Genomic DNA, 115343 nt, shown 5'->3' with positions numbered 1-115343 from the left:
TATCCATGTTGAGTGGATAGCCACCCCGGGCAGTGGGGAGAGAGGAAAAATGACCACTGTGGAAGACTTCAAGATCAAATCCCACGAGCTTCTTGTGGAGCTCGATGCGGCGACTTCGGAAATGATGACCCTTATCTGTGCCCACCAGATGACCGGTGCGGCCTGGGAAGAGGCGGTTCGGCGTCAGCATGAAGCCTATGAGCAGTGGATCGGCTATCTGAATGAGCGTCCCTCTTAGCCGCAGTACGAAAAAGCCTTGATACTCGTTTATGCGGCATTGAGAACAGGCTCGTGCGCGAGTCCGGTCGAGATACTTGTTGACAGCCGGTAGACTCCGCTTCCTCGCCCCGTTTCCCTTGCCTGGCCTTCGCGCAAACCTATGCAGGCAACGCCAGGACATCTGGCAGATTTTTTGAACGCTCCCGGGGCGCCCAGGCCTAATCCTTAGACCTTGAATGGAGGATTGGGCCATGTCTGAATTAGCCAGTTATTTCTGGATTGCTGTCGCAGTGCTTTTGCTGCTGGTAGATCTCTGGGCAATCGTCAGCGTCTTTCGCAGCGACAAATCAGCCGGTACCAAGGCCGGCTGGGCCCTGTTGCTGATTATCCTGCCGGTAGTGGGCTTGATCATCTGGGGCGTGGCTGGTCCACGCGGGGTCAAGGAGCCGCCGTCGTCGCCGGAGCACAGCAAAGGCTAGTCGTCGGGTATTGCTCGCAGGGCAGAACATCAGCGATTCTGCCAGCGGCCGCCGGTGGTTTCGCAGTCCTTTTTTGCCTGTTGCAGTTGCTCGACACCGTAGTAGTACCAGATGACTTGCGCGTCGTCCGGGATGTTGGCCGAGCCCCCCGTCCTGTCCTTGCTGGTGGAATGCGGATTGGCCAGGGCTTCCTGGGTCAGCCTGGCCTCGCATGTGGCGACGTGGCCGGCAGCGCAGCGTTCGACAGGTGTCTTGCGAGTGCTCAGGGTTCCCTTGCTTTCATTGCTGCAAGACCAGCCGATGGCTTCGGCGGGCACGCCTTTGTACTCATAGCAACTGTGGGTTTCGATTTCCGACACTGACTGGCTCTGGGACTGGGTCCTGACATCGCAGCCTTGTGCCATGGCGGCGGTGGGGCTGGCGCAAGCCGCCATCAGCAGCAGGACTTTGGCGTTCATGATGGATCTCCTTTTCGCGGTTTTTGCACCTGTTTCAATATCGAGGAGCAAAAAGCCGCCGCGTTCCATCGATTTTCAGGGTCGACGTACGTGAGCAGACGCGGGTCTGACGCGCTTGAAGCTAGCGGAATTTGGGCAAGGGCCGTTCGACTGGCTTGAGTGACGACAGGGCGTGCTGGATCGATGGGGCATCCTTCTCGATGTCGTTGAGGCGGTCCCGGATGCGCACGGCCGTTGGGTGGCCGCCGTTGTGGTCGACCCAGTCGGCGATTTCCTTGCAGGCAGCCGTCAACCGGGCCTGGCGCGATTCCAGCAGGGTGAGCAGGGTGGTGATGGACTCTTTTTCAGACATGTCACACCTCCAATTCAGAGTTGATCGAGCAGCACGAGGCCCGCTGGAGGCGGGTCGTGCTGTCGATTAAGCGTAGTAGAGTTATCGGGGTTGCGCCGCAGCCTCCGGCACCCGGCTGGACAGCCGGCACGCCGGAAAAAGGGTTTGTATGATCAGCCGGATTCCTTGATCCAGCTCGGTGCGACGCTTGCGCGCCAGCGCACATCCGTGATGCCGTATTTCTCCGCAAGGGGCTTGGTGACCCGCTTGACCTTTTCTCTCCCGAATTTGGGTATGCGCCCGACACCTGCGTCGCAACTGGCCCAATGCCAAGCCTCGGAGTTATTCATCACCTCTGCTCGAATAATGAATGACTTGGGTTCGCCATGGAGCATGTAGTCGATGATGTAAAGCGATGGCCCGCCCATAAATCCTCCCTAATTTAGTCCTATACGGATGGATGCGGAGGCGTCCGGAAAATTCCATCGGATTTCCAGACGGTCAGGACAAGGCCTGAAAAGGGCGGCATTGAGCGCCGGCAAGCGAAACCCACCGGAAGCGTTCGCGGCCAGGAACCAAACCCGGTTAACCTTCTCCAAGCTGGGCTTGAGCACCATGGCCAGGGAACGAAGGCGAAGCAGTCAGCATCATGAAAGGTAGAACATGAGGAACCTCGCCAGGGTAGTGGTCAGTGTAGTCCTTGCCTGTGGTTTGGCGGGATGTATCGGACCGCCCATCGAACTCACCGCGCAAACCGAGCAACGCCTGCGTACGCAACCGCCGATCCGTTTCCTCCTGACATTCGATGACGGGCCCAGCGCATCGTCTTTCTGGAACCCTAGCCTGAGCGTGCTGGATGCCCTTGCGGATAATCCGGTGCAACCCGGTATCAAGGCGGTATTTTTCGTACAGACTCGTGCCCCGCGTGCCGGTGGCAGCGAAATCGGCCGCTCGGTGATGCAGCGTGAGCAACGCGAAGGGCACGTACTGGGCTTTCACACTGCCACAGGGTGGCATACCAATCATCGCTCCCTCGGTCCCGACGAGCTGGAGCAGTCACTGGTCAACGGCGCAGCCGATATCGCGGCGATCACCGGTGTCGCTCCGACCCTGGTGAGGCCGCCGTTCTGGAGCTATGACAGGCGCACCTTCGCGGCTTATCAACGGCAGGGCATGCACGTATTGCTCACCGACCTGAGCGCCAACGACGGCAAGGTCTGGGGCATCACGGCCAGTCCGCGTCGGCGGATCAACCTGATACGCCAGCTTTCAGAGGTACGCGAGCGCATCGCGGCCGGGGAGCTTGCGGCGGTGGAGGGGGTGATCCCGGTGGTGGTGACCTTTCATGATCTCAACCGCTACACCGCCCGGCACGCCCGGGAATATCTGCAGATCCTGCTGGACGCCGCCAGGACCACCGGGGTCAAGACCGATGCCAAGCCGTTCTATGACGACCGCCAGGCACTGGAGCGAGCCGCCATGGCACGTACGGTCAAGGAAAGCGGTCAGCCGGTGCGCCTGCCGGGCCTGTGGGACTGGATATGGGATTCGGACGCGCGATGAGCTGCATGATCGGTGGTGTGCGTCACGACGTTCGGTGCGCATCCCGGCACGAAGTGCGTGTAAGGTAGGCGAGCTAACCTGGTTATCTCGGAGGAGTTGACGATGAGTACCGCGATGCTGACGAAAATGCACATCAACGGTTATGACGTTCTCAGCGTAAACAGCGGCCCTTGGAGGGTCTGTACCCAGGCTGACCGACTGGGATCCTTTGCTTCCCGTGAAGAAGCGCTGGCATACGCCGCCGCGTTGCCGGTCAGGAAGAACCGTGATGAGCGTACTGCCAGCGACAAATAGCGCCGGTGGTTGACGGTTTGGCTCGCGAAGGCGCAGAACAATTGCCACGAGGCGGATTGTCTCGTCGTCTTCGCGGGCTCGGGCTTCAGGCCGTGAGCCAGCGCTGCTGGCAATCGGTTGAAGCGTGTCCAATGCTCTGCGGGCGCCGTCAGGCGAGCCACCTTCAGGCAGGTGCCAGTTCCAACGGAATCTCCAGCGTGAACAGGGCGCCTTGCCCGGGGCCGTCGCTATGGACATGGAGGTGACCATTCATCTCGACGGCCGCCAGGGCGCAGCTGTGCAAGCCGAACCCATGACCCTCCTTGCGCGTCGTGAAGCCGTGGTTGAAGATGCGGGCCAGGTTCTCGGGCGCAATACCTTCACCTCGATCCTGGACGCTGAGGCATAACCTGGTCTGGTCGAGGATTCGTATGCCCAAGGTCATTTCCCGTGGATGCTCGCAGACATGGGACATGGCAAACTTGGCGTTGCTGATGAGGTTGATCAGGATCAGCAGCAGCCTGTGCTTGTCGCCCATGATCGTGGGCGTGTCCTGATAGTCCTTGATGACGGTGACGTGGTGTCGGCTCAGGGCGCCGGCATTCATGCGCAGCGCGTCTTCGAACAGATCGCTGATCCTGAGCGGTTCCACCAGCCTTGCGGCACCGGCATAGGCTTGCTGGGTGGTGACGATTTCCTTGATGTGGTCGACGCTTTTGGTCAGTTGCGCCAGCTCCTCGATCAGCTGTGCCTGCTCGGCGCTGATGGACTCCACCAGCTCGTTGAAGTAGCGGGGCAGCAACTTGCCTTTTTCGTCGAGGGTGATGAACCGGCCCAGATCGTCGGCATGTTCGTTCATCATCCTGACCGCTTTCCCAAGCCCCGCCGTCCTGCTGTTCTTCAACTTGCGGGTCACCAGGTCCGCTGAAATATTCACGCTGTTCAGAACGTTCCCGACGTTGTGCAGCACGTTGGTGGCAATTTCCGCCATGCCCGCCATGCGGGCGGCGTCCACCAGCTCGCGTTCGGCTTCCCTCAGTTCGCGAGTGCGTTCCTCCACTCGTTCTTCCAGGCGTTCGTTGGATTGTTGCAGCTCATGGTTGATCTGGTTGATGACCGAATAGCTGCGAACCAGCCGTACCGCCAGGTAGATCATCAACAGTGCCATCAGGCTGGCGCATACGGCCAGGTAAATATGGTATTGGCGGTCGGTGGCGGCGGTCCTGCGTTGTGTCTCGTTCAGTAGCTCATTGATGTTGTCCAGCTCCTGGGCCACCGGAATGACGCTGATGCGGTCGAGCAGGTCATTGACGATGGGCTGCTCCTGGATGATGGTCCTCACATGTTGCGTCAGCCTGGCGAAGGGCGGCCGATATTCGTTGGGCAACCGGTCGATGTAGCTGTCCAGCTTGCTCAGTTGGCCTTGGATTTCCCGAGCCTTGTCCGACGTGACATAAAGCGCGAATTCCAGCGTCGTCAATGTCAGGTCCAGGACATCGGAAGCCATCGCCAGATGCTCCGCCGGGGCCGGTCCATTCATCCCGCTCAACAGGTCCTGGATAGCGTCTTCCGCCGACGGTAGCGCGTCCAAGGACGAGCGCAGGCTCGCATTATGGTGGTCGAACTGCTCGACCAGCGCGGTCTTGTTCCTGACCGCATCGACATAGCCCTGGCGCCGCGATTCCCAAAGCGTGGCCAAGGGACCGCTGTCGTTGAGCCGTTCCAGTTGTTCCCAGCGGCTGCTCGCATCGGGTGGTGGGCTCAGTGACAGGTTGTTATTGAGCCCTGTCTTCTTCTTCAGGATCTTGACGTTCCAATTGGCGTCGGATTGCTTGAGCTGCCGGATGAAGTCGCGGGACTCGAAGTATGTCGTCGTGTCATAGGTATAGGACTTGATGAGAAAGAACATCAGGGCCGAAAACGTCACCAGCGCCACAGCCAGCAAGGCGGGCCATTTATATTTCCTGATGAGCATGGTCACGCAGCTCTCCTGTCGGGGGCGGGGGAAGACGCGGTGGATGAGTTCCGGAAGGCGCGGGCACTGGGGGGCTTGAATCGATGAGGCGAGGGAGCGATTGATTGTCGCGTCGTGGTGTTTCGGCCTGGGTACACGTTGAGCTCCCTGCTAACGCTGGATATCGAATCGTCACTCAAGCCAGTGTAGCGTCAACGGAGCGCCAGGACGGCAAGGCGGGCGCGACCAGGACAGGTCGCGCCGCGAGGGATCAGCGGTTGTCGGCCCGAGTGTCGATGAAAGGCAGGGCACCGTTCGGCAGCACGGTGGTCGGCAGCACGCCATTCCAGCGCTCGGCCTTGGTCAGCTCCACCAGGTTCTGGTTGCTGGCCAGGGCCTGTGCCCGCGCCTTGATGGCCTCGGCTTCAGCCTTGCCGCGAAGTTCGGTGGCCAACGCGTCCGCCTTGGCCTGGGCGACCTGCGAGTCGGCTTCGGCCTGGGCCTGGGTGACGCGGATCTGGGCCTGGACCTGCTCGGTGGCCAGTTGCTGCTCACGGGTCTTGACCTGGACTTCCGCCGCCATGCGCGCTTCGATGGCCTTCTCATAGGCGTCGCTGAAATCGATGTTTTCCACCTGGACACTGTCGATGATCACAGGCCCGGTGATGGTCGACTTGATGGCGGCCGAGATGTCATTGACCAGTTGGACGCGATTCTGCACGGCGGCCACGGCGTTGAACTTGCCGAAGACGTTCTCCACCTGAGTGGGCACCTGCCGGCTGATCATCCGGTCCCGGATGCCTTCGAGATCCTTGAACTGGGTGTAGACCTTGGCCACATCGGACGGCGCGATGTGCCAGGACACCGATACCTTGAGCTGTGCGGACTGTTGGTCCTTGCTGTATGCCTGGAGATCGTCGTACGAAGTGACCTGGCTTTGAACGCTGATCAGACGCACGGATTCGATGAAGGGGGTCTTGAAGGACAGCCCGGGTTCCACCACGCCCACCAGCGCACCGTTACGCAGCAGCACGCCGCGTTCGGTTTCGTCGACTGTGTACCAACTGCCGAAGAAGACGCTCAGCAGGACGACGCCGATGACGGCGGCAGCGAGGGAGCCCATGGTTTTTCTGGTCATTTTTTCTTTCCTTGTAACAGCCACCGAGGCTGCGATTTTTTCCGAGTGCCAGACACGAAAAAGCCCTGGATAACCAGAGCATCAACGTATGGATATGGCGCAGGCGATGGGATTCTAACTCACGGGGCTGTCATTTTCCGTGATGAACGTTCCAATCCTTTCTTCCAGGTCCTGGGCAGCAACAGCCAGGTCTGTTGGCCTGAGGTGCAGTGCCCTTGACCTGGGTAGCGCTTTACGCGGGATCGGGCACGCTCAATGATTGGTCCAGCCACTGCGTGACGACCTTGAAAGCCTCATCGGAATTACGTTCATAGATCAATCCGTGGCCGTTGCCGTGAATGCCCAGTGCCGGTAGATCCAGGTGATGAATGTTGGCACCGGCATTTCGCAGGAAAGCGACGATGCTGGATGCGTAGGCAACAAACGCCGATGTCTCACCTGTCAACAGCGCTATCGGGACGCCCTGCAGGCCAGGGACCCTCAGGGTTGAAGGTTCTGCTGTACGCACTTGTTCAGGCGTTTTGCGAGGCGGATCGAAGGTCAGAGGTGCGGCAGTCAGCCCCCAATCGAGGCTGCCTATGCCCGGTGTGTGGCCAAATACCGGACCCATGGGTTCCACCGCCACAATTCCTGCGACCAGGCCGGGTCGACGATCGGCGGCGAGCCAGCCACTGGGCCCGGACGCGGAATGCGTAACGATGATCGCTTTGCCGATCTTGTCGAGCAGCGCGGCCAGTCGATCCGCATCCAGGGTCTGGGATGCCGCAAGGTCAGCCGGCATGGGGCCGTAAGCTGCGACGAAGGCGTCAAACGCGGGTCCATCGTCCGGCTCGAATGGCCACTGCGTTTCTCCTGCGCCTTCTGGAAAGTAGACTTCACGCGCGCGCTCATAGGAGAACGCTGGCCCCATCGGCCCCATGATGTCTGGGTGATACGGCGATCGGCCATGGCCTGGTCTGTCGACGCGAAAAACGACGAAACCGGCTTCGATGAACCGCTGCGCCCACCCTGGTCGGCCATCGGGTGTGTCCAGCCATTCAGTGCCCTGCAGCGTGCCTCCGTGCACCAGCACCACGGGATAGGGCTGGGTGATGTGCTCAGGGGATTCCCAGGCCACGTACATCGGACCTTTCTGGAAGCTCTTACCGTTATGGGTAACGCGGGCTCCGGTCACCCAGAAGTTGCCACGGCGCGAGCGTTTCACCGGAGCGGTTCGCCAGGGTTGCGAGGCATGATCGAACGATCGGGACACTGTCTGCGTAGCGAATGCCGACCAGTCCTTGTGCCCGTATCCCCGGGCCAGCGCCGACGTCATCTTCGATCGCACAGCATCGGCCGCCGGCAGTTCCAGGCCCTTGCGACGGGCCGCCTCGATGGCCAGGTTTATATCCTTGAGGCCAAGAGACAGTTTGAAACCCGGTTCAAAACGGTTGTTGACGATGTTCTGCCCGTACCGCTGATAACTGGGGCAGGCGAACAGGGTCTGGGTCATGAGGTCGACGAAAACCTGCGGACTCAGTCCGTGGTGTTGAACGAGTTCGGTTGCTTCGCCCAGCGACTGGATGGCTTGAGTGATCATCATGTTGCCCGCGATTTTCGCGATACAGGCCTGTTCAGGTCGAGCGCCCAGGTACCAGGTCTTTTTGCCGAGCAGGTCAAAGATCGGTTGGACCGTCGAGATGGCTTCCCGCGATCCGGCCGCCAGGATATTCAACTCGCCGTTTGCCGCCACGGCAGGCACGCCGAAAACCGGCGCCGCGACCAGTCCGATGCCGATTTCATCGTGCACGCTTTGCAACTCCACCATGAGCGAAGGCGACAAGGTCGACATCACGACATGAACGCAAGCCTTGCCTGCATTTTCCAGAGCTGCGCTGGCCAGCAGCACTTCCCTGACGGCGGCATCATCGGCAAGCATGCTGATGACGACCTCTTGCTGAAATGCCGAGGCGGGAGATTCGAGAATGCTTGCTCCTTCGAGATCCTTGATCGCCGCGTGACTACGGTTCCATGCCGATACGCGGTGGCCTGCCTGGATGAGCAGAGCAATGATCGCTCTGCCCATGCTTCCCACACCGATAAAGCCAATATTCATTTTCCAGTCCCCGGATGGTGTTTCGACGAACGTGTTTGCGGACAAGTATGTCGGGCGCGGGATTGCTACGGCAGTGCCATTGCTGCACTCTCTGCGTTCATTTTTGTACGGGGTAGCGCATGGACTGGAGTGATGTGCGGGTCTTTCTCGCGATTGCCCGCAGCGGGTCGTTGGGCGCTGCCGCCAAGCTGTTGGGAGTAAGCCATCCGACCGTGGGGCGACGCTTGCAGGTGCTTGAGCAGTCCAGCGGCCAGCCCATTTTTCTTCGCACCGCCCAAGGTCTGGTACTGACCGACAGCGGAGAAAAGCTACTCAGCCTGGCGCAGGAGATGGAGCGAAGTGCGTTGGCAATCGAAAGGCGCCTTGCGGGGGACAGCGCACAGCCCGAAGGTGTGTTGCGCATTTCTTCCGCCGACTGGTTCGCCTGTTATGTGTTGGCCCCGGTACTGAATGAACTGGGGCGACGTTACCCGCTGATCGTGCCTGAGGTCATCGCGGGGCATCGGTTGTTTGACCTTGCTCGTCGCGACGCCGATATCGCGTTCCGAATCGTTCCTTTCACCGAGCCGGATATCGTTCACCGCAAGCTGACTACCCTGAACTATGGGTTGTATGCGGCCGTCGGATCTCCCGACCCTGAGCCGCAGGGCGATGGGCTTGGTTTGATCACCATGAGCATCGCCCAGTCTCATTATCCAGATGTGCAGTGGCTGCAGCAGCGTTACCCTCTGGCTCGTACCGTATTCACCAGCAGCAGCCGTACAGTCCAGGCACAGATGTGCGCGCAAGGGCAGGGTGTCGCCGTATTGCCCCGCGTCCTGGGCGACCAGTTAACGGCGCTGCGGCTGATTGATCCGCATGAGCCGCCACCGGGTCGCGATATATGGATGGGGTACCACCAGGACATGCGGCAGCTGGACAGCCTCCGTGCCCTTGCAGACCTTGCCTCCCTGATGATCGGCTCGCAGGGAGGCGGTTGATTCACTCTGCTGGGCGCATGGCTGCCGTTTGCAGGCCCGCAGCCGGTTGGCGGGCCAGGCCAAGGCTGAGTGCCGCACCTGCCGCCAGGCATACCGCGATGCACAGTATGGAGACGGTGAAGGCGTGGGTGATGGCCGCCGCGTCCGTATCCGTGCCCAGAAGGGTGTAGAAAATCCCGCCGATGATCGCCACGCTCAATGACGTGCTGATTTGCAGGGTGGAGCTGGTAATGCCCGCAATCATGCCGGAATACGCGGGTGCCACGCGTCCTGTGATCATCCGCATCAATGTTGGAAGGGCCAGTCCTTGTCCGAAACCGATCACAAAAAGAATGACGGCAAGGGGCAGCGCAGTGGGACTGACGGTCATCGGCGTCCGCACCACGAGCCAGGCCAGGAGCACGAACCCCAACACTTCAAGCCCCATTCCGACGGGATTCACGTAAGCACCCAGAAAACGCCTGAAACGATTGGTGGAGAGTGGTCCCAGCAAAAATCCCGCGCCGAAAGGAAGAAAGACGAGACCAGCATCGAGTGGGCTCATATGCAGTGCTCCCTGTAGATAAATGGAAAACAGCAGGAAAAACACGCCGATCGCATAGAAGGTCAGGGCCACGAGCAACGCACGGCCCAGGCCAGGCGTGCGCAGTGCGGCAGGATTGAGCAACGGTGCGCCTTGCGCTTGATGCAGACGGGTTTCGTAGCGCCAGAACAGCCAGGCCAGCAGCGGCACCGCCGCAAGCGAGAGCCAGGTCCACAAAGGCCAGCCCGCTTCGCGCCCTTCGATCAATGGAACGATCAGAGCCCCAAGCGTCACCATGGACAGTGCCGTTCCGCCCAGGTCCAGCTTGCTTGTATGTGGCGCGCGGGTTTCCTTGACCACTGCAATGGCGACCAGAATGATCAGCACCGCGATCGGCAAATTGACCAGAAATATCGCCCGCCACCCCAAGCCCATCAGGTTGAGCGATATCAGGATCCCGCCAAATGCCTGGCCGACTACCGAAGCCAGGCCAAAGACCGCGCCATAGAGACTCAGCGCCAAGGGTTTTTCCGATTCGGGGAATATAGCCTGCACTGAAGCGAGTGCCTGGGGTGCCATTACGGCCGCTGTTACGCCTTGCAGCGAACGTCCGGCGATCAACACCCAGGGTGAGTCGGCGACGCCGCAGACCAGTGAGGCGACTGCAAAGCCAACCAGGCCAACGAAAAACATCCGCATGCGGCCGTAGATGTCACCAAGCCGTCCACCAGTGATCAGTGTCACGGCATAAAGCGCCGCGTAAGAGGAAATGACCAACTGTTCGGCGGAGGAGGCCGTGCCCAGCGATTCCTGAATCGAGGGCAGTGCCACGTTCACGATAAAAAAATCCAGGGGCGGTAAAAACGCACCGACCAGCAAGATGGCGAACATCAACCAGCGCCGCGGTTCTGCGAGCGCTACTTTTTCCCGAGGCATAGGATCTCCTGTCTGGAACCGTTCGGTTCCAGAGTATTGAATGTCTGAATGTTCGAGCTTCAGTCGAAAAGACGGCCCATGCGCTGAACCAATGAGTGGCAATCTAAACGATTCAACCTTTGCCGACGCCTCACATAATTGAACGACCAATGTTCATTTATGGCAGTGCCAACCAGCACCTGACTCCCCACAAAATGCCCGCACTGTGGTTTCAGTCGATCCACACAACCAGGACCGAGGAGTCAGCTATGTCAGGTAAATTCGCTAATCGGATTGCAGTCGTCACCGGCGCATCCACCGGGATCGGCTTTGCGATTGCGCAGGGTTTGATTGCCGAGGGGGCCAAGCGTGTTTACATCACGGGGCGTTCTGCTGCCACGCTGGAGGCGGCGGTCGCCAAGCTCGGTGATAAAGCGGTTGCGGTAATTTGCGATGTCGCGAGCCAGGCTGATCTCGATAAGCTCAAGGCGACGATTGATGCTCACGACGATCAGTTGGACTCGGTGTTCGCCAACGCGGGTATCTGTGAAAGGAACCCGGTGGGGGAGACCACCGAGGCTGCTTATTTCAACATGTTCGACATTAATGTGAAGGGCGTCTTTTTTACTGTCCAGACGCTGATGCCCTTGTTGAAAAATGGCGCTTCGATCGTGCTGACGGCTTCTATCTGCTCCAGCAATGGGATGGAAGGATTGAGCCTCTATAACGCATCCAAGGCAGCGGTGCGATCTTTTGCAAGGACCTGGGCCAACGAACTCAAAGGTCGCAAGATTCGAACGAATGTCCTGAGCCCAGGCTTCACCCGCACCCCGCTGATGGATAACGGCTTGAAGATGAGTGAAAGCGACATAGCGGCGCTGCGCCAACATGTCGAGCAGATCACGCCGCTGGGGTATATGGCTCAGCCCGAAGAGATCGCCTCATCGGCGCTGTTCCTTGCATCCGCCGATGCGAAATATGTCAACGGTGTGGAACTGATGGTCGACGGCGGCCTGTCGCAGATCTGAACACCCGCTTGACCGTAGCGCAGCCCTCGCCGTGGGTTGCTTTTTTCGCTGTTGCGAAGCCTCAGACAGGAAGTGTCATCATGAACATTGAAGAGCTGACCACTCGACTGGAAGCCTTGGAAAGTCGCGCCGCTATCGAGTCGCTGATCAGCGCCTATGCCAACGCATTCGATCGCATCGACGTGTCGCTCCTGGGCCGAATCTGGCACGAAGAATCGACACTGGACTTACCGGGTTTCGGCAAGGCCGGAAATAGGAACGAAATCCTGGCGATGGCTCAAGACAGTTGGCGCCAGATGCCACATATGCACCACTGGATGGCCAACCCGGTGATCGAAATCGAGGGTGACAGTGCCTTGGGTACGGTGGCAGCGGATTGCCTGTTTCTGGACATTGAAAAAGGTCCAGTTCAAGTCAGCGGGCTGTACCACGATAAGTTTGAACGTCGGCAGGGGAAATGGGCATTTCTGTCACGCCGTTTTGAACTCCATTTCCTGACGCCGTTGAAAGACTGGATACCCTTGGCGGGCGATGAAAAGTACGCCGTGGACGAACATCGGAGCCTGGACTTGCTCCCGAAAGGTTGACGTGCTTGCGGGATCTGCGTGAGAGCGCGAACGACAAGTGCTGCCTGTCCTAGTCGTTCAAGTTCCAGGAAACGATAGTAAAAAACGGATAATCCCGGGCTCTGGCCGTTCGACAGGCATGTGGCCTCCATCGGACGCACCTCGAAAAGACCCGGAAAACGACCCTGAAGGGAGCCACGAGGTTCCTGGATCCCAGAAACGACAAAGCCCTGAATAATCAGGGCTTTGTCGCAAGAAGATGGCGGAGGCGATGGGATTCGAACTCATGGACCTGTTACAGTCGACGGTTTTCAAGACCGTTGCCTTAAACCACTCGGCCACACCTCCGTATTGCATTGCGGGCGCCATAATACCCGAATGAAACACACTGTCAAACTCTCCACGTAGCTTGTTACAGAGCGTCTGTTATGATCCTTGCCACTGAATGTTTCAAAACCGGAGGAGTGTCGCCATGCGCGAACAGGATTACGCAGTGAACAACAGCGTGCAGGCCGAGCAGCTAGAGGTTAGCCGTGTCCTGCGCAACACTTATGGCCTGCTGGCACTGACGCTGGCTTTCAGCGGTGTGATGGCCTTTGTCGCCCAACAGATGCGTGTCGGCTACCCGAACATCTTCGTGGTGCTGATCGGCTTCTACGGCCTTTTCTTCCTTACCAACAAGCTTCGCGATTCGGCCTGGGGCCTGGTGTCGGCGTTCGCGCTGACCGGTTTCATGGGCTTCCTGCTCGGCCCGATCCTCAACCGTTACCTGGGAATGCAGGGAGGCGCCGAGGTGGTCAGTTCGGCATTCGCCATGACCGCACTGGTGTTCGGTGGCCTTTCGGCCTACGTGCTGATCTCCCGCAAGGACATGAGTTTCCTGAGCGGTTTCATCACCGCTGGTTTCTTCGTGTTGCTGGGCGCGGTAGTGGCCAGCTTCTTCTTCCAGATCAGCGGCCTGCAGCTGGCGATCAGCGCCGGTTTCGTGCTGTTCTCGTCGGTCTGCATCCTGTACCAGACCAGCGCCATCATTCACGGCGGCGAGCGCAACTACATCATGGCTACCATCAGCCTGTATGTCTCGATCTACAACCTGTTTGTCAGCCTGCTGCAGCTGTTCGGCCTGATGGGCCGCGACGACTGATCACTTCGTGACAACGAAAGCCCGCCTCCTGGCGGGCTTTTTTTCGTTCACGAAATTCCGATCATCCTCAGCTCATCGGTGGCAAGCGTCGCTTGACCGGCGTCTTCTTGACGATGGCTGTACTGGTTTCGGCCAATACGTTGAGCTTGTCCAGCACGGTATCCAACTGCTCCATGGAGCGTACGTGGAGCCGGGCGATGAAACAGTCATCGCCGGTGACCTTGTCGCATTCGGTAAATTCGGCGATGGCCTGGATCTGCCGTTCCACCTCCTGCAGTTGTCCCGGTAACGGGCGGATACGCACGATGGCCTGGAGTTGATAGCCGAAGCACCGTGGATCCACCTCGACGGTGTAACCCTTGAGTACGCCGCGCTCTTCGAGCCTGCGCAGGCGCTCGGCCACGCTGGGTGAAGAAAGTCCACTCAGGTTTGCCAGCGCCTTGAGGGAAAGGCGGGAGTCTTCCATCAAGGCGCTGATGAGGATCTGGTCGATGTCGTCGGTCATTTGGGCTCCGTTAGGCGAATAGTCGATCTTGCCTTGATAAAAAAGGTCGAAACCCAGTTTAGCCTTTTTCCAGCTATGGAGAACGCGGCGGCCGGCTCGGCATACTGTGCCTCACTTGCTGAAGGAGCCTGAAGATGGACAAGACCTTACGTCGCGGTTCGCTGGAAATGACCGCTGCCATGCTGATTTCCGGAACCATAGGTTGGTTCGTGCTGGTATCGGGCCAGCCGGTATTGGACGTGGTGTTCTGGCGCTGTGTATTCGGCGCTGCCACCTTGCTGCTGATCTGCGCCGGCCTTGGTTTCCTGCGCCGGCATATCCTGACCCGGACGACCTTCCTGCTGGCGGTGCTCAGTGGCGTGGCAATCGTCGGCAACTGGGTGTTGCTGTTCGCTTCCTACTCCCGTGCATCGATCGCTATCGGCACGGCGGTGTACAACGTCCAACCGTTCATGCTGGTAGGGCTGGCGGCGCTGTTCCTGGGGGAAAAGATCACCGCGCAGAAGCTGTTCTGGTTGTTGGTGTCGTTTCTCGGGATGCTGGCCATCGTCAGTGCCCACGGTGAACAGGAGCAGGGGGGCGCAAACTACCTGGCGGGCATCGCGCTGGCCCTCGGGGCGGCGTTGCTGTATGCCATTGCCGCGCTGATCATCAAGCGCCTGACCGGTACGCCACCGCACCTGATCGCGCTGATCCAGGTCAGTACCGGTGTCCTGCTGCTGGCGCCCTGGGCGAACTTCTCGGCGTTGCCGCAACAAGCCCAGGCGTGGGCCAGCCTGCTGACCCTCGGCATGGTCCACACCGGCCTGATGTACGTATTGCTGTATAGCGCCATCCAACGGTTGCCCACCGCGATCACCGGGGCACTATCGTTCATCTATCCGATCGCGGCGATCTTCGTCGACTGGTTCGCCTTCGGCCATCGCCTCGAACCGCTGCAATGGCTGGGGGTGGCGGCGATCCTGCTGGCGGCCGCCGGCATGCAGCAGGGCTGGGGCATCAAGGCCCGTCGCCCAGCCCTGTCATGAGACGCCGTGGCGCGAGTCAGAAGATGTAGTCGGTGGTGAGGAAGTTCGAATCCCGCTCCCGGATGATGTCGCTGATCAGCGCTTTGTTGCTGTCCTGGAATTTGGTCGCCACCAGGGTTCTGATCGAAAAGGTACGCAGGGCATCGTGGACGGACAAGGTGCCCTCGGCCGAGTTTTTCCGGCCATTGAAAGGGAAGGTGTCCGGGCCGCGCTGGCATTGCGCGTTGATGTTGATGCGCCCGACCTGGTTGGCGAAGGTATCCACCAGCTTGCCGACTTCGGCTGGGTTGGTGCCGAAAATGCTCAATTGCTGGCCGAAATCGGATTCCAGGACGTAGTCGACCACGGTGTTCAAGTCCCGATAGGGCACGATGGGGACAACCGGACCGAACTGTTCCTCATGGTAGATCCGCATCGCGGTGTTCACCGGATAGAGCACTGCCGGGTAGAAGAATGAACTGCGGGATTCTCCGCCATGGGCATTCACCACCGCGGCGCCTTTGGCAACGGCATCGGCCACGAGCGAATGCAGGTAATCGACCTTGCCCGCCTCGGGCAGCGGAGTCAGTGCCACGCCGTCTTCCCAGGGCATGCCCGGTTTCAGGGCGGCGAGCCTGGCGTTGAATTTTTCGATGAAGGCCGGCGCGACGTCTTCGTGGACGAACAGGATCTTCAATGCCGTGCAGCGCTGGCCGTTGAACGACAGCGAGCCGGTCAACGCTTCGCTGACGGCGTTGTCCAGGTCGACGTCCGGCAGCACCAGCCCGGGATTTTTCGCATCCAGGCCCAGGGCGGCACGCAGGCGGTGCGGGCGCGGATGGAGTTTCTTCAAGTCGCTGGCCGCCTTGTTGGTTCCGATGAAGGCGAAGATGTCGATCTTGCCGCTGGCCATCAACGCACTGACGGTTTCCCGGCCGCTGCCGTAGATCACATTGATCACGCCTGCCGGGAAGCTGTCGCGGAAGGCTTCCAGCAGCGGTCGCACCAGCAGTACACCGAGCTTGGCCGGTTTGAATACCACGGTATTGCCCATGATCAGGGCGGGAATCAAGGTCGTGAAGGTTTCGTTCAATGGGTAGTTGTACGGCCCCATGCACAAGGCCACGCCCAGGGGGACGCGACGGATCTGGCCGAGGGTGTCCTGTTCCAGTTCGAAACGGCTGGAGCGGCGGTCCAGTTCCTTGAGGGCGTTGATGGTGTCGACGATATAGTCGCAGGTGCGATCGAATTCCTTCTGGGAGTCCTTGAGGTTCTTGCCGATTTCCCACATCAGCAGTTTCACCACCGCTTCGCGTTGCTCGCGCATGCGTACAAGGAAGCTTTCCACATGGCGGATCCGTTCGGCAACGCGCATTGTCGGCCATTGGCCCTGGCCGCGATCATAGGCACGGACGGCCGCGTCCAGGGCAGTGAGGGCGGTTTCGGCATCCAGCAACGGAGTGCTGCCCAGTACCACCTGCTCGTCCCCTTGTTCGCCCGCCAGGTACACCGGGCTGCGTACCACGGCCAGTGGTCCCTGCCAGGTTTTCAGGACACCATCGACCAGATATTCGCGCTGTTCGATCCGCCCATCGAGACGGTAGGCCTGGGGAATGTCCGCGGCACTGGGAAACAGGTCGGCGAGAAGGTTGGCTGTGGTCATGTCGTTACTCCCTCAATGAAATGAGCCATGAGCTGATGGCAAGTCGTCAATACAGGGTTATACGCCTTAATGGAGGGAGTTTTTAAGGGGGGCAGGGGTTCAATTGCAGTGCAGGCGGGGGCTGGCGGTGTGGTTCGGCCACCGGCCCCGGCACGTCGCGCTACCAGCGCATGCGCACACCCAGGCTGGCGATGATGCCATCGAGGTCGTTGTCATCGACGTCACTGCTGTAGTCGGCGCTGACATACAGGCTCACCACGGGCGTGACCCGTGCCACCAGGCCGAGGCCCACTTCGACGGTGGACGATTTGCGGCTGCTGCTGATCTTGTCCACCTTGTCCAGGCTCAGGGTGTCCGCGTTCTGGACGGTGTGCCACAGGTTGGTTCGCACGTAGGGCTCCATGCCCAGGCCGTTGACTTGATAATGACCCTTGAGGCGCGCACCGACGCGACCGCTCCAGGTGCTCAACTCATTGCCGGTACCGTCGCCGGAATTGGGCGCGTCGAGGGTGATGCGTCGATTGATCAACTGCGCCTGGGGTTCGACCACCCAGTTTTCACTGATGCCGATGGGAAAGCCACCTTCGACCGACAACGTGACGGCGTTGCCTTCGGCGGCCTGGCGTTGGCCTTGCTCGTTGCGGCTGTAACCGCTGACCCGGCCGCCGCTGGCACTCAGGTCCACGTGCCAGCCGGCAGGGCCGGTCAGGCTCCAGTAGGCACCCAGGTTCGTCCCTTGCAGGTTCAAGGTGTCCTTGCCCTGTCCGGCCAGGGCGGGTGTCACCAGGGTACCCGTGACGTTGCCTATGACCTGGTGCTGTTCGCTGATCAGCCCCATGCGCTGGGTATGGCCGTTGTCGTTACGCAGCGTGAACAGCGCCGGACTCTTGCTGGAGACCGGGTCGGTGCCGATGAGCGTGGGGGACGGGTTGCCGGATTGTGTTCGGTCATACCAGGCTTGCGCTGATTGCTCGACAGGCCAGGCCAGGACTTCCATGGAGGAGCATAGCAACAGCGACGTCGATACGGTGTGGAAGGTGATGGCGATCTCTTGTGGACGGTGGGAAGTTTTCATGGGGGTCTGCCTTGCAATCGCATGCATTTCTCGCTTGGCGTCTCTCCTACCCCGAATGAGGGGCGACCGAATGGATTGAGGCAAGCCTCGGGCGGCCCGCTGTGGCGGGTTTCAGAGGCCTGCCCCTGACTGTATTTCCGGGGGTAGTACGTTGTAGTCAAGAAGACCGATGCCAGCGCGTCAAGAAACCGAGCGATAAATGGCACTCTGAAATCAGGGTTGATAACTCTCTGATTTTTTTGATGATCGGAGTCGTCTTGCAGGCGTCAAAAAAACTTCCTCGAAGGCGCTGGATGACCCTACCAACTGACCCGCAGCCCCAGGTTCCCCGCCACGCTGCGTTGCTGGTTGCTATCGAGGTTATTGCTGTAATCCGCGCTGGCATAGACGCTGACGGAGGGCGCCAGGCTCACGATGACGCCGACGCCCAGGTCGCCGGTGGATGCGCGCTGCCGGGTCTCGATCCGTTCGGCGTTGTCGAAGGTGACCGAGTCGGTACCGGAAAAGGTGTGCCACAGGTTGGCCCGCAGGTACGGCTCCACAGGCAGGCCGCCGACTTGATAGCGCCCCTTGAGGCGAGCCCCGAGACGGCCCGTCCAGGCGCTGTCCGAGTCGAACTCGACCCTGGAAACCCCGTCATCCTGGGTGTCCAGCGACACTTTCTGGTGGATGAGCTGGACCTGGGGTTCGAATACCCAGTCGCCCGCCACGGCGAAGGGATAACCGGCCTCTGCGGACAGGGTCAGTGCATGCCCGCGATTGTCGATCTTCAGGCCTCTTTCGGAGCGGTTGTCGCCGTTCAGGCGCGTGCCCATCACGACTGCGTCGACATAGCCACCGGTGGGATCGGTAAGCGTCCAATAGAGTCCATAGCTGTCACCGTCCAGCTCGATCTTGCCGGCGCGTCGCCCCTCGAAGCCCAGGTTGAAGCCATCGACGTTGCCGTTCAGTTCGGTATGCCCGACAAAAAAACCGATGCGCTGGGTCTGGCCACCGGACAACGGTGCGGCGTACAGGTCGTTGCCCACCTGGAAGCCTTTGATCGATCCATCGAACCGGGGGCTCACCGTACCGGCCCACGTCTGGTCCAGGTCCTTGCCATAGACCCGGCCCCAACCCGCGCCGAACGCCCCGGTTTCGGTGAGCAGGCGCTGGTCGCCCTGGCGGTCATGGAACGTGCCCAGGGCCATCAGGGTCAGCTGCGCCGCGGCCGGAGGCAAGACCGACCAGGTGGGTACTTCAGGGCGGTACAAAGGAATGGGCGCGGCGCCGGGCGCCGGCACCGGCAAGACAGGCAGGCCGGGGCTGGGCGCCGGTACCGGTCCCGCTATCACAGTGGAGCGCAAGTACCAGCTGTTCCCGTCGCCGGTCACGCCCCCCTTGAACAAGCGATAGTCGAACGCACCGGCCGACACCGAGTTCGCCAGGGAAAACGCGCCACTGTCGCTGACGGCCCCGCCCTGGACCTGCACCAGTTCGATGCCGTTTTGGGTGGTCAAGGCGCCTGCGCCTCCCAGGTTTGTCACGGCGATGGAGGTACTGCCAGTGAGTGTCCCGCCATCGACCACCAGTTTGTCGCTGGATGAGCCGTCCGCACCCACCTTCGTCTGCAGGCGCAATTGTCCGTTATTGCCCACATAGTTCCCTTGGACGGTCAGCGTGTCGCTGGTGCGGGTATTGCCCTGGGTGAGATCCACCGTCCCGGCGTTGTTGAGGGTCACCCGTTGGCCGGCGGTAAAGGGCGCGATGCTGCCCTGGGAGGAAGTCAGCACGCTGCTGGCATCGATGTTGAGTTTCCCCAGGCCCGTGGCGCTGTCGCCCAATACCAGGGCGTCCGCCAGGTCCAGGCGCGAGCCCTGGGTGAGGTCGACATCTTCCCAGTTGAGGTAGCGCGCGCCGGTGGCGGAGGTCGTGTTCTGGAACGTCAGCACGTCCTGGCCCAGGCCGCCGTCCAGGTTAGGTGTGACCGCGAGCCCTGTTTCATCCAGCCGCCGCAACAGCGCCGTGTCAGTGCCATCGCCCATCAGGATGGCCGAGTGAATGAGCCCGCCGCTCCACTCCAGTTGGTCATCGCCGGCACTGGCCCTGACCTGGCCAATGATTTCGCCGCCGCTCACGGTAATGCTGTCGTTGCCGCCGCTGACGCTGACATTGCCACCGATGCGTCCCGCGGACAGGATGATGGTGTCCTGGCCGAAGCCCGTCACCAGATTGCCAATGATCTGCCCACCCGACATATCGAAAAGGTTGTCGTCGAGTTTCATGTCGACCCGGCCGATGGTGCCACCGCTCATGCGGGCGATGTCGCCGTCCTCGAATGCATCGACGATGGTGCCCCCGGTCATGGAAAACGTATCGAGGCCGTCGCCCTGGGACAGGGACAGGATGCGCCCGCCGGTCATGAGGAAATCGTCGATTCCCGAGCCTTGGCCCACGTCGCCGTCGATCACGCCATTGGCATGGATCTCGACGCGATCTTCACCATCGTCGAACGTGACGTCGCCCTGGATGAGGCCGCTGCCATTGGCAGGCATCGTCAGGCTGTTATTGCCGGTAAGGTCAGTCAGTCCGGGGCTGGTGCCGCTGTCGCAGACATAGTTGTCATTGCCTGCCGTGGGCGTCAGCGTGCAGGCGGCCAGGGCACTGGGGACAGGGAACAGGAAGGGAACCGAAATCCATAGAACGTAGAACAGCCGATTGAATCCATGATCGCGCAGGCTCATGTGCTATCCCTCTGCATCGGCATTCCTGGAATGCCGGTTTCAGCATCGGCTGCACGACAGCTGGCACATGGGCCTGGCAACGCTCGCTGTATGGGATGGCACCCTAGCAACGAATACTCGTCGTCGCTACTGTCAGAACTTACAGGTCGTGAGCCCGCGAATTCCAATGAACAGGGGCACTACAGATGCACTTCCACTGAAAGGGGCAAGTGATCGCTCAGATGCGTCCAGGGCTTGTTGCCCAGGATCTGTGGGGCATGGCTGGTGGCGTTGCGCAGGTAGATGCGGTCCAGGCGCAGCAGAGGGAAGCGGGCGGGATAGGTCCTTGCCGGCCGGCCATGGTGGTGTTCGAAGGCTTCGTGCAGGTACCGGCGGCGGGCGAGGGCGGTATTACCACGTAGCTGCCAGTCGTTGAAGTCCCCCGCGATAATCACCGGGGCGTCCTCGGGCAGCGATTCGAGCAGTTGGCAGAGCAGCTTGAGCTGGAGCTGGCGGTGGCTTTCCAGCAGGCTCAGGTGCACACAGATCCCGTGGACCTCGGCATGGCCCGGCACGTCCAGAACGCAATGCAGCAAGCCGCGCCGCTCCGGACCGGTAATGGAGACATCGAGGTTACGGAACTGGCGGATCGGGTACTTCGACAGCAGCGCATTGCCGTGATGACCATCCGGATACACCGCGTTGCGGCCGTAGGCGAAGTCGTTCCACATGCTGTCGGCCAGGAATTCGTACTGGGAGGTCTGGGGCCAGTTATCGTAGCGCAAGGCATGACGGTCATGTTCGCCCAGCACCTCCTGCAGGAATACCAGGTCGGCGCCGGTGCTGCGTACCGCTTCACGCAGCTCAGGCAGGATGAAGCGACGGTTGAGGGCGGTGAAACCCTTGTGGGTATTGACGGTGAGAACCCGCAGCCGATGGACCGCCACGGGGGTGTCCAACGGCACCGATTCGACAGCCCGCCAGTCGGGATCTCGAGTCACGTTCACTCCTGAATCAGAGGTATCTGTTCATGCGACTGACAGGCGCTGTCGCAGTTCCGGATTTTTCCTGACGAGCGTGGGAGTGTTCCTGTTGCCGCACCGCCTGGCACCGGCCCGCGGGGCGTGACCGTTTCGGCATGCAGGCGCTCCAACCCGCAGCCGATTCAGATGAAGACGATTTCGTACGGCAAACCCATGCGATCCAGGATGACCCGGGGCACCAGGGGGGCGATGCCGCTGGCGGGCTCGCGATTGAGCTGGCTGGCATAGGCATGCATGGCGTGGCGCTTGCGGGCAGTGGTCCACACGTCCAGCCTTAGCTTGCGCGCCCGGTGCCAGGGAATCCTGCCATGTTCGCGGGCCGGCCAGTGCCAGGCCCATACGGGCAGCTCGTTGAAGGTTGCACCGATGCTCTCGGCCGCCACGGCTCCGGCGCGGCCGACCGTGTCGTGGTCGCTGTCGCCGTCCTTGCGCCAGGTGCTGAACACCACGTCGCCGGGGCGCAGGTAATGCCCAATGAAGGCGGTCAGTTGGGCCTCATGGTCGGCTAGGGTCTTTTCCGTGAAGCCCCCGCGTACCCACTGCAAAGCCTGGATCGATACGCCCAGGCGATGCAGGGCGTCCACGCTCTCCTGAGGGTGGGGGCGGTAGATGCGCAGGCGTTCGTCGGTCCACAGTGGTGACCCGGGGTGGCTGAGCTCCCCGTCGGTGACCGAGATCAGCAGCATGGGCATGTCCAGGTTGCTCAGCAACTGGAGCAGCCCGCCGCAGGCGCCGATCTCGTCGCCGGGGTGTGGGGCGAGGATGACGGCGCGGGCGCCTTCGGGAACCAGTGTCTGGGTACTGATGATGGGAATGTCGGCCAGTTGGGAAGCACTGTTCCAGATCTGCGGGTGCTGCCGGCCTTGCAAGCGAGAGGCAAGTTTCATGAGGGGACATCCTTGTTGTGTTCAATCTTTCAGCCATGCATCGCGCTCACTGCGCGATGATGCCGCCGGCTTCGTACGAAAGGTGCCTGCGCGACTTTCGTACAAACCCTGATGGCCTGGCTGCGATTCGCGGTACTCCGAATCCTGGAATCGACCGCATGGGAAGTATTGACCATGACGGCCAATTCGTCGCGTCACTTGTGTATCTGAACTGCAATTTTTCGTTCGAACTGAGCTGCGTGAGCCCGGAGCACCGCGTCCTTGCGGTGCCTGGCCCTGTGTAACCTTTCTTATCGCCGGCGTTATTGCTCCTCTTCCCGCTGCAGCTCGAACAACAGTAGGGAGCGCCCGGTGACGGAGTATTCGGCGCCGAACTCGAAACGCTCCTGGCCACGAATCGTTGGCTGGTTGGTGTCCACCATGCAGGTCCAGAAGTCACCTTCGGGTACCTCTGGCAGGCGGAAATTGACGATATCGTGATGAGCGTTGACCACCAGCAACAGCGTCGCGTCGCCACCCTTGCGCCGGATACCGGTTTCCTGGGCACGGCCGTCCATCAGCATGCCCAGGCAGCGGCCATGGCCGTCCTGCCACTGCTCGACGGTCATTTCACTGCCGTCCGGCGCCAGCCAGGTCACGTCCTTGACGCCGATGTCCTCGTTGTAATTGCCCACCAGGAATCGGCCACGGCGCAGGATCGGATAGGCCAGGCGCAGCTTGATCAGGCGCTTGACGAACTTCAGCAGTGCCGCCCCGTCCTCGCTCAGGTCCCAGTTGACCCAGCCGATCTCGCTGTCCTGGCAGTAGGCGTTGTTGTTGCCGTGCTGGGTCCTTGCGAATTCGTCCCCGGCCACGATCATCGGCGTGCCCTGGGCCAGCAGCAGGGTGGCGAAGAAGTTGCGCATCTGGCGATGGCGCAGGGCGTTGATCTCGGGATCGTCGGTCGGGCCTTCGACGCCATGGTTCCAGGACAGGTTGTTGTTGCTGCCGTCCTGGTTGTTTTCATCGTTGGCTTCGTTGTGCTTGTCGTTGTACGACACCAGGTCATGCAGGGTGAACCCGTCATGAGCGGTGACGAAGTTCACCGAGGCATAGGGGCGCCGGCCGCGCTGGTTGAACATCTCCCCCGAAGCGGTCATGCGGCTGGCGAAATCGGCAAGCTGGCCGTCGTCGCCTTTCCAGAACGCCCGCACTGTGTCGCGAAACTTGTCGTTCCACTCGACCCAGCCCGGTGGGAAACGCCCCACCTGGTAGCCGCCGGGGCCGCAGTCCCAGGGCTCGGCGATCAGCTTGACCTGGCGCAGGACCGGATCCTGGCGGCAGGCGACGAGGAAACTGTGACGCTCGTCGAAACCGTCGTGATAGCGGCCCAGGATGGTCGCCAGGTCGAAACGGAATCCGTCCACGTGCATTTCCGTGGCCCAGTAACGCAACGAGTCCGTGACCATCTGCAACACGCAGGGGTGGCTCAGGTCCAGGGTGTTGCCGGTGCCGGAGTCATTGATGTAGAAGCGCTTGTCGTCGGGCATCAGCCGGTAATAGGAGGCGTTGTCGATGCCGCGCATGGACAGTGTGGGGCCCTGCTCGTTGCCTTCGGCGGTATGGTTGTAGACCACGTCCAGGATGACTTCCAGGTTGGCCTCGTGCATGTGCGCGACCATTTCCTTGAACTCGGCGATCTTGCCGCTGGCCAGGTAGCGCGGATCCGGGGCGAAGAACGCGATGCTGTTATAGCCCCAGTAGTTGGTCATGCCTTTGTGCAGCAAGTGCTGGTCATTGACGAACGCATGGATGGGCAACAGCTCCACCGACGAAACACCCAGTTTGCGGATGTGGTCGAGCACGTCGTCCACCATCAGCCCGGCGAAGGTGCCGCGCAGGTTTTCCGGCACCGAGGGGTGGCGCATGCTGAAGCCGCGTACATGGGTTTCGTACAGGATGGTCTTGTCCCACGGCACGTTGACGCGATGGTCGTGGCCCCAGGTGTGGGCCGGGTCGATGACCTTGCATTTAGGCACGAACGGGGCACTGTCGCGCTCATCGAAGCTCAGGTCGCCGTCGGGGTGGCCAATGGTGTAGCCGAACAGGGCCTCGGACCACTTGAGTTCGCCCACCAGTTGCTTGGCATAGGGGTCGATGAGCAATTTGTTGGGGTTGAAACGGTGGCCGTTTTCCGGGTCGTACGGGCCGTATACCCGATAGCCGTAGATCATTCCCGGATGGGCATCGGGCAGATAGCCGTGATAGATCTCGTCGGTGTATTCAGGCAGTTCGATACGCTCGATCTCGACTTCGCCGGCGGCGTCGAAGATACACAGTTCGACCTTGGTGGCATTGGCGGAAAACAGCGCGAAGTTGACCCCCAGGCCATCCCAGGTCGCGCCAAGGGGGAAAGGCAGCCCTTCGCGAATCCGCGAAGCCTCGATGACGGGCGGCGGGGTGGTTTTCTTTGGACGGGTCATGTTTGCTCCTGCAAAAGGCAGCCAGATTGAGTGAGGCTGTTGACTCGGAATACGTTCATTTCTATTGGGGCCGGGACCTGTGCAGCCAAGGCGAAGGATCACTCCCCGCTAAGGCGCACAGCGGACCTGTGTTGACGGCTGTCGCGCCATCAGGCGGGGACAGCTGGCCCCGCCATCCGCGCGACGTGAGAAGCCGTGAGCCTGATGATCAGACCGCTGGGGGCTTGCGCGCCGCGCGTGGCTTTTTATCCGCAGCCTTGCTGGCCGGTGGCACCACTGCCGGGCTGGCAGAAGGTTTGGCTGCCGGCTTGGCCTTGGGCGTGGTGCTTTTGGTGGCGGCCTTGGCGGCTGTGCTCTTGGCTGCGGCTGGCTTGGCACCATCGGCCTTCGCCGCAGGCTTGGCGGCGGCCTTGGGCGGCTTGCTCGGTGCCAGCGCTTCGGCCTCGGCAAGCTTGCGTGCCATCTCCCAGTGGCGTTTTTCCTGCCCGGTAGGTTTACCTTCGGATTCCCAGATCTGATAGGCAAACTCCCGGATGCGTTTATCGTCGGTACTCATCGCGATGCTCCTGACTTCACTCAAGATTGGATAAAGATGTTGACCGGGAAATCCCCCAGCGCGGCGCTGACCATCAGCTCCCCTTGGGGTGTGACTGCTGCGCTTGCAAAAAGTCCCTTCAGTTTTCCATCCTCGGCGGCGAACGGTAACGACACCCGGGTATCGCTCCAATCCGATGCAACCACCTGTGGCTCGGCACTGTTTTCCAGCAACCGGGCCGCATGGATCGGTACCACCACGATCGCCCGCTGTTGTCCGTGCTCGCGCATGAACGCCAGGACCCGGCCGGCATGCTCGCCCACCACCTGCAGCGGTTGATAGCGACCCTCACGGAACAGGTGCGGGTATTCGGCCCGCAGGGCCAGTGTCCTGGCGATCAGGGCCTGTTTGATCCGGCCGTCGCGCCAGTCGCGGACCAGCGTTGCCGCCTGGTCGTCGGCCTGCAGGCCCTCTCGGCGGGCATCGAAGTCCACAGGCCGGCGGTTGTCCGGATCCACCAGGCTGAAATCCCAGAACTCGTTGCCCTGGTACAGGTCGGGTACGCCGGGCACCGTCATGCGCAGCAAGGTTTGCGCCAGACTGTTGAGGGCGCCCGCAGGGGCGACGGCCTGTACCGCATCGGCGATGGCGCTGCGCAGTGGCAACCCTTCGTCCCCGAGCAGCAAGCGTTCGAGGAACATCTGGGTCGCCTGTTCGTAGGCGTCGTTGACGGACGCCCAACTGCTTTGCAGCTTGGCTTCGCGCAGGGCCTTGCGCTGCCATTGCCACAGGCGCTCGTTGTAGTTGGCCAGAGCACTGTGGTCCTGCAGGTCGAGGTCCAGCGGCCAGCTGCCAAGCAGCGCCTGATACAGGATCAGTTCGTCGCCGGCGGAGGGGGCCGCGGGATCGCTGTGCAGGGAAGGAGAGAGGATGCGCCATTGATCCACGCACGCGGTGTACCAGTCGGCGCGTTCGCTGAGCACCGCCAGCCGGGCACGGGTGTCTTCGCCGCGCTTGTGGTCGTGGGTAGCGGTCGTGATCAGGTTGTCGGGGAAATGTTCGAGTCGCTCCAGGCAGGCGTCGTGGAATTCCTGGGGCGGGGCGCTGAACCGCTCGGTGTTGTAGCCCACGTCATTGCGTGACAACAACACTGCCGAACGATACAGCGCCGTATCTTCCACCGCCTTGGCGGCGGCGGGCGAGGTCAGTTGCTGGAAGCGCACACAGGCATGGCGCAGGCGCTTGCGCTGGCTACCCCGTGGACGTTGTCGCCAGGCCATGCCGCCGAGCCAGTTGGCCAGGCAGTCGAGCACCGGCCAGTCGGCTTCGCTGAGGGTTTGCCGGGCGCCTGCCAGCGCCTTCTGGAAAAACATCTCGTCTTCGGCGCTGCGGCCCAGGGCACTGATATAGGTGCGATAGACCGGGAAATGCACGATCAGCTCCTGCAAGGCCCGCCTGATCGCGCCCAGGGTCAGGTCCCGGGTCATCACGTCGTCCCGCGCCACCTGGAGCAGGGCCTGGGCGACGCTCTCGAAGTCACCGGCCAATGAGCCGTTGAGGATCTGCTGGCGAGCCAGGCGGGCTTCTTCGATGAAGTGCGCCGGCCGCTCGCTGTTCCGGCTCCAGAACTCGGCCAGGACATCGTCGCCGGCCGGGTCATGCTGCAGCAGCGACACCTGGTTCATGAACTCATAGCCGGTGCTGCCGTCGACCTTCCAGTCCTGGCGCAGGGTCTCGCCATCGCCAAGGATCTTCTCGATGAAGATCGGCAGGTGTCGCGAAGGCGACAGGCTATCGACACGCCTGCGCAACTTGCGACAGTAGCCGCGTGGGTCCGCCAGGCCGTCGATGTGGTCGATGCGCAGCCCGTCCACCAGGCCCTCGGCGATCAACTCGAAGATCTTCGCATGGGTGGCTTCGAACACGGCGGGGCGTTCGACCCGCAGCCCGCCCAGTTCATTGACATCGAAAAAGCGTCGCCAGTTGATATCGTCCGCGGCGGTGCGCCAACTGGCGAGCCGATAGCTCTGGCGTTCGAGCAACTGATGCAGCAGCTCGAAGCCCTGGGGCTGCGTGGAGTCGTAGCCTTGCAGGCTGCCTTCGATGGCGGCCAGGATGCCCGGCTGGGTCGCCAGGTCCCGCAGTTGCGCCTGCAACGGGCGGGCGAGGGTATGGGCGTCGGTCTGGTAGTTCAGCGTGGTGAAGCGTTCGGCCACGGCCTTGAGGGCTTCGGCTTGCTCGGGTGGCAGGTGTTGCGCAGGCCTGAGCAGTTCGCCGTACTGCATGGGGCAGATGGGGAAATGATGCTCGTAATGCTCGGCATAGAAACTGCCGCGGCTCGGGTCGAAGCGCAGTCGCAGCGTACCCTCCTGCAACGCGACCCCATAATCGCTGCCCAGGAACGGGAGCAGCAACTGGCCTTCCATCAATGGGTCGGGGGAGTGCCACTGGATATCGAAGAACTGGCCGTAGGGGCTCAGGCGTCCCCATTCCAGCAGGTCCAGCCACCAGGGGTTGTCGTTGCCGCCCACGGCCATGTGATTGGACACGATGTCGAGGATCAGGCCCATCCGGTGTTCGCGCAGTGTCGCCACCAGGCGCCTGAGGGCGGCTTCGCCACCAAGCTCCGGGTTGACCAGGGTCGGATCGACCACATCATAGCCGTGCATCGACCCGGCACGGGCCTTCAACAGCGGGGATGCGTAGATATGACTGATCCCCAGCGAGGCGAAGTAGGGCACCTGGGGGATCGCGTCGTCCAGGGTGAAGCCTTTATGGAATTGCAGGCGCAAGGTGGCCTGCAAGGGTTGGATCAACGTCTGTTTCATCGGTCACGCTCGTTCGCCTGAAGTCTCGCGCAGGCGAGTATTTCCAGACGCCGGGCGGCGTCCGGGCCATCCAGCAGCGCCTGGCTCTCGCAAGGCAAGCGTCTGCGCCAATTGGGGTGTGTGTCGATCGTGCCGGGCAGGTTGGCCTGCTCGTCGATGCCCAGGGCATCTTCCAGCGGCAACAGCACCAGCGGTGCCCGAGTGTGGCCGAGGAAACGGACGCTGGCATCCAGCACCTGATCGGTTTCGCGATGTTCTTCGCGGAAGTTCTGCGGGTCCTGGTTCAGTACATGGCGCAAGCCTTCGCGTTCTCGCTCGCGGTGCCTGCGCCAGTCCATCTCGGTGTGGGAATCGATCAGGTTCAGGCGCGCGTTCCAGTCGATATCGTGGCCATGCCACCAACCGTTGAGGGTCGGCAGGTCATGGGTGCTGGTGGTTGCCAGGGCGTTGTCCGGCCAGTCGAGGATCGGCTTGAAGTGGGTGTTGTCCTGTTCGAACAACAGCACGCGCATGCCGAGGATCGCCCGCGCGCTGAGTTTTTCCCGCAGGCCATCGGGCACGGTGCCGAGGTCTTCGCCCAGCACGATGGCCTGGTGGCGATGGGATTCGAGGGCCAGCAGGCGCAGCAAGTCGTCCACCGGGTAATAGAGGTAGGCGCCGTCGGTGGGGGGCGCGCCGTTGGGGATCACCCACAGGCGCTGCAGGCCCATGACATGATCGATGCGCAAGCCGCCGGCATGGGCGAAGTTGGCCCGCAGCATTTCGATGAACGCGCGAAAGCCGTTGCGCACCAGGCCTTCCGGCGAAAACGCCGAGATTCCCCAGCCCTGGCCGGAACGGTTGAGAATGTCCGGTGGCGCCCCCACGGTCAGCGAGGCGAGCAGTTCGTCCTGCCGGCTCCAGGCCTGGCTGCCGGCACCATCGGCCCCTACGGCCAGGTCGGCGATCAGGCCGATGCCCATGCCGCTGGACTTGGCGGCGCTCTGGGCACGCTCCAGGCAGCGGGCGATCAACCATTGGCAGAAGGCGTAGAAGCCGATTTCGTCGGCGTTCTCCTCGGCGAAACGCGCCAGGGTGGGGCTGCGCGGGTTGCGCCACTGCTCGGGCCATTCGCGCCAGTCCAGGCTTTCACCCCGGGCGGCGCGTTCGGCTTGCAGGGCTTCGAAGCGGCAGTGGTTCTCCAGGGCTTCGCCACTGCTGTGGCGGAAGCTGGCGAAGTCTTCGTGCAGCGGGTGTTCGCCCTGGTTGAAACCGTCATACAGGGCGCGCAGGATCTTCTGCTTGGCTTCGGCCGCCACTGGCCAGTCCACCAGGGGCTGGTCTTCCAGATGGCGCAGCTGATTGGTCAGCCCGGTGGCATCGATGGCCGTGCGCAGCGCCCGCTCGCCGAGGATGGTGCCCGGTGCGGCGTACAGGCTGTTGAGGAACAGTCGGCTGGAGGGCGAGTAGGGGCTGTAGCGCCCGGTGTCGCTGCTGAACATCGCATGGATCGGGCTGATTGCCAGGGCGTCGGCCCCGCGTTCGCCGGCCGTACGTGCCAGTTCTTCCAAAGCCTGGGTGTCGCCGAAACCACCGTCCCCAGGGCGACGCAACGCATACAACTGCGCGCTCAGGCCCCAGGCCCTGGGTGTCGGGTCGTCCACCGCATCGGCCACGCTGTAGCAGCGGGCCGGTGCCACGGCCAGGGTGAAATGCTGGTCCTGGATGCTGACATGTTGGTAACCCACCGGGACCATCCCCGGCAACCTGGCGTCGGCATCGAGTTTCAGGTTCAGTGTCGCGCCATCGTCGAGGCGGATTTCACAGGGCGTCGATCCCTCGAAATAGCGACTCAGGTCCACGCTGACGCCGACGTCGGCGGTGATCAGCGGTGGCAGGCGATGGTCTTGCTGGTCTTCCTGCAATTGCAGCAGGCTGGCGTCGATTTCCTGGGCAGTGCCGGCTGGATGGCCGAGGCCTGTAAGGACCGAACGCAACACGGCGGGAGAGACTTTTTGAGCCCGGCCATTGGCGTCGATCCAGTCCACTGCCAGGCCCGCTCGCCCGGCAAGGATCTCCAGTTGTGCATCGCTCATAGGCGCTCTCCAGTGATATTCGGTGACATTACCGCTTGAGTCAGGGTGACCAGCGCGCTGTAAGGCGCAAGTGCACCTTGCTGCAACAGACCCATGGCTTGCGGCGGATGTTCGAAAAGAATGCGCACATCTTCGGGGGCGGTATGTTCGATCGACTGGTCGCCGAGGTTCAGGTCGATACGCAGCACGCTGCCGTCTTCCAGGCGCCAGCGCGCACTGATCGCAGCGTGCCCCAGCACATCGGCGCCCAGGGCCTGGATCGCGGGCAGGCGCGGGACGATTTCCTCGCGACGAATCTTCAGCAGTTGGCGGTAGAAGGTCTCATTGGCCAGTTGCTCCGGTTCAAGGGTTTCCAGGGCCGGACGGGAGGCCTCGAAGGTCTCGATCGCATTGGGGTCGGGGATCCGCTTGCGTTTTTCCGGATCGGCGAAGGCACTGAAAGCCTTGAACTCGTTGCGCCGACCTTCGCGTACGAGTTCCGCCAGCTCACCGTGATGGCTGGTGAAAAACAGGAACGGCTGTTGGGCTTTCACTTCGTCGCCCATGAACAGCAGCGGAATCATCGGCGACAGCAGCAACAGCACCGTTGCCGCTTGCAACGCCTGGGGATTGGCCAGTTGATGCAGGCGCTCGCCCAGGGCCCGGTTGCCGATCTGGTCGTGGTTCTGCAGGAACAGCACGAAGGCGTTGGCCGGCAGGTGGCCGCTGGGTTCGCCCCGGGGTTCTCCATGGCGGTTGATATGGCCCTGGAAGACAAAGCCCTGGCTGAGGCAGCGCGCCAGTTTCTCCGTGGTCTGTTCGGCATAGTCGGCGTAATAGGCGTCGGTCTCGCCGGTCAGCAGGACATGCAGCGCGTTATGGCCGTCGTCGTTCCACTGGGCGTCGTAGCCTTGCTCCAGCAGGCTGGCCTGGTTGTGTTCGTTCTCCACGGTCAGCCAGACATGCCGCGTCGGGTCGACCTGCTGGCGCACCCTGGCGGCCAGTTCCTGGAGAAAGTCCGGGTCTTCGATGGCGTGCACGGCATCCAGGCGCAGACCGTCGAAACGGTACTCCAGCACCCACATCAACGCGTTGTCGATGAAGAAGTCCCGCACCTCGCGGCGGCGGAAATCGATGGCCGCGCCCCAGGGGGTGTGCCGGTCTTCCCGGAAGAAACCCTTGGCATAGCGGTGCAGGTAGTTGCCGTCGGGACCGAAGTGGTTGTAGACCACGTCAAGGATCACTGCCAACCCGTGCCCGTGGGCGCTGTCGATCAAGTGCTTGAGCTGCTCCGGCGTGCCATAGGACGCCTGGGGGGCGTAGGGCAGCACGCCGTCATAGCCCCAGTTGCGATCTCCGGGAAACTGCGCCAGGGGCATCAGTTCGATGGCGGTCACGCCCAGGCCGGCCAGGCGAGCCAACTGCTGCTCGACCCCCTCGAACCCACCGAGGGCGCCAACGTGCAGTTCGTAGATCACCGCCTCGTACCAGGGGCGCCCCGACCAGCCGGTGTGTCGCCATTGGTAAGCGTGGGGATCGACCACTACGCTGTGGCGGTCGATGTCGCCGGCCTGGGCGCGGGAGGCCGGGTCGGGGACCTCCAGTTCGCCGTCGATGTTGAAGCGGTAGCGGGTGCCGGCGGGGCAACGGGTCTGGATCATGAACCAGCCGTTGGCCTGTGGCAGCAGGGGTATTGATTCTCCAGTGTCGAGTTCGACACTGACGTAAAACGCATCCGGGGCCCACAGGGCGAAACGAGTGTGCTCGGTATCAAGCATGATCGCGCCGTGGGTCCAGGTCTCGGGCGTCCTTGTCGGCATCGATCACCTCATTGTCTGGCGGATTTACCCAGGGATTTCGCCACCAGTTGTTCGTAGAGTTCGGCGTAGGGTTCGACCGCCTTGCGCCAGTTGAAAGGCGCCGACATCGCCCGGCAACGCATGGCATTGAGCAGTTCGGGGAAGGCGAAGACCTTGAAGGCCCGGCCCAGCGCTTCCTTGTAGCTCTCGACGGTGGACTCGTTGAACAGGAAACCGGTGACTCCATCCTCGATGGTGTCCGCCAGCCCCCCGGTATTGCGGGCCACCGGCAGCGAGCCGAAGCGCTGCGCATACATCTGGCTCAAGCCGCAGGGTTCATAGCGCGATGGCATCAGCAGGAAGTCGCTGCCGGCGAACATCCGCCGCGCGTCGGTTTCATTGAAGCCGATGCGTACGCCGATCCGTCCTGGAAAGCGCAGGGCCAGCTCGCGCATGGCTTGCTCTTCTTCCGGCTCGCCGCGACCGATAATGGCGATCTGACCGCCAGATTCGACGATGAACTCGGCCACCGCTTCGGTCAGGTCCAGGCCTTTCTGATAGACCAGCCGGGACACCACGGCGAACAGCGGGCCGTTGGACTCGTCGAGGCCGAAGAGCTCGCGTACATGGGCAGCGTTGGCCGCCTTGCCTTCCCAGTCGCCAATGGCGAACCGGCGCTGCAGGTGGGTATCGGTGGCCGAGTCCCAGCTCTCATCGATGCCGTTGGGGATGCCGCTGAGCAGGCCCTGCTGTGTCTTGGCCGCGAGGAAACCGTCGAGCCCGCAACCGAACGCCGGGGTGGTGATTTCCTGGGCGTAGGTGGCGCTGACCGTGGTGATGTGGCTGGAGTAGGCCATGCCGGCCTTGAGGAACGACAGCTTGCCGTAGAACTCCATGCCTTCCTGTTGCAGTGCATGTTCGGGGATGCCCAGCTCCGGGCAGGACGCCAGGCTCACCACGCCCTGGTATGCCAGGTTATGGATGGTGAACAGGGTCGGGGTGCGCTGGCCGCGCCAGTGCATATACGCTGGTGCCAGTCCGGCAGGCCAGTCGTGGGCGTGGACCAGGTCCGGGCACCAGTGGATCTGCGCAAGGTTGGCCGCGATATCCGCCGCCGCCAGGCCCAGGCGGGCAAAGCGGATGTGGTTGTCGGGCCAGTCGCGGCCATTGTTGGCGCCGTATGGCGAACCTTCGCGGGCATACAGCTCGGGGCAGATCAGCACGTAGATCACCAGGCCATCGGCCATGTCCATGCGTCCGATCTTGCAGGGCGGCAGCGCGGCGTGGCCGCCCAGTTCGCCGATGATGTGGATCGGATTGCCGCTGTTCATGACTTGGGGATAGCCGGGAATCAGGACCCGGACATCGTGCAGGCCGGCCATGGCCCGGGGCAGGGCGGACGAGACGTCGCCCAGGCCGCCGGTCTTGACCAGGTCGGCGATTTCCGAGGTCACGAACAGGATCTTCTTGCGGTTGGGGTTTTGTCGAACGACGGGGAGCAGTGCCTTGCCTCCGGTAGTCAACACCGGTGCCGTCGGCGATCCTGCCGCCGGTGGCAGTTGTGAGCGGACTTGTTGTGGTTCCAAGGCAGCACTGATCATAAATATCTCCTGTTTTCTCGATCTGTTTCCGGCAAGCGCCAGAGCTGATGTTTCATTGGCCGAATCCTGCGGCCAGGCGCACAAGCGCTACGCAAGGAGAGCAAAGCGCTGCCCAATGCGGCAAAGCGAATCAGATGAAAGAGCTGTGCAAGGACTTGCAAGGACTGCACCAGCCACCGTTGCCCTACCTCTAACCTGACCCGTGGCCGCTGCGAAAAGTTTCGACTTTTTTTCGTCTGGATGACCGGTCGGTTTTTGCCCCGGTTTGGCAGTCTAGGCCAGAACCTAGAGCGCTACGGTGCGCTTCGTCGAATTGTCGGACAATCACGTTTTTTGGCGGCAATGTCTTACACGACAATCGGTGATACGCACCGACGAAGTGCAGGTTTCTGTCACGCAAGAGGAGTAGGAGGCGAGGGGGTGTTTCATCGCCGTGCGCGGTGCAATGGCGTGCTGCACCATCAGGGGGCGTTGAAAATAGAGGCGTTTTGATGGCGCTGTGAGCGCCGCGAAGGGGGAGCGAACTCCCCCGTGCAGTGAGTCGGGCGGTCAGCCGGCCGGAATCAACGAGCGGATCGGCGCCCCTGCGGCCCAGGCCCGGATGTCCTCGATCATCAGGGCGTAGAACTGTCGGTAATTCTGTCGGCTGACGTAGCCGATGTGAGGTGTGGCCAGGACGTTGTCCAGCGTCCGGAACGGATGCCCGGGCGGCAAGGGCTCCTCGGCAAAAACGTCGAGGGCGGCGCCAGCCAGGCGCTTGTGGCGCAAGGCATCGATCAGGGCGCCCTCATCGACGATCGGGCCGCGGGCGGTATTGACCAGCAACGCCCCGGGTTTCATCCAGCCCAGGGCCTGGGCGTCCACCAGCCCACGGGTACGCTCGCCAAGGACCAGGTGGATCGAGAGGATGTCGGCCTGCTCGAACAGCTGCTGCTTGCTTACATAGAACACCCCCGCTTCGGCGGCCCGCTCCGGGGTGAGGTTCTGGCTCCAGGCGATCACACGCATGCCGAACACCTGGCCGAACTGCGCCACGCGCTGGCCGATGCTGCCCAGGCCGAGGATCGCCAGGGTCTTGCCGTGGAGGTCGCCCCCCAATCCTTGCTGCCACAGACCGGCGCGCAAGGCATTGGCTTCCGGCAGGAGGTTGCGGCTCAGGGCCATGACCAGTGCCCAGGTCAGCTCGGGGGCGGCATGCTTGTAGCTTTCGGTGCCGCAGACCTGGATACCCAGCTCGGCCGCGGCCTTGAGGTCCAGGGCGGCATTGCGCATGCCGCCGGTCAGCAACAGCTTGAGCCTGGGCAGGCGGCGCAGCAGGCCTTCGTCGAATGTCGTGCGTTCACGCATCACGCAGATCACCTCGAAAGGCTCGAGGCGTTCGGCCAGGGTATCGCGGTCGGCGGGGTAGTCATGCAGGAACGTCACCTGGCCGATGTCGTCGAGCACTGACCAGTCCACCACGTCCCGCGCCACGTTTTGCCAATCATCGATGACCGCTATCTGCACCGCCATGGAACACCTCGTCAGGGGATGGGTTTGTTCAGCCAGCTCAACAATGCTTCATGGAACCGGTCCGGCTCTTCCATCTGCGGTGCATGCCCCAGGTTGGCGAACTCCACCAGCGTCGAGCGCGGGATGAGCTGTGCCACCTGTTTGCCCAGTACGTCATAACGGCCCAGCCTGGCCTTCACGGCGGGTGGCGCTATGTCGCTGCCGATGGCGGTGGTGTCGGACGTGCCGATCAGCAACAGGGTCGGCACCTTAAGGTCCTTGAATTCGTAGTAGACCGGCTGGGTGAAGATCATGTCGTAGATCAGCGCCGAGTTCCACGCGACCTGGGTGTGTCCCGGCCCTTTGTTCAGGCCGGCGAGCATATCCACCCAGCGGTCGAACTCCGGCTTCCAGCGGCCCCCATAGTAAGTGGTGCGCTCGTAATTGCGAATCCCGTCGGCGTTGAGCTTCAGCTCGCGTTCATACCATTGGTCCACGGTGCGGTAGGGCACGCCAAGGGCCTTCCAGTCTTCCAGACCGATGGGGTTGACCATCGCCAGGCGCTCTACCTGATCTGGGAATTGCAGGGCGTATCGGGTGGCGAGCATACCGCCCGTGGAGTGGCCCAGGACAATGGCCTTCTGCACGCCGAGGGCCTTGAGCAGGGCCTGGGTATTGGTCGCCAGTTGATGGAAACTGTACTGGTAATAGTCCGGCTTGCTGGAAGTGCAGAAGCCGATCTGATCGGGCGCGATCACCCGATACCCGGCTTCGCTGAGGGCCTTGATGGAGTCGCCCCAGGTGGCTGCGCAGAAGTTCTTGCCATGCATCAGCACGACACTGCGGCCGTTGACCTTGCCCTGGGCCGGTACGTCCATGTAACCCATCTGCAACGATTGGCCCTGGGACTGCAGGTTGAAATGCTTGAGGGTATAAGGGTATTCGAAACCCTGTAGCTGCGGCCCGTAGGCAGGGCCTTCGGGGGGATTCGCGGCGTGAGCGAACAGCGGCAGGGTGCTCAGCAGCAGGCTGGGAAGCCAGCGGGCGGTCAAACGCGACATGGTCAATCTCCTTGGGGCAACCGGCCGATCCTGGGGCTACCCGATTATGGCGACATTAACCACAGGCAATCGAACCGCCCGAACGTTCCCGGCCGCCTCCGTCAGTGGGCCGGATAATCCGCCACCACGGTCTGGCTTCCATCCTTTTTCTGACCGATCACCTGGTAGGCATCGCTCATGCCGTCCATTTCCATGCCGGGCGAGCCCATGGGCATGCCAGGCGCGGCCAGGCCAAGCAGGTCGTCGCGCTTGCTCAATGCCAGTACCTGATCCGCCGGTACGTGACCTTCGACGAACTTGCCATTGATTTCGGCGGTGTGGCAGGAACGCAGGTTCGTTGCCACGCCCAGGCGCTGCTTGACCGCGCCCATGTCGGTTTCGACATGGTCGTTGACCTTGAAGCCGTTCTCTTGCAGGTGCGAGATCCATTTCTTGCAGCAACCGCAGTTGGCGTCGCGGTGCACGTCGATGGCCACCGGTTCGGCGGCCTGGGCCAGGGTGGAGATGAACAGGGCGCTCAGGGCGAGCAGATGCAGGGGATTAGCCATGGGAGCGGTCTCGTGTGGAGCGGTTTGCAAAGGAGGATAACAGAGTAGTGCAGAGGAGCTGACAGGCAGCTGAGGAGCAGATGACACAATTGTCAGCTTGTGGTGAATGACATTGTTATTCGAAAGATGACATCATTTTGCCTTCATTGATTGAACTGGATGACAGGGAAGACATGCACATCGAAAATCTCAAGCGGTTCCTGGATGCCGGCACCACGTTTTCCTTCGGCGACCGCGTCACGCCCCATACGGCCAACGATTTCTGGCGATGGGCGTTCTCCAACATGAACGTACCCGTGTTGCGGGGCGTGTTGATCGAATACCTGGTGGCCCAAAAACTCATCGCCCACTGCGACGACATCGTCGGCGATACGGTGAGAGCGTTGACCACCTATACCCCTGGGCCCGGCGACCTGACCCGCAGCATCGAAAAGCACTATCAGGTCCAGCCCCATGGTGATGTGTTCGACCTGCAATTGAGCTGGGGCGTGACGCTGGAAATCAAGAGCACGGCTTCGCCGGCCAACTGGCGCCTGAACAAGACCTGCCGATGGAACATCATCGAAGGCAAGAATCTCAAGGAAACGGTATTTCCGGCCCAGTTCTACATTCTCGCCCAGATGGGCCCACAGGTGAGCTTCAGCGACAGTGCCCTGGACCTGGGGGCGATCACCTTTCATGTGCGTACCGGCGAAGAACTCGAACGCCTGGCCGCTGGGCAGCAGTCGCTGGGATTCGCCCGGTTCGTGGGCGACGAGAGTGCTCGTCCCGGCTGCGGATATGACCAATTGCCCGCCGTGCTGCTCGATCTGCAGACACAGCGCCTGCAGCGTGTGCGCAAGAAACTCCGGCCAGACTGGAAACTGGTGCCGCGCGATGGCCAGGATGACTTCATGCCGCTGGCCGTGGAACGGGACGGCAAAGTGGAGGCCTGGTGGTATTGGCAAGTTGAGGTGGAGGGTAAATGGACTGCGGTGCCCATCGAACCGATCGAGTCTCCCTGGTTGCCGGACGAGACACCTGGCTGGCGGGATTGGGAGGCGGCGGGGTTTGCCTATGTGCCGGAGGTGGTGGCCATGGCCGAGCCCGAAGAGGCCATCGTCGGCCCCTGAGGCAAGGCCGTTTGCCGAGCTATCGGCTGATCCGTCCCTTCTTTGCGCAGCCTTCGCTGTGCAACTTCTCTGACCCATGAGTCGCCTGCCAGGCACCTGTCTTCGAGGCAGGCGCCCAGGCAGCTTTTTCCTTTCCAGCAACGATAAAAAGCCTCGTTTCGCAAATCCCCGCCGGCCAACACAATCGCTTCGACATCGCTCCAAACACACCGCAGAACAACAAGACAGAACCCGAAGCGGTCGCGATGCAGCTCTGAATCGAACCCACTGCCGGAAGTGCACACATGCCCTTTGAAACGATCCACATCGATACGCTTGTCATTGGCGCCGGCCAGGCCGGCGTGGCCATGAGCGAACATTTGAGCAGGCAAGGCGTGCCTCACCTCGTGGTGGAGCGCAACCGCATTGCCGAAGCCTGGCGCACGGCGCGCTGGGATTCCCTGGTCGCCAACGGTCCGGCCTGGCATGACCGGTTTCCCGGGCTCGAATTCGAGGGGCTCGATCCCGACGCCTTCGCCGGCAAGGACCAGGTGGCCGATTACTTCGTTGCCTATGCCAGCAAGTTCAACGCGCCGATCCGTACCGGGGTGGACGTGAGGAAGGTCCAGCGCAATGTCGGTCGTCCCGGCTTCAGCGTTGAAACGTCGGAGGGGCTGATCGAGGCGATCCATGTGGTGGTCGCCACCGGGCCGTTCCAGCGGGCGGTCATTCCGCCCATCGCACCTGATCTGGCCGGCATCGTCCAGATGCACTCCGCACAGTATCGCAATCCCGGTCAGTTGTCCGAAGGCGCGGTCCTGGTCGTGGGAGCGGGCTCATCGGGTGTGCAGATCGCCGATGAGTTGCTACGTGCCGGCAAGCGCGTCTACCTTTCCGTGGGGGCCCATGACCGTCCACCCCGGTCCTACCGCAACCGGGATTTCTGCTGGTGGCTGGGGGTGCTTGGGGAGTGGGATGCCGAGGCTGTCCGGCCCGGCAAGGAGCACGTGACCATTGCCGTGAGCGGTGCCCGTGGCGGTCATACCGTGGACTTCCGCAGGCTCGCCCATGAAGGCATCACCCTGGTGGGCCTGACGAAAGCGTTCGATGGCGGCCAGGTTCGCTTTGAGCCGAACCTGGCCGAGAACATCGCCCGCGGCGATGAAAACTACCTGGCGCTGCTGGATGCCGCTGATGCCTACATTGCCCGCAACGGGCTGGACCTGCCTCTCGAACCTGAGGCCCGCCAACTGCCGCCCGACCCGCCATGCCTGACCCATCCGATCCTGGCGCTCGATCTGCTGGAGGCTGGCGTCGGTACGATCATCTGGGCCACAGGGTATTCGGTGGACTACAGCTGGCTGAAGGTCGACGTCCTCGATGCCAACGGCAAGCCCCGTCACCAGCGAGGCGTGTCCAGCGAGCCGGGTTTGTATTTTGTCGGCCTGCCTTGGTTGTCGCGGCGCGGGTCGGCGTTCATCTGGGGCGTCTGGCACGACGCCCGGCATATCAGTGACCACATCGTCAAACAGCGCACGTACCTGGCCTATCGTCGCCCGAGCGACAGCCTGGACTCGCCTGCGCCCGCCATCGATTCGCACAACTCGAAAACCAGCCTGATGGGAGTCCGCTGATGCCTACTCACACCCGTATCCGCATGTTCAACACCAAGGACACCTACCCGAACCAGGCCCTGGACAACGACCTGTGCCAGGCCGTACGGGCCGGCAACACGGTCTATGTTCGCGGGCAGGTCGGCACCGACTTCGAGGGGCGGCTGGTGGGGCTCGGCGATCCCAGGGCCCAGGCCGAACAAGCCATGCGCAACGTCAAGCAATTGCTGGAAGAAGCCGGCAGCGACCTGACGCACATCGTCAAGACCACCACCTATCTGACCGATCCGCGCTACCGCGAGCCCGTGTACCAGGAGGTCGGTAAATGGCTCAAGGGTGTGTTTCCGATTTCCACCGGGCTGGTGGTCAGTGCTCTTGGCCAGCCCCAGTGGCTGATGGAAATCGACGTGATCGCCGTGATTCCCGAATAAGGACCGAACCATGACTTTTTCCATTGTCGGACGCTGCGCCGAAACCGGCCAGCTGGGCGTCGCCATCAGTTCTTCGAGTATCGCCGTCGGTGCCCGCTGCCCCTGGTTGCGGGCAGGGGTTGGCGCGGTGTCGAGCCAGAACATCACACTGCCGGCGCTGGGCCCGTTGATCCTGGACGAACTCGCCACGGGCCGGGGGGCGCAAGAAGCCGTGGACCGTGTCCTGGCGCGCAATGGCTATAGCGAGTATCGCCAGGTGGCAGTGATCGATGCCCAGGGCAACACGGCGATCTACAGCGGCAGCCGTGCCTTGGGGATTCATCGTGCCTTGGCCGGCGAGCAGTGCGTGGCGGCCGGCAACCTGTTGGCCGACGATATCGTGATCGACGCGATGGTCATGGCCTTCCAGCACAGCGAGGGCAGTCTCGCCGCCCGTCTGATGCGGGCCTTGCGAGCCGGCCAGGAAGCGGGTGGCGAAGCCGGGGCGGTGCACTCGGCGGCGCTGTCGGTGGTGGACGACCTGACCTGGCCCATCGTCGACCTGCGGGTGGACTGGGCGGAGCAGGATCCTGTCGGCGAACTGGAAAAACTCTGGACGGCCTATCAGCCGCAACTGCAGGACTACCTGACCCGCGCCTTGAACCCCACCCTGGCGCCCAGCTATGGAGTGCCGGGCGATGAATGAACTGCGCAGTCGCGCACTGCTGGCCAGGCTGGTGGGTTTCGCCACGGTCAGTCGCGACTCCAACCTGGCGCTGGTCGGATTCGTGCGTCAGTACCTGGCGGACCTGGGGGTTGAATGCGAGCTGATCTACAACTCCGAGCGGACCAAGGCCAACCTGCTGGCCAGCATTGGCCCGCTGGAACCTGGCGGGGTCGTTCTGTCGGGGCACACCGACGTGGTACCGGTAGACGGGCAGGCCTGGACGGTGGATCCGTTCTGCCTGAGCGAAGCCGACGGCAAACTGTTCGGCCGGGGCACGGCGGACATGAAAGGCTACCTGGCCTCGGTGCTGGCAGCGGTGCCAATGTTCCTCGCCAGCCCACTTCGTCGGCCGGTGCATCTGGCGTTCTCCTACGACGAAGAAGTCGGTTGCCTGGGTGTACGCAGCCTGCTGGAAACACTGCCCGAGTCCATTGCCGAGCCTGCGTTGTGCCTGATCGGCGAGCCTACGCAGCTGCAGCCGGTGCTCGGTCACAAGGGCAAGTTGGCGATGCGTTGTCATGTCAGAGGGGCAGCCTGCCACTCGGCCTATGCCCCTCACGGCGTGAACGCCATCGAGCAGGCGGCACGGCTGATCGGCAGGCTGGGAGAGATTGGCGCATGGCTGGCCGATCCGGCACGGCATGACCCGCGCTTCGACCCGGCGTATTCGACGGTGCAGGTCGGGGTGATCCAGGGAGGCACCGCGTTGAACATCGTGCCGGCCGATTGTCGTTTCGATTTTGAAATCCGGGCCTTGCCGGATTTCGCTCCGCAGGGGGTCGTCGCGCAGTTGCAAGGCTTTGCCGAACAGACCCTTCTGCCGGCCATGCAGGCGGTAAATGGCGCCACCGCCATCCGTTTCGAACAGCTGTCTTGCTACCCGGGGCTGGCGACGTCACCCAAGAGCGCCGCCGCGCGCCTGGTCGCGCAGCTGTGCGGCAGCGACGCTTTTGGCACGGTGGCTTTCGGTACCGAAGGTGGCCTGTTCGACCAGGCCGGTATCCCCACCGTGGTGTGCGGCCCCGGCAGCATGGACCAGGGACATAAACCCGATGAATACGTGAGCGTCGAGCAGATGGCGGCCTGTGATCGCATGATGGATCGATTGGCACGCCACCTCAGCGAACCCCACCCTTTCTGGGCCGAGGAGCTTGCGTGAACGACTTCAACGACTGGCGAACCCGGGGCGCGACACTGCGCCTGACGGATACGGTGCCGATGGCGAGCTCCCCGGGTAACAACGAACGGGTCGACAAGACCGGTAATGCTGTAGACCGCACCGCCCGCGCTTACGGTCACCCCTGAGTCCCGCGCTGGCTCGTGCGGGCGAGCCGGCATTTCGAGGAACCGCTTCATGTCCAGATCCTTGCGTTGCAACATTGCGTGCGTCCTGGCTTTGCTGAGTACCAGCGCCTTGGCCGCGCCACAAAGCCTGACCGTGATTTCCTTTGGCGGCGCCACCAAGCAGGCCCAGGACAAGGCCTACTTCCAACCCTTCAATGCCAGCGGTGCAGGAAGCATCGTGGCTGGCGAATACAATGGCGAACTGTCGAAGATCAAGGCCATGGTCACGGCGGGTCACACCAGTTGGGACGTGGTCGAAGTGGAAAGCCCCGAGCTGCTGCGAGGCTGTGAAGAAGGCCTGTTCGAGAAACTCGACCTGACGGCCATGGGCGACCCGGCGAACTACGTACCGGGTGCGCTCAACGAATGCGGCGTCGCCACCTATGTGTGGTCGATGGTCCTGGCCTACGACCAGAGCAAGCTCGGCAAGGCGCCCAGGTCATGGGCGGACTTCTGGAACCTCACCGAGTATCCCGGCAAGCGCGGCCTGCGCAAGGGTGCCAAATACACCCTGGAAATCGCCTTGCTCGCCGACGGCGTCAAGGCAGAGGAGCTGTACAACGTCTTGAACACGCCGGAGGGAGTGTCGCGGGCTTTCGCCAAGCTGGACCAGATCAAGCCGAATATCCAATGGTGGGAAGCCGGCGCCCAACCGGCGCAATGGCTGGTGGCAGGGGATGTGGCGATGAGTGCCGCCTACAACGGGCGCATCGCTTCGGCGCAGAAGGAGGGCATGAAGCTGAGCATCGTCTGGCCGCAAAGCCTGTATGACCCGGAGTACTGGGCCGTGGTCAAGGGCACGCCGAACAAGGCCCTGGCCGAGCGGTTCATCGCGTTCGCCAGCCAGCCCCAGACCCAGAAAGTGTTCTCGGAAAATATCCCTTACGGGCCCGTGCATCGCCAGACGCTGGGTTTGCTGCCCGAGGCCGTGAGGGACCAGTTGCCTACCGCCGAAGCCAATCTGGCCGGGGCTCGGGCCGTGGACTCCGAGTTCTGGGTCGACCATGGCGAGGAGCTGGAGCAGCGTTTCAACGCCTGGGCGGCCCGCTAGGCGAACCAGCCGTGGCGAGGGGACTTTTCCTCGTCACGGCCTGCCTGGCGGGTTCACGGCAACCACTGCCTGAATTGTTCCCGGCAATACTCCACGAACAGCTGTGCCGGTTTGGTCAGGTGCGCGCGCCGCAGCCAGCCCGCCACCAGCGCCGAGCCTGTGACGTCTTCGGTGATACCGACGCAGACCACCTGTTGCCCATCGTAAGTGGTGGTGCAATGGGGGCGTGTCACCAGCACCGCGAACCCGAAACCCTGGCCGACCATGCCGCGTACCATTTCGATGGAGGGCGAGCTGAAGACGATATTCGGCGTCAGGCCCAATTCTTCGAAGATGCTGACGAAATACGTCCGGCTCGGTTGTACATCCAACAGGATCATCGGCTCCAGGGCCAGGTCGCGTAGCGACACCTGGGCCTGGCCGGCGAAGCGATGCCCCACCGGCAACAGGGCGTAGGGGCGCTGCGGCGCCGTCAGGGCCTGGGTCTCGATGGTGCTGTCGAGGTCGTGCTCATAGAAAATCGCCAGGTCGAAACGCCCGCCGGTCAGACCTTGCACCAGCTCCTGCTGCTCGCCGTCCTGCACACGGATCTCCACGCCGGGAAAGCGCTGGCGAAAGCCGGCGATCAGGCGGGGCAGGTAGAGCGGGGCGACGGTCTCGAAGCAACCGATGTCGATCTGGCCGCTTACGACATCATTGTCGGCCAGCGCGTTCTGCTCGAATTCCCGGGCCATGCGCAGCAGCTCCTGGGCCTTGCGGTAGAAACGAGCGCCTCCCGGGGTCAGCGAGACGCCCTGGGCATGATGGCGGATAAGCAACTGCACACCGAAGCTGTCCTCGAGCCCCTTGACGGCGGTGGCGATGGACGGCTGCGCGATGTACAGCTTGCGGGAGGCCTCGGCGACGCTGCCGCATTCAACGGTGGTGACGAAGTACTTCAGCTGACGCAAGGAATAGGACGCCACGACACACCTCTATACGGATGGTTTGGCCTACCTTACCTCGTGCCGCCGGGGTGAAGGGCGGGCCTTGCAACGGATTTTGCTGGGCAATGGCAATATCCAGGCTTGTTTATGGCGGAGCAGGAAAAAGACGCCCGCCTGAAAAGGGTGGGCGGGCGTTCGGGAAGGACCGGCTCGCAAAGGAGAGTGGCGGCCGGTCAGGACGAAAGGATCAGGCCACCGGTATCAGTGGGTCGGCCGCTGCCAGGGCGGTTGCGCGATCCGCCGCAGGTGGATAGATCCATACCGTGTTGATCTGGGTCTTGAGCGACTTGGCTTCCTGTCCCACCAGTTTGAGCTGGCGATCCCAGCCCTCGGTGAACACCGCGCCCCAGGCTCCCAGGTCCAGGCATGTGACGTACTTGGGCTGGCTGTAGGCCATCGGTGCTACGCCCAGCAGGTCGGCCGCCACGTTATTGCCGGCATAGCGACCCAGGGCGATGGCGTGCTGGCAGGACATGGCCGCATAGTTGCCCAAGGTGTCGGTTGCGGCATAGGCCACGTCACCAGCGGCGAAAATGTCGTTCTGGCCCAGCACCTTCAGGTTGCCATCGACGTGCAGGCGACCCTGGCGGTCCCGGGTGCCCGGCACTTGTTGAGTCAGCGCACTGGCGCGGAACCCTACGGTCCAGATCACAGTGTTGGACTCGATACGCTGGCCGTCAGACAGTGTGACGCCGCCGGCATCCACCGACTCGACCGAAGCGTTGAGGATCCACTCGATGCCCAGGTGGCCCGAGGCCTCGATGATCGACGGGCGGATACCGTCACCCAGGGACGCGCCGATCTGGGGGCCGCGGTCCACCACGATCACGCGGATTTTTGCCTCGTCCCCCAGCACCGCTCGCAGGCGGGCGGGCATTTCGGTTGCGGTCTCGATACCGGTGAAGCCTCCGCCGGCGACCACCACGGTGTTGCGGGCCGGGCTGTCTGGCAGGTGCTTGAGGGATTTGAGGTGGGCTTCGAGGCGCGTCGCCTGTTCGATCTCATCGACGTCGAAGGCGTGCTCCAGCATGCCTTCAAGGTCCGGACGCACCAGTTGGCTGCCGGTGGCGAGGACCAGGCGATCATAGCTCAGCGTGGCCTGGCTGCCTGAGGCGTCGCGGTAGCCTACTTCCTTGCGATCGGGGTCGATACGGTGGGCCGAGCCCTGTACGAAGTTCACACCCACCGCATCGAACAATCCATGAAGCGGTGCTGCCATGGTATGCACATCGGGCTCGTAGAAACGAGGCCGGATGCGCAGCTCGGCCTGGGGAGCCAGGACCGAAATCTGCACATCGTTGCGCTTGTGCAGGTCGATGAGCCGGGCAGCGCTCAACGCGCTCCAGACCCCGCCGAACCCCGCGCCTACCACCAGAATATGCTGTTTCATGATTTGCTCCCGAAGAAAGATCGATACGTTGAAGGGTTCAGCCCATTCATTGTGGCCACGCCGCGAATGCCCGAAAGTGCTTGGCTCATGCCTTCAGCTTCGGTTCGCCAGAGCAATGCTATTCGCCGGTGGGGGGGGCCAGCACTTCTACATAAGGTCAGCGGGAATATGTCTGGGTATGAAGGACCTATACGAAGGTGTGAGTGCCGCAACCGGCACGGCGCGGATCGACCGGAAAAATGCCTGGCCCACAGGCGACGCAGGATAGGCCGTCGCGTTCGCGGGCAAGCCTGTAGGGTTTGCAGTGACGCGCTGATGAGAAGGGCTGGCCTGTCAAACCGTGTGCTTGAGCACCGATTCGATGCAGGCGATCAGTTCCACGCATCCGAACGGCTTGGGGAAAAGCGCCACGGGCTCGGCCACGCCGGGCTTGACCCGAGGCGGTGGGCCGGGGTGGCCGCTGATGATAATGACGGGAATCCGGATGTTCCGCGCAGCCAGTTCGTTGCACAGCTCGATGCCGCTCATGCCGGGCATCCTGATGTCCGATAGCAGGCAATCGGTCTGTTCGGGGCCGCCGCCGGAAAGGAACTCCAGGGCGCTGGCGTAAGTGTGTACTGTGTACCCGCTGGAACGCAGCAGGCCGTCCAGTGCTTTTCGAACGGATTCGTCGTCATCGACAACTGAAATGATTGCGGTGTTTGACATTGAGAGACCCGGCAGCGATATCAGGTCGCCATAACGGCGCCGTCTTCACTGCAAGATACCCTGTCCATGACCCGCGCCTAGTATACGTGGGTATGAAGATTCAGCCGGGCATATCCAGCGCCTGGCCCATGCGTACCAGATCGGCGAAGGAGCGGGCGCACATCTTGCGCATGGCCTGGCCGCGGTGGATCTTGACGGTAATCTCGCTCAGGCCGATTTCCCCGGCGATCTGCTTGTTCATCAGGCCCGAGATGGCCAGCGCCATGACCTGCCTTTCCCTGGGCGTCAGTGCCGCATAGCGAGCTTCCAGCGCCTGGCGGGCGCGGTCGGACTCGCGGCGCAAGCGGTCTCGCTGATGAGCGGCAGATACCGCATCGATCAGGTCCTGCTCCCGGAACGGCTTGCTCAGGAAATCCACCGCCCCGGCTTTCATGGCCCGGACCGTCATGGGGATATCGCCGTGGCCGGTCATGAACACTATCGGCAGGTTGATGTTGGCCGCCGCCAGTTCCTGCTGGAAATCCAGGCCGCTGGTGCCCCGCAGGCGTACATCCAGCACCAGGCAACTGGGGACGGCGGGGCGGGGGAATTGCATGAACTGCGCTACCGAGCCGAATAGCTCCACCTGCAGGTCGATGGAGCGCAATAGGCTGCCAAGGGCCTCGCGCAGTGGCGCATCGTCGTCGACGATGTAGACGATCGGTTCCTGGAGATTGGCCTGGCGAGCGGCGTGATCGAAAGTCATGGGCGTGTCCGAGGCGGTCATGGGTCAAGGGATAAGCGGCAATGCGAACCTGAACGAAGTCCCTCGACCGGCTTCGCTGGTGGCCCAGATCCTGCCGTCGTGGAATTCGATGATGGAGCGACAGATGGCCAGGCCCATGCCGAGGCCGTTCTCTCTCGTGGTGAAGAACGGGGTGAACAGCGAAGGCAGGACATCCTGCGCGATGCCCGTGCCCTGGTCAGTCACCTCCAGGACGGCCTCGTTGTCCTCTATCCAGGTGCGTATCTGCAGGAGCCGGTCGCTGACCGCAACGGCGTCCATGGCATGACAGGCATTGATGACCAGGTTGATGATCACCTGCTGCAATTGCACCCGGTCGGCGCTGACATGGCCTGCGCAGGTCGCCAGGTCCACTTTCGCCGTGACCTTGTGCAGCACCAGTTGCTGCTGGACCAGGTTCAGGGTCTCGTTGACCACTTCGTCCAGCGACTCGGCCTGACGCCGTGGATCGCATTTGCGCGACAGCGACCGGATACGGTCGATGACTTCGCTGGCGCGGCTCGAGCTGGCGACGATCCGCTCGAGGGAATCGAGGGCTTCCTCCAGGTCGGGCTGCGGACGCTCCAGCCAGCGTCGACAGGCCTGGGCACTGCTGGTGATGGCGGTGAGCGGCTGGTTGACTTCATGGGCAATGGAGGCGGCCATTTCCCCCAGCGAGGTCAGGCGGGTGACATGGGCCAGTTGAGCCTGGGCGCGGAACAGCGCTTCCTCGGCCTGCTTGCTGGCCGTCATGTCCATCAAGGCCCCCAGGTACTGGAAACGACCCTGTGCGGAAGGCAGGAGGCTGGCGATCAGATGGATATGCTTGATGCGCCCGTCAGGCATCAGCAGCCGCAGCTCGACCTCGATCTGGGGGGCGCGACGGGCGGCCTGGCCGAACATATCCAGCACCCGTTCGAGGTCTTCGGGGTGGGTGCGTTCCAGCACCATCGAAACCGTCGGCGTCTTGCCGCTGGGGTATTCGAAGATCCGCGCCGACTCCTCCGACCAGGACAGGTCCGAACGATCGCCGCGAAAGCCGAAGCTGCCGGTCTGGCTCAGGCGTTGGGCTCCGACCAGATAGGCCTCGTTGTGGCGCAGGCTGTCGGACGCCTGCTTGCTGCGCAGCGCCAGGAACGCGATGGCGGACAGGGCCGTCAGGCAGCGAAAGAAGCCGGTGGTGGAGTCCCAGCGATGATAACCGCCGTTGTACAGGAACATCGCCGTGAGCAGGAGCATGCACATCAGCGCGACGGTGATGACCAGGTTGATGGAGAACAGGTTGGCCGCCATCAACAGCAAGGTAATGTAGAGCAGGGTGGGGGCCAGGTCGGATCGGGTCTCGGAATTGATGATGACAATGCCGCAGGCCACCACCAGCCCGACCGCCCAGCCCAGGGCGTTCACCAGCGGATGGGGACTGATCCCCATCGAAGGTCGCGAGGCGATCTGACAGGGGGTGTACCGGAGGCTGTCATGGATGCTTTTGAACATCGTGGCGGGTGTGGGCACGCTGGCGGACCTTTTGTATTTTTTGAGGGGCCGGCTCCGGGGCGTCGCAAGGACAGAGCTTCGGTCTCGTATCTTAAAAGTGCCGCGTTTTCGCCGGTAGGACAGAAAACCCTGAAATCCTGCCAGCATCGGGTCTGGCAGGCCGGGGTCAGCGGGAAAACCGTTGACGGTAGTCCCGTGGGGAAATCGAAAGGTGGCGCTGGAAGGTGAGGCGCATCCGCTCCTCGTCACCGAAGCCGCACGACCGGGCAATCTGGTCGATGTTGCGCTGGGAGTCTTCCAGCAGCCGTCGCGCGGCTTCCAGGCGGAACATCTCCACGGCCTTGGCCGGGGTATGTCCCGTGCGACGCTTGTAGACCCGGGCGAAATTGCGCGGACTCATCCGGGCCTGGCGAGCCAGTTGTTCGATGGTCAGGTCATCGTCCAGGTGCTGGCTGATCCAGACGTGCAGCTCGTCGAATCCGGCGCTGTCCCGGGTCTGCAATTGCAGCAGTTGGCTGAACTGCGCCTGTCCGCCGGGCCGCTTGAGAAACACCACCAGCTCCCGGGCCACTTGCAGCGCGACTTCGCGACCGCAGTCGGCTTCGACCAGGGCCAGGGCCATGTCGATGCCAGCGCTGACGCCCGCCGAGGTCCATATCCGGTCCTGCTGGATGAAAATCGCGTCCAGGTCGACTTCGACCGCCGGGAAACCGTTCCTGAGCATCTCGCACATGGCCCAATGGGTGGCGGCCCGGCGCCCGTCGAGCAGGCCTGCCTGGGCCATCAGGAACGTGCCGCTGCATACCGATGCGGTGCGCCTGGCCTTGACCGAGGCGGCCCGCAGCCAATCCACCAGATCGACGCAGTCGATCATGGCCTGGCGGATATCGGGGGCGCCGGGCACGATCAAGGTATCGATAGGCGCCTCGTCGAAGCGGTGCAGGGCGCAGGTGTCCACGGCGAGGCCTTCGGCGGTTCGCATCAACCCGCCGTCGAGGCTCGCCGTGTGCACTGCGTAGCCGGGCAGGCCACGTTCAGTCATGGCCTTGGTAGCCGCCCAGAAGACGGTCTGGGCACCGGTCAGGTCCAGCAAGCCCATCTGCGGGTAGGCCAGGAAGACCAGGGTACGGGGCTGGCAGATCGAATCGCTGGCGACGACGTCATGGTTCATCTGGTTCATGCTGGCTTCGCAGTCCGTGATTGCCCAAGGGAAGGACAAGGTATCGAACGGCACGATACCGGATCGCCCCAATGCTCGTCGATTGCCCGTATCCGGCAGCCTTGCTTGAGGGACAGGCCCGCGGTGCTGGCGTTATCAAGGCACTTTCAGTTCATCGCCTAACCCTCTGACCTGCAAGCTTTTGAGTGGCACTCAACGGCAAATCAAGACACCATAGCGCCCATGGTTCTGTACACCGGAGTTTTTCAGCGTGGCGCAACACTCTCCCGATCTTCCTCCCGAACTTCTACCCGTGGCCCAGATGCCGCTGCTCAAGCGCCTGGCCGCGCGCTTGTTCGGCCACGGCCTGACGCGGCTGCGAGCCCAGCACCGGGCATCGTGGTTGCACGGTCAGGCGGATGGTTTTCGTAGTGGTCATACCGCCGGTTTCGATTACGGATATCAGGAAGGCCGGGCCGAGGGGCTGGAAGAGGGGCGCCAGGTCCTGTTGATCCGTGACGCTCGCAGCACCGAGCACCCGGCGCCGAGAGTCGATGATCTGTTGTTCGATGACTGGCGCCTGCCCTTGACCGCTGAACTGAAGAAACGCATCAAGGCGGATGTGGCCCGATTGCTGCCCGCCCACGCGCAGCCCAGTGCCGCGCAATGGAAGATGATTTTCAGCGACACACCGTCCACCTCGGTGGTGGCGGGGGCCGGTGCGGGCAAGTCCACGACCCTGGTGCTGCGTATCGTGCTGCTGTCCCAATACCTGGGGTTCGAACTGGATTCGATGACCGTGGTGACCTTCACCCGCGAGTCACGCAAGGATTTCATCCAGAAACTGATCGAGGTTTTCGCCTTGTGGGGGCGTACGGTCAGTCTCAAGGAAGCGCGAGACCTGGTGCGGACCTTCCATTCGAGAATTCTGCCCATGGTGCGCAGCCTGCCGGGATTCGAACGGCTCCAGGCTTTCGAGACCCTGAGCCATCGCGCGGTGGCGGGCGATGACGATGAGGGCAATCCCTTTGACTTGCGCATCAATGATGCTCAACGCCAGCAGCTAAACGCCTGCTATCACCACCTTTACCAGCGCGATGAACGATTCCGTGAGCTGATCGGCTCGCTGTCCCGGCACGCCCTGCAACTCAAGGCCTTGGAGCGCGACCACCCCGATGTACAGAAACGCGTCGCCGTCACCGAACTTGCCGCCCAGCGTGACGAAGAGTTGTGCGATGCCATCGAGGACCTGTGGTTCCGCGCCGGGGCGTGGCCCATCAAGGGCATCGAGCCCAGGCGCCAGACCTTCCAGATCAACGGCTCGACATTCCACTGCCATGGCTACATTGCCTCGCTGGATGCCTGGGTAATGCTGGGCTTCGACCCGCAGGAGGATGCCCGGCTCAGCCGACCGGGGGCACGCCTGGGCATCCGGGCGGAATGGGCTGTAAAGCGCACCCTGTTTCAAGCTTTCTGTCGTAAGCCATTGATATGGATAGAAAGTTACGAATCGTCAAGACGTGTTTTGAGTGCGTTGGCTGGGGATGCCAGCGCCGGCCCAGGGTTCGACTATAAGGTCAAGGGCGAACTGGGGGCGGCACCGCTGCTGGATTGTTTCGTGGCCGCCGCCAGTTTCATCGAGAACCTTGGCCTGGACGTTCCGGATGCGGTAGGACAGATGTGCTTCGCACAGGACGACCCGGACCGATACTTTTTCGAGGCACTGAGTCGTTTCTGGCGAGCCTTCGAAGACCATCTGCTCGACCAGTCGCCACCTGTGATGACCTACAACCGGATGTTCGCGCTGTTCAGCGAGCATTCACCGGAAAACTTCAGATTGCTGGGCGATGAGCACCTACGGCCCTTGTCGCACCTGATGATCGACGAGTTCCAGGACGTCTCGCCGCAGATCGTCTCCTGGCTTCGCGCCTGTCTTCGAGAAGTGCGCAGTCGTGGAGCGGCCATGCACGTGGGGCGCGCCGCGCAACGTTCGTCATTGCTGTGCGTGGGGGACGACTGGCAATCCATCTACGGCTGGCGCGGCAGCTCACCCAGTTACTTCATGGCGTTCACCAAGCAGTTTCCGTCGCCGGCGAACACCCGGGTCATGCTCACGGACAACTACCGCAGCCATCAATACATCATCGATGCGGCCGAGCACATCGTGCGGGCCGCCGCCGCCATCCCCGGCAAGAAAGCCAAGGCCAGCGGCAAGCCTTCGGTACCCAGCCCGGTCGCGGTGCTCGACCGCGACGACGAGGGCATGGCCCGCAAGCTGGAAGAACATTATCGCAAGGGCGATTCAATCTTGATGTTGTATCGAAAAACAAGCGATAAGCTTTTGATAGAAAAGCATATTCAGCCAATAGTTAATGTGGATTCTAGCTTGCCGCATCCGGCTCGCCGCTTGCGCCAGATGACCTATCACAGTGCTAAAGGGCTACAGGCGGATGCGGTATTCCTGCTTGGTGACTGCCAGCACCTGAGCAGCTCGCCCTACAAGAATCAGGTCTACCGAATGGCCGGGCTGGGACAGGACGGGGATGCCGAACCGTACGATACGGCGCAGAAAGACGAGATCCTGCGCCTGGCCTACGTGGGGATCACACGAGCAGTGCAGCACTGCTATTGGTACGTCGACGGGCAGGAAGGCCAGGCCGCCAATGCGCCCAGGGCCTCGGATCGCATCGGAACGGGCAAGGCCTTCTTTGCCGACCAGCGCCGCGCCCGGGGTGGGTGACGGTTCGCCAGGGTGTGAAACCGTCGCCCACAAAAAAGCCCACTGGCGTGGGCTTTTTTCGTCAGGATGCAAATCGCCTCAAGCCAACGGGAGGCACAAAGGCTTCCAGCTCCGCTTCCACCGCCTCGATGATTCGCTCCACATCGGGAGCGTTCATCACGGTCGCGCAGGGAATGCCCGCAATCGCGATCATGGTTTCGCCGCTGGCGCGGTCGAACAGCCGGGCCACCATGCTGCCCGGGGCGTCCATACTGGCCTCGAAACCCATGGGGTGGAAATGCCAACGCATCAACTGGCAGGCGTTGGGAAACGTAACCTTGCCGGACGATCCTCTATTCATCTGTTGCCCGCCCTCTTCATCAAGCGCTTCCTTTTGCTCATGTCAGGAAGGAAGAGCCATCATGGCTCTACCAGTGAGACCTAAAAATAGCACCTGAAAATGAATGTCATGTGGCTTTTTTCAGTCCATTTTGCGATTGGTTCACTTTTTTTTGATCTGCATCATGACTTGGGCATTGGAAATCATATTGCCATCATTGGCGGGGTGGGGACGCTTCAACTTCCCGAAACGGCTCTGGGACGCGGCTTCGCAAGGCAATGACCAGAGCCAGGACCATCAATAATGAAGCGGTGGCGAAGGTGAAATTCAGGCCGTTGGTGACCGCTTGGGCAGTGGCCGCGCCGATACCGTTCGTCGGCAGCGCGGCGGCGAAGACCGCGCCGAGCACCGAAGCGCCGGTAAAGAACCCCAGATTGCGCGACAGGTTGAGCAGCGCGGAGATGACGCCACGCCTGCTGGCGGGGATTTCGGCCATCACCGCTGTGTTGTTGGCGGTCTGACACAGTGCGTAGCCCACGGTGGTCACCATGATCGTCGCGATGTAGCCGGTCGTTCCCAAGGACGCTGACAACAGCGTCAGCCCGACGCAGCCGAGCAGCATGATCGCCAGCCCGATCAACCGTATCGTGCCCGCGCCGAACCGGTCCACCAGGCGCCCGGCAGGCACCCCGCTCAACGCGGTTGTGGCGGGTCCGACGGCCAGGGCCAGCCCCACCTGGGTCGCCGGTAGGCCAAGGGCGATGGCCAGGTAGAACGGCCCCACCAGCAGGGTCGCCATCATCACCGTCGCCACCAGGGCGTTGGTGGCCAGGCCACCGACCATGGGGCGATCACGCAACAGCCCCAGGGGAATCAATGGCGATATGGCTTGCTTCTGGACCCGGATGAACAACCCCACGCACAGGGCGGCCAGCGCCAGCAAGGCGGCATGAGTCCCGTCGAAATGCCCGCGACCCTGGGTCATGGCCAGCGCGTAGGCGCCCAGTGCCATCGCCAGCAACACCGTGCCGGGGATATCGAAGCGGATGCTGTCGGTGCTGGTCGCGCTGGCGCGTGCAGGCAGGAAGCGCCAGGCGAGCAGCAGCGTCAGCAGCCCCAAGGGGACGTTCAGCAGGAAGATCGCCTGCCAGCCGAACCCCTCGATCAGCGTGCCCCCCAGGGAAGGGCCAAGGGCCGTACCCACCGCCGACAGGGTGCCCAGCAGCCCCATGGCGCTGCCGGTCCGGTCCTTGTCGACCAATTCGCCCACCAGGGCCAGGGTCAACGTCATCATGATGGCCGCCCCCAGGCCTTGAAAGGCTCGTCCCGCGACCAGCCACCCCAGGGACGGTGCGAGGCCGCACACGGCTGAGGCCAGGGTAAACAGCAGGATCCCGGCCAGCAGCAGTCTGCGTCGCCCCAGCAAGTCCCCCAGGCGCCCGACGCTGACGATCAAGGTGGTGATCGCCAGCAGATAAGCCAGCACCACCCATTGCACCGCCTGAAACGATGCATTCAGCCCGTGGGCCAGCGCCGGCAAGGCCACTGCAGCGACACTGGCGCCGAGAGAAGCCAGGAGCGTCGCCAGCGCAAGGCTGGACAGCGCCCAGCGTGGCCAGGCCGTGGTCCGAGGAGATGTGTCGAGTGGCGGGCACTGTTGCGTATTGACTGGCTTCATCGCGGTTCCTCTGTCTGCGGCTTTCCTGAAATGGAGCTGTCAGAACGGTACGCCCAGGCTTAACATGGCGGAAGACGCAGCATTTGCACTTTATAGCTGCATACGACGCCATCTCTCAGTACAGGGCCGTGCGAATGTCCGTTCCAGACCTCAACCTGCTGATCACCCTCGATGCATTGCTGTCGGAGGGCAGTGTGGCCCGTGCCGCCAAGCGGCTGCGGCTCAGCCCGTCGGCGATGAGCCGGGCACTGGCACGGTTGCGGGACACCTTGGCAGACCCGCTGCTGGTGCGGGCCGGGCGAGGGTTGGTCCCCACGCCACGGGCGCTGGCGTTGCGCGAGCAGGTCGCACAGTTGGTACAGGATGCCCAGGCTGTGCTGCGCCCCGTGCAGATTCCGGACCTGCGACGGTTGAGCCGGACCTTCACCTTGCGCACCCGTGAAGGGTTCGTGGAAAACTTCGCGGCGGACCTCATCGCCCGCATCGCCGAGCAGGCGCCTGGCGTGCGGTTGCGCTTCGTGGACAAGGCCAACAAGGACAGCACGGCCCTGCGCGAGGGCAGCGTGGACCTGGAAACCGCTGTCGTGGACCAGGACACCGGCCCCGAATTGAGAACCCAGGCGTTGTTCACAGACCGTTTCGTCGGGGTGGTGCGCGTGGGGCATCCGCTGAGCCTGGCCCAGGTCAGCGTCGCCGACTACGTGGCGGGCGGGCATATCGGGGTTTCCCTGCGCGACCTCGATCACGGCCCCATCGACCGCGCGCTGGCAGCGTCGAACCTGTCGCGAGACATCGCTATCACGGTCCCCGGGTTTTCCACGGCCCTGGGGCTTGCCGGTGCCAGCGACCTGATCGCCACCGTGCCCGAACGCTACACCGAGCGGCTTCGCGTCGGCTTGCACAGTTTTGCGCTGCCGTTTGCGGTGCCGTCCTTCACGATAGCCATGCTCTGGCACCCACGGATGGAGGCCGACCCCGGGCATCGTTGGCTTCGAGGTTGCCTGCGAGAAGTCTGCGCGGCGAAAGTCGGTGAACACGAAAAGCCTTGATGCTCCTTACATGCGTTGAAAACCGCCTCGCCTGACCTTCGTCCCAAGAGTTTTCGTAGAGTGCTTGGTAGATATTGATTAATAGCGTTTCGCTGGCACTTAGTTGTTGAAACTGCGACGGGTTTCGCCAAGTCGTGTTTATCGATATTTAATATTTAAATAGGATTTTGTCCGACAATCCTAAACGAAATTCGATAAGCGCCCGTATTAACGGGGACAGCGCCGCGTACCCGGCTTAGTTGCTTGAACGGGTGCTTTGCGGATTCGAAAAAATTCGCTAGACGTTTGATTTCGAATTGTGTCAGTTTTCTTGCGTCCTCAATTGGGCGAGTGATTGGACGATCTCGCCAGAGATTGTCTGTCTGACAAAAACTGTTCCATTGCAAACAAGGAAGTGTGTTTATGTCGAAAATCAAAACCAGCGCCATTGATTCTGCCGATCAACTCCTGTGGGCTCCGCAGCCCTTGGCCGCCCCCAGTACCGCATTCAACCAGATCAATAATTTCAGCCATCAATATGACCGGGGTGGGGACCTGACCATCAACGGCAAGCCTTCGTATTCCGTGGATGAAGCCGCCACCCAGTTGCTGCGTGATGGCGCGGCCTACCAGGATCGGGACGGCAGCGGCAAGATCGAGCTGACCTATACCTTTCTGACCTCTGCCTCCTCGAGCACCATGAACAAGCACGGGATCAGCGGTTTCAGCCAGTTCAGCGCCCAGCAGAAAGGCCAGGCGGTCCTGGCCATGCAGTCCTGGTCGGATGTTGCCAACGTCACGTTTACCGAAAGGGCCAGCGGCGGCGACGGCCACATGACCTTCGGCAACTACAGCAGCGGCCAGGACGGTGCGGCGGCCTTCGCCTACCTCCCTGGTACCGGCGCGGGGTATGACGGGACGTCCTGGTACCTGATCAACAGCAGCTACACCCAGAACAAGAACCCGGACCTCAACAACTACGGTCGCCAGACCCTGACCCACGAGATCGGCCACACCCTTGGCCTGGCCCACCCCGGCGACTACAACGCCGGTGAAGGCAGCCCGTCCTACGATGATGCCACGTATGCCGAGGACACCCGCGGCTACAGCCTCATGAGCTACTGGAGCGAAAGCAATACCGACCAGAACTTCAGCAAGGGCGGGGTCGAGGCCTATGCTTCCGGACCGTTGATGGACGACATCGCCGCCATCCAGAAACTCTACGGGGCCAACACCAGCACCCGTACCGGCGATACGACCTACGGCTTCAATTCCAATACCGGTCGCGATTTCCTCAGCGCTTCGTCATCGTCGGACAAGGTGGTGTTTTCGGTATGGGACGCGGGCGGACGCGATACGCTGGACTTCTCCGGCTTCACCCAGAACCAGAAGATCAATCTCAACGATGCCTCGTTCTCTGACGTTGGCGGCATGGTCGGCAACGTGTCCATCGCCCAGGGCGCAACCATCGAAAACGCCATTGGCGGCTCGGGCAGCGACCTGCTGATCGGCAATGAAGTGGCCAACGAGCTCAAGGGTGGTGCCGGCAGCGACATCCTGTGGGGCGCGGGCGGCGCGGACAAGCTGTGGGGCGGTTCGGGCTCGGACACCTTCGTGTTCGCGGCCAGTTCCGACTCGCGTCCGGGCGCCACGGACCAGATCCTCGATTTCGTCAGTGGCCTGGACAAGATCGACCTGACGGGCATCACCAACGGCGCAGGCCTGCATTTCGTCAATGCCTTCACCGGTGCGGCGGGCGATGCGGTGCTCTCGACCTCGGGTGGCAATAGCGTACTGGCGGTGGACTTCTCCGGCCATGGCGTGGCTGACTTCCTGGTCAGCACCGTCGGCCAGGCAGCCGTCTCGGACATCGTGGCCTGATATCGCTACCCTGGGGCGCTGGCGCTGGTCGTGTTGAAGACGCACGGCTGGCGCCAGCCCCCAGGGGCAGCGTTGGAATCAAGAAATGAGTAGAAATTCCATGCGCCGTAGCGCCCCGGCAATCGCCTGGCTACTCGCTACCTCGCTATCGCTTTTTGGAGAAGTCGCCATGGCACGCAGCCTGTTGCTAGCAGAACCCTCACAGTTGGCTGGTGTCTGGCGGGCCGTCTTGTCTGGCCCCCAGGAAAATGCGCCGGCCCAGGCATTGCAGGACAAACCGTCCAACACTTGCACGATCGAGCTCAACGCGGACCAGAGCCTGGGCGGCCAGACCGATTGCCTGGGTCACTGGCTCGGAGATGAACCGGTGCATTGGTTCCCCGAACCCGATGGGCTTTCGCTGATCGGCAAACAGAATGCCCGGACACATCTGGGATTGCGCCAGACGGACCATTACCAGGTGACGCTGAAATCCGGATTGAAAATCCTGCTTGAACGCGATATCCCGCAAAGCGCGCGTTAAATCGTTCGTACAATATCGCCGATTTGCACTCGCTTGTTTGAACAGGTGCGAACAGGGGTGTGTGCCACTTGAATGAGTAGGGGTTGCACGAAAAATTGCCGAGGGACGATCAGGCACTTTTCGTACAAAGCCTGGAAGATTGGCAAGTTGCAGAGTTATCAACTCACTGGCAAAGCCAACAGCAAGGAAGATCGATGAACATGGCAAGGAGCGCTGCCGCGCTGCCGCTGATTAAAGCGCTGGGCGATTATAAGAATATTCTGTTGAGTGTCGGTTGTTTTACTGCGCTGATTAATGTCCTGATGCTGGCACCTTCGATATATATGCTTCAGGTGTACGATCGCGGGCTGTCTTCGCAAAACGAAACCACATTGGTGATGTTGTCGTTGATGGTGGTGGGGTTTTTCGTGTTCATCGGGCTGTTGGAAATGGTCCGCAGTTTCATCGTCATCCGCATTGGCAGCCAACTGGAGCGGCGCTTCAACCTACAGGTCTACAAGGCCGCGTTCGAGCGCAACCTGTTCCAGGGCGAAGGCAACGCCGGCCAATCCCTGGGCGACCTGACCCATATTCGCCAGTTTGTCACCGGGCCGGCGCTGTTCGCCTTCTTCGATGCACCGTGGTTCCCGATCTATCTACTGGTGATCTACCTGTTCAATGTCTGGCTCGGCGTGTTCGCCACCGTCGGCACTTTGTTGCTTATCGGCCTGGCCTGCCTGAACGAAATCATGACCAGCAAGCCGTTGGGGCAGGCCAGCGGTTATTCGCAGCAGTCCAGCCAATTGGCCACCAGCCACCTGCACAACGCCGAATCCATCCAGGCCATGGGCATGCTCGACGCCTTGCGCAATCGTTGGTTTGCTGTGCACTCGCGTTTTCTCGGCCTGCAGAACCAGGCCAGCGATACTGGCGCGGTGATCAGCGCCTTCAGCAAGACCCTGCGCCTGTGCCTGCAATCCCTGGCACTGGGATTGGGCGCGGTGCTGGTGATCAAGGGCGACATGACCGCCGGCATGATGATCGCCGGCTCGATACTGATGGGCCGGGTGCTGAGCCCCATCGATCAGTTGATTGCAGTATGGAAGCAGTGGAGCGGTGCCAAATTGGCTTATCGCCGTCTGGATGCGTTGTTGCGCGCCTATCCGCCTCAGGACGACACGATGCCATTGCCACCGCCCAAGGGCCAGGTGAGCTTCGAACAGGTCAGCGCCGGGCCTCCCGGACGACGCCAGGCGACCTTGCATCACGTCAGCTTCGGTCTCGCCGCCGGGGAAGTGCTCGGGGTGCTGGGCGCCTCGGGGTCCGGCAAGTCCACCCTGGCCCGGGCGCTGGTGGGGGTATGGCCGCTCCTGGGGGGCACGGTGCGGCTCGACGGGGCCGATATCCATCGCTGGAACCGCGACCAGCTGGGCCCGTACATCGGCTACCTGCCCCAGGACATCGAGCTGTTCAGCGGCACCATCGCCGAGAATATCGCCCGGTTTCGCGAGGCCGATCCGCAGAAGGTCGTTGCCGCCGCGCAGCAGGCCGGCGTGCATGAGCTGATCCTGCGCATGCCCCAAGGCTACGACACGCTGCTTGGAGAGGACGGCGGCGGCTTGTCGGGTGGCCAGAAACAACGGGTGGCCCTGGCCCGGGCGATGTACGACCGGCCGAGCCTGGTGGTGCTCGACGAGCCCAACTCCAACCTCGACACCGTCGGCGAGGCCGCCCTGGCCAGCGCCATTGCCCTGATGAAAGCCCAGGGCACCAGTGTCGTCCTGGTGACCCATCGCTCTTCGGCCCTGGCCCAGGCCGACAAGCTACTGGTGCTCAACGAAGGCCGGCTCCAGGCCTTCGGTCCGAGCCAGGACGTGCTGCGAGAGCTGTCCGGACAAACCCAGGCTCCACGGGATAAGCCCCCGGCAGCGCCCAGCGGAGTGAGCATGAGCCGCCAGTATCACGCCAACCGCCAGCCCGGCAGCGTATGAACAAGGATCGCGATATGAGCCTCGAACATTCTTCGCGCTCGGGACAACACCTCGAGCGTCCCGAACGCGACGCCCGTTTTTTTACCCGCATGGGCTGGGCATTGGCGCTCATCGGCGCGGGCAGTTTTTTCACCTGGGCCAGCCTGGCGCCCCTGGACCAGGGCATCGCCGTGCAAGGCACCGTGGTGGTCTCAGGCAAGCGCAAGGCCGTGCAGTCGATGAGCAGCGGTGTGGTGAGCCGGATCCTGGTGCGTGAAGGCGAGGCGGTCAGGCAGGGCCAGGCGCTGTTCCGGCTTGACCAGACCCAGGCCGCTGCCGATGTGCAATCGCTGCAGGCCCAGTACCGCATGGCCCGGGCCAGCCTGGCGCGCTGGCAAAGCGAGCGGGACAACCTGGGCCAGGTCAGCTTCCCGTCAGAGTTGGGCGATGACCTTGATCCCCGCCTGGCGTTGGTGCTCGAAGGCCAGCGCCAGCTGTTCAGCAGCCGCCGCGAGGCCTTTGCCCGGGAGCAGGCCGCGTTGCGCGCCAGCATCGATGGCGCCACGGCGCAACTGGCGGGCATGCGTCGGGCTCGCAGCGACTTGAGCGCCCAGGCCGATTCACTGCGTTCGCAACTGAGTAACCTGCAACCTCTGGCGGACAATGGTTACATCCCGCGCAATCGCTTGCTGGAGTACCAGCGGCAATTGTCGCAGGTACAGCAGGAGCTGGCCCAGAACGCCGGTGAAAGCGGCCGGGTGGAGCAGGGCATCGTCGAGTCGCGCCTGAAGCTGCAACAGCATGGCGAGGAATACCAGAAGGAAGTGCGCAGCCAGTTGGCCGATGCCCAGCTCAAGAGCGAGACCCTGCAACAGCAATTGAAATCCGCCGGCTTCGAGCTGCAACACAGCGAGATCCTTGCCACCGCCGACGGCATCGCCGTCAACCTCGGGGTGCACACCGAAGGGGCGGTGGTGCGCCAGGGCGATACCTTGCTGGAAATCGTGCCCCAGGGCACGCGGCTGGAGGTGGAAGGGCATCTGCCGGTCAACCTGGTCGACAAGGTGGGGCTTCATCTGCCGGTGGACATCCTCTTCACCGCCTTCAACCAGAACCGCACCCCCAGGGTCGCGGGCGAAGTCAGCCTGGTCTCGGCCGACCAGATGCTCGATGAGAAGACCGGCGAGCCGTATTACGTGCTGCGCAGCAATGTCGGCGAGCAGGCGCTGGAAAAGCTCAATGGCCTGGTGATCAAGCCTGGCATGCCGGCGCAGATGTTCGTGCGCACCGGCGAGCGCTCGCTGCTCAACTACCTGTTCAAACCGCTGCTCGACCGAGCCGGCTCTGCGTTGACCGAAGAATAAGGATGTCCGGTGGCATGAAGTATTTCCAGTGGTTGGCGGTGCTGGCTGTTTCCGCCTGCGGCAACGTCTGGGCCATGGGGCCATTCGAGATCTATGAGCAGGCCCTGCGCAACGACCCGGTCTACCTCGGGGCTATCAAGGAACGCGACGCGGGCCTGGAGAACCGCGCCATCGGCCGTGCGGGGCTGCTGCCTCACCTGGGTTACAGCTATAACAAGGGGCGTAACCGATCCAAGGTGACCTATCTCAATGACCACGGCGCCAGTCAGCATGACAATCGCAACTACAGCAGCTACGGCTCCAGCCTGACCTTGCAACAGCCGCTGCTGGACTACGAGGCCTACGCGGCCTATCGCAAGGGTGTGGCGCAGGCATTGTTCGCCGATGAAAATTTCCGCAGCAAGAGCCAGGAGCTCCTGGTGCGGGTGCTGAGCCATTACACCCAGGCGCTGTTCGCCCAGGATCAGATCGACATCGCCCAGGCCAAGAAACGGGCGTTCGAACAGCAGTTCCGGCAGAACGAACACATGTTTCGCCAGGGCGAAGGCACGCGCACCGACATCCTCGAGGCCGAGTCGCGATACGAGCTGGCCATTGCCGAAGAAATCGAAGCCCGCGACGAGCAGGATGCCGCCTTGCGTGAGCTTGGCGCGCTGATCGGTGTGCCGGCGCTGGACATCGGCGACCTGGCGCCACTGAACGAGACCTTCCAGGTGTTCACCCTGCAACCGGCCAGTTTCGACAGCTGGCATGGCCTGGCGGTGAGCAACAACCCGACCCTGGCTTCCCAGCGCCAGGCGGTAGATGTGGCCCGCTTTGAAGTGGAACGCAACCGCGCCGGACACCTGCCCACCATCAGCGCCTATGCAACGATGCGCCAGAACGAGTCCGAAAGCGGCAACACCTATAACCAGCGCTACGACACCAACACCATCGGCCTGGAAGTCAGCGTGCCGTTGTATGCCGGCGGCGGGGTCTCGGCGTCGACCCGCCAGGCCAGCCGCAACATGGAACAGGCCGAATACGAGCTGGATGCCAAGACCCGCGAAACCCTGATCGAGCTGCGCCGCCAGTTCAGCGCCTGTGTGTCGGGGGCGAACAAGCTGCGGGCCTACCAGAAAGCCCTGAGTTCCGCCGAAGCGCTGGTGGTGTCCACCCGGCAGAGCATCCTGGGCGGCGAACGGGTCAACCTCGATGCGCTCAATGCCGAACAGCAGCTCTACACCACACGCCGCGACCTGGCCGAGGCCCGCTATGACTACCTCATGGCCTGGACCAAGTTGCACTACTACGCCGGCACCCTGGGGGAACAGGACCTGGCGAAAGTGGACGAGGCCTTCGTGACACGGGGGCAATAGCCGACCAAGGCAACCCAAGGATTCTTGCAACAACTAAGGATGGTTCGTGATGAAGACCGATAACAAGAAATACCCCTCGCTACCGGGGCGCCTGTTCCTGCCCAGGACGCTCAACCGCGCCATGCTCTGCGCCCTGGCTACCCTGGGCACGGCCCAGGCGGCGCCCTACGTCGAGGGTGGCCGGCCCGGGGATCCGGCCAGTTGGCGCAGCGCCGAATTCGATGCGCAGTGGGGGCTTGGGGCGATCAATGCACAGCAGGCCTACGCCGCCGGCTACACTGGCAAGGGCGTCAAGCTGGGTATCTTCGATCAACCGGTCTATGCCGCCCACCCGGAATTCTCCGGCACCGACAAGGTGGTGACCCTGGTCACCAGCGGCATTCGCGAATACACCGACCCGTACATTCCGGTGAAGGCCGGCGACCCGTTCCGCTATGACGGCTCTCCCACGGTGGGCTCCGATGGCAAGCTCGGCTCCCATGGTACCCACGTCGGCGGGATCGCCGCCGGCAGCCGCGATGGCGGGTCGATGCACGGCGTGGCGTTCGATGCGCAGATCATCAGCGCCGATAACGGCGACCCGGGGCCTGAAGACGGCATTATCCGGGGCAACGATGGCGCGGTGTACAAGGCCGGTTGGGATGCGCTGATTGCCAGCGGGGCTCGGATCATCAACAACAGCTGGGGCATCGGCATCACTGACCGCTTCGACCAGGGCGGCCGTGACCCGGCATTTGCGCATTTCACCGTGCAGGATGCGCAGTTGCAGTTCGACCAGATCGAACCGCTGCTGGGTACCCGGGCCGGGGGCGCCTACGAAGGGGCCATCGCCGCGGCCCGCAGCGGGATCGTCACCATCTTCGCCGCCGGCAACGACTACAACCTCAACAACCCCGACGCCATCGCGGGCCTGGCGTACTTCGTGCCGGACATCGCCCCCAACTGGCTGACGGTGGCGGCCCTGCAGATCAACCCTGACACCAGCAGTGCCGACCCGTACACCATCAGCACCTTCTCTTCGCGCTGTGGCTATACCGCCAGTTTCTGCGTCTCGGCACCGGGCACCCGGGTCTACAGCGCCGTGATCGGCGGCACCAGCCTGGACGACCTGACCGTGGGCTACGCCAACAAGAGCGGTACGTCCATGGCCGCGCCCCATGTGGCCGGCAGCGTGGCGGTGCTGATGGAGCGTTTCCCCTACATGACCGGTGCCCAGGTGGCCAGCGTCTTGCGCACCACGGCCACGGACATGGGCGCGCCGGGTGTCGACGCGCTGTACGGCTGGGGCATGATCAACCTGGGCAAGGCCATCGACGGGCCGTCGATGCTGGTGACCGCGCAGGATATACCCCAAGCGTTTCGGGTCGATGGCGCCTATGGCTCCGGCCAGTTCGTCGCGAATCTGCCGGGGATCGGCGCGGTCATCGATGCAGGCCTGCCCACCCAGCGAGTGTGCAGTGGCATACAGTGCGGCCTGGATGTCTGGCGCAACGATATTTCCGGGCACGGCGGCCTGACCAAGGAAGGCATCGGCACCCTGGTGCTCACCGGTAACAACACTTACAGCGGACCGACCCTGGTCAACGAAGGGCGGCTGGCGGTCACCGGCTCCCTGGCCTCGGCCGTGACCGTGAACGAGGGCGGTATCCTCGGCGGCAACGGTCGCATCGCCAGCCTGACGGCGAAACGCGGCGCCAGCGTGGCACCGGGCAACTCCATCGGCACCTTGCAGGTGGCCGCAGACGTGACCTTCGAGCCCGGCTCGAATTACGCGGTAGAGGTGTCTCCTGTCTCCAGCGACCTGATCGTTGCCGGCGGCAAGGCCATCATCGACGGGGCGACGGTATCCCTGTCTCTGGAAAACAGCCCGACACTGCTCACCGCCGGTGAAGTGAAAAGCCTGCTGGGCCGGCAATTAAACATCCTGCAGGCGGCCGGCGGCATTGAAGGGCGCTTCGATCAGGTGTTGCCCGACTATGCGTTCCTGGGCGGCGACCTGGCGTACTCCGCCAGTGGCATCCAGTTGGCGGTGGCGCGCAACGCGACCTCCTTCAGCAGCCTTGGCCTGACGCCCAACCAGCGCGCCGTGGCGAGCGCAGCCGAGCAATTGGGGGCGGGCAACGCCTTGTATGAAGCGTTGTTGCTGTCCCCCAGCGCCGCGGTGGCGCAACAGGCATTCCAACAACTGTCCGGCGAGATCCACCCGGCCATCGGCACGTTGCTGATCAATGACAGCCGTCATCTGCGCGACGCGGTGATCGACCGGTTGCGACAGGACGCGCTGTACGACGCCGCCGCGCCGACCGATGCCGGCAGCAATGCCTGGGTCAAGGTCCTGGGAGCCTGGGGCAAAAGCGACGGCGGCAACGAAAACGCCAGTTCCACCAGCTCCATTGGCGGTCTGCTGGCCGGTGTGGATGGCCTGGTCGCCGACGGGACGCGGCTGGGCTTCGTCACCGGGTACAGCGACAGTTCGTTGAGCATGGGGGATGGCACCCACTCGTCAGCCAAGGCAGACAGCTATCACCTGGGGGCGTACCTGGGGCATGAGATCGATGCCCTGCGCCTGACGGTGGGTGGTGCCTACGCCTGGCATCGCATCGATGTCCAGCGCGACCTGCAATTCAACGAGGTGAACGGCCGGGAGAAAACCAAGCGTGATGCCCGCACCGCCCAGTTCTTCACCGAGGCGGCGTATCGCCTTGATCTTGAACCCGTGGCCCTGGAGCCGTTCGCCAACCTGGCCTATGTGCACCTGGACAGCGACAGCTTCCATGAGAAGGGCGACGCCGCCGCCTTGCGTGCCGGTGACGACCGTCGCGACGCGCTGCTGTCGACGCTGGGCGTGCGGGCCGGGCATACCCTGGCGTTGTCCAGGACGCAGCAGTTGCAGCTGTCCGGAACCCTCGGCTGGCAGCACAACCTGAGCGACACCCGTTCCGAGCAGGACCTGGCGTTCGTCGGCGGTGGCAGCACCTTCGCGGTGCAGAGCGTGTCCATGGACCGCAACGCGGCGGTGGTGGGGGCCCGTGCCGGGCTGGCGGTGGCCAAGGACGTCCAGCTCAACCTGGACTACAACGGCCTGCTCGGTTCCCGGGACAAGAACCACGGCGTCGGCCTGACGCTGGACTGGCGCTTCTGAAAACGTTGCCCGGCCGCTGCTGTGCGAGCGCGTCGGGCAAGGCATATCCACTCATTCCAACAACAAAAAGAGTGCAACAACCATGGGAATCTACGACTACAAGAACTTCGGCACCATCGAATCGAAGGCATTGGTCAGCGATGCGATGGCGATCATGCTGTATTCCTATCACAACCTCGACCACGGTTTTGCCGCCGGGTACCAGCAGAACGGCTTCGGCGCCGGCCTGCCCGCGACCTTGGTGACGGCCCTGCTGGGAGGCACCGACTCCCAAGGGGTGATTCCCGGCGTGCCATGGAATCCCGACTCGGAAAAGCTGGCCCTGGAAGCGCTGCAAAAGGCCGGCTGGACCCCCATCAGCGCCTCCCAGTTGGGCTATGCCGGCAAGGTGGACGGCCGGGGAACGTTCTTTGGCGAGAAGGCCGGCTATACCACCGCCCAGGTGGAAATCCTCGGCAAGTACGATGCCGACGGGCAGCTCAAGGAAATCGGGATTTCCTTTCGCGGCACCAGCGGTCCTCGTGAAAACCTGATCAGCGACTCCATCGGCGATGTAATCCATGATGTGATGGCCGCGCTGGGCCCCAAGGACTTCGCCAGAAACTATGTCGGCGAAGCCTTCGGCAACCTGCTCGGCGATGTCGCGGCATTTGCCCGGGCCCATGGCCTGACAGGCGAAGACGTACTGGTCAGCGGCCACAGCCTGGGCGGGCTGGCGGTCAACAGCCTGGCGGACCTGAGCGGCGACAAGTGGGGGGGCTTCTACAGCGGCGCGAACTACATCGCCTATGCATCACCCACCCAAAGCGCCAGTGACAAGGTCTTGAACATCGGTTACGAGAACGACCCGGTGTTCCGGGCGCTGGACGGCTCGACGTTCAACCTGTCGTCGGTGGGGGTACATGACGCGCACCAGGACTCGGCGACCAACAACATCGTCAGCTTCAACGACCATTACGCCTCGGCGGCATGGAACGTGCTGCCGTTTTCCATCCTCAACATCCCGACCTGGATTTCCCACCTGCCCACGGGCTACGGCGACGGCATGGGGCGGATAATGGACTCCGCGTTCTATGACCTCACCGGCAAAGACTCTACCATCGTGGTCGCCAACCTCTCGGACCCGGCACGCGGTAATACGTGGGTGCAGGACCTCAATCGCAACGCCGAGGCTCATACGGGCAGCACTTTGATCATCGGCAGCGACAAGGATGACCTGATCCAGGGCGGGCAGGGCAGCGATTACCTGGAGGGACGCGCCGGCAATGACACCTTTCGCGACAGTGGCGGCTACAACGTGATCCTGGGCGGTCAGGGCAACAACACCTTGCAGCTGCAACAGTCGGTGAAGGATTTCAGTTTCGCCCATGATGGGGCGGGAACGCTGTACGTGCGTGACGCCCATGGGGAGATCAGCATGACCCGCGACATCGGCACGCTGGTGAGCAAGGAGTCCGGCTCGTTCTGGGGGCTGCTCAAGGATCAGGTGAGCCACAGCGTCACCGCGAACGGCCTGGTCAGCGATGGCCATGTCACCGCGTATGCGTCAGCGGTCAAGGGCGGTGCGGCCAACGATACCCTGGCGGCCCGGGCGACAGGCGACTGGCTGTTCGGCCTGGACGGCGACGATGTGCTGGTGGGCGGCGCGGGGAACGACACCTTCGTGGGCGGTTCGGGCAACGACGTGATGCAGTCCGGTGGCGGACAGGACACGTTTATCTTCAATGGCGCGTTCGGCCAGGACCGCATCAGCGGGTATGATGCCGGCGACACACTGGTGTTCCTGGGCGTCCAAGGCGCCGGCGCGGGTTACGACTACCGCCAGCACCTGTCGCAGGTGGGCAACGACACCTTGCTCAAGGTAGGCGACAGCTCCGTGACCCTGGTGGGTGTCGGACTGGCCCAGGTAGGAGGCGACGGCCTTGTGTTCGCCTGATTGACTTGATTCGAGGAAGACGTGAGAGGGGGCATCGACCAGGAGGGAAACCGGGCCGTCAAGGCTTCGGCACCGCATGAGGTCATGTCCCCTCGTCACGTATGAGGAGAGGTACTGCAGTGAAGGGTAGACAAGGGTTGTTCATCGGTCTGATGGGGGCAATGGTTTCGGTTGGCGTGCTGGCGGATCTACCGGATCAGTCGATCCTGACCCGGTATGGCATCTCTGCCGACCAGTTGCCCATGGCCGAGGGCGACCACCGCGCAGATGCGCCTTCGCACCTGCCGCGTTTCGAGTTGCAGATGCCCAGGTCCTGGATCAGGGTGGACATCGAGGCGGCGAAGAGGCCGGGCATCACCGGAAACATCAGTATCGATCGTTCCAACCGGCAGGAATACGAGCATTGCCTGCGCATGCAGGAACAGTCCTTGCGAAGGACGGGGGCGACCATCAGTTGCGACGAGGGCGGCCTGGCCCTGGAAATGGATGTCGATCAGGTCCGCTGAGCGAGAGCGGCCCCCCGGGGGCAGAGAGCCTGTAGAGGATCAGTCTTCCTTGCGGATCGTCGCCACTTCGTCGGCGCGAACCCGGACTTTCTTGCCCGAGATGTCTTCGAATTCATAGAAGCCATCGGAGGTGCGGGTGTTGGGGGTGTCCTGGGTCAAATACTGGGTGCCGTTCTGCAGGGTCACCACGGTCGGCGTCGAGCAACCGGCCAGCGCCAGGAACGCGGCAGCGGCCAAAGGCAGGCCCAGAAATCTGATGTTCATATCCATAACCTCTCGATCAAAGGCGCGGTCAGGCTGATTCGACCGCGCCACTACTGTAGTCAACCGCCATTGGTCTCGCTTGTTGTAGGAAAGTTCATCGCTGGCCGCAGGATTTCACCTTTAAATATAGGAGACCGCTCATCTTTTGCAGTTGCCTGTGCCCTTCGTTGCTGATATCTGTACGCATAACCAGTATTTGTGACGCTTCTTTCCGTGACCGCCAACCCCCTCGACGATCCGTTCTACTATCTGAACAACTTCCAGCAGGTACTCGCCTGGTTGACGCAGCGTTATGCCGATGTGCTCAGCCCCGAGGAACAGCGCTTCATCGATGAGTTCGCAGCGGTCCCCCGAGCGTCCCAGGCCCTGCTGGTGCGAATGGTGATGCGCAAGGGATTGCGCTTTCGGCACAGCAAGCTCAGTTATTGCGAAATCGGTGACATCGGCACCGCCGTCGAACCGTTGCTGGCCCTGGGTTGGGTCGTCGAACAGGTTCCCGTAAGCCTCGCCGAGTTGTTCGACGTACTGCTCAAACCGGAAATTCTCCTGTGCCTGGGGCACCTGATCGAGCGGCCCAAGGCGAAGAAGACCGAGTGGCTCCAGGCCCTGGGCGAGCAGTTCAACGAGCCGCAGCCGTTCCACGCCTGGTGTCCGCAACTTGAGGATCGGCTGTACAGCTTGACCATCATGGGCATCTGCGATCGTCTGCGGCTGATGTTCTTCGGCAACCTCTATCAGGACTGGTCGGAATTCGTACTGGCAGACCTGGGCATCTTTACCTATGAAACCGTGGCGTTCAGCGCCGAATCACGGGGCTTGCGCAGCCGTCGGGACGTGGATGCCTGCGTATTCCTGTACGAGTGCCAGCAACGCCTGGAAGCTGGTGAGGCCCCCCAGGACATCGTCGCCCAGGTCAATGCCCTGGAGCTGGGCAACCCGTGGCTGGAGCGCCGCCGGGGCAAGCTGTTGTTCCAGGTCGGCCAGTATGGCGAACGCATCGCCGACTTTGCCTTGGCCCTGGGCATCTACCGTGACTGCACCTACCCCGGGGCCCGTTTGCGGATGATCCGTGTGCTGGAGCGCATCGGCGAGTACGCCCTGGCCCTGGCATTGAGCGAAGAGGCTGCGGGGGCCCCCCAGGACGCCGCCGAGGCCCAGGCCCTGCTCAGGATCGTGCCCCGCCTGCGGCGCAAGCTCGGCGGCCCGCCGGTGCCGCGTATGCTGGCCCGGGAAGTGGAGCGCCTGGACTTGCAACTGCCGCGCATCGACCCGACCCTGTCGGTGGAATATCACGTCCAGGCCCACCTGCACGATGAAGCCGCTCCGGTGCATTACGTCGAGAACAGCCTGATCAACTCGCTGTTCGGGCTGCTGTGCTGGCCGGCGATATTCGCGCCGTTACCCGGGGCGTTTTTCCACCCGTTCCAGCGTGGTCCGGTGGACCTGCTCAACGAAGATTTCCACGCCCGTCGCGCCGACCTGTTCGCGGACTGCTTTGCCGAGCTGGACGACGGCCGCTATCGGCACACCATCATCCGGCGCTACGTGGAAAAGTGGGGCATCCAGTCGCCGTTCGTGTTCTGGGGCGCCTTGTCCGAAGAGCTGTTGAACCAGGCGCTGGACTGCCTGCCGGCCGCGCACCTCAAACACTGGTTCGACCGCCTGCTGCTGGATATCAAGGCCAACCGCGCCGGCATGCCGGACCTGATCCAGTTCTGGCCGCAGCACAAGACCTACCGGATGATCGAAGTCAAAGGCCCCGGCGATCGCCTGCAAGACAATCAGTTGCGCTGGCTGGAGTTCTGCCATGAGCATCGGATGCCGGTCGCCGTGTGCTACGTGCAATGGATGGAACAGGGCGCATGAGCCAGGAGCCGGTGTACAGCATCGCCGTGCGGGCACTCTGCGAGTTCACCGCCAAGACAGGCGACCTGGACCTGCGATTCACCCCGTCGCCCACGGCCCTGGAGGGTATCGTCGGTCATCGCACCGTGGCGTCGCGTCGCAGTGAGGGCTATCAGGCCGAAGTCAGCCTCGAAGGTAGCTACCGTGGGGTGAAGGTCAGGGGCCGGGCCGACGGTTATGACCCGCTGTGCAATTGCTTGGAGGAAGTGAAGACCTATCGGGGCGACCTGTCGCGGCAACCGGCCAATCATCGTCAGTTGCACTGGGCCCAGGCCAGGATCTACGGCTGGCTGATGTGCGACAGGTTGCAACTGCCGCGCATCGATGTGGCGCTGGTGTATTTCGATATCGTCAGCGAAAGGGAAACCCGCCTGGCGCAAAGCTTCGAGGCGACCCAGCTGCGGGATTTCTTCGAGCAGCAGTGCGCGCTGTTCCTCGCCTGGGCCGAGCAGGAGGTTGCCCATCGACAGGCCCGCAACGACGGTGCGCTGGCCCTGGCCTTTCCCCACGCCGGCTTCAGGCCGGGACAGCGACACCTGGCCGAGTCGGTGTTCAAGGCCGTCAGCACCGGTCGATGCCTGATGGCCCAGGCGCCCACCGGCATTGGCAAGACCGTCGGTACCCTGTTTCCGATGCTCAAGGCCCTGGCGCCGCAGAAACTGGACAAGGTGTTCTTTCTCACGGCGAAGACCCCGGGTCGCAAACTGGCCCTGGATGCGGCACGGGTGCTGACCCGCAGCGCGCCGTCGATGCCGTTGCGGGTATTGGAGATGATTGCCCGGGACAAGGCTTGCGAGCATCCGGACAAAGCCTGCCACGGCGAGTCCTGCCCGCTGGCCCGGGGGTTCTATGATCGCCTGCCGGCTGCCCGCCAGGCCGCGAGCCAGGTCACGCTGCTGGATCAGGCCGCGTTGCGAGAGATCGCACTGGCCCACCAGGTGTGCCCGTACTACCTCAGCCAGGAAATGGCCCGTTGGGCCGATGTGGTGGTGGCCGACTATAACTATTACTTCGATTTCAGCGCCTTGCTGTTCGGCCTGGCCCAGGCCAATGGCTGGACCGTCGCGACCCTGGTGGACGAAGCCCATAACCTGGTGGAGCGGGGCCGGCAGATGTACAGCGCGACCCTCGACCAGTCGACCCTGGCCGCCGTGCGCAAGAGCGCTCCCGAACCGCTGAAGAAAGCCTTGCAGCGGGTCCACCGGCAATGGAACGCCCTGCACGCGCCACAACTGGCGATCTACCAGGCCTACGACAAACCGCCGGACAAGCTGCTGCAGGCCTTGATGCAATGCACGACGGCCATCGGTGATTATCTCAACGACCATCCCCAGGGCCTGGACAGCGCATTGCAGGCGTTCTACTTCGATGCCTTGCAGTTCGCCCGGGTGGCGGAGTCGTTCGATGAGCACTTTCTGTTCGATATAGACAAGCGCGAGCCGCACAGCCAGCGCAGCCGGTCCACCCTGTGCCTGCGCAACGTGGTGCCGGCCGGTTTCCTGCGGCCACGGTTCACGGCCGCCCGGGCCAGCGTGCTGTTTTCCGCGACCCTGAGCCCCCGGCATTATTATGCCGACCTGCTGGGCACGCCGGCGGACACGGTCTGGATCGATGTGGAGTCGCCATTCCAGGCCGAACAGCTGGACGTCCAGGTGGTCAGCCGGATTTCCACTCGGTTTGCCCATCGCCAGGCATCCCTGGAACCGATCGTGGCGTTGATGGCCCGCCAGTTCAGCGCGCGTCCTGGCAATTACCTGGCATTCTTCAGCAGTTTCGACTATTTGCAGCAAGTGGCCGGGCTGTTTGCCGAGCGTCACCCGGACATCGCCACCTGGACGCAATCGCGGGGCATGGGAGAAGCCCCCCGCCAAGCCTTCCTCGAACGCTTCGAGGAACATGGCCGGGGCATCGGTTTCGCGGTATTGGGTGGGGCGTTCGGGGAAGGTGTCGACTTGCCGGGCTCCCGCCTGATCGGCGCGTTCATCGCGACCCTGGGCCTGGCGCAATTCAACCCGGTCAACGAGCAGATCAAGCAGCGCATGGCCGCGATCTTCGGCGACGGTTACGACTACACCTACCTGTATCCGGGGTTGCAGAAAGTCGTCCAGGCCGCGGGAAGGGTCATTCGTACCCAGCAGGACCGTGGCGTGGTCATGCTGATCGACGACCGTTTCGGCGAGGCCAGGGTGCGGCACTTGTTGCCGCGCTGGTGGTCAGTGACGGAGGAACACCCCCAGATGGCCCACCCGAATGTTCCGTCGGGCTTGCCTGGTGCTTTTTCCTGAGAGCAGACTTGCCCCATACTTCGCAAAAACGCCTCCACGGATGCCCTGGCCAACATGCCCGATAACGACAACAAGCCCATCCTCATCAACGAAGAACAGCGTTTTCGCCTGCTCATCGATGCCGTGGTCGACTACGCCATCTACATGACCGATCCAACGGGCATCATCATCAGCTGGAACTCCGGTGCCCGACGCTTCAAGGGCTATGAGGAAGCGGAAATCATCGGCCAGCACTTTTCCCGTTTCTACACCGAAAAGGACCGTGCCGCCGGACTGCCGCAACGGGCCCTCAGTACGGCGGCCCGGGAGGGGCGCTTCGAAGGCGAAGGCTGGCGGGTGCGCAAGGACGGCACGCAATTCATGGCCCATGTGGTCATCGATGCGATCCGCAGCGATACCGGCGTATTGCTGGGCTTTGCCAAGATCACCCGTGACATCACGGATGTCACCCAGGCGCAGTTGGCCCTGGAGCAAGCCCGCGAAGCGCTGTTCCAGTCCCAGAAGCTGCAAGCCATCGGTCAACTGACGGGTGGTATCGCCCATGATTTCAATAACCTGCTGACGGTGATCCTCGGCAACCTGGAGATCGTTCGCAAGCGCATGCCTGGCGACCCCAAGCTTGCCCAACTGCTGGACAACGCAACCCAGGGCGCGTTGCGCGGCGTTTCCCTGACCCAGCGGATGCTGGCGTTTGCCCGTCGGCAGAAACTGACGTCCGAATCGGTCCAGTTGCCGGCCCTGGTGCAGGGCATCAGTGGTTTGCTGCAAAGCTCCCTGGGCCCGTCGTTCCACATCCAGACTTCCTTTGCCCCTGACCTTTCCCCCGTACTGGCGGACGTCAACCAACTGGAACTGGCGATCCTCAACCTGGCGACCAACGCCCGTGATGCGATGCCCAACGGGGGGCGTATCCTGATCGCGGCCGATGAGCGACGGGATACCCCGGCCTCGCCACAGGCCGCCATGAAGCCCGGGCGCTATGTATGCCTGTCGATCATCGACGAGGGCGAGGGCATGGATGAAGCGACCCTGGCCTCGGCCGTCGAACCGTTTTTCACCACCAAGGGAGTGGGCAAGGGCACCGGCCTGGGGTTGTCCATGGTCCATGGCCTGGCGGAACAGCTGGGCGGCCGCCTGCTGCTGCTCAGCGAGAAGGGCGTGGGCACCACCGCTGAACTGTGGCTGCCGGTGGCGCAGGCCCAGGTGTCGCAGAAGGCCCAGGTGCAGGAGTCGGCTTCACTGATGACCCAGGAGTTGCTGGTGCTGGTGGTGGACGATGACAGCCTGGTGCTGACCAGTACCCGGCTGCTGATCGAAGACCTGGGACACCGGGTCCTTTGCGCGTCCTCCGGGGCCCAGGCCCTGGAGCTGTACGAATCCAACCAGGACATCGACCTGGTGATCACCGACATGGCCATGCCGCAGATGGACGGCGCGCAGTTGGCCAAACTGCTTCGTGACCGGCAGCCCACCTTGCCCATCGTCCTGGCCACCGGTTATGCCGAACGCCTGGAAGGCTTCGCCACGCAATTGCCGCGCCTGACCAAGCCGTTCAAGCAGATCGACCTGGTGAAGGCCATCGGGCAGACGATGAAATGAGCGCAGGGCCCCCGGTTCGCAGCGCTATGTGGTGTTCTTCCTGAACCCCCGCAGGTTCATGGCGCACAGGCAGAACTGCAACACGATCAGTGCATAGGCATCCGTATGCAGGCCCCAGATCACCCATAGGATGTTGCTCGCGATGAAACAACTGAACCCAGCCACCCGCCGGCGCGGCTGGCGCGAGCCGATCAGCCAGGCCGCCAGTACCGTCACCACCATCGCGGGCCATTGCACCCATCCAACATAATCCACCGCTTGCTCCTCGTGCTTTCGATGATCTACAGACCGCAGGCAGCGCCCCGACGTTTCGTTGGACCGGCGGTCCATCGACTTGAACTTGCCCGATGGCGCGTTCCTCCAACGAAGCTCAATCATCATCGAGGAATGACCTGCGCAATGCCCCGCATCCTGACCAGCCAGACCCAGGAAGAAGAACTGACGGAACACAACGCCAAGCTGTTCGGCTCTCCCAAGGAGCGGCTGGATTTCTATCGACGGGAGATCCAGTACGAAACCAGCATCCTGGCCAATCGAACCGATGCCTACCTGGCCGCCCAGTCCTTCCTGGTGATCGCCTTCGCCTCATGCATGGCCAACCTGAACCCGGAGTGGGGCAAGTTGTTCACCCTGGTGGTGCCACCGTTCCTGGCGCTACTGGGGTTCTTGAGTTCCCTCAATGCCTGGCCGGGCATACGCGCGGCCTACGAGATCATCGACCACTGGCATTTCAAGCAGAGCGAGCTGCTGCGCGCCGAACCGATGATGGGGCTGGTCTATGACGAGTCGCCGTTGTTCAGCGAGCGGGAATCGACCCACAAGGGCTATCGCAAGTCGCTGCTGTTTTCCCTGCGCACGCCCTGGATCTTCGCTACGTTCTGGGTACTGCTGGGAGGCTATTCGATCTTTATCCAGGTGACCGATCCGGGGGGCTAGGCCGACGGTCCGGTTGCTTGCGACTCTCATACCAGGTCAGCGTTGGCTGGGTGCTCAGGCCATGGACCAGGATACTCAGGGCGACCACCGACAAGGTCAGGTTGGTGCACAGTTGCGCCACGTCGGGTGGCAGCACATGGTTCAGGGCGAAGAACAGATAGAACAGGCTGCCGATGCCGCGTATGCCGAACCAGCCGATCAGCAGGCGCTGGGGCCGGTCCAGCAGGCGGCCCCAGGGCATCGCCAACACACTCAGTGGGCGGATGAGCAGAAACAGCAGTGCTCCGATGGCCAGGGCGCGCCAGTCCCAATGGCTGGCCAGCACGACCCCCAACAGGGTGACGAGGAACACCTCCATGGCGCGTTCCACCAGGCTGCCGAAGGCCAGCATGTCCCCCATCATGACGCCAGCGGCCACCTGTCCTTCATCCAGCGATTGTGTGTCGCCCACCAGCGCCTCGGGCGGCGCGACGGTCTCATGGCCCACCACCGGTTGTACCAGGTGCTCGGCGGGCGGCGCGTCCTTGTCGGTGGAGGCGACCTCGGCCTGACGCAGGCCCAGCCCGGCGGCGAACACCGAGAGAAAGCCATAGCCCTGGATCGACTCGGCGGCGACATAGGCCAGGGCGATCAGCGCCAGGGCCAGGTAATCGTTGGGGGAGAGGGTGCTATCGGCATTCCTGATGCGCATCGACAAGGTGAGCTTGCCGATCCCGCGTCCCATCCAATAGCCCACCAGCAAGCCGGCCGGAACAGCCCACAAGACATTGCGCAAAGTCCACTCCAGGAGGAAACCGCTGCCGTCCTCGCGCAGCATCAGCAAACCCAGGATCACGAACGGAAATGCCGTACCGTCGTTCAACCCCGCCTCGCCGGACAGGCCAAAGCGCACCCGGTCGTCGTCGCGGGCATCGTTGACCTGGACCAGCGCCGCCAGCACCGGATCGGTCGGGGCCAGCATCGCGCCGATCAGCAGCGACACGCCCCAGCCGAGACCGAACAGGTAGTGCAGCGCCAGGCACAGGCCGGCGATGGTCAGGATCATCACCGGGCCGGCCAGGCCATAGGCCACGCGCCAGGTGTGGTCCTTGAATGGCAAGCGCAACTTGAGACCGCTGACGAACAACGAAAACACCACGGCGATTTCGGTGAGGTGTTCCATCCAGGCAGACGAGTCGGCGAGGTCCAGCCTCAGCAGATCCAGCCCCATCGGGCCGATGGCGGCGCCCAGTACCAGGCACACCGCCGAGGTGGTGACCGGCATCCAGCGCAGGTAGGAGGAGGTCAGGGCCAGGGTCAGCAGAACGGCACCGAGCACAGCGACCCAAGCGGTGAAAATCATTGTCGCTCCTTGGAGGGGGGCCGTGGTCATGCCAGCCATGGTTACCGGGTGCCCCATCGAATCGAGGCGCTAGAGCCCTTGGGCGAAGCGGTTCAAGGCGGCCTGTCATTCATTCGAGGCGTGGGGGGGCGATACGGTTCCGTTTATCCGGCGGCCGTTCAACCGGAGGGAATTTTTCGTCGTGCCAAGCGCTCTGCAATGAAAGAGACGTGCTGGTTCAGCGTCCTGCCGACCATACATGAGGCCCTTATGACTGCGCTGACATCCCTCCACCGGCCTGCCACCGGACACCCGCTTGCAGATGCACCGTTCCCCCAGGCCGGGAGCGTACGCCAATGCTACGAACGGTTGCTCCAAGACCCCGACGACGGCGACAAGCAAGCCGCCGCCCAGGCCTTCCTCCAGCCATGCCTGGAAAAAGCCGCGGCGTTGCCTCAGCAAATGCCCGACGACCCTACAGCCTTGCATGCCTGGGTCGAACAGCACAGCGCTGGCGTGGCCCGGCAATATGCCGATTACCTGGAACGTCGCAAAGGCGGCGGTGCGCGGGAGTTCTTCGGCAGCAAGGCCCATGCCTTGTACTTTCTGCAGGCTGTCGCGCCCACCAAGCTGGTGGACGGCGCCTGGCTCTACGCAGTGCTCAAGCATTGGCATGACCACCGCTTCGAAGGGCTGTTGTGTACCTACCTGGAAGAACTGGGAGATGGCAACCCGGCGCAGAACCACGTGGTGATCTATCGCAAGCTGCTGGCCGAACACGGGCTGGCGGATGCCCCGCAGATCGACGATGAACTCTACCTGCAGGGTGCGGTGCAACTGGCCTTGGGTCATGCCGGCGACGATTACCTGCCGGAAGTCATCGGCTACAACCTGGGTTACGAACAACTGCCCCTGCACCTGCTGATCAGCGCCTACGAGCTGAGCGAGCTGGAGATCGACCCGTATTATTTCACCCTGCACGTCACCATCGACAACGCCAGCACCGGCCACGCCTACAAGGCCGTGCAAGCGCTGCTGCAATTGATGCCGATGGAAGCCGACCGCGAGGCTTTCTGGCGACGGGTCACCCTGGGCTATCGCCTCAACGACCTGGGACAGGGCAGCAGGGCGATCATCGAGTCGTTCGACCTGGAGCGTGAAGTGCTGGACATGCTGGAACGCAAGCGCCCGTTCGGCCAGCACATGCATTCCGATTACTGCAAGTTCGAAGGCAAGACCGTCAACCAATGGCTCTCCAGGCCCGGGCAACTGCAAGGGTTCCTCCAGGCACTGCAGAACAAGGGCTGGATCAAGCGCCACGAAGACCCACGCAACAGCCGCTTCTGGACCCTGATCGAAGGGGCCGGCGCGGCCATGTTCGGGGTCTTCAGCCCCTACGAAAAACAGTTGCTGCACGATTGGATCGCCGGCGACTGGCAGCCCGAGGGCGGCCGCAGTACTCCACGCCGCAACCAGGGGGCTGCCTGCGAGCCGCCGATGCCGGTGGAAGATCCCGATGTCCAGAACCTGCAACAGGCCCTGCGGGGCAAGGCCGCCGATGAGCAGATGCAGATCCTGATGCCCTGGCTATCGGCCCATCGCCACAGTCATCCGGCGGGTCTGCTGGCCACCCGACGGTTCATCGAACTCAAATCCGTACTTCGCTAGGAGCCCTGCATGAATCAGGAAGAACGCCTGTCCGAGCCCGACCTGGCGCTACTGCAGCTTGGCCGCCGCCTGCAAGCGGACGGCTATCGTTTCATCACGCCGACGCCGTTGACCCACGAGCGGGTCAACCAGCGGCCCGGCAACGAACGCTCCAGGACGCTGCGGGATGTGTTCGGCTGGTCGCGGCCGTTTGCGCCGGGGCTGATTTCCGCCGACGAGCAGCGCCAGTTGCAGGATGCGCAGGTGCTGGAAGCGCGCGACGGTCTGCTGTACAGCCGGGTTCGCTGGTCGAGCCTGGACGGGATGCTTTTCGCCCACTCCCGGTTTCCGACCCAGGCCAACGATGCGGTGTTCTTCGGGCCAGACAGCTATCGTTTCGCCCAGTTGATCCATGCGCACCTGCAACAGAACTTCACTGCGGTGCATCGGGCGGTGGACATCGGCTGCGGCGCCGGGGTCGGCGCGATCGTGATCGCTCGGGCCCGGCGCGAGGCGCAGGTGTTGGCGCTGGACATCAATCCATTGGCCCTGCGCCTGAGCGCGGTCAATGCGGCACTGGCGGAGGTGGGTAATATCGAGATCGCCCACAGCGATCTGCTCAAGGACGTGGAGGGCGACTTCGACCTGATCGTCGCCAACCCGCCCTACATGGCCGATCCGGACGAGCGTGCCTATCGCCATGGTGGCGGGGCTCTGGGCGCCGGCCTGTCGCTGCGCATCGTCGAACAGGCCTTGCCGCGCCTGCGCCCCGGCGGTTCGCTGGTGCTCTATACCGGTGTGGCGATGGTCGACGGTCGCGATCCGTTCCTGGAGGCTCTGGGTGCGTGGCGCGACTCGGCGCAATTTGGCTGGACCTACAAGGAATTGGACCCGGATGTCTTTGGCGAGGAATTGCTGACACCGGGGTATCAGGACGTGGAAAGGATCGCCGTGGTGGCGTTGGTTGTAACCCGCATTGGCGCGGGAACCGGAGGGATCATCGATGAACAGGCGTCTGAAGTTCGGCATTGAAGAAGAATATTTCCTCACCGACCTGCAAACCCGCAGCATGCCCGGGCAACCGTCGGCGGCCGCCGTCGCGGCTTGCCGGACCGAGTTGGGCAAGCATTTCGCCCATGAGATGTTCCAGAGCCAGATCGAGATGGCGTCGCCCATCTTTCGCAGCCTGCCCGAGGCCGCCGATTTCCTGGCCCAGGTACGCGCCGGGTTGACCCAGCGCCTGGCGCCTTATGGGCTGGGGCTGCTCAGCGCCGGTTCGCACCCCATGGCGACCCAGGACCTGCAGCCCACCGATGAACTGCATTTCCAGCAATTGTTCGACGACTACCAGCGGGTGGCGCGGCGCAGCGTGCTGTCGGGCTTGCATGTGCACGTGGAGGTGCCGGCCGATCGGGACCGGGTCAAGGTGATGAACGAGGTCCTGCCCTGGCTGCCGATGTTCCTGGCCTTGAGCGCATCGTCACCGTTCTGGAATGGGGCCTACAGTGGCTTCAGCAGCTATCGTCAGGTCGCCTGCGATGAGTGGCCACGGATGGGGGTGCCGGAATATTTCGAGAACGAATCGGCTTTCGCCAGCTACGTCGACCTGCTCATGCGCACCGGCTCGATTCGTCAGGCCAGCGATTGCTGGTGGGTGATACGGCCTTCGTCCCGCTATCCGACCCTGGAGCTGCGGATCTGCGATGCCTGTCCCCGGGTCGAGGATGTGCTCTGCCTGGTCTCGCTGTTTCGCCTGATGGTGGCCCATGCCGCGGCCCAACCCAAGCCAGGTGCCCGGTACAGCCAGATGTCCCAATGGATCCTCAAGGAAAACCGCTTGCGGGCCAAGCGCCACGGCATCCTGGCGGAGTTCATCATCGAAGGCCAGGAGCAACCGGTGCTCATCGGTGAATGGTTGACCATGGCCGAACAGACCTTCGGCGACACCGCCGCTGCACTCGGGGTCCAGGACGTATTCAAGCAGGCTCGACGCATCGTCCAGGAAGGCACCAGCGCCGACCGGCAGGTGGTGCTCTACGAACAGGGGCTGTTGCTGGGGGACTCCATCGAGCAGGCCTTGGGCCGGGTCGTCGATCAACTGCTCTCGGAAACCGCCGGGCTGCCTGTTGCCAGCCCGCAATTGCCCCAGGCCGCAGGTGCATGATGGCCAGCAAGACCCTCGACGACTACAACCGCATGCGCGATTTCGCCGCCACCCCGGAGCCGGCGGCGAAGCGCTCGCGTCGAGCGAAGAAGGCGGCCCACGCCCTGCAGTTCTGTATCCAGAAGCACGACGCCACGCGCCTGCATTACGACTTCCGGCTTGAACTGGACGGTGCGCTCAAGAGCTGGGCGGTGCCCAAGGGCCCGTCCCTGGACCCCAAGGCCAAGCGCCTGGCGGTGCATGTCGAAGACCACCCGCTGGACTATGCGACGTTCGAGGGCAGCATTCCGGAAGGGCACTACGGTGCTGGCGATGTCATTGTCTGGGATCGGGGCGTATGGATTCCCCAGGGCGATCCCCACGAGGCCTACGAAAAGGGCCGACTCAAGTTCGAGTTGCAAGGCGAGAAGCTCGCCGGCCTGTGGAACCTGGTACGCACTCACATGCCCGGCAAGCAGGAGCAGTGGTTCTTGATCAAGCATCAGGACGAAGCGGCCCGCCCGCAAAGCGAATACGACGTGGTGCAGGCCGAGCCCGACAGCGTGCTCAGCGACCGTACCATCGTACCCAAGCGTCGTGGCAAGGCCGCCGCTGCCAAGGCCGTGAAACAGCCGGAAAAAGCCTCCCCGCCAAAGCCGTCGAAAAAAGCTTCCGGTACCACTCTCAGTGGCGCGGTCCCGGGGCCGATCCCGAAGACTCTCAAGCCGGAACTGGCGACGTTGGTGCAAAGCGCTCCCGACGGCGAATGGCTCTACGAGATCAAGTTCGACGGCTACCGGGTCATGGCCCGTATCGAAGACGGCGACGTTCGCCTGATCACCCGCAACGGCCATGACTGGACCCATAAATTGCCACGCCAGGCCGAGGCCCTGGCCGGGCTGGGGCTGGAGTCGGCCTGGCTCGATGGGGAAATGGTGGTGGCCAACGAGGATGGAGTACCGGACTTCCAGGCCCTGCAGAACGCCTTCGATGCGGGCAGCAGCGGCAAGATCGCCTATTACCTGTTCGACCTGCCTTATCTCAATGGCATGGACTTGCGCAAAGTGCCGGTGCAGGAGCGGCGCGCGGCGCTGGCGGCGGTGCTCGAACGCAATCGAGACCCGCTGCTGCACTTTTCCGATGCCTTCGAGGAAACGCCCGAAGCCCTGCTCAACAGCGCCTGCCAGATGCGCATGGAAGGGTTGATCGGCAAGCGAATGGGCAGCGCCTACGTGTCCCGGCGCAGCAACGACTGGATCAAGCTCAAGTGCAAGAATCGCCAGGAGTTCGTAGTGGTGGGCTTCAGCGAGCCCAAGGGTGCACGCAGTGCCTTCGGTGCGCTGCTGCTGGGGCTGCATGACGCCGACAGCGGTGAGTTGCGCTACGCCGGCAAAGTGGGCACGGGCTTTAACGAAACCACCCTCAAGAGCATCTACCAGCAGCTATTGCCCCTTGAGACGAAAAAAACCGCGGTGGTGAATCCGCCCACCGGCTACGAGGCCAAGGGCGTGCATTGGCTCGAACCCAGCTTGCTGGCCGAAGTGGCGTTCGCCGAAATGACCAAGGAAGGTTCGGTGCGACACGCGGTGTTCCATGGTTTGCGCAACGACAAACCGGCCAAGGACATCACCCAGGAGAAGGCCAGACCGGTGAAGAAATCAGCCGACACGAAGAAGGCCAAGGCTGCCGAGGCCCAGAGCGCTCCCGCTCGTGCGCCAGACAAACCCAAGGCGAAAGGCAAGGCCAAGGCGTCGGCAGCCCAGGGCATGGAGGGCAAGGTCCGCATCACCCACCCGGACCGGATCATCGACGCCACCAGCGGCACCACCAAGCTGCAGTTGGCCGAGTATTACGCCAGCGTCGCCGAATTCATCCTGCCGGAATTGGCCGAGCGTCCCGTGGCACTGGTGCGGGCGCCGGATGGCATCGCCGGCGAACTGTTTTTCCAGAAAAACGCCGAGCGCCTGGCCATTCCGGGCATCACGAGCCTGGACAAATCAGTCACCGGACACCCGGTGATGATCATCAACAACCCCGAAGCGTTGATCGGCGCGGTGCAGATGAGCACGGTGGAACTGCACACCTGGAACGCAACGACGGTGGACCTGGACAAGCCTGATCGCTTCGTCCTGGACCTTGACCCGGATCCGGCGCTGCCCTGGAAAAGCATGGTGGAGGCCACGCAGCTGACCCTGTCGGTGCTCGATGAGCTGGGCCTGAAGGCGTTTCTCAAGACCAGCGGCGGCAAAGGCATCCATGTGGTGGTGCCATTGACGCGCAAAGCGGGTTGGGACGAGGTGAAGGGCTTCAGCCACGCCATCGTCAGCCACATGGCGAAGTTGCTGCCGGACCGTTTCTCCGCGGTGTCCGGGCCGAAGAACCGGGTAGGGCGGATCTTCATCGATTACCTGCGCAACGGCCTCGGTGCCACCACCATCTGTGCCTACGCCGCCCGCACCCGGGAAGGGTTGCCGGTGTCCGTGCCGATCTATCGCGAAGAGGTGGCCGAGCTCAAGGGGGCAAACCTGTGGAACATCCACAACGTTCACGAACGCCTCGCCGAGGTGGGTCATGAACCCTGGACCGAACTCAGGAAAACCCGCCAGAGCATCACCGCCGACATGCGTCGGCGGATCGGCATGAAGAAGGCGGGCAAATGATCCTCAGCCCGCCGGGAAGCGCAGGTACTCAGGCTGCAGCACGTTGAACCAGAACAGGATCATTTCCACCAGGATGGTCACCAGGACCAGCAGCCCCACGCCCCAGACACTGGCCGAATACAGCAAGCCTTGCTCCTTCTTCAGGTTCATGAACCTGGGCAGGCCAACGAACAACAGGAAGGTCGCGTAGGCCGACGCCGCCAACAGTACAATGGCCGCCAGCCAACGGTTGGGGTAGAGGCCCATCAGACCGGCGAGAAAGTAGGGCGTGGCGGTATAGGCCGCAAACCCGATGCATTGGTTGAGCGTGGGACGGGCCTCGAAAGTACGCGACATCCAGCGGATGAACGCGCCCATGAGCACCACGCCCGCCACGATGGTCAGGTACAGCAGCACGCACAGCTGCAAGGCGCTGGCACTGTTGAGGCGTACGGTTTCGTTCTCGGCCAGGCTCCAGCCGGTCCAGGTGGTGCCGATGAACAGGCACACCGTAGGGATCAGGGCCAATAGCAGCAGGTGGCCGAGGTAATGGCTCGGATGAGCCTGTTCCTGTTCGCGGATGTCTTTCCAGGCGAACTCGGGATGGGTGAACAGCTTGACGAGGGGTGCTGACATGACGACCTCCTATCGAGACAGCCTCTGCGTGAGGCCCATGTGGTTTTGAGGTGCGGGATTTCCCTGGGGTTTCATTTATTTGCTGCTCACAGGCGGCGATGCGATCAAAGGGAATGAATGACGGCGACGGCGGTCAACCCATCAGATCTCCTGAAGGACCCATGTGCCATGACTGTCGCTCATTCACTGGTTGCTTATCTGCGTGACCACAACCTGCGCCTGACCACTGCCGAATCCTGTACCGCCGGCCAGATCGTCACGCTGCTGGCCGAGCTGCCGGGCAGCGGTTCGTTGATCGAAAGCGGCTATGTGGTCTATTCCCCCGAGGCGAAACAACGGCTGCTGGGGGTCAACCCCCGCACCATCGATACCTTCAACCTCACCAGTCGCGAAGTAGCCGAGGAAATGGCCTTGGGCGCCTTGCATGACGCCAATGCCAATGTTTCGGTCGCCACCACTGGCATCCTCGGCCCCGACGACATGGACGGGATTCCCGCCGGCACCGTATGTTTTGCCTGGGCCTTCGATATCCAGGGCCAACGGGCGCTGTTCAGTCGCCAGGAGCGTTTTTTCGGTACGCGCAGCCAGGTCCAGCTATGGGCTGCCGAGCATGCGCTCCTGCAGTTGCGACACTTCCACCAGCGCGCCTTGGCGGGAGAGCGCAGGTAGCAGGCAGGAGGCGTGCATGAACGAAAACACCGAGCCCGACGATTTCCACAATCGGGTATTTCCGGTACGTGAAGACATGGCCTACCAGCTCAAGGTCTGGCGCTTCGAGCGCGTGGGTTGGTACGTGCTGGTGCTCTTGGTGATCCTGACGCTGGCGGGGCTGTTTTCCCGGGGCCCCCTGAGCAGCCGTGAGGCACAGAGCAGCGATGGCCGGCTGAGGGTCAGCTACGAGTTGTTTCATCGCAACGGCTCCACCCATCCCATGATCCTGCAGCTCAAGGGCCAGCCGGATGCCTTGTTGGAGGTGGAGCTGGGCGGTGACTGGATGGATGGGTTCGACGTGCAGACGCTACAGCCCCAGCCTGTGCGTTCGGCAAGCGCGGGGCCAGGTATGAAACTCTGGGTCCGGGCCGATGCCCGGGGCGAGGCGAGTCTTCACCTGTCCTTGCTCAGCGAGGGACTGGGTACGTACCACAGTCGCATCGCCATGCCCGGTGGCGTGGCGGTGAGTTTCGATCAATTCATTTTTCCGTAGGTGACGTATGGATTCGGTGCTGCGGGCCGCTGTGATGTACCTGGCATTGATGGTGCTGTTCAAGATCGCCGGCCGTCGTTCCCTGGCGGACATCACCACTTTCGACTTCGTGCTGCTGATGATCATTGGCGAGGCGACCCAGCAGGCCCTGCTGGGGGATGACTTCTCGTTGACCAATGCGCTGATGGTGATCGTGACGCTTATCGCCATCGACGTGGGGCTGTCGCTGCTCAAGCAGCGTTCCAGTTGGGTGTCACGGCTGATCGATGGCGGCCCGACCGTGATCGTCGAGGATGGCCGGCTCCTGCGGGGGCGCATGCGGCATGCGCGGCTGATAGAGGAAGACATCATGGAAGCGGCGCGTTCGAGCCAGGGCATCGAGACCCTGGCGCAGATCAAGTTCGCGATCATCGAGCGCAACGGGAAAATATCGGTGATCCCCAAGGAGCCGTCCTGACGGGCGAGGGATAAGCTTCCTCGCCCGTACCGCCGCAGCTTCAGAGCATCGGTTTGCCGCCGGTAATGCCATAGCGGGACCCGGAAATATAGCTGGACTCATCCGATGCCAGCAGTACATAGATCGGCGCCACTTCCACCGGCTGGCCCGGACGGCCCAGGGGTGTCTGGGAGCCGAAATTCTGCACCTCTTGCTCGGGCATGGTCGCCACGATCAGCGGCGTCCAGATCGGCCCTGGCGCCACGCTGTTCACACGGATGCCCTTAGGGCCGAGCATCTGTGCCAGGCCACCGGTGAAGTTGGCGATGGCGCCCTTGGTCGTGGCGTAGGCCAGCAAGGTCGGCTTGGGCATGTCGGAGTTGACCGAACTGGTATTGATGATCGAGCCACCGGCCTTCATGTGCGGCACGGCTGCCTGGCAGATCCTGAACATCGCGGTGATGTTGATATCGAAGGTGCGAACCCATTCTTCATCTGGAATGTCTTCCAGGTTCTCGTGGGTCATCTGGAAGGCGGCGTTGTTGACCAGGATGTCGATATGCCCGAAGCGGGCCACGGTCTCGTCAACCGTCTTGCGACATTGCGCCTTGTCCGCGAGGTCCCCTGGCAGCAACAGGCATTGGCGGCCGGCCTGTTCGACCCAGCGGGCGGTCTCCCTGGCGTCTTCGTGTTCGTCCAGGTAGGCGATGGCCACGTCCGCGCCTTCCCGGGCGAAGGCAATCGCCACGGCGCGACCGATGCCGCTGTCGGCTCCGGTGATCAGGGCAATCTTGTTGGCCAGGCGCCCGGAGCCGGTGTAGCTCTGTTCGCCGCAGTCCGGGTACGGATCCATCTTGCGCTGTGTACCGGGTACCGGTTGGCTCTGTTTCGGAAAAGGTGGGAAAGGGTAGTCGGCCATTGTCGTTCTCCAAGGCAGGTTGAAGTTGCGTTGCAGGGTGGACTGCCTGCCTTCGGCCAGAGTTCGGTCGGATCATCGCGTCGGTCGATGAGCGTGGCGCGGGACGTTTCGGCGACCGCTCATCAACGGCAATGAACGCCTTGGAACAGGCGTCATCCAACGGCCATGCGCATCCAACCGGGAGATGGAAGTGTTCAGCCACATACAGATCGGCGCGCGCGACCTGCCGAAAATGATCGCGTTCTACGATGCAGTCCTTGGCTGCCTGGGGTTGGTGCGCATGGAAAGCGAGGACGATTCGGGCCCGCCGGGAGAAGGCTGGCATCAACCCGGAAAACGCTGGCCCCAGGTGTTCGTGCAGTTGCCGTTCAATGGCCTGCCCGCGACCTGGGGCAACGGCATGCAAGTCAGCTTCGCCGCCGACTCACCGCAGACCGTGCGCGCCGCCTGGGAACTGGCCATCGCCATGGGTGGGCACGACGAAGGCCCACCGGGGCTGCGTCCGCAGTATTCGCAAGGATATTTCGGCGCGTATTGCCGGGACCCGGAAGGTAACAAGCTGTGCTTCGTGCACACCCCGGACATGCGCGAATAGTCGGCATCGGTGCGACGGGGCCCGCGCGGGGCCAGGGCTGGGCAGCAGCCCTGGCCATTCGGCCTATTCCAGCACGACGGCCCTCTAACGATCAGCCCCTGGCTTTCAGGCTGCGCTCCATCCGGGCGATACCTTCTTCCAGCAGTGCCCGCGGACAGCCGAAGTTCAGGCGCACGAATTGCCCGGCATCGTCGCCGAAATCCAGCCCGGCGCTGAGGCCTACCCTGGCCTCGTCGAGGAAGAACGCGTGGGGATTGTCCAATCCCAGCGCCGAACAATCCAGCCAGGCCAGGTAAGTGCCTTGGGGAACGGTCATGGTGATACCGGGCAGCCGGGTATTGACCGCATCCACCAGGTAATCGCGGTTGGCCTGCAGGTACGCCTTGAGGGCTTCGAGCCAGGGGCCCGCTTCGCTGTAGGCGGCGCGTGTGGCCTCCAGACCCATGGCGTTGACGCTGTCCACCATGCCTGCCCGGGCATTGTTGACCCGTTCGCGGACCTTGGCGTCCTGGATAATGGCGAACGAGGTTTTCAAGCCGGCGATGTTGAAGGCCTTGCTGGCCGACATCAGGGTGATGGTGCGCTCGGCGATAGCCGGGCTCAGGGAGGCGGTGGGAATGTGCACGCGGCCGTCGAAACACAGTTCGGCATGGATCTCGTCGGAGATGATCCAGGCGTTCTGCTCCAGGCAGGTGCGCGCCACGGCTTCGAGTTCTTCCCGGGCGAACACCTTGCCCAACGGGTTGTGGGGATTGCTCAGCAACAGTGCGCCGCCACCTTGCAGGGCATCGCGCAGTGCCGCCAGGGGCGTATGGAATTGGCCGTCGAGCGGCTCGAACGGCAGCTCCACCTTGTTCAGGTTCCAGTGGCCCGGGGCATTGCGCAGCGGCGGATAGTTGGGCACCTGCACCACCACGTTCTGGTCCGCCTCCACCAGGGCGTGCAGGGCCATGTTGAAGCCCGGCTCGACCCCCGGCAGGAACACGATCTGCTGGGGCTCCACGCGCCAGGCATATTTATTCCACAGATCCGTCACGATGGCCGCCCGCAGGTTGTCCTGGGCCACGCTGTAACCCAGCATCGGATGTTCCAGGCGTTTGCGCAGTGCATCGATGACCACCGGCGGGGCGGGGAAGTCCATATCGGCCACCCACATCGGCAGCACGTCGGCCGGATAGCGACTCCACTTGGTACTGCCGGTGCCGTGGCGGTCGAATACTGTGTCGAAATCGAAAGTCATGATCGTTCCATCGGGTCGCAAAGGAAATGGCGCACATGATAAAGCAATCGGCCGGGCACTTCGCGTCCGCGTCACGTGTGCGCTACGTTCAGGCCTCGGCTTTTGTCGTCGGCGCGAGCATAGTTCCATGGAACTTCGCCTGCGACTTGCCCGCCCGCTTGGCCTGGTAGAGGGCCTCGTCGGCCTGGGCCAAGGCCTCGGTGAACGCGCCGGTGGTCCACAATGCTCCGCCAATGCTGCAACCGATGCCGATGGCTTCCCCGTCCAGGACCACCGGTTCGGCCAGCTTCGCGATGATCCGTTCGGCGGCGCCTTGCATGCTGGCCAAGGGGTCTGCCGTGCGCACGCGCAGCAGGAGCACGAACTCATCCCCGCCATGGCGGACGGCGATATCGCCTTCGCGTACGGCCGTCATGAGCCGGATGCCGACTTCCCGCAACAGCGCATCGCCAACGGCATGGCCGAAGCGGTCATTGACCGGCTTGAATCCGTCCAGGTCCACGCACAGGACGCCGAAGTCAGGCGATGCCCCAGCCTCGCTGCGTACAGCCTGGACGTACTTGTCGAGGGCCGCCCGGTTCGGCAGCCCGGTAACCACGTCGCGATAGGCAATGCCTTCGACGACGGCCAATTGGCCTCTTTTGCGCGTCAGGCTGTCGACCAGGTGACGGATCGCCGCGCTGAGGGTTTCGACTTCCCGGCTGCCCTTGAGCAATGGGATGCTCACATCGGCACCTTCGGACAGGCGAGCGGCGGCATCGGCGATTGCGTTCACCGGCCCCGTGACGATGCCGGCCACCACCCAGCCGATCACGGCGAACAGCAAGGACAGGATCACCCCCCATATGAAGATTTCCTTGCGCACTTCATGGGCTTGGGCAAAGGCGACCTCGGCGGGCTGCCGAGTCACCACCGTCCAGCCCAGGCCCGCGTATTCGTCGACTCCGACGCTCTGGGCAGAGCCTGCCACGTACAGGTTGCCGTCCGGCCAGCGTTCCACCGACCAGCTGGACTTGGCGTCATCGAGTTTCAGGCCGATGGGCTTGCCGATCATGTCCCGAGGGCCCAGCAACACCGTGCCGTCCTTGCTCAGGACCAGGAACTCCAGGCCAGGGAGGCGCTTCTGCAGCGGCACAAAGAGCGAGCGCCCCACCTCGGCGGCCCACTCCCAGGAGAGATGCGTCGCGAGCACGCCCATGAAATGCCCGCTTTCGTCCCGGACCGGCATGCTGATATCGACAAACTTCATGGCTTCGCCGGAAGGGTTGGGAAGCAGCTTCGCCAGCATCACGGCTTCATGCACGTCGCCGACGAAGGTACTGTCCCGTCCATTGGTGAAGACCGGCCGATGGGAGATGTCGACGCCTTCGAGCAGGCTGTCGGTGGATGCCACGACCGTGCCTCGGGCATCGGTCAGCCCGATCCAGGAATAACTGGGAAACTGGTCGCTCAGGTGATTGAGCAGCGCCTGCGCTTGGGCGCGGTCTGCGGAGTCGCGCAACGCCTCCAGCTTGCTCAGGACGGTGAGGGCCTTCGAACGGCTATTCATATCGCGATCGAGGCGATCGATCATGGAATAGGCGTATTCGCTCAGCTGGAGACCGGTCTGTTCCTTGAGCCGGGATACGGATGAGTCGCCAATGACGGTGCCGAATATGCCGCTGAGCACCAGCACGACCAGGGCGACGACGACGGCGAATCGCGCGCGCAAGCTACGAAATGACAGGAAAGACATGTTATGCCCGTAGGGAAGGAGACGAGGGGCCTGCATTCCCTGGCCATTTTTTTGCCTATGGTCGCAGAATTCATGGATTTGAAACACTGCTTGTTTCAACAAGCGGCCTGCGGGGCGACAGAGTCTGGTCGGGCGATGCGCCGTGAGCGAACGAGTCTGTAATGCCGGAGAGTCGCGGGTGACGGGGTGGCGCGGCGTCACCCAGGCTTGAGGGTTGATTGCCTCGATCCTCGGGCCTCCATTTGTTCGCAACCGTGCTAATTTCTAGCAAGTCGACGCACACATTTTTCAAGGATGACACGATGTCCAAAGGATCTGTTTATCTGGCTGGCTGGGTCATGGCGGTCTGCTCAGGCTTTTCCACCGCACCGTTGGCCGACAAGGAGGCCCGTGTCTACACCGGTACGCTGGGGGGCATGCCGATCGTACTGGAGCTCGATTCCAGTTCGGGCGAGGGCCGCTATTTCTATCGCAAGTACCGCAAGGACCTGATGCTCAGCGGCAAGAAGCAAGGCCAGACGCTGGTGCTGGACGAAGGCCAACGTCGGCATGACAGCGATGCGCCGGGGCCGCAGCTTCATCTGGTGACCACGGCCGACGGTCTTGACGGCGAATGGCGCAGTGGCAAAGGCAAGGTCCTGAAGATTGAGCTCGAGCCGGCCAGGCTGGCCGATGTGCCGGGCGGAACGTTGCCCTATATCGCCCGGCTCCACGACAGCGCGCCCTACGAATACCTGCGTCTTCAGGGCATGACGCTCAAGCCGGGCAAGACCGGGACGTTCAATGGCTACTCGTTGCAATGGTGGATCGAGCCGCAGACGAAGTTGACCCTGTTCGAAGTGGTGTCGGGCTACAGCGTCGAAGAGCGGCAGCGGATCAACCAGCAATTGTTGGGGCGCCTGTGGCAGGAAGTGGTGGGGTACTACGGGTGCCTGGCCGGTGGTGAGGCAAGCTCCTACGATCAGACGATCAAGCCGCTGCTGATGACGCCCTCGGTCATCAGCGTGAACATCGGCACCGCGTACAGTTGTGGCGGTCCCTATCCGGATCACAACAACGTTGCGCTCAATCTCGATGCGAAGACCGGCCGGCCCCTGGTGCTCGAGGACGTGCTCTGGGTCGGCGAAGGCAAGCCGTTGCACTACGACGAACTCGACAGTCAGAGCGACGCATCCGCCGACGGATTCGCGGCCTTCTCCGCCTACCGTTCCAACGAGTTCGCGCCCTGGCTGGTGGCGCAGTTCCTCAAGCTTTATCCGAACCCGATGAGCAGCGACGAAGAGTGCGCGTACAGCGAGGAGGACCCGTGGCGCTTCCCATCCTGGTACTTCACCGACAAAGGCCTGATGATCGAGCCTTCCTTCCCCCATGTCGCCGCGGCGTGTGGTGGAGTCGAGTGGAGCGTCCTGCCCTATAGCCTGGTCAGCAAGCATCCGGGTGCAGTAGCGCTGAAGTTGCCCTGAAGGGCGGTGGACACCCTGATCCGGGGTGTCCCAACATGCATCACTCGTACACTGTCACCCGGTTGCGCCCGGTCTTCTTGGAGGTATACAAGGCCTGGTCGGCCCGGGCGATCAGGTCGGCGTGGCTGTTCAGCGGCTGGTTGAGCTCGGCCACCCCGAGGCTGATGGTGAAACGGATGACCTGCTCACCGTAAGGCACGTCCATTTCCTCGACGGCCTTGCGCAGGCGTTCGGCGAACATCCCGGCGCCGACCTTGTCGGTGTCCGAGAGCACCACGCCGAATTCTTCACCACCATAGCGCCCGGCAATGTCCGAATCACGCACGTGCTCGCGAACCATCGCGGCGATCTGTTCGATCACCTTGTCGCCCGCCGGGTGCCCGTAGGTGTCGTTGATCCGCTTGAAATGATCGATGTCGAACATCACCAGGCTGGAAGTGTTGCCATAGCGCTGGTAGCGGGCAAAGGCGGCTTTCAGGCTTTCTTCCCAGTGGCCGCGGTTGTACAGCCCGGTCAGCCGGTCGGTGCTGGAGAGCTTCTGCAGTTGCGCGTTGGCGGCCTGGAGCTGATGACGGTTGGTGGCGACGTCCGTGACATCGTAGATCACCAGGCAGATGTGGTTGATCTTGCTGTCGGGCGAGCGCAGGGGCAGCAACGTGGTGTTCTGGAACATGTACTCTTCCTGGCCGGTGATCGGCTGGTAGCTCTTGAACCGTACCAGGTATGGACGTTGCTCCCAGACCGTGAACGCTGGCGTGCCCAGGGCGGCGACGCTTTCGACCTTGCGACTGAACCATTGACGGTCGACTTCAGGAAACAGGCTGAAGAAATGCTGGTTGTGGGCGTCCTTGGGTTGTATCCCGGAACGGTTCTCCATGAAGGTGTTCCACACTTGCACCCGGTAGTCGCGGTCGAGCACCACCACGCCGACATCGATGCTCTGGACAATCGCCAGCAACCAGTGGAATTCGTTCAGATCGACAGGATTGTTCATGGCTCAGCTCATCAAGTAGGCGAGTTTGTGGGTCAGCCGCTCGATGGAGTCTTCCGTGAACAGCAACAGCAGGTCGAAGCGAATGTCGTGGCCTTCCAGGCCGTAGCTGATTTCCACCGCCAGGGTCTTTTTCCAGTGGGTGCGGTTGACCCGGATGAGCTCCTCGATGGCGGCGTGCTGACCGAGCACTTGTGGGTGGCCTTGGGAAAACACCACATCGATCTGCTCGGCGATGCTGCTCAGGCATGCACCGATCAGCACGCTGGAAAGGTCCAGGAGCATTTCCAGGTCCGAGTAGTCGGCGCTCTGGCGCTGCATCAACTGGGCGATATCGGCGATTTCCGAATCGTGGAATATCAGCAATGCTTCGCCGGCGATGCCACTGCCGATGAACCCCTGGCAGATGGCGGTCAGTTGCTGGGAGCTGCCGGCGTCGGCCAGCGCCATGTGCAGCTCGCCCACTTCCAGGATATTCACGTTCGGCACCGGCAACTGCACGAAGACCCCCAGCACCCTGGCGATCAGCGCGGCGGCGCGACCAATGGCCACGTTGACCGTTTCGCGAAAGGCATCGTGAAAATTGATGGCGGTATTGGCGGCCGAACGATTCTGCGACGACACCAGGCCGGGGCCGTTCAGCAGGCCCAGGCGACTGAGGGTCTGGCGCAGCTCGTTTTCGTCGAAGGGTTTTTTCAGAAAGGCAAGGGCGCCCAGTTCATGTACGCGGCGCACCGCTTCTTCCTGGATGTCGCCGGAAATCACGATGACCTGGGCCTTCAGTCCCTCGGCGCGCAAGGCGCTCAGTACTTGATAACCGTCCATTTCCGGCATGGTCAGGTCAAGCAATACCACCTGGCCCAGCCCCTGGCGTATGGCGTCCATCGCCTGGCGTCCATGGCTGGCCTCGGTGATGGAGACGGGCCAGTCCGCCGGTAATGCCCGTAGAACCTGCTTACGGGCCATATTGGAGTCGTCGCATACCACTAGGGGAATCACTGACACAGACAAGGCTCTCATCGGGGAAAGTACTAGGGCATGATGCCATAGGCCCTTTAAACCACCTAATAAGAAGGGTTATTACCTGCAAATTGTTTCGGTGGTCTTCTGTTTTGAAGCACCGGCCGCCGCGGAAGTTCGATTTGAAGGCCCGGCGCACCCAGGTGCCGAGAGCTAACGAGACGCCGCACATGCGCTTTGACGGCGAGACCAATAACCGGCATATTGCTCGCTTGTGCTTGTTTATGCTTGTTTATGCTTGTTTATGCGGGTTGTTGATCCATGAATACATCATCAGAAGCTTTTCCCGGCGAACGCCAACAGTTGATCAGAGACCGCCTGGCCCTGTATGGCCGGGTGATCGCGGCCGATCTGGCCAGCGAGTTCAAGGTGTCCGAGCATTCCATACGGCGAGACCTGAGCGCATTGGCCGCGGCGGGGTTCTGCAAGCGTGTCTACGGCGGCGCCATCCTGTTGCCTGTCGCCGAAGGGCCGATGGATGTGCGGGTACGCCAGGATACGGCGCGCAAGGGGCGACTTGCCCAGGCGGCGGCTTCGTTACTGAGTGAAGGGCAGCACGTGTTCATGGATGCGGGTTCGACCAACCTGGCCATCGCCCGTGCCATCGACCCCAGGCTGCCATTGACCGTGGGCACCAATTCACCGCTGATCGCGGTGCAGTTGATGAAGCTGCCCTGCGCCAAGGTCATTTTGCTGGGCGGCCAACTGGATCCCGTCACGGGTGGGGTGATCGGCTTGACGGCTGTACGGCAGTTGCAGCAGTTCAGTTTCGACCTGTGTTTCCTCGGCGCCTGCGCCATCGATGCGGACAACGGCATCACCGCGTTCGGCCTGGATGACGCGGAATTCAAGCGTGCGGTGGTGGCCGCGAGCGGCCAGGTGGTGGTGGCGGTGACCAACCAGAAACTGTCCAGCATCGCTCACTATCAGGTGGCGTCCTGCGAGGAGGTCTCGGCCCTGGTGGTGGAGCACGATGCGCCACGTGAACGGTTGGAGCCGTTCCTGAGCAGGATTTCCAATGTCCTGACCGGGGCCCGCGAATGATGCCGGGAGATGGCAGCTTCCGCGCTCGACGACTGCTGGCTCAGACGGCCTGCTTGACCTTTCGGCAGGCCCACTGCGCTTCGCTCTGCAGCTCCAGCACTTGCCAATGGAAGCGTTCCAGGGAGGCATTGTGGCCGACGCTGATCATGATGGTTTCCGGCAGTGCCTGCCTGAGCATCTGGTAGCAGCGCGCTTCGTTCTCCGCGTCCAGCGCTGAACTGCTTTCATCCAGGAACAGAACCGCCGGGCGAGCCATCAGCGCCCGCACGAAGGCGCAGCGTTGCTGCTCGCCGATGCTCAGGGTCTGCGCCCAGTCCCGATCCTCATCCAGTTGCTCGCCCAGGTGCTGCAGGCCGACTTGCTCCATGGCCAGGCGCAGGTTGACCTCTTCTTCCGGGCGGGGCGGGTTGGGATACCACAGCGCCTCGCGCAGGCTGCCCAGGGGCAGGTAGGGTTTCTGCGAAAGGGTCAGGGCCCGTTCGCGATCATAGGAACTCGAGCCGCAGGCGTGATGCCAGAGCCCGGTGACGGTGCGAATCAACGTCGACTTGCCGTAGCCCGACGGGGCGCTGATCAGCAGGCTGTCGCCAGGTTCCAGGGAGAGGTTGAAGCCCTTGAGCAAGCGTCGGCCGTTCGGCAGCCAGACGTCCAGGTCCTTGATGTGGAGCCCCTTGGCTTGGCGTCCGAGGGTGACCTTGGACTTGACCTGGACGTTGTCCAGGCGCTCCTGGAAGCCCACCAGCCGGTCGATCACCGATTTCCATTCCGACAGCTCCGGGAAGACCCCCACCAGGTAGGCAATGGCCGCGTGGACTTCGCCGAAAGCCGCGCTGATCTGGGTCAGGCGGCCCAGGGGAAAGGCGCCGGAGAAGAACTGCGGCGCCATGATGAACATCGGGATGACCGTGGCGCTGCGCAGATAGAAGGTCGAATAGCCCATGATCAGCTTCTGTTTTTTCACCAGCGCCCAGAAGTTCTCCAGTGCCGCTTCCAGGCGTTGGTTGAAGCGCTGGTTTTCCACGGCTTCGCCCCGATACTGCGCGACCGAGTCGGCGTTTTCCCGCAGGCGGATGAGGGAGAAGCGGAAATCCGCCTCGCGGCGCTGTTGCATGAAATTGAGGCCGGGCAACGCGCGTCCCAACCAGAATGCCAGGCCGGTGCCCAGCAGCGCGTAGACCAGGGCGATCCACACCAGCAGGCCCGGGACCACCACGGCATCGCCGGCGAAGGGGATGCTGACCAGGCTGGAGGCTTGCCAGAGGATGTGCAGGAAGGAGAACAGCGACACCACCGAAGTCAGCAGGCCCAGGCTCAATTTCAGCGATTTGACGATGAACAGGTCGATGTCTTCGGCGATCCGCTGGTCCGGGTTGTCCACCTCGGTCTCGGTGAGTTTCAGCTTCTGATACCGTTGGGCGCCCAACCATTGATCGAGCATGTTGCGCGTGGCCCAGCGACGCCAGCGCAGGGTCAGTTTCTGCTGGAAGTGAAAGGCGCCGACGGTGAAGGCGGCGGTGCCGACCTGCAACAGGATGAATTGCACGCTGCCGACCAGAAAGCCAGGGTAGTCCAGGGCTTGCAAGGCGTTATAGAAATGCAGGTTCCAGAAATTGGTGAGGATGTTGACGCCCACCAGGCACAAGGTCATCAGCACGGTGGCCGCCAGCAACAGCAGGGCCGGATACTTCTCTTCGGATGCCCAGAAAGGCCGCGCTAGACGCCAGAAATTGCGGAGTGTGTGCATGTGGTTTTCGGTGAGCCCGGTCGCTGACGACGTTGAGTTTGCAAAGGAGGGAGGATAGGATCGGCCAATGCTAATCGTTTGCATTAATTTGGGAAAGCCACGGGAGCCCCGTCATCGAATTTCCAGAATGGCTTGAACAAGCGTGGCCGCCGATTAAACGGGTGGTCCGGCCGCTATCCGGCGAGCAATCGTCCGTCGCCCTGAGCCGGCTCGCCGACCCAGCCGTGCTGAATCCGTTGCTGGCCAGCTTCGCCTTGCAATACCCGGGGGTGAATCGTGCCGCCGTGGTTTCGCAGTGGTCGATGAACTACATGAGCATCGTACTGCCCGCCACGTTCGCCTGCGTGCTGACACGCCATGGCCGGATCGACTTCTGGGGCGAAGAGGCGGTGCTGTTCCATGAACAGGGCCAACCCCAGTCCCTCGGCTTGCCCGGCTCGCTACCGGCGCTGTCCGCCGGCGAGCGTGCCGAGTATTGGTCGCAGTTGATTCATCGGCACATGGCGCCGCTGTTCGCCACCTTGGCCGCTGCCGGTGGCCTGGCGCCGAAGATAATGTGGGGCAACCTGGTCGCCATCTGGGACGGTGCCTTCGCCAGGATGGACCCCGACCTGTGCCGGGACGGTTTCGCCGAGGCACACCGCTGGCTGGAACAGGCCGTGGTGAACGATGGACGGTTGAAACTGCGGGGTCTGCAACGCATGGTGGAATCCCCCGCGCCGCAGATCTGCCCATGCTTGCCGTTGCGTCGGCATTGCTGCCTGCATTACCAACTGCACGAACCCGTCGAAGGGCAGACACCGGTGCTCTGCGAGTCCTGTCCCAAGCTGCATCGCCTGCCTCTGGCCGAGCAGGTGAGTTACCTGCACTCCATCTACGAGGACGCCTGAGGGGCGTCGCCGCTTCGTTGTTGCCTATGAATACGCCTTGGCCAGCGCCGTCGGGCCCTCTTCGCAACGGGGCTCGATTTCGCTGAGTTTGCCGTGCTCGATGCGAATCAGACGGTCGGCCAGGCCGAAATAGGCATCGTCGTGGGAAATGACGATCAGCAGTTTGCCGCGTTCGCGAAGGTCCGGCAGGATCCGGGTGTAGAAGAAGTGCTTGAACACCGGATCCTGGTCGGCCGCCCACTCGTCGAAGAGGTAGCAAGGGCGGTCGTCCAGGTAGGCACTGAGCAGGGCCAGCCGCTTGCGTTGTCCGGTCGAGAGCGCCAGGGTGGTCAGCCGGCCTTCCTCGATCTGCACTTTATGGTCCAGCTGCAGTTGCACCAGATAGTCCTGGGCCTGCTGCATCAGGTGTGGATCGTCGCCGTCGAAGAGGTTTTCGAACAGGCAGAAGTCGGTGAAGATCGCCGAGAAGTGCTGCCGGTAGTGGTGGTTGTCGTTGCTCGACGACACCTGTTCGTCGAGTATGATGTCGCCGCTTTCCGGACGGTACAAACCTGTGAGCAACAACGCCAGGGTGGTCTTGCCGCTGCCGTTGCCGCCCGTGATGAACACCACCTCGCCGGCATTGAGGGTCAGGTCGATGGGGCCCAGGGTGAAATGCCCATCCTCACGTTCACGGTAGTAGGTGTGGGCAACCTGTCGGCAGACCAGGTGGCGGACCTGGGTCGGCGGGATCGTCTCGATGATTTCGCCACCGGCTTGCATCTCGCTCTCCAGGGCCCGGATCTTGTTCAGGGCGACGCTGGCTCGGCCCAGGGTGGGCAAGGCATGCATCAGTTCCGACAGCGGGGTGATCATGTAGAGGATGGCCAGGATGTAGCCGGTCACCAGGCTGGCGCTGAGTTCGATGATATGGGGCGCGGCGAACAGCACCACACCGATCAGCATGTAGAACACCGCATTGCCCCAGTTCATGACCAAGGCATAGATGCTCATGCCACGGACGAAGTCCCGGCGGTATTGCAGGCTCACCGGTAGCAACAGGCGTGAGAAGAAATGCTGCCGGCGCGGATGGTTGAGCTGCAGTTCCTTGCTGCCTTCGGTCAGCAGGCGGTACTGGTCGAACAACTGATCCTTGAGTTCCCGGGCTCGGGAGATCGACGTCAGGGCCCGCCGTTGCGGCCAGTTGAAACTGAGGCTGCCCAGGATGATCAGCGCCAGCGTCAGCCCCAGCAGGGGCAGGCTGAGCCAGCCCAGGTAACCCAGGCAGGCCGCAATGATCCCGGCGTTGACCAGCAGGATCGGGACCAGTTCCACCGCCTGGCTGATGGTTTGCGTATCGTCGGTCAGCATCGCCAGCAGGCGATGCTTGCCCAGGCGTTGCAATTGCGCATAAGGCGTATCGATCAACTTGGCGCTCAGGTGCAGCCGCATATCGTGCACCGCCCCCTGTCCCAGGCGCAGGAGGCTGACATCGGAAATTACCCGCGAGACCGCTACCAGCACCACCAGGGCGGCGAAATACAGGCCGTCCACGGGGCGCAACCGATCGAACACTTCCAGGCTGTGATTGATGTTGGCGATCAGGCCCGCCGCAGCCAGCCCGCAGACCAGGCCCGTCAGGGTCGCGATCGACAAGGCGCGCCAGGAACGTTTGGCCATGAGTAACAACAAATCCATTTCAAACAGCTCCGTCAGGTGTGATGGTCTCGAGGCAGGCGGCCAGTTGCTCATGCAAGGCGGGTTGCTCGAGAAGGGTCAGGTGTTGCGCAGCGATGACCTGTCGAGTGAACGGCCCACTGCTCAAACCTTCCCAGTGCGGGTCGGCGAAGGCAGCCTCGGCCAGGGTATCGCTGGCCCACCATACGTGTACCGGGCAGCTTAACCGCGGTGGCTCGAAAGTCGACAACAGATGCTGCGTATGCTGCTGGTAGCGCAGCCGGGTCTGCAGATGGTCCCAGCTGTCGCCATCGAGCTGCAGGCCTTGCTGACGCGCCCACTGGGCCAGCTCCGGCAGGCGCTGCACGGCGGGCAGGGCAGCCAGTTGCGTCATCAGGGCCGTCAGGGTCGATGGCGGCAGCTGGCGCAACACGGCCTGGCTGTCGGCCGTCAGGGAGAGAACCGCCGATTCCCAGAGCGCTTCGACGCTGTCGTCCGCTTCTCGATGCTGGTATTGCGAGTCGAGGATTGCGAGCAATGCCACGGTTTCGCCCTGGCTCTCCAGGCGGGCGGCCGCGGTAATCGCCAGCAGGCCGCCCAGGGAGAATCCCAGCAGGTGATACGGGCCGTGTGGCTGCTGCTGGCGCAGCTGTTCGACGTAGATCGTCGCCAGTTGCTCGATGTCTCCCCCCAGCGTCGTGCTGTCGTCGTTCAGGTAGGCCGCCTGCAGTCCCCACAATTGCCAGCCCGATAACGGTGCCAGCAGGCAGCGATAGTCCTGCACATGGCCGGTGGAGGGGTGGAAGCAGAACAGCTTGGCGCTCTGCACCGAGGTAGCGTTGGGGGGCGATAGCCTGACCAGGGGCGAGAGCTTGAGTTCGGCCTGCACCAGTGCCGCGAATGCCGAGACGCTGGGGGCGTTGAACACCGCATTGACCGTCACCGGGGCCGACAACGCGCTCTGCAAACGGCTGGCAAGCGTCACCGCCGCCAGGGAATGCCCGCCCAGTTCAAAGAAGTCATCGTCGATGCCCACCCTTTCCAGGCCCAGCACCTGCGCCCAGATATCGGCGAGCAGCGCTTCCAGAGGAGTGCGCGGCAGGGCGCTGCCTACGGTGTCCAGGACCTTGTCGGCCCACTGCTGCAAGGTCTTGCGGTCCAGCTTGCCGTTACCCATCAGGGGCAAGGCTTCGACGATCCGCAAGGTGGGCAGCATGTAGTCCGGCAGGCAGTCCTGGGCCTGGCCATGGAGGCGCGCGATGGTGGTCGAATGCCCGGGCACGAGGGTCAGGAAGGCGAACAGTTGCTGGCCGAGCTCACCTCGGGACAGGCATTGCACCGCCGCCTGGGCGACGCCTGGAAGGCGAACCAGCTGCGCCTGTATCTCATCGAGTTCCACCCGGAAGCCACGGATCTTGACCTGGCGGTCCGCGCGTCCGGTGATTTCCACGCTGCCATCATGGAGATAACGCGCCATGTCACCGGTGCGATACAGGCGTTCGCCGAAAGTGGCGGCCGGTTCGATAAAACGATCGGCGTTCTGCTGGTCATCCAGGTAACCGCGGGCCAGTTGCGGACCGGCGATGTACAGTTCCGCGCTCTGGCCGGGGCCCACCAGTTGGCCTTGTTCGTCGAGCAGGTACAGGCGCATGCCGTCGAGACGGTCGTCCAGGGGCAGGCAGCGATAGTCCACGGCTGGCTCGGTCTTGTGCATCGCCACCCCGACGGTGGTTTCGGTCGGGCCGTAATGGTTGAAGATGGCCAGGGCCGGTGCGAGCTCGCGAATGCCTTGCAGCAGGCGGCGCGAACAGCTTTCGCCGCCGAGCACCAGTTGCTTGCGGGGCAGTACCGCGGCGCCTTGGGCGTGCATCAACCAGGCGTCGAGCAGCGAGGGCACGACTTTCAGGTGGTCGATGGGGTACTCGGCCTGCCAGGCGGCCCAGGCCTGGGCGTCCATGGCAGTGTCCTTGTCCAGCAGGTGCAATTCACCTGCGCTGAGCAATGCCGGGAACAGCAAGGTGTAGCCCAGGTCCGCCGCCAGGGAAGTGACCACCGCGCTGCGTTCGCCAGGGGCCAGTCGCAGGCGCCGGGACACGCTGTCGACATAACTGGCCAACTGGGCGTGTTCGACGATGACGCCCTTGGGCGTGCCGGTGCTGCCGGAAGTGAACAGCACGTAGGCGGCATCCTCGGGTTGGATCCGGGCGTCCACCACGGCCGTGGATGCCTGCTGCCAGATCGCTTCATCCCTCAGGTCGAGGCTGCCGGCCGAGGGCAACGCGGGCGCGCTGCCTGCCGAGCCGCTGAGCACGAAAGCGGGCCGGGCCTGCTGCAGGATCGCCAGGGAGCGTTGCGCGGGCTGGTGCACGTCCAGGGGAACGAATGCGGCGCCACTCTTGAGCACGGCGAGCATGGCCAGGATCATCTGCGAGGAGCGATCCAGGTACAACGCCACGCGGTCTTCGCGGCCGACGCCCTGGGCGCGCAGGTAATGCGCCAACTGATTGCTGCGGGCCTGCAATTGAGCGTAGCTCTGGTGCCCGTTGGGGTCGCGCAGCGCCAGGTGGTCGGGGAAGCGCGCGGCGCACGCCTCGAAACGCGCCGGCACGCTGGCAAACGAGGGGGCCGTGACCTGGCCATGCAGGGCCGCCAGGGTCGCCTTGAAGCTCGGCGCTTGTAACGACAGTCCGGCCAGGGGTTTTTCCGGATTGGCCAGGGCATCGAGCAGCAGCGACTGGAACTGCTCCAGCAGCGTGCGTGCGGCTTGTTCGCTGTAGCGGCTCGGCAGGTGGCACAGGTTCAGGCGGTAGCCGTGGCCGACGGTCTCGTTGCGGGTCGTCTCGACAACCAGCAGCAGCTCCATGCCCGCCGGGACCGCCTGTGCATCCAGTACTGAGAGGGTCGAGGCAGGACTGCCCAATGCAGGGAGTCGCTCCGGCAGTTGCCCGCCCCATTGGAAACCGTAGCGCAGCGTTTCGGCCGGCAGCGGGGTACTGACCCCGCAGTACTCCTGCCATTCGGTGGCTTGCTCGCACAGGGCCTGCAAGTTCGTCAGCGCCTGGGCAAAGCCCCGGTCCGTGGCCGGTTGCCAGCGCAAGGGCAACGGCTTGGCGAACAGGCCCCAGCAGTCTTCGAGTTCCTCGTAGTCGTCACGGCAGTCGTGCACCCAGTTCAAGGTCAGTGGCGGACTGTCCACCGTGCCCAGGCGCTGCAACAGGGCGCCCCAGGCAGCCATCAGGACATGCTCGGGGGATGCCCCGTGACGCTGGCAGAAACTGTCCAGGGCCGCATTCACCAGGGGGCCGGCTTGCTCACGGGTGGTCAGCGGGGTGTCCGGTCGATCGGTGCGCACCTGGCGATACAGCAGCTCGCTGGCGGTCGGTTCGTTGAGGGCCTGGCTGGCCCAGAAGCGCCGGCCCGGCACAGCGTCTTCATCGGACTGCAGCTCGTAGAGCCAGGCGCTGTACTGGGTGTAGGTCATGGCTTCGTCGTCGGGCAACGGCGCATCCGCCGTGCCCAGGGCCCGAGCCAGGCGCAGCAGGGTGCCGCGATCCGCGCTCAGGCCGGGCAGCTGCAAGGTGACCCGATGCCTGTCGGCTCCGAGCGCTTGCACATCGACGCCGATCACGTCCGTGGCCGTGACGGCCGCCTCTATCACCTGCAACGGCAGCAGCAGGCCCGGCTCAGGCCGCACCCGCAGGCGCAGGGCCTCGTGGCAGGCGCTGAGCGCGGCCAGACGCTGCTGCAAGCGTTCCAGCGCCAGCGCCCCGGTGATCTCCAGTTCCAGGCGCACGGGCGGCAAGCCCGCCAGCCATTGGCTGCGTTGCTGCGGCGAGAGGGCGAAGGCTTCTTCACGCTGTTCGTAGATCGTCATGCCTGCACCTCCGCATCCGACGCCGATCGGGCTTCAGGCACAGGCCCCGTCAGCTCTTCACGACGCATCATCTGGCCCATGGCGACGCAGATCTTGCGTTCGCCCTCGAAGGGGTCCCGGGCATGGGCCACCAGCATATTGTCCAGCATGACCATGTCGCCCTTTTGCCAGGTAAAACGTACGGCGCAGGCTTCGTACGCTTCGCCGATCACTTGCATGACAGCGTCTTCGATCACGCTGCCATCGCCGTAATAGACATTGCGGGGCAGGTGGCCGGGGCCGAACAGGTTGATCAGGTTGGCGCGCACTTCAGGCTCCAGGCAGGCGGTGTGGTGCAGTTGCACCTGGTTGAAGAACGACAGTTCGCCGGTCTGCGGATGAGCCACGATGGCCGGGCAATGCTGGGCGATGCGCAGGTTATCGGTACCGAGCCATTCCCAACGCATGCCCGAGGCGAGGCATTGGCGTTCCACTTCCTCGCGCTGCTCGGTCTTGAAGAAGTCCTGCCAGCGCACATCCAGCTTGTCGGTGAAATGCCGCACGTACAGCAACCCCAGCGCCTTGAAGCGCTCGACAACGTCTTCGGGCAACCGCGCCAGGACCTGGCGGCAATCGACGATGGGCGTACAGCCGCCACGCGGAGCGGGAGTCTCGCAATAGAACCACTGCTTGCGCGGCCATTGGGGCAGGTGCGAGCTTTCGTTGTGGAAGAGAATCATGTGTTGTTCCGGGTACGGCGTGGAATGGTAGATGTTCTTGCCGGAGGTGTTCTTCGGCAGGTCACCGTAGGTGCCGTAGAGATCAGGCTCGATGGCCTGGGCGAATTGCTCGAAGGCTGCGGCATCCGGCAGGTTGAAGCCGCGGAACAGCAGGCCGCCGTGGGTACGCAATTGAGCATTGATCCACTCCCGGGCCTGCAGCGCCCAATGCACCGGGTCCAGGTCGCCGAGCAGCGGTTCGATCACCAGGGGCAAGGGATTGTCGGCGTCGAGATGACGGGTGCGCACCTGTTCGTGGGCCACTTGGCTCACGGCCGTGGCCCGGGTCTGCTTGAGCTTGCTCAACTTGGACTGCTTGCGTGCGCTGCGCGCGGTGGCATCGTCCGGCGCCCCTTCGGCCTCGGCCGATGGCGCGTTGTTCCTGGCGGCCTCGACGCCCCAGCTCCAGTGATCCAGGGCCTGGCCGGGGGCCGAGGCCAGCGCTGCCAGCAGGCTTTCGAAGCCTTGTTCGAAGCGCTGGACCGTCGCTTGCTGCAATACACTGGTGCGATAGACCCAACGCACGTTCAGGCCTTGCTCCTCGTCTTCCTCGACGAATACGGCCATGTCGAACTTGCTGCTCTCCTGGCGAGCCACCAGGTGTTCCACGTCCAGGTCCGGCAGGCTGGCGTTGCCGCTGGGGGTGTTCTGCATCACGAACAGCACCTGCACCAGCGGGTTGACCCCAGGCGTGCGCGGCGGCTGCAGTTCCTCCACCAGCTTGTCGAACGGCACCTGCTGGTGCTGGAACGCCGACAGGCAATCCTCGCGCAAGCGTTGCAAGCGCGCATCGAAGCTTTCGCCCTCGTTGAGGCGGGCCCGGATCGGCAGCACGTTGACGAAGAAGCCGATGAGGTTTTCCAGGGCCGGGTGCTCGCGGTTGGCCAGGTCGGTACCGACGATGAAGTCATTGGCGCCGGTGGCACGCTGCAAGAGGCTGTTGAACGCATTGAGCAAAACCATGAACAGGGTCGCCCGCTGCTGTTGCGCATAGGCCTTGAGCACCTGGGCCTGGGCCGGCGTGAAGCGTTGTTCCAGGGCTGCGCCCTGGTAGTCGGGCCGCGCCGGGCGCGGGCGGTCGAGGGGCAGCGGGATCAGCGTCGGCGCACCGTCCAGCTGGCGGCGCCAATAGTCGATTGCCCGCGCCAGCAGCCGTTGCTGGGCTTCGCTGCGCTGCCAGTAGGCATAGTCGGCGAACTGCACCGGCAATGTCGGCAAGACCGGTGTCGAGCCGTGGCTGAACGCCTGGTAGCCGGTAATCAGTTCCTGCACCAGGATACCCATGGACCATGCATCGGTGGCGATGTGGTGCAGCACCAACTGCAGCACGTGATCGTCCGTGCCCAGGCGCAGCAGGTGGGCCCGCAACATCGGCGCCTGTTGCAAATCGAACGCCCGCCCGGCCTGTTCGTCGATCAGGCGTTGCAGGGTTTGTGCCTGCTGTTCGCCGTCCAGGTGAGCGAGTTCGGTGGGCGTCAGGTCAAGCACGGGTGCCGGGCTGATCACCTGGCACGGCTGGTCGCCGTCGAGCTGGAAAGCGGTGCGCAAGGATTCATGGCGCTCCAGCACACACTGCAGCGCCGCTTGCAGCGCGGCGATGTCCAGGGCTCCACGCAGCCTGACCGTGGTAGTCATGTTGTAGGCGGCGCTCGGGCCTTCGAAGCGATCCAGGAACCACAGCCGTTGTTGGCTGTAGGACAGCGGTAGCGGCTGGTTGCGCGGTGCCAGGGCCATTTCGGCTTCGCCATCGGGCTCGGCCTGTACGGCGAGCTGCTGGTCCAACGCAGCGGCCAGTTGCTCCAGGGTCCCACGTTCGAACAGCGTGCGCAGTGGCAGGTTGACGTTCAACCGCCGACGGATGCGCGACAGCACCTGGGTCGCCAGCAACGAGTGCCCGCCGATGGCGAAGAAGTCGTCGTGTACGCCAACCTCGTCCAGGCCGAGGATCTCCTGCCACAGTGCGGCCAGGACTTTTTCGGTCGGCGTGCGTGGCGCCACGCACTGCTGCTGTGCGTTTTCGTCCTGAGGCACGCCCAGGGCGGCGAGGGCACGGCGATCGACCTTGCCATTGGCATTCAACGGCAGTTGCACAAGCGCCAGCCAACGGGCCGGCACCATGTAGCTTGCCAGTTGCTTGGCCAGGTAAGCGCTCAAGACCTGCTGCGCGGGTTCGTCGCCCAGGTCCACGGTGTCGTCGAGCACGTACCAGGCCACCAGTTGCAAGGAACCCCGGGCATCGGGCAGGGCCAATACCGCCGCGCTGTCCACCGCCGGATGCTGCATCAGGCGGTTTTCGATTTCACCCAGCTCGATGCGGTGGCCGCGGATCTTGACCTGCTGGTCGCGGCGACCGAGGTATTCGATCACGCCATCCTCACGCATGCGGCCGATGTCGCCACTGCGGTACAGGCGTGCGCCTGCCTGGAATGGATGCGCAACGAAAGCTTCACGGGTGCGTTGCGGGTCGCGCAGGTAGCCGCGGCCCACGCCGACGCCGCCGATGCACAATTCACCGGGTACGCCGACGGGAACCATGCGCAGCGCCGAGTCGAGGACGAACACCTGGTTATTGGCGGTCGGCTTGCCGATGGGCATGTGCAGGCAGTCGTGGGCCGGCGCCTCGGTGATGGGGTGGAACGCCACGTCATCGGAGCATTCGGCCGGACCGTAGGCGTTCATCAAGGCGACGGCCGGGAAACGTGCGAACCAGTCCCGGGCCAGGGCCGGGGGCAAGGCTTCGCCAGTGGGCAGCAGCCAGCGCAGGCTCGCCAGGGTGTGATGGGCCTGGCTTTCCTGGAGCATGCCGCGAATCAGCGCCGGCACGGTCTCCAGCAGCGTCAACCGGTGTGCCTGGACCGCATCGAGCAGAGCCACCGGGTCGTGGGCCTGGGCATCGGGAAGAATGTGGACCGTGGCACCGAACAGTGGCGCGGCGAGGAACTGCCAGACGCTGATGTCGAAGGCCGCCGAAGCCGTCTGGGCGATGCGATCATGCTCATCCAGGCCCAGGCTCGGCACCTTGCCGAACATGTTGTTGAGCATGCCGCGCTGTTCCACCATGACCCCTTTGGGGGTGCCGGTGGAGCCCGAGGTGAAGATCACGTAGGCCAGTTGGTCAGGGGAGTGGGCGTAGCCGACCGGTTCTTGGGCGGCGCCGTTCCAGAGGGCCTGGGCAACCAGGCAGGTCGGTTGCTGGCGCATCTGTGGCAGGACGTTGTCCAGGGTCGATGCGGCATTTTCGCAGACCAGCAGCAGTGGGGCCTCGCCCAGGTCCAGCAGTTCGGCCAGGCGAGTGCCAGGCTGTTGGATGTCCAGGGACTGGAACGCCGCACCGGCCTTGAGCGTGGCGACCATCATCGTCAGCAAGGCCAGGCCACGTTCGGCAAACAGCGCCACCAGGGTTTCCGGACCGGCACCGGCCGCTTGAAGGGCATGGGCGATGGCATTGGCGCGACGGTCCAGTTCGGCGTAGGTCAGCGACTCCCCCTGGCAGACGGCGGCGATGTGCTGCGGGCGACTGCGCACCTGATCGGCGAACAGCGACGCATAGCCACGCTCCAGCGGGAACTCGACGGCGCTGCGGTTGCATTCGATCTGCAGCTGCTGGCGCTCCGCTTCCGGCAGCATGTGCAGGCTGCCCAGTGGGGCCTGGGGTGCCTCCAGCATGCCCGACAGCAGTTGCACCAGATGCCCGAGCATGCGCTGCACGGTGGCGGTGGTGAAGCGCTGGCTGTCGTAGGACAGGCGGATGCCCAGGCGATCGCCCGGATACAGCACCACGGTCATCGGGAAGTTGGTGTGCACCCGGTCTTCGTAGATGTCGATGCTGAAGGCGTCGAGCTGCACGCTGCTGATGTCCAGCGGGGCGTTTTCGAACACCACCAGGCTGTCGAACAATTGCTGGCCGCGCGGCACCTGGCTGCAACGCTGGATGTCCACCAGGGATGCGCTTTCATGTTCGCGCAACCGGGCGTTGTGGGACAGCAGGGCCTGCAGCCAGTCGGCCACCGGTGCCTGCGGGTCCACGTCGATGCGCAGCGGCAGGCTGTTGATGAACAGCCCGACCATTTCTTCCACCCCGGCCAGGTCGGTCGGACGACCGGCGACGGTCACCCCGAACAGCACGTCGCGGTTGCCGCTGTAGCGCGACAGCAACAATGCCCAGGCGCCCTGGATCCAGGTGTTGGGAGTCAGCTGGTATTGCTGGCAGAGCTGCTGCAGGCGCTGGGTCTGGGCAATGCTCAGGGTATGGTCGAAGTCTCCCACCTGTTCCGGCGCCTGCTCGGGACGCGCCACGGGGCTGTCCACGTGCAGCGGCGTCGGTTCGCTGAAGCCGGCCATCTCGGCCTGCCAGAACGCGTGGGCGGCGGCCATGTCGTGACGCTCCAGCCAGCTCATGTAGCCACGGAACGAGCGCAGGCGAGGGCGAGCCACCGGCTCCTGGCGCACGATGGCCTGGTAGATCGCCAACAGGTCTTCCATCAGCAGGCCGAAGCACCAGGCATCGGTGAGGATGTGGTGGAAGCTGCGCACCACGGCAAAGCGACGCTCATCCAGCTGGAACACCCGCAGGTGAGTCAGTGGTGCGCAGGCCATGTCGAAGCCTTGCAGGCGTTGCTCTTCCAGGGCCTTGTCCATGGCCAGGCGCTGCTGTTCTTCGTCGAGATCACGCAGGTCCTGCCAGTCGAATGCCCGATGGGTCTGACGGTACACGCACTGCAGCGGCTCATGGTCGTCCTGCCACCAGAACGCGGTACGCATCATCGGATGGCGCTCGAGGAACAGTTGCCAGGCCGCTTCCATCGCCGGACGCTGCATTACGCCGTCCCAGCTGTAGCGTTGCTGCATCAGGTAGATCCCGCTGTGAGGTTGCAGCAGGGTGTGCAGCAGCATGCCCTGTTGCATGGACGACAGCGGGTAGACGTCTTCGATGTTCGCCCAGTCCAGGGGCTCGGCGGCCAGGGTCGCCGCCTGCTTGTGGCACAGTGGGAAGGCCTGGCTGGCGGGGCGCAGGTCAGGCGTGTCGGTCAGTTCGGCGAGTTCGATCAACCGTTGCACAAGCCTTGGCGCCCAGTCGGCCGCCAGCGCCCCTTGGCTGCGCAGGTGCAGGCAATCGTCCTGCCACCAGGCGTCCAGGGTCAGGGGGCACGAGGCCGCCGGTGACGGCGCCGCCTCGACCCGGGCCAGGATGCCACGCTCTTCGCGATGGCTGTCCAGATCGCCCTGCCAGCGGATGGCGATGGCGGCTGGCGGGAGGTCGCGCAGCGGTTCTTGCAGGTAGGTATTGTCCGACAGATAGCGCAGGGCACCATAGTCGACACCATGCTGAGGATACGCCCGCATCTGCCCGACCAGGGCTTGCAAGCGTTGCAGCCGGCTGTCGCCTTCGGGCTGGAGGAAGTACGGCACCGCCAGGGTCAACGGACCCAGGATGCGCGCCGGGTCGAAGTCGGCCACGGCAATCGGTGCGTTGGCGGGCAGGCGCTCGACCCGGGGACGAGCCGCCTGCACGCTCAGGGCCAGCAGGCCTTCGCCGCACACTTCACGGCAGTGCTCGGCCACGGCGCTGGCCAGCAGGCTGTTCCAGTCCAGTTGCAGCACCTCGCCCAGGCGCTTGAGGGCCGCCGAGGTGGCGGCCGGCAGCGTCTGTTCGACCACGCTGGGCGGTTGTTGGCCGTCAGGCAATTGAAGCGGCTCCATGCCGGCGTATTGCAGCCAATGCTCCCAGGCGTCGTCCAGTCCATCACCCTGGGCATGGGTCTGCTGGTGGCGGGTCCACTGGCTGAAATCACCGCCGACGTGGGACAGGCGCACTGGCCGTTGGTAACGCAGTTGGGCCAGCGCCAGGTTGAGGTCGTTGAGCAGCAGCTCCCAGGAGGCTTCGTCCAGGCACAGCGGGTGCGCGGCCAGCAGCAGGAATGGCTTGCCCGCCACCTCCAGCAGGCTGGCATGCAGGGTCTGGCCGGCGTCCAGCGCCAGTGCGTCGACGCCGGCCTGGGCCAGGGCCTGCAACTGTGCCGGGTCGTTTGCCGCGAGTGTCCCGGTGGTGACGGCCGGGGCCTTGGCCGTTGACAGCACCCGTTGCTGCCATTCCCCATCCGGTTGGGCCTTGAGTGCCAGGCGCAATGCCTGGTGGTGATGTTGCAAGGCGCCGATGGCCTGGCTCAGCAGCTCGCCGTCGACCGCCTGGCTCAACGCCACGCAACGCCAGGTCGCCTCCAGCGGCCCCTGTTGCAAGCGGGCCAGTTGCCCGGCGGCCAGTGGCAGCTCATGACCATCGGCGTTGCTTTCGGCCACGCCGTGGCCGGCGTCGGCGCCCAGTACACGGGCGATGTCGGCGATGGTGCGGTTCTCGAACAACTGGCGTGGAGTGAGCTTCAAGCCTTGCTGGTTGGCCCGGGCGATGATCTGCAGGTTGATGATCGAATCGCCGCCGAGGGCGAAGAAGTTATCGTGTACCCCGACACGTTCGAGCTTGAGGACATCCTTCCAGATCTGCGCCAGCAGCGCCTCGACTTCGTTGCGTGGGGCCACGTGGGTGGCGCTGTCGTCGCTGGACTTGTGGGGGATCGGCAGGCGCTGTACGTCGACCTTGCCGTTGCGGGTCAGGGGCAATTCATCGAGGGTGATGAAGTGCGCCGGCACCATGTAGTCCGGTACTCGCGCCCCCAGGTCGTTACGCAACTTGGTGGCGGACAGCGACTGGCTGGCCACCAGGTAGGCCACCAGGCGCAGGCTGCCGTCCAGTTCCACGGCACGCACCAGGGCTTGCTCGATCAGCGGCGACAGGCGCTTGAGCTGCGCTTCGACTTCGCCCAGCTCCAGCCGGTTGCCGCGGATCTTGACCTGGCTGTCGATCCGGCCGAGGAACGCCAGTTGACCGTCCACCTGCCAGCGTACGCGGTCACCGGTGCGATACCAGCGTTGCTGGTCTTCATCGAGCAGGAAGCGTTCGGCGGTGAGGTCCGGCCGGTGCAGGTAGCCCCGGGCCAAGGCGCCGTTGATCAGCAACTCACCGCAGACGCCGGTCGGCACCAGACGACCGTTGGCATCCACCACACGCACTTGACGATTGGGCAGCGGCCTGCCGAGAGCAATGCTGCGCAGGCCTGCGGGCAGTTCGGTGGCAATCGCCCCGACCGTCGCTTCGCTCGGGCCATAGTGGTTGAACACCCTGAGCCCTGGCGCCAGGTGGTTCACCTGTTCCAACAACCCCGGGCTGAGAGCGTCGCCGCCAAACACCAGCAGGGTGCGGGGCAGCAACCGGGCATCGGGAAGCGCCTGCAACAGGCCGGCCAGGTGGCTCGGGGTGATCTTCAGCACATCCACCGGGTGCCGGTCGAACAGTTCAGCCAGCGCCAATGGGCTGAAACCGCTGTCTTCATCCACCAGCAGCAGGCTGCCGCCGTTGCACAGGGCACCGAACAGCTGGGTGTGACCCAGGTCGGCGGCGATGCTGGACAGCAGGCCATAACGGGCCGCCGCCGGAGGGTTGAGCACCGCGTGCACGGCTGTCAGGTAGTCGACGATGGACCGGTGTTCCACCACCACTCCCTTGGGTGTGCCGGTGGAGCCCGAGGTGTAGATCACATAGGCGGCGTCCGTCGGGCTATGGGCCACGGCGGGTGGCGTAGCCGGCTGGCTGGCGATGGCCGCAGCCTGTTCCTCCAGCCAGAGGGCCGGCGTGCGTTCGGCCAGGCCTGCGAGCAGTGGCGAAGGGGCGGCGCCTATCAGTAGCGCGGCGCGGCTGTCCACCAGCACATCGGCCAGACGGCCGGCGGGCTGCTTGATGTCCAGGGGCAGATAGGCCGCGCCGGCCTTGAGGACACCCAGCAAGGTGACCACGAAATCGACACTGCGCTCCAGGGCCAAGGCCACCACGCTGTCCTGGCCGATACGCCGGGCGCGCAGATAATGGCCGAGGCGGTTGGCCTGCTGATCCAGCTCACGGTAGGTCAGCGCCACCTGACGGTCCCGGACCGCCAGCGCCTCGGGGTTCGCGGCCGCCTGCTGTTCGAAGCGCTGGTGCAGGCAGGCCAGGGGCACCGGCAGTTGCACACCACGTCCCTGGACCCGCAACTGCTGGCTTTCCTCCGAAGCCAGCCATTCCAGCTCGCTGACGCGGCGCTGTGGCTGCGCGGTCATCGCCAACAGGATGCTGCGCAACTGCGTCGACAGTATCGTCACCTCGGCATCGCTGAAGCGGCTGCGGTCGTAACTGATCAGGTAGTGCAGCTGCTTGTCCGGCATCACAATCAGCGAAAGCGGGAAGTGGTTGCGGCCCTGGGTGAGGGTCAGGCCTTCGACCTGCTGGTCGTTGGCCGGCGCGCTGAAGCTCAGGCCACCGGTGTCCTGGTTGAGGGCATCGGTCACCGGGAAGTTTTCGAATACCAGGATCGAATCGAACAGCGCCTGTTCAGCAGCAATGCGCGACATTGACTTGAGCTTGCCCAGGGGCAGGTAGGCGTGGTGGCGCAAGTCGCTGTTGGCCTGCTGCAGCTGTTGCAACCAGTCCACCAGGGCCGGGCCCTCGGACCATTGCACGCGCAGCGGCAGGGTATTGATAAACAGCCCGACGATGCCGTCCACCGCGGCCAGGTTTTCAGGACGGCCGGCGACGGTGACGCCATAGACCACGTCGTCACGCCCCGCATGCTGGCCCAGCAGCAGCGCCCAGGCGCCCTGGATCAGGGTGTTGATGGTCAGGTCGTTCTGGCGCGCGAAGTGCGACAACCGCTCGGTTTCGCTGGCGTCCAGACGGCTTTCCCGCTCGGCGAAGGGGGCGCCCGAGGGCGCTGCCTGGCGTTCGGCGAAATGGGGCAGCGGGGTCGGCTCGCTGACATCGTGCAATTGCTCGCGCCAGAAGCCTTCGGTGGCGGCCATGTCCTGCTCCGCCAGCCAGGCGATGTAGTCGCGATAAGGCCGGGTCGGCGCCAGGTTGGCAGGGCGGCCGTGAGCCTGTTCGTAATAGAACGCCAGCCACTCCTGAACCGCGATGCCCACGCTCCAGCCATCCATGAGAATGTGGTGGAAGGTCCAGATCAGGTGCCAGCGCTCGGGGGCCAGGCGTACAAGGCACACGCGCATCAGCGGCGATTCGTTCAGTTCCAGGGGCTGGGCCCGTTGCTCCAGCGCCAGTCGCTCCAGGGCTGCCTGGGGTTCGGCCTGGTCCTGCCAGTCCAGTTCGGTCAGGGGCAGCGCCACGTCCTGCTGCACCACTTGATAAGCATCGTCCAGCTCTTCCCACAGAAAGGCACTGCGCAGCACGGCATGGCGCTGCATCAGCGCCTGCCAGGCGCCGCGAAACGCGTTCAACTGCAGCGGACCGTTCATTTCCAGGCTCAATTGCTGGTAATAAACCCGCGAATCCGGTTCATAGACGCTGTGGAACAACAGGCCGTGCTGGGTCGGCGAAAGGGAGTAGATGTCTTCGATGTTGTTCATGCTTGCTTGGTCCATTTCAAAGGCTTGAAACACAGTGAGCGTCAGTCAGGGGGCCGCGGTGGTCGAGGACCCCGCGGCCGCATCGCTCGCTAGCTTTGGGAATTCGGTTTGGTCTTGAGCTTGCCCAGCAGCTTGTCCAGGGATTTCTGGTTCAGCGCCTTGGCCAGCGGGAAGTCCGATGGCATCAGCGCACCGGCCTGGGGATCGAGGCAGTGCTCGACCAACACCTGCAAACGTTCCAGCAGGCGAGCGGGCAACTGGCGGTCGATGGCTGGCGTGACGCTGTGCCACTCGACGCGCAATACGCCTTCCTCCAGCCAGGCCACCACTTCCCGGCCATGGGTCACCCGGTTGGCGGGAGCCACGTCCGGTGGCGGAGTCAGGCTGCTGGGGCGCAACCAGCCCTCGGGCGTCTGCTCATGGCCTAGGTAGTTGAACAGTACATCGCCGCTGCTGGCCGGCAATTGACCCCGCTGGCGCAGCAGCCCGTAACCCAGGCCCTGGCCCGGCACGGCGCGCAAGGCTTCCTTGGCGTTACGCACCTGGTCGCCCGGGGCGCCGCTGGCATTGACCCGCAATGGGTACAGCGTGGTGAACCAGCCGACGGTACGGCTCACGTCCAGGCCGTCGAATGGCGCATCCCGACCATGGCGCTCCAGGTCCACCACGATGTCGCTGCGGCTTTCCACCTCGGCCAGGGTCGCGGCGAGGGCGGCGATCAACAGTTCTTCCGGTTGCGTGCGGTAGGCCGCGTGGGCCTCGGTCAGCCATTGATGGGTACGAGTGGCATCCCAGCGGGCTGACAGGGTCTGCCGTTCGGCCACGGTGGCCACAGGCGCCGGGTTCGCTCCCGGCTGGGTGCTCCAGTAGCGCTGTTCGGCGCTGACCTTGATGGCATGGGCCTGCAAACGCTCCGCCCATTGACGGTAGGACGTGGTCTTGGCCGGCAACGTCGGGTTTTCGCCGCGTTCCAGGGCCGGGTACAGGTGCTGGAAGTCTTCCAGCAACGGCGTCCAGGAGACCGCGTCCACCACCAGGTGATGGGCCACCAGGTACAGGCGTTGCGGTGCGCCTTCCAGCAGTGCGGCGGCAAACAGCGGACCGTCCTGCAGGTCGAGGCTGCGGGCCACGTCCAGCAGCTGTTCGGGATGTTCGCAGCAGGTCAGTCGTGCAGGTGCCACGGGCGCGATGCGCGCTTGCCATTGTCCCTCGACCTGGGCGAAACGCAGGCGCAGGGCGTCATGGTGGGCCACCAGTCGGTCCAGGGTGGCCTGTACCACGGCCGCGTCGAGACGTCGCTCGCTGTCGGCCAGCACCGACTGGTTCCAATGGCCGGCCTCGGGCTGCTGTTGATCGAAGAACCACTGGTGCAGCGGCATCAGCGGCATCGTACCGGTCACATCACCCTGTTCGGCCTGGCTCAGCAGGGCCGTGGTCACCTGGGCCAGCGCCGCCGGGGTCGGCGAGCGGAACAGGTCCCTCGGGGTGAGGGCATAACCCTGCTCGCGCAGGCGGGAGATCAGTTTCAGGCCAAGGATCGAGTCACCGCCCAGGGCGAAGAAGCTGTCCGAGGTGCCGACCTGCTGTCCACCGGTCAGGGTTTCGCCGAGCAGTTCGCCGAACAGTTGGCAAAGCAGGCGCTCCAGGTCATTGCGCGGTGCCGCGTAGTCTTTCTGGGTCTGCGGCAAGGGCAGCGCCGCCAGGGCCTTGCGGTCTATCTTGCCGTTGCTGTTCAACGGCAAGGCCGGTACTTCGACCCATACCGAAGGCACCATGTACGCCGGCAACTGGGCCGCCAACAGGTTGTCCAGTTCCGATTGCACGGCGCTGCCGCTGTAGAACGCCACCAGGCGGTTGTCGATGACCAGGGTGCAGGCAGCGGTGATCGCCGGCAGGTCCAGCAGGGCCGCATCGATTTCCCCCAGCTCGATGCGCTGGCCCCGCAGCTTGACCTGATGGTCGAGACGTCCCAGGTATTCGATGTTGCCATCGGCCAGGAAACGGCAGCGGTCGCCGGTGCGGTACAGGCGGTCGCCGGCCACGAACGGGCTGGCGAGGAAGCGTTCTTCGGTCAGGTCCGGGCGTTTCAGATAGCCACGGGCCACGCCGACGCCGCCGATGTACAGCTCGCCGATGCTGCCGATGGGCAATGGCTGCATGGCTTCGTCGAGGATGTACAGGCGCAGGTTGGCGATGGGCTTGCCGATCGGCACGATTGTGTCGTCCGCCGAGCAACGCCAGACCGAGACGTCGATGGCCGCTTCGGTGGGGCCATACAGGTTGACCAGGGCTGCCGGGTGCTGGCCCATGAAACGCCGCACCAGGTCCACTGGCAAGGCTTCGCCGCTGGCGAACACCTGGCGCAGGCTGTGGCAATTCACCAGGCTCGGTTCCTCGACGAACGCCCGCAGCATGGACGGCACGAAGTGTAACGTGGTGACCTGTTCCTGCTGGATCAACTGGCTGAGGTAGGCCGGGTCACGGTGGCCGTCCGGACGGGCCACCACCAGGGTGGCGCCGGTGATCAGCGGCCAGAAGAACTCCCATACCGACACGTCGAAGCTGTACGGGGTCTTCTGCAGGACCCGGTCGTTCGGGCCGATCGGGAAGGCGTCCTGCATCCAGTACAGGCGGTTCATCAAGGCGCCGTGTTCGTTCATCACGCCTTTTGGCTGGCCGGTGGAACCGGAGGTGTAGAGCACGTAGGCCAGGTCATTGGCGGCGACGCTGATGGGTTCGAACGCCGGGGCCTGGGGCAGGGCGTCGAGGGTCCAGGCCAGGTGCCCGGCCGGCAGGCGCTCCAGCCACTGCGCCTGGGTCAGGGTGACCTTGGCATCGGCGTCCTGGATCAGGAAGGCCAGGCGCGCG

The 115343-nt window shown here is 63.2% G+C and carries 85 protein-coding genes and 1 tRNA gene; 41 read left to right on the top strand and 45 right to left on the bottom strand.

Annotated features, from left to right (window positions below):
* Window positions 1–49: 49 nt before the first annotated feature.
* Complete coding sequence (locus tag BLP99_RS22365) at window positions 50–238, top strand: hypothetical protein (protein WP_072398416.1); 189 nt, start codon at window positions 50–52, stop codon at window positions 236–238.
* Window positions 239–470: 232 nt separating this feature from the next.
* Window positions 471–698: a PLD nuclease N-terminal domain-containing protein gene (locus tag BLP99_RS22360; protein ID WP_072398417.1), complete on the top strand. Its 228-nt coding sequence runs from the start codon at window positions 471–473 to the stop codon at window positions 696–698.
* 29 nt (window positions 699–727) lie between these two features.
* Here the strand turns inward: BLP99_RS22360 and BLP99_RS22355 are convergent, their stop codons facing one another.
* From BLP99_RS22355 to BLP99_RS22345, 3 genes are all read right to left on the bottom strand, one after another.
* Window positions 728–1156 (bottom strand): hypothetical protein, encoded by a 429-nt coding sequence (locus BLP99_RS22355; RefSeq protein ID WP_072398418.1) that lies wholly within the window; start codon window positions 1154–1156, stop codon window positions 728–730.
* Window positions 1157–1277: 121 nt separating this feature from the next.
* Window positions 1278–1508: a hypothetical protein gene (locus BLP99_RS22350; protein WP_072398419.1), complete on the bottom strand. Its 231-nt coding sequence runs from the start codon at window positions 1506–1508 to the stop codon at window positions 1278–1280.
* Between the two features lie 152 nt (window positions 1509–1660).
* Window positions 1661–1915 carry a DUF6555 family protein gene (locus BLP99_RS22345; protein WP_041022040.1) on the bottom strand — a complete coding sequence of 85 codons (255 nt, stop codon included), beginning with the start codon at window positions 1913–1915 and terminating at the stop codon, window positions 1661–1663.
* 235 nt (window positions 1916–2150) lie between these two features.
* Between BLP99_RS22345 and BLP99_RS22340 the strand changes: the two genes are divergently transcribed.
* Window positions 2151–3050, top strand: coding sequence for a polysaccharide deacetylase family protein (locus BLP99_RS22340; RefSeq protein WP_072398420.1), 900 nt, complete (start codon window positions 2151–2153; stop codon window positions 3048–3050).
* Between the two features lie 102 nt (window positions 3051–3152).
* Entirely contained in the window at window positions 3153–3344 is a 192-nt protein-coding gene (locus BLP99_RS22335) for a DUF2188 domain-containing protein (RefSeq protein ID WP_072398421.1), read from the top strand.
* A gap of 163 nt (window positions 3345–3507) precedes the next feature.
* Here the strand turns inward: BLP99_RS22335 and BLP99_RS22330 are convergent, their stop codons facing one another.
* The 3 genes from BLP99_RS22330 to BLP99_RS26655 all read right to left on the bottom strand — a co-directional run bounded on the left by BLP99_RS22330 (window position 3508) and on the right by BLP99_RS26655 (window position 8510).
* A complete protein-coding gene (locus tag BLP99_RS22330) occupies window positions 3508–5298 on the bottom strand; it encodes a DAHL domain-containing protein (RefSeq protein WP_072398422.1) in 1791 nt (596 codons plus the stop codon).
* A gap of 250 nt (window positions 5299–5548) precedes the next feature.
* Window positions 5549–6415, bottom strand: coding sequence for a prohibitin family protein (locus BLP99_RS22325; RefSeq protein ID WP_072398423.1), 867 nt, complete (start codon window positions 6413–6415; stop codon window positions 5549–5551).
* A 232-nt stretch (window positions 6416–6647) separates the two neighbouring features.
* Window positions 6648–8510, bottom strand: coding sequence for an NAD(P)-binding domain-containing protein (locus BLP99_RS26655; protein WP_256327886.1), 1863 nt, complete (start codon window positions 8508–8510; stop codon window positions 6648–6650).
* Between the two features lie 119 nt (window positions 8511–8629).
* On the opposite strand from BLP99_RS26655, the gene BLP99_RS22310 reads away from it, so the two are divergent.
* On the top strand, window positions 8630–9490 hold the full coding sequence (locus BLP99_RS22310; protein WP_072398424.1) for a LysR family transcriptional regulator: 861 nt from the start codon (window positions 8630–8632) through the stop codon (window positions 9488–9490).
* 1 nt (window position 9491) lies between these two features.
* Here the strand turns inward: BLP99_RS22310 and BLP99_RS22305 are convergent, their stop codons facing one another.
* On the bottom strand, window positions 9492–10949 hold the full coding sequence (locus BLP99_RS22305) for an MFS transporter (protein ID WP_092181794.1): 1458 nt from the start codon (window positions 10947–10949) through the stop codon (window positions 9492–9494).
* 248 nt (window positions 10950–11197) lie between these two features.
* Between BLP99_RS22305 and BLP99_RS22300 the strand changes: the two genes are divergently transcribed.
* Together BLP99_RS22300 and BLP99_RS22295 are read left to right on the top strand one after the other, a co-directional pair.
* Window positions 11198–11956, top strand: coding sequence for an SDR family oxidoreductase (locus BLP99_RS22300; RefSeq protein WP_072459354.1), 759 nt, complete (start codon window positions 11198–11200; stop codon window positions 11954–11956).
* 80 nt (window positions 11957–12036) lie between these two features.
* Complete coding sequence (locus BLP99_RS22295; RefSeq protein WP_072398426.1) at window positions 12037–12543, top strand: nuclear transport factor 2 family protein; 507 nt, start codon at window positions 12037–12039, stop codon at window positions 12541–12543.
* Window positions 12544–12782: 239 nt separating this feature from the next.
* Here BLP99_RS22295 and BLP99_RS22290 read toward each other — a convergent pair.
* Window positions 12783–12870: transfer RNA gene (locus BLP99_RS22290), tRNA-Ser, on the bottom strand.
* A 124-nt stretch (window positions 12871–12994) separates the two neighbouring features.
* On the opposite strand from BLP99_RS22290, the gene BLP99_RS22285 reads away from it, so the two are divergent.
* A complete protein-coding gene (locus BLP99_RS22285) occupies window positions 12995–13666 on the top strand; it encodes a Bax inhibitor-1/YccA family protein (protein ID WP_039588756.1) in 672 nt (223 codons plus the stop codon).
* 67 nt (window positions 13667–13733) lie between these two features.
* Here the strand turns inward: BLP99_RS22285 and BLP99_RS22280 are convergent, their stop codons facing one another.
* Window positions 13734–14171 (bottom strand): Lrp/AsnC family transcriptional regulator, encoded by a 438-nt coding sequence (locus BLP99_RS22280; RefSeq protein WP_092181791.1) that lies wholly within the window; start codon window positions 14169–14171, stop codon window positions 13734–13736.
* A 134-nt stretch (window positions 14172–14305) separates the two neighbouring features.
* Between BLP99_RS22280 and BLP99_RS22275 the strand changes: the two genes are divergently transcribed.
* Window positions 14306–15199, top strand: coding sequence for a DMT family transporter (locus tag BLP99_RS22275; RefSeq protein ID WP_092181788.1), 894 nt, complete (start codon window positions 14306–14308; stop codon window positions 15197–15199).
* 16 nt (window positions 15200–15215) lie between these two features.
* Here the strand turns inward: BLP99_RS22275 and BLP99_RS22270 are convergent, their stop codons facing one another.
* From BLP99_RS22270 to BLP99_RS22205, 14 genes are all read right to left on the bottom strand, one after another.
* A complete protein-coding gene (locus tag BLP99_RS22270; RefSeq protein WP_092181785.1) occupies window positions 15216–16841 on the bottom strand; it encodes an NADP-dependent glyceraldehyde-3-phosphate dehydrogenase in 1626 nt (541 codons plus the stop codon).
* Window positions 16842–17001: 160 nt separating this feature from the next.
* Window positions 17002–17916, bottom strand: a complete 915-nt coding sequence (locus BLP99_RS22265; RefSeq protein ID WP_072459335.1) for an autotransporter domain-containing protein — start codon at window positions 17914–17916, stop codon at window positions 17002–17004.
* A gap of 299 nt (window positions 17917–18215) precedes the next feature.
* Window positions 18216–20639, bottom strand: coding sequence for an autotransporter family protein (locus tag BLP99_RS22260; RefSeq protein ID WP_092181782.1), 2424 nt, complete (start codon window positions 20637–20639; stop codon window positions 18216–18218).
* A 179-nt stretch (window positions 20640–20818) separates the two neighbouring features.
* Entirely contained in the window at window positions 20819–21619 is an 801-nt protein-coding gene (locus BLP99_RS22255; protein WP_092181779.1) for an endonuclease/exonuclease/phosphatase family protein, read from the bottom strand.
* 164 nt (window positions 21620–21783) lie between these two features.
* Complete coding sequence (locus tag BLP99_RS22250; RefSeq protein WP_072398433.1) at window positions 21784–22548, bottom strand: PIG-L deacetylase family protein; 765 nt, start codon at window positions 22546–22548, stop codon at window positions 21784–21786.
* 302 nt (window positions 22549–22850) lie between these two features.
* Complete coding sequence (glgX, locus tag BLP99_RS22245) at window positions 22851–25010, bottom strand: glycogen debranching protein GlgX (RefSeq protein ID WP_072431168.1); 2160 nt, start codon at window positions 25008–25010, stop codon at window positions 22851–22853.
* Between the two features lie 208 nt (window positions 25011–25218).
* Window positions 25219–25566, bottom strand: coding sequence for a DUF2934 domain-containing protein (locus tag BLP99_RS22240; protein WP_072398435.1), 348 nt, complete (start codon window positions 25564–25566; stop codon window positions 25219–25221).
* Window positions 25567–25586: 20 nt separating this feature from the next.
* Window positions 25587–28373 carry a malto-oligosyltrehalose synthase gene (locus BLP99_RS22235; protein ID WP_092181776.1) on the bottom strand — a complete coding sequence of 929 codons (2787 nt, stop codon included), beginning with the start codon at window positions 28371–28373 and terminating at the stop codon, window positions 25587–25589.
* A complete protein-coding gene (gene malQ / locus BLP99_RS22230) occupies window positions 28370–30448 on the bottom strand; it encodes a 4-alpha-glucanotransferase (RefSeq protein WP_092181773.1) in 2079 nt (692 codons plus the stop codon). Before malQ ends, BLP99_RS22235 begins: the two co-directional genes overlap by 4 nt.
* A complete protein-coding gene (treZ, locus tag BLP99_RS22225) occupies window positions 30445–32247 on the bottom strand; it encodes a malto-oligosyltrehalose trehalohydrolase (RefSeq protein ID WP_072398438.1) in 1803 nt (600 codons plus the stop codon). The genes malQ and treZ overlap by 4 nt, the downstream gene beginning before the upstream one ends.
* Window positions 32248–32255: 8 nt before the next feature.
* Window positions 32256–33827: a glycogen synthase GlgA gene (glgA, locus tag BLP99_RS22220; protein WP_072398439.1), complete on the bottom strand. Its 1572-nt coding sequence runs from the start codon at window positions 33825–33827 to the stop codon at window positions 32256–32258.
* 549 nt (window positions 33828–34376) lie between these two features.
* Complete coding sequence (locus BLP99_RS22215; RefSeq protein ID WP_072431171.1) at window positions 34377–35339, bottom strand: D-2-hydroxyacid dehydrogenase family protein; 963 nt, start codon at window positions 35337–35339, stop codon at window positions 34377–34379.
* Between the two features lie 11 nt (window positions 35340–35350).
* Window positions 35351–36379: an alpha/beta fold hydrolase gene (locus BLP99_RS22210; protein ID WP_072398441.1), complete on the bottom strand. Its 1029-nt coding sequence runs from the start codon at window positions 36377–36379 to the stop codon at window positions 35351–35353.
* Between the two features lie 101 nt (window positions 36380–36480).
* Window positions 36481–36927, bottom strand: coding sequence for a DUF411 domain-containing protein (locus tag BLP99_RS22205; RefSeq protein ID WP_072398442.1), 447 nt, complete (start codon window positions 36925–36927; stop codon window positions 36481–36483).
* 137 nt (window positions 36928–37064) lie between these two features.
* Here BLP99_RS22205 and BLP99_RS22200 point away from each other — a divergent pair, with 137 nt between their 5' ends.
* From BLP99_RS22200 to BLP99_RS22175, 7 genes are all read left to right on the top strand, one after another.
* Window positions 37065–38039: a hypothetical protein gene (locus BLP99_RS22200; protein ID WP_092181770.1), complete on the top strand. Its 975-nt coding sequence runs from the start codon at window positions 37065–37067 to the stop codon at window positions 38037–38039.
* 284 nt (window positions 38040–38323) lie between these two features.
* On the top strand, window positions 38324–39652 hold the full coding sequence (locus tag BLP99_RS22195; RefSeq protein WP_072398443.1) for a flavin-containing monooxygenase: 1329 nt from the start codon (window positions 38324–38326) through the stop codon (window positions 39650–39652).
* Window positions 39652–40062, top strand: a complete 411-nt coding sequence (locus BLP99_RS22190; RefSeq protein ID WP_072398444.1) for a RidA family protein — start codon at window positions 39652–39654, stop codon at window positions 40060–40062. Before BLP99_RS22195 ends, BLP99_RS22190 begins: the two co-directional genes overlap by 1 nt.
* 10 nt (window positions 40063–40072) lie before the next feature.
* Window positions 40073–40747: a DUF1028 domain-containing protein gene (locus BLP99_RS22185; protein WP_072398445.1), complete on the top strand. Its 675-nt coding sequence runs from the start codon at window positions 40073–40075 to the stop codon at window positions 40745–40747.
* Window positions 40740–41927, top strand: a complete 1188-nt coding sequence (gene argE / locus BLP99_RS22180) for an acetylornithine deacetylase (RefSeq protein ID WP_072398446.1) — start codon at window positions 40740–40742, stop codon at window positions 41925–41927. Before BLP99_RS22185 ends, argE begins: the two co-directional genes overlap by 8 nt.
* The gene (locus BLP99_RS26450) at window positions 41924–42073 is read left to right on the top strand and encodes a hypothetical protein (protein ID WP_156682196.1); all 150 of its coding nucleotides are present in this window, start codon (window positions 41924–41926) and stop codon (window positions 42071–42073) included. Before argE ends, BLP99_RS26450 begins: the two co-directional genes overlap by 4 nt.
* 49 nt (window positions 42074–42122) lie before the next feature.
* A complete protein-coding gene (locus BLP99_RS22175) occupies window positions 42123–43163 on the top strand; it encodes an ABC transporter substrate-binding protein (RefSeq protein ID WP_072398447.1) in 1041 nt (346 codons plus the stop codon).
* Between the two features lie 53 nt (window positions 43164–43216).
* Here BLP99_RS22175 and BLP99_RS22170 read toward each other — a convergent pair whose 3' ends face one another.
* From BLP99_RS22170 to BLP99_RS22145, 6 genes are all read right to left on the bottom strand, one after another.
* Window positions 43217–44128: a LysR family transcriptional regulator gene (locus BLP99_RS22170; protein ID WP_072398448.1), complete on the bottom strand. Its 912-nt coding sequence runs from the start codon at window positions 44126–44128 to the stop codon at window positions 43217–43219.
* A gap of 208 nt (window positions 44129–44336) precedes the next feature.
* Window positions 44337–45539: an NAD(P)/FAD-dependent oxidoreductase gene (locus BLP99_RS22165; RefSeq protein ID WP_072398449.1), complete on the bottom strand. Its 1203-nt coding sequence runs from the start codon at window positions 45537–45539 to the stop codon at window positions 44337–44339.
* 333 nt (window positions 45540–45872) lie between these two features.
* On the bottom strand, window positions 45873–46247 hold the full coding sequence (locus BLP99_RS22160; RefSeq protein ID WP_072398450.1) for a response regulator transcription factor: 375 nt from the start codon (window positions 46245–46247) through the stop codon (window positions 45873–45875).
* A gap of 100 nt (window positions 46248–46347) precedes the next feature.
* Window positions 46348–46992, bottom strand: a complete 645-nt coding sequence (locus tag BLP99_RS22155; RefSeq protein WP_072398451.1) for a response regulator transcription factor — start codon at window positions 46990–46992, stop codon at window positions 46348–46350.
* A 24-nt stretch (window positions 46993–47016) separates the two neighbouring features.
* Entirely contained in the window at window positions 47017–48441 is a 1425-nt protein-coding gene (locus tag BLP99_RS22150) for a sensor histidine kinase (RefSeq protein WP_072398494.1), read from the bottom strand.
* A 229-nt stretch (window positions 48442–48670) separates the two neighbouring features.
* Complete coding sequence (locus BLP99_RS22145; RefSeq protein WP_092181767.1) at window positions 48671–49675, bottom strand: GlxA family transcriptional regulator; 1005 nt, start codon at window positions 49673–49675, stop codon at window positions 48671–48673.
* Window positions 49676–49934: 259 nt separating this feature from the next.
* Here BLP99_RS22145 and BLP99_RS22140 point away from each other — a divergent pair, with 259 nt between their 5' ends.
* Window positions 49935–52403, top strand: coding sequence for a UvrD-helicase domain-containing protein (locus tag BLP99_RS22140; RefSeq protein WP_092181764.1), 2469 nt, complete (start codon window positions 49935–49937; stop codon window positions 52401–52403).
* A gap of 61 nt (window positions 52404–52464) precedes the next feature.
* Here the strand turns inward: BLP99_RS22140 and BLP99_RS22135 are convergent, their stop codons facing one another.
* Entirely contained in the window at window positions 52465–52743 is a 279-nt protein-coding gene (locus tag BLP99_RS22135; protein WP_072398453.1) for a DUF1652 domain-containing protein, read from the bottom strand.
* A 193-nt stretch (window positions 52744–52936) separates the two neighbouring features.
* Window positions 52937–54400, bottom strand: coding sequence for an MFS transporter (locus BLP99_RS22130; RefSeq protein WP_092181761.1), 1464 nt, complete (start codon window positions 54398–54400; stop codon window positions 52937–52939).
* Window positions 54401–54534: 134 nt separating this feature from the next.
* On the opposite strand from BLP99_RS22130, the gene BLP99_RS22125 reads away from it, so the two are divergent.
* From BLP99_RS22125 to BLP99_RS22085, 9 genes are all read left to right on the top strand, one after another.
* On the top strand, window positions 54535–55449 hold the full coding sequence (locus BLP99_RS22125) for a LysR family transcriptional regulator (protein ID WP_072398455.1): 915 nt from the start codon (window positions 54535–54537) through the stop codon (window positions 55447–55449).
* Window positions 55450–55851: 402 nt separating this feature from the next.
* Complete coding sequence (locus tag BLP99_RS22120; protein ID WP_092181758.1) at window positions 55852–57309, top strand: serralysin family metalloprotease; 1458 nt, start codon at window positions 55852–55854, stop codon at window positions 57307–57309.
* A gap of 85 nt (window positions 57310–57394) precedes the next feature.
* The gene (locus BLP99_RS22115; protein ID WP_176776520.1) at window positions 57395–57832 is read left to right on the top strand and encodes an AprI/Inh family metalloprotease inhibitor; all 438 of its coding nucleotides are present in this window, start codon (window positions 57395–57397) and stop codon (window positions 57830–57832) included.
* A gap of 194 nt (window positions 57833–58026) precedes the next feature.
* The gene (locus tag BLP99_RS22110; RefSeq protein ID WP_072398458.1) at window positions 58027–59802 is read left to right on the top strand and encodes a type I secretion system permease/ATPase; all 1776 of its coding nucleotides are present in this window, start codon (window positions 58027–58029) and stop codon (window positions 59800–59802) included.
* Entirely contained in the window at window positions 59799–61145 is a 1347-nt protein-coding gene (locus tag BLP99_RS22105) for an HlyD family type I secretion periplasmic adaptor subunit (RefSeq protein ID WP_072431178.1), read from the top strand. Before BLP99_RS22110 ends, BLP99_RS22105 begins: the two co-directional genes overlap by 4 nt.
* A 14-nt stretch (window positions 61146–61159) precedes the next feature.
* On the top strand, window positions 61160–62503 hold the full coding sequence (locus tag BLP99_RS22100; protein ID WP_072398460.1) for a TolC family outer membrane protein: 1344 nt from the start codon (window positions 61160–61162) through the stop codon (window positions 62501–62503).
* A 121-nt stretch (window positions 62504–62624) separates the two neighbouring features.
* A complete protein-coding gene (locus BLP99_RS22095) occupies window positions 62625–65645 on the top strand; it encodes an autotransporter serine protease (RefSeq protein ID WP_231991137.1) in 3021 nt (1006 codons plus the stop codon).
* Window positions 65646–65727: 82 nt separating this feature from the next.
* The gene (locus BLP99_RS22090) at window positions 65728–67581 is read left to right on the top strand and encodes a polyurethane esterase (protein WP_072431180.1); all 1854 of its coding nucleotides are present in this window, start codon (window positions 65728–65730) and stop codon (window positions 67579–67581) included.
* Window positions 67582–67700: 119 nt separating this feature from the next.
* Window positions 67701–68087 (top strand): hypothetical protein, encoded by a 387-nt coding sequence (locus tag BLP99_RS22085; protein ID WP_072398463.1) that lies wholly within the window; start codon window positions 67701–67703, stop codon window positions 68085–68087.
* Window positions 68088–68126: 39 nt separating this feature from the next.
* Here BLP99_RS22085 and BLP99_RS22080 read toward each other — a convergent pair whose 3' ends face one another.
* Complete coding sequence (locus tag BLP99_RS22080) at window positions 68127–68351, bottom strand: YgdI/YgdR family lipoprotein (protein WP_053151286.1); 225 nt, start codon at window positions 68349–68351, stop codon at window positions 68127–68129.
* Window positions 68352–68564: 213 nt separating this feature from the next.
* On the opposite strand from BLP99_RS22080, the gene BLP99_RS22075 reads away from it, so the two are divergent.
* The 3 genes from BLP99_RS22075 to BLP99_RS22065 are packed head-to-tail and all read left to right on the top strand — an operon-like array spanning window position 68565 to window position 74140.
* Window positions 68565–70217: a VRR-NUC domain-containing protein gene (locus tag BLP99_RS22075; protein WP_076406949.1), complete on the top strand. Its 1653-nt coding sequence runs from the start codon at window positions 68565–68567 to the stop codon at window positions 70215–70217.
* Window positions 70214–72541: an ATP-dependent DNA helicase gene (locus BLP99_RS22070; protein ID WP_092181748.1), complete on the top strand. Its 2328-nt coding sequence runs from the start codon at window positions 70214–70216 to the stop codon at window positions 72539–72541. The genes BLP99_RS22075 and BLP99_RS22070 overlap by 4 nt, the downstream gene beginning before the upstream one ends.
* Before the next feature lie 54 nt (window positions 72542–72595).
* Window positions 72596–74140: a response regulator gene (locus tag BLP99_RS22065; protein WP_092181745.1), complete on the top strand. Its 1545-nt coding sequence runs from the start codon at window positions 72596–72598 to the stop codon at window positions 74138–74140.
* Window positions 74141–74164: 24 nt separating this feature from the next.
* On the opposite strand, the gene BLP99_RS22060 is transcribed toward BLP99_RS22065, so the two are convergent.
* A complete protein-coding gene (locus tag BLP99_RS22060) occupies window positions 74165–74395 on the bottom strand; it encodes a hypothetical protein (RefSeq protein ID WP_053151292.1) in 231 nt (76 codons plus the stop codon).
* 144 nt (window positions 74396–74539) lie between these two features.
* On the opposite strand from BLP99_RS22060, the gene BLP99_RS22055 reads away from it, so the two are divergent.
* Window positions 74540–75076: a hypothetical protein gene (locus BLP99_RS22055; protein ID WP_072398468.1), complete on the top strand. Its 537-nt coding sequence runs from the start codon at window positions 74540–74542 to the stop codon at window positions 75074–75076.
* Here the strand turns inward: BLP99_RS22055 and BLP99_RS22050 are convergent.
* Entirely contained in the window at window positions 75048–76418 is a 1371-nt protein-coding gene (locus BLP99_RS22050) for a cation:proton antiporter (RefSeq protein ID WP_072398469.1), read from the bottom strand. The genes BLP99_RS22055 and BLP99_RS22050 overlap by 29 nt on opposite strands.
* Before the next feature lie 249 nt (window positions 76419–76667).
* Here BLP99_RS22050 and BLP99_RS22045 point away from each other — a divergent pair, with 249 nt between their 5' ends.
* Genes BLP99_RS22045 through ligD form a run of 4 tightly spaced genes read left to right on the top strand, consistent with a single transcriptional unit; the run spans window position 76668 to window position 82847 of the window.
* Window positions 76668–78065, top strand: a complete 1398-nt coding sequence (locus BLP99_RS22045; protein ID WP_092181742.1) for an iron-containing redox enzyme family protein — start codon at window positions 76668–76670, stop codon at window positions 78063–78065.
* A 9-nt stretch (window positions 78066–78074) separates the two neighbouring features.
* Window positions 78075–79076: a methyltransferase gene (locus tag BLP99_RS22040; RefSeq protein ID WP_072398471.1), complete on the top strand. Its 1002-nt coding sequence runs from the start codon at window positions 78075–78077 to the stop codon at window positions 79074–79076.
* Complete coding sequence (locus tag BLP99_RS22035) at window positions 79048–80208, top strand: carboxylate-amine ligase (protein ID WP_076406953.1); 1161 nt, start codon at window positions 79048–79050, stop codon at window positions 80206–80208. The genes BLP99_RS22040 and BLP99_RS22035 overlap by 29 nt, the downstream gene beginning before the upstream one ends.
* Window positions 80208–82847 (top strand): DNA ligase D, encoded by a 2640-nt coding sequence (ligD, locus tag BLP99_RS22030; RefSeq protein WP_092181739.1) that lies wholly within the window; start codon window positions 80208–80210, stop codon window positions 82845–82847. The genes BLP99_RS22035 and ligD overlap by 1 nt, the downstream gene beginning before the upstream one ends.
* A gap of 3 nt (window positions 82848–82850) precedes the next feature.
* On the opposite strand, the gene BLP99_RS22025 is transcribed toward ligD, so the two are convergent.
* Entirely contained in the window at window positions 82851–83462 is a 612-nt protein-coding gene (locus BLP99_RS22025; RefSeq protein WP_072398474.1) for a Yip1 family protein, read from the bottom strand.
* A gap of 168 nt (window positions 83463–83630) precedes the next feature.
* Here BLP99_RS22025 and BLP99_RS22020 point away from each other — a divergent pair, with 168 nt between their 5' ends.
* The 3 genes from BLP99_RS22020 to BLP99_RS22010 are packed head-to-tail and all read left to right on the top strand — an operon-like array spanning window position 83631 to window position 85123.
* On the top strand, window positions 83631–84131 hold the full coding sequence (locus tag BLP99_RS22020; protein ID WP_092181736.1) for a CinA family protein: 501 nt from the start codon (window positions 83631–83633) through the stop codon (window positions 84129–84131).
* Between the two features lie 16 nt (window positions 84132–84147).
* Window positions 84148–84666 (top strand): hypothetical protein, encoded by a 519-nt coding sequence (locus BLP99_RS22015; RefSeq protein WP_072398476.1) that lies wholly within the window; start codon window positions 84148–84150, stop codon window positions 84664–84666.
* Window positions 84667–84673: 7 nt separating this feature from the next.
* Window positions 84674–85123, top strand: coding sequence for a DUF421 domain-containing protein (locus tag BLP99_RS22010; protein ID WP_072398477.1), 450 nt, complete (start codon window positions 84674–84676; stop codon window positions 85121–85123).
* Window positions 85124–85163: 40 nt separating this feature from the next.
* Here the strand turns inward: BLP99_RS22010 and BLP99_RS22005 are convergent, their stop codons facing one another.
* Window positions 85164–86021, bottom strand: a complete 858-nt coding sequence (locus BLP99_RS22005; RefSeq protein ID WP_072398478.1) for an SDR family oxidoreductase — start codon at window positions 86019–86021, stop codon at window positions 85164–85166.
* Window positions 86022–86211: 190 nt separating this feature from the next.
* Here BLP99_RS22005 and BLP99_RS22000 point away from each other — a divergent pair, with 190 nt between their 5' ends.
* Window positions 86212–86616 (top strand): VOC family protein, encoded by a 405-nt coding sequence (locus tag BLP99_RS22000; protein WP_092181797.1) that lies wholly within the window; start codon window positions 86212–86214, stop codon window positions 86614–86616.
* Between the two features lie 91 nt (window positions 86617–86707).
* Here BLP99_RS22000 and BLP99_RS21995 read toward each other — a convergent pair whose 3' ends face one another.
* Window positions 86708–87856 carry a MalY/PatB family protein gene (locus BLP99_RS21995; protein WP_072398480.1) on the bottom strand — a complete coding sequence of 383 codons (1149 nt, stop codon included), beginning with the start codon at window positions 87854–87856 and terminating at the stop codon, window positions 86708–86710.
* A gap of 88 nt (window positions 87857–87944) precedes the next feature.
* On the bottom strand, window positions 87945–89591 hold the full coding sequence (locus tag BLP99_RS21990; RefSeq protein WP_076406956.1) for a diguanylate cyclase domain-containing protein: 1647 nt from the start codon (window positions 89589–89591) through the stop codon (window positions 87945–87947).
* 302 nt (window positions 89592–89893) lie between these two features.
* Here BLP99_RS21990 and BLP99_RS21985 point away from each other — a divergent pair, with 302 nt between their 5' ends.
* On the top strand, window positions 89894–91054 hold the full coding sequence (locus BLP99_RS21985) for a hypothetical protein (protein WP_092181733.1): 1161 nt from the start codon (window positions 89894–89896) through the stop codon (window positions 91052–91054).
* A 40-nt stretch (window positions 91055–91094) separates the two neighbouring features.
* Here the strand turns inward: BLP99_RS21985 and BLP99_RS21980 are convergent, their stop codons facing one another.
* Together BLP99_RS21980 and BLP99_RS21975 are read right to left on the bottom strand one after the other, a co-directional pair.
* Window positions 91095–92048: a sensor domain-containing diguanylate cyclase gene (locus BLP99_RS21980; protein WP_072398483.1), complete on the bottom strand. Its 954-nt coding sequence runs from the start codon at window positions 92046–92048 to the stop codon at window positions 91095–91097.
* 3 nt (window positions 92049–92051) lie between these two features.
* A complete protein-coding gene (locus BLP99_RS21975) occupies window positions 92052–93065 on the bottom strand; it encodes a response regulator (protein ID WP_072398484.1) in 1014 nt (337 codons plus the stop codon).
* Between the two features lie 261 nt (window positions 93066–93326).
* Between BLP99_RS21975 and BLP99_RS21970 the strand changes: the two genes are divergently transcribed.
* Window positions 93327–94109 carry a DeoR/GlpR family DNA-binding transcription regulator gene (locus BLP99_RS21970; RefSeq protein ID WP_072398485.1) on the top strand — a complete coding sequence of 261 codons (783 nt, stop codon included), beginning with the start codon at window positions 93327–93329 and terminating at the stop codon, window positions 94107–94109.
* Between the two features lie 40 nt (window positions 94110–94149).
* On the opposite strand, the gene BLP99_RS21965 is transcribed toward BLP99_RS21970, so the two are convergent.
* Window positions 94150–95853 (bottom strand): ABC transporter ATP-binding protein/permease, encoded by a 1704-nt coding sequence (locus BLP99_RS21965; RefSeq protein WP_092181730.1) that lies wholly within the window; start codon window positions 95851–95853, stop codon window positions 94150–94152.
* Between the two features lie 200 nt (window positions 95854–96053).
* Between BLP99_RS21965 and fhuF the strand changes: the two genes are divergently transcribed.
* Window positions 96054–96743: a siderophore-iron reductase FhuF gene (gene fhuF, locus BLP99_RS21960; protein WP_083526384.1), complete on the top strand. Its 690-nt coding sequence runs from the start codon at window positions 96054–96056 to the stop codon at window positions 96741–96743.
* Window positions 96744–96767: 24 nt separating this feature from the next.
* Here fhuF and BLP99_RS21955 read toward each other — a convergent pair whose 3' ends face one another.
* The 4 genes from BLP99_RS21955 to BLP99_RS21940 all read right to left on the bottom strand — a co-directional run.
* Window positions 96768–98420, bottom strand: coding sequence for a cyclic peptide export ABC transporter (locus BLP99_RS21955; protein ID WP_072431190.1), 1653 nt, complete (start codon window positions 98418–98420; stop codon window positions 96768–96770).
* 1 nt (window position 98421) lies between these two features.
* Complete coding sequence (locus tag BLP99_RS21950; protein WP_092181727.1) at window positions 98422–102273, bottom strand: non-ribosomal peptide synthetase; 3852 nt, start codon at window positions 102271–102273, stop codon at window positions 98422–98424.
* Window positions 102270–112475, bottom strand: a complete 10206-nt coding sequence (locus BLP99_RS21945; protein WP_092181724.1) for a non-ribosomal peptide synthetase — start codon at window positions 112473–112475, stop codon at window positions 102270–102272. Before BLP99_RS21945 ends, BLP99_RS21950 begins: the two co-directional genes overlap by 4 nt.
* Window positions 112476–112564: 89 nt before the next feature.
* Window positions 112565–115343: non-ribosomal peptide synthetase (locus BLP99_RS21940; RefSeq protein ID WP_143007971.1), on the bottom strand; the 2779-nt coding region annotated here is incomplete at its 5' end.

The sequence above is a fragment of the Pseudomonas sp. NFACC32-1 genome (assembly GCF_900101215.1).
In the GTDB taxonomy this organism is placed as follows: Bacteria; Pseudomonadota; Gammaproteobacteria; order Pseudomonadales; family Pseudomonadaceae; genus Aquipseudomonas.
Note: the sequence above shows the minus strand (reverse complement) of the source record. Positions and strands in the feature narration are given on the sequence as shown.

Excerpts from the sequence above, each read along its gene's own strand:
- BLP99_RS22195 (WP_072398443.1), top strand. The coding sequence starts at position 38,324 with ATGCCCTTTGAAACGATCCACATCGATACGCTTGTCATTGGCGCCGGC.
- BLP99_RS22120 (WP_092181758.1), top strand. The coding sequence starts at position 55,852 with ATGTCGAAAATCAAAACCAGCGCCATTGATTCTGCCGATCAACTCCTG.
- BLP99_RS22335 (WP_072398421.1), top strand. The coding sequence starts at position 3,153 with ATGAGTACCGCGATGCTGACGAAAATGCACATCAACGGTTATGACGTT.
- BLP99_RS22105 (WP_072431178.1), top strand. The coding sequence starts at position 59,799 with ATGAACAAGGATCGCGATATGAGCCTCGAACATTCTTCGCGCTCGGGA.
- BLP99_RS22045 (WP_092181742.1), top strand. The coding sequence starts at position 76,668 with ATGACTGCGCTGACATCCCTCCACCGGCCTGCCACCGGACACCCGCTT.
- BLP99_RS22080 (WP_053151286.1), bottom strand. The coding sequence starts at position 68,351 with ATGAACATCAGATTTCTGGGCCTGCCTTTGGCCGCTGCCGCGTTCCTG.
- argE (WP_072398446.1), top strand. The coding sequence starts at position 40,740 with ATGAATGAACTGCGCAGTCGCGCACTGCTGGCCAGGCTGGTGGGTTTC.
- BLP99_RS22355 (WP_072398418.1), bottom strand. The coding sequence starts at position 1,156 with ATGAACGCCAAAGTCCTGCTGCTGATGGCGGCTTGCGCCAGCCCCACC.
- BLP99_RS21990 (WP_076406956.1), bottom strand. The coding sequence starts at position 89,591 with ATGTCTTTCCTGTCATTTCGTAGCTTGCGCGCGCGATTCGCCGTCGTC.
- BLP99_RS21945 (WP_092181724.1), bottom strand. The coding sequence starts at position 112,475 with ATGAACAACATCGAAGACATCTACTCCCTTTCGCCGACCCAGCACGGC.
- BLP99_RS22155 (WP_072398451.1), bottom strand. The coding sequence starts at position 46,992 with ATGACTTTCGATCACGCCGCTCGCCAGGCCAATCTCCAGGAACCGATC.
- BLP99_RS22270 (WP_092181785.1), bottom strand. The coding sequence starts at position 16,841 with ATGACCACAGCCAACCTTCTCGCCGACCTGTTTCCCAGTGCCGCGGAC.
- glgX (WP_072431168.1), bottom strand. The coding sequence starts at position 25,010 with ATGACCCGTCCAAAGAAAACCACCCCGCCGCCCGTCATCGAGGCTTCG.
- BLP99_RS22240 (WP_072398435.1), bottom strand. The coding sequence starts at position 25,566 with ATGAGTACCGACGATAAACGCATCCGGGAGTTTGCCTATCAGATCTGG.
- BLP99_RS22185 (WP_072398445.1), top strand. The coding sequence starts at position 40,073 with ATGACTTTTTCCATTGTCGGACGCTGCGCCGAAACCGGCCAGCTGGGC.
- BLP99_RS21975 (WP_072398484.1), bottom strand. The coding sequence starts at position 93,065 with ATGAGAGCCTTGTCTGTGTCAGTGATTCCCCTAGTGGTATGCGACGAC.
- BLP99_RS22190 (WP_072398444.1), top strand. The coding sequence starts at position 39,652 with ATGCCTACTCACACCCGTATCCGCATGTTCAACACCAAGGACACCTAC.
- BLP99_RS22215 (WP_072431171.1), bottom strand. The coding sequence starts at position 35,339 with ATGGCGGTGCAGATAGCGGTCATCGATGATTGGCAAAACGTGGCGCGG.
- treZ (WP_072398438.1), bottom strand. The coding sequence starts at position 32,247 with ATGCCGACAAGGACGCCCGAGACCTGGACCCACGGCGCGATCATGCTT.
- BLP99_RS22050 (WP_072398469.1), bottom strand. The coding sequence starts at position 76,418 with ATGATTTTCACCGCTTGGGTCGCTGTGCTCGGTGCCGTTCTGCTGACC.
- BLP99_RS22175 (WP_072398447.1), top strand. The coding sequence starts at position 42,123 with ATGTCCAGATCCTTGCGTTGCAACATTGCGTGCGTCCTGGCTTTGCTG.
- BLP99_RS22330 (WP_072398422.1), bottom strand. The coding sequence starts at position 5,298 with ATGCTCATCAGGAAATATAAATGGCCCGCCTTGCTGGCTGTGGCGCTG.
- BLP99_RS22250 (WP_072398433.1), bottom strand. The coding sequence starts at position 22,548 with ATGAAACTTGCCTCTCGCTTGCAAGGCCGGCAGCACCCGCAGATCTGG.
- BLP99_RS22160 (WP_072398450.1), bottom strand. The coding sequence starts at position 46,247 with ATGTCAAACACCGCAATCATTTCAGTTGTCGATGACGACGAATCCGTT.
- BLP99_RS22360 (WP_072398417.1), top strand. The coding sequence starts at position 471 with ATGTCTGAATTAGCCAGTTATTTCTGGATTGCTGTCGCAGTGCTTTTG.
- BLP99_RS22025 (WP_072398474.1), bottom strand. The coding sequence starts at position 83,462 with ATGTCAGCACCCCTCGTCAAGCTGTTCACCCATCCCGAGTTCGCCTGG.
- BLP99_RS21980 (WP_072398483.1), bottom strand. The coding sequence starts at position 92,048 with ATGAACAATCCTGTCGATCTGAACGAATTCCACTGGTTGCTGGCGATT.
- BLP99_RS22090 (WP_072431180.1), top strand. The coding sequence starts at position 65,728 with ATGGGAATCTACGACTACAAGAACTTCGGCACCATCGAATCGAAGGCA.
- BLP99_RS22350 (WP_072398419.1), bottom strand. The coding sequence starts at position 1,508 with ATGTCTGAAAAAGAGTCCATCACCACCCTGCTCACCCTGCTGGAATCG.
- BLP99_RS22095 (WP_231991137.1), top strand. The coding sequence starts at position 62,625 with ATGCTCTGCGCCCTGGCTACCCTGGGCACGGCCCAGGCGGCGCCCTAC.
- BLP99_RS22065 (WP_092181745.1), top strand. The coding sequence starts at position 72,596 with ATGCCCGATAACGACAACAAGCCCATCCTCATCAACGAAGAACAGCGT.
- BLP99_RS21965 (WP_092181730.1), bottom strand. The coding sequence starts at position 95,853 with ATGCACACACTCCGCAATTTCTGGCGTCTAGCGCGGCCTTTCTGGGCA.
- BLP99_RS22340 (WP_072398420.1), top strand. The coding sequence starts at position 2,151 with ATGAGGAACCTCGCCAGGGTAGTGGTCAGTGTAGTCCTTGCCTGTGGT.
- BLP99_RS22055 (WP_072398468.1), top strand. The coding sequence starts at position 74,540 with ATGCCCCGCATCCTGACCAGCCAGACCCAGGAAGAAGAACTGACGGAA.
- BLP99_RS21970 (WP_072398485.1), top strand. The coding sequence starts at position 93,327 with ATGAATACATCATCAGAAGCTTTTCCCGGCGAACGCCAACAGTTGATC.
- malQ (WP_092181773.1), bottom strand. The coding sequence starts at position 30,448 with ATGAGCGATGCACAACTGGAGATCCTTGCCGGGCGAGCGGGCCTGGCA.
- BLP99_RS22015 (WP_072398476.1), top strand. The coding sequence starts at position 84,148 with ATGAACGAAAACACCGAGCCCGACGATTTCCACAATCGGGTATTTCCG.
- BLP99_RS21995 (WP_072398480.1), bottom strand. The coding sequence starts at position 87,856 with ATGACTTTCGATTTCGACACAGTATTCGACCGCCACGGCACCGGCAGT.
- BLP99_RS22040 (WP_072398471.1), top strand. The coding sequence starts at position 78,075 with ATGAATCAGGAAGAACGCCTGTCCGAGCCCGACCTGGCGCTACTGCAG.
- BLP99_RS22345 (WP_041022040.1), bottom strand. The coding sequence starts at position 1,915 with ATGGGCGGGCCATCGCTTTACATCATCGACTACATGCTCCATGGCGAA.
- BLP99_RS22020 (WP_092181736.1), top strand. The coding sequence starts at position 83,631 with ATGACTGTCGCTCATTCACTGGTTGCTTATCTGCGTGACCACAACCTG.
- BLP99_RS22295 (WP_072398426.1), top strand. The coding sequence starts at position 12,037 with ATGAACATTGAAGAGCTGACCACTCGACTGGAAGCCTTGGAAAGTCGC.
- BLP99_RS22325 (WP_072398423.1), bottom strand. The coding sequence starts at position 6,415 with ATGACCAGAAAAACCATGGGCTCCCTCGCTGCCGCCGTCATCGGCGTC.
- BLP99_RS22125 (WP_072398455.1), top strand. The coding sequence starts at position 54,535 with ATGTCCGTTCCAGACCTCAACCTGCTGATCACCCTCGATGCATTGCTG.
- BLP99_RS22145 (WP_092181767.1), bottom strand. The coding sequence starts at position 49,675 with ATGAACCATGACGTCGTCGCCAGCGATTCGATCTGCCAGCCCCGTACC.
- BLP99_RS22280 (WP_092181791.1), bottom strand. The coding sequence starts at position 14,171 with ATGACCGACGACATCGACCAGATCCTCATCAGCGCCTTGATGGAAGAC.
- BLP99_RS22010 (WP_072398477.1), top strand. The coding sequence starts at position 84,674 with ATGGATTCGGTGCTGCGGGCCGCTGTGATGTACCTGGCATTGATGGTG.
- BLP99_RS22300 (WP_072459354.1), top strand. The coding sequence starts at position 11,198 with ATGTCAGGTAAATTCGCTAATCGGATTGCAGTCGTCACCGGCGCATCC.
- glgA (WP_072398439.1), bottom strand. The coding sequence starts at position 33,827 with ATGATCAGTGCTGCCTTGGAACCACAACAAGTCCGCTCACAACTGCCA.
- BLP99_RS22115 (WP_176776520.1), top strand. The coding sequence starts at position 57,395 with ATGAGTAGAAATTCCATGCGCCGTAGCGCCCCGGCAATCGCCTGGCTA.
- BLP99_RS22165 (WP_072398449.1), bottom strand. The coding sequence starts at position 45,539 with ATGAAACAGCATATTCTGGTGGTAGGCGCGGGGTTCGGCGGGGTCTGG.
- BLP99_RS21985 (WP_092181733.1), top strand. The coding sequence starts at position 89,894 with ATGTCCAAAGGATCTGTTTATCTGGCTGGCTGGGTCATGGCGGTCTGC.
- BLP99_RS22100 (WP_072398460.1), top strand. The coding sequence starts at position 61,160 with ATGAAGTATTTCCAGTGGTTGGCGGTGCTGGCTGTTTCCGCCTGCGGC.
- BLP99_RS21950 (WP_092181727.1), bottom strand. The coding sequence starts at position 102,273 with ATGACGATCTACGAACAGCGTGAAGAAGCCTTCGCCCTCTCGCCGCAG.
- BLP99_RS22235 (WP_092181776.1), bottom strand. The coding sequence starts at position 28,373 with ATGAAACAGACGTTGATCCAACCCTTGCAGGCCACCTTGCGCCTGCAA.
- BLP99_RS22310 (WP_072398424.1), top strand. The coding sequence starts at position 8,630 with ATGGACTGGAGTGATGTGCGGGTCTTTCTCGCGATTGCCCGCAGCGGG.
- BLP99_RS22150 (WP_072398494.1), bottom strand. The coding sequence starts at position 48,441 with ATGGGGATCAGTCCCCATCCGCTGGTGAACGCCCTGGGCTGGGCGGTC.
- BLP99_RS22135 (WP_072398453.1), bottom strand. The coding sequence starts at position 52,743 with ATGAATAGAGGATCGTCCGGCAAGGTTACGTTTCCCAACGCCTGCCAG.
- BLP99_RS22205 (WP_072398442.1), bottom strand. The coding sequence starts at position 36,927 with ATGGCTAATCCCCTGCATCTGCTCGCCCTGAGCGCCCTGTTCATCTCC.
- BLP99_RS22265 (WP_072459335.1), bottom strand. The coding sequence starts at position 17,916 with ATGAAAACTTCCCACCGTCCACAAGAGATCGCCATCACCTTCCACACC.
- BLP99_RS22285 (WP_039588756.1), top strand. The coding sequence starts at position 12,995 with ATGCGCGAACAGGATTACGCAGTGAACAACAGCGTGCAGGCCGAGCAG.
- BLP99_RS22275 (WP_092181788.1), top strand. The coding sequence starts at position 14,306 with ATGGACAAGACCTTACGTCGCGGTTCGCTGGAAATGACCGCTGCCATG.
- BLP99_RS22035 (WP_076406953.1), top strand. The coding sequence starts at position 79,048 with ATGAACAGGCGTCTGAAGTTCGGCATTGAAGAAGAATATTTCCTCACC.
- BLP99_RS22365 (WP_072398416.1), top strand. The coding sequence starts at position 50 with ATGACCACTGTGGAAGACTTCAAGATCAAATCCCACGAGCTTCTTGTG.
- BLP99_RS22110 (WP_072398458.1), top strand. The coding sequence starts at position 58,027 with ATGAACATGGCAAGGAGCGCTGCCGCGCTGCCGCTGATTAAAGCGCTG.
- ligD (WP_092181739.1), top strand. The coding sequence starts at position 80,208 with ATGGCCAGCAAGACCCTCGACGACTACAACCGCATGCGCGATTTCGCC.
- BLP99_RS22210 (WP_072398441.1), bottom strand. The coding sequence starts at position 36,379 with ATGTCGCGTTTGACCGCCCGCTGGCTTCCCAGCCTGCTGCTGAGCACC.
- BLP99_RS22305 (WP_092181794.1), bottom strand. The coding sequence starts at position 10,949 with ATGCCTCGGGAAAAAGTAGCGCTCGCAGAACCGCGGCGCTGGTTGATG.
- BLP99_RS22130 (WP_092181761.1), bottom strand. The coding sequence starts at position 54,400 with ATGAAGCCAGTCAATACGCAACAGTGCCCGCCACTCGACACATCTCCT.
- BLP99_RS21955 (WP_072431190.1), bottom strand. The coding sequence starts at position 98,420 with ATGGATTTGTTGTTACTCATGGCCAAACGTTCCTGGCGCGCCTTGTCG.
- BLP99_RS22260 (WP_092181782.1), bottom strand. The coding sequence starts at position 20,639 with ATGAGCCTGCGCGATCATGGATTCAATCGGCTGTTCTACGTTCTATGG.
- BLP99_RS22005 (WP_072398478.1), bottom strand. The coding sequence starts at position 86,021 with ATGGCCGACTACCCTTTCCCACCTTTTCCGAAACAGAGCCAACCGGTA.
- BLP99_RS26655 (WP_256327886.1), bottom strand. The coding sequence starts at position 8,510 with ATGAATATTGGCTTTATCGGTGTGGGAAGCATGGGCAGAGCGATCATT.
- BLP99_RS22070 (WP_092181748.1), top strand. The coding sequence starts at position 70,214 with ATGAGCCAGGAGCCGGTGTACAGCATCGCCGTGCGGGCACTCTGCGAG.